This is a genomic window from Hymenobacter ruber (assembly GCF_054783255.1).
Map to the genome: position 1 here is coordinate 346,029 of NZ_BAAGQX010000003.1, position 114,052 is coordinate 460,080.

102 protein-coding genes and 1 pseudogene (2 of these 103 only partly in view) are annotated in these 114,052 nt (G+C 61.7%); 46 read left to right on the forward strand and 57 right to left on the reverse strand.

The window, feature by feature from the left end:
- The 4 genes from ACYVM5_RS08465 to ACYVM5_RS08480 form a co-directional block, all read left to right on the forward strand.
- Positions 1–756: the 3' end of an ExeM/NucH family extracellular endonuclease gene (locus ACYVM5_RS08465; RefSeq protein ID WP_460617694.1), read on the forward strand. Its footprint begins 1,335 nt before the window's first position; the window shows 756 of its 2,091 coding nt (coding positions 1,336–2,091); its start codon lies beyond the left edge, outside the window; its stop codon occupies positions 754–756.
- A 94-nt stretch (positions 757–850) separates the two neighbouring features.
- Positions 851–1,459, forward strand: a complete 609-nt coding sequence (locus tag ACYVM5_RS08470; RefSeq protein ID WP_460617695.1) for a pentapeptide repeat-containing protein — start codon at positions 851–853, stop codon at positions 1,457–1,459.
- 248 nt (positions 1,460–1,707) lie between these two features.
- Positions 1,708–2,745: a LacI family DNA-binding transcriptional regulator gene (locus tag ACYVM5_RS08475; protein WP_460617696.1), complete on the forward strand. Its 1,038-nt coding sequence runs from the start codon at positions 1,708–1,710 to the stop codon at positions 2,743–2,745.
- Between the two features lie 177 nt (positions 2,746–2,922).
- Positions 2,923–4,584, forward strand: a complete 1,662-nt coding sequence (locus tag ACYVM5_RS08480) for an MFS transporter (protein WP_460617697.1) — start codon at positions 2,923–2,925, stop codon at positions 4,582–4,584.
- Positions 4,585–4,594: 10 nt separating this feature from the next.
- Here ACYVM5_RS08480 and ACYVM5_RS08485 read toward each other — a convergent pair whose 3' ends face one another.
- From ACYVM5_RS08485 to ACYVM5_RS08525, 9 genes are all read right to left on the reverse strand, one after another.
- Positions 4,595–5,026 (reverse strand): hypothetical protein, encoded by a 432-nt coding sequence (locus tag ACYVM5_RS08485; protein ID WP_460617698.1) that lies wholly within the window; start codon positions 5,024–5,026, stop codon positions 4,595–4,597.
- Between the two features lie 94 nt (positions 5,027–5,120).
- Entirely contained in the window at positions 5,121–5,465 is a 345-nt protein-coding gene (locus ACYVM5_RS08490) for a DUF433 domain-containing protein (RefSeq protein ID WP_460617699.1), read from the reverse strand.
- Between the two features lie 47 nt (positions 5,466–5,512).
- Positions 5,513–6,151 carry an HAD family hydrolase gene (locus ACYVM5_RS08495; protein WP_460617700.1) on the reverse strand — a complete coding sequence of 213 codons (639 nt, stop codon included), beginning with the start codon at positions 6,149–6,151 and terminating at the stop codon, positions 5,513–5,515.
- Between the two features lie 69 nt (positions 6,152–6,220).
- Positions 6,221–6,988: a creatininase family protein gene (locus ACYVM5_RS08500; RefSeq protein WP_460617701.1), complete on the reverse strand. Its 768-nt coding sequence runs from the start codon at positions 6,986–6,988 to the stop codon at positions 6,221–6,223.
- A gap of 54 nt (positions 6,989–7,042) precedes the next feature.
- Positions 7,043–7,864, reverse strand: coding sequence for a GNAT family N-acetyltransferase (locus tag ACYVM5_RS08505; protein ID WP_460617702.1), 822 nt, complete (start codon positions 7,862–7,864; stop codon positions 7,043–7,045).
- A 31-nt stretch (positions 7,865–7,895) separates the two neighbouring features.
- Entirely contained in the window at positions 7,896–8,450 is a 555-nt protein-coding gene (locus ACYVM5_RS08510) for a GNAT family N-acetyltransferase (RefSeq protein WP_460617703.1), read from the reverse strand.
- A 108-nt stretch (positions 8,451–8,558) separates the two neighbouring features.
- Positions 8,559–9,824, reverse strand: coding sequence for a TPM domain-containing protein (locus ACYVM5_RS08515; RefSeq protein WP_460617704.1), 1,266 nt, complete (start codon positions 9,822–9,824; stop codon positions 8,559–8,561).
- Positions 9,825–9,897: 73 nt separating this feature from the next.
- Positions 9,898–10,521, reverse strand: coding sequence for a NanQ anomerase/TabA/YiaL family protein (locus tag ACYVM5_RS08520; RefSeq protein ID WP_460617705.1), 624 nt, complete (start codon positions 10,519–10,521; stop codon positions 9,898–9,900).
- Positions 10,522–10,590: 69 nt separating this feature from the next.
- Positions 10,591–11,142: a GNAT family N-acetyltransferase gene (locus ACYVM5_RS08525; RefSeq protein ID WP_460617706.1), complete on the reverse strand. Its 552-nt coding sequence runs from the start codon at positions 11,140–11,142 to the stop codon at positions 10,591–10,593.
- Between the two features lie 166 nt (positions 11,143–11,308).
- On the opposite strand from ACYVM5_RS08525, the gene ACYVM5_RS08530 reads away from it, so the two are divergent.
- Together ACYVM5_RS08530 and ACYVM5_RS08535 are read left to right on the forward strand one after the other, a co-directional pair.
- Positions 11,309–13,369 (forward strand): ExeM/NucH family extracellular endonuclease, encoded by a 2,061-nt coding sequence (locus tag ACYVM5_RS08530; protein ID WP_460617707.1) that lies wholly within the window; start codon positions 11,309–11,311, stop codon positions 13,367–13,369.
- Between the two features lie 47 nt (positions 13,370–13,416).
- Positions 13,417–13,842 (forward strand): hypothetical protein, encoded by a 426-nt coding sequence (locus ACYVM5_RS08535; RefSeq protein WP_460617708.1) that lies wholly within the window; start codon positions 13,417–13,419, stop codon positions 13,840–13,842.
- 40 nt (positions 13,843–13,882) lie between these two features.
- On the opposite strand, the gene ACYVM5_RS08540 is transcribed toward ACYVM5_RS08535, so the two are convergent.
- On the reverse strand, positions 13,883–15,280 hold the full coding sequence (locus tag ACYVM5_RS08540) for an FAD-binding oxidoreductase (protein WP_460617709.1): 1,398 nt from the start codon (positions 15,278–15,280) through the stop codon (positions 13,883–13,885).
- A gap of 221 nt (positions 15,281–15,501) precedes the next feature.
- Between ACYVM5_RS08540 and ACYVM5_RS08545 the strand changes: the two genes are divergently transcribed.
- The 3 genes from ACYVM5_RS08545 (at position 15,502) to ACYVM5_RS08555 (ending at position 16,751) form a co-directional block, all read left to right on the forward strand.
- The gene (locus ACYVM5_RS08545; protein WP_460617710.1) at positions 15,502–15,726 is read left to right on the forward strand and encodes a DUF433 domain-containing protein; all 225 of its coding nucleotides are present in this window, start codon (positions 15,502–15,504) and stop codon (positions 15,724–15,726) included.
- A 71-nt stretch (positions 15,727–15,797) separates the two neighbouring features.
- Positions 15,798–16,067 carry a DUF5615 family PIN-like protein gene (locus ACYVM5_RS08550; RefSeq protein WP_460617711.1) on the forward strand — a complete coding sequence of 90 codons (270 nt, stop codon included), beginning with the start codon at positions 15,798–15,800 and terminating at the stop codon, positions 16,065–16,067.
- 333 nt (positions 16,068–16,400) lie between these two features.
- Complete coding sequence (locus ACYVM5_RS08555) at positions 16,401–16,751, forward strand: hypothetical protein (RefSeq protein WP_460617712.1); 351 nt, start codon at positions 16,401–16,403, stop codon at positions 16,749–16,751.
- Positions 16,752–16,810: 59 nt separating this feature from the next.
- Here ACYVM5_RS08555 and ACYVM5_RS08560 read toward each other — a convergent pair whose 3' ends face one another.
- The 6 genes from ACYVM5_RS08560 to ACYVM5_RS08585 form a co-directional block, all read right to left on the reverse strand.
- Positions 16,811–17,107, reverse strand: a complete 297-nt coding sequence (locus ACYVM5_RS08560) for a hypothetical protein (RefSeq protein ID WP_460610854.1) — start codon at positions 17,105–17,107, stop codon at positions 16,811–16,813.
- An 89-nt stretch (positions 17,108–17,196) separates the two neighbouring features.
- Positions 17,197–17,943 (reverse strand): hypothetical protein, encoded by a 747-nt coding sequence (locus ACYVM5_RS08565; RefSeq protein WP_460617713.1) that lies wholly within the window; start codon positions 17,941–17,943, stop codon positions 17,197–17,199.
- Positions 17,944–18,196: 253 nt separating this feature from the next.
- Positions 18,197–20,578 carry a ribonucleoside-diphosphate reductase large subunit gene (locus ACYVM5_RS08570; RefSeq protein WP_460617714.1) on the reverse strand — a complete coding sequence of 794 codons (2,382 nt, stop codon included), beginning with the start codon at positions 20,576–20,578 and terminating at the stop codon, positions 18,197–18,199.
- A 279-nt stretch (positions 20,579–20,857) separates the two neighbouring features.
- Positions 20,858–21,796 carry a hypothetical protein gene (locus ACYVM5_RS08575; RefSeq protein WP_460617715.1) on the reverse strand — a complete coding sequence of 313 codons (939 nt, stop codon included), beginning with the start codon at positions 21,794–21,796 and terminating at the stop codon, positions 20,858–20,860.
- A gap of 58 nt (positions 21,797–21,854) precedes the next feature.
- Positions 21,855–22,475, reverse strand: a complete 621-nt coding sequence (locus ACYVM5_RS08580; protein ID WP_460617716.1) for a YceI family protein — start codon at positions 22,473–22,475, stop codon at positions 21,855–21,857.
- A gap of 139 nt (positions 22,476–22,614) precedes the next feature.
- On the reverse strand, positions 22,615–23,574 hold the full coding sequence (locus ACYVM5_RS08585) for a ribonucleoside-diphosphate reductase small subunit (protein ID WP_460617717.1): 960 nt from the start codon (positions 23,572–23,574) through the stop codon (positions 22,615–22,617).
- Positions 23,575–23,590: 16 nt separating this feature from the next.
- Here ACYVM5_RS08585 and ACYVM5_RS08590 point away from each other — a divergent pair, with 16 nt between their 5' ends.
- From ACYVM5_RS08590 to rpmA, 3 genes are all read left to right on the forward strand, one after another.
- Positions 23,591–23,866 carry a hypothetical protein gene (locus ACYVM5_RS08590; protein ID WP_460617718.1) on the forward strand — a complete coding sequence of 92 codons (276 nt, stop codon included), beginning with the start codon at positions 23,591–23,593 and terminating at the stop codon, positions 23,864–23,866.
- Positions 23,867–24,082: 216 nt separating this feature from the next.
- Positions 24,083–24,388, forward strand: a complete 306-nt coding sequence (gene rplU, locus ACYVM5_RS08595; RefSeq protein WP_460617719.1) for a large ribosomal subunit protein bL21 — start codon at positions 24,083–24,085, stop codon at positions 24,386–24,388.
- Between the two features lie 127 nt (positions 24,389–24,515).
- Positions 24,516–24,791 (forward strand): 50S ribosomal protein L27, encoded by a 276-nt coding sequence (gene rpmA, locus ACYVM5_RS08600; RefSeq protein ID WP_198069311.1) that lies wholly within the window; start codon positions 24,516–24,518, stop codon positions 24,789–24,791.
- Positions 24,792–24,865: 74 nt separating this feature from the next.
- Here the strand turns inward: rpmA and ACYVM5_RS08605 are convergent, their stop codons facing one another.
- From ACYVM5_RS08605 to hemW, 6 genes are all read right to left on the reverse strand, one after another.
- The gene (locus ACYVM5_RS08605; protein ID WP_460617720.1) at positions 24,866–25,576 is read right to left on the reverse strand and encodes a hypothetical protein; all 711 of its coding nucleotides are present in this window, start codon (positions 25,574–25,576) and stop codon (positions 24,866–24,868) included.
- 140 nt (positions 25,577–25,716) lie between these two features.
- Positions 25,717–26,361 (reverse strand): hypothetical protein, encoded by a 645-nt coding sequence (locus ACYVM5_RS08610; protein ID WP_460617721.1) that lies wholly within the window; start codon positions 26,359–26,361, stop codon positions 25,717–25,719.
- Between the two features lie 78 nt (positions 26,362–26,439).
- Positions 26,440–27,219: a cyclase family protein gene (locus ACYVM5_RS08615; protein ID WP_460617722.1), complete on the reverse strand. Its 780-nt coding sequence runs from the start codon at positions 27,217–27,219 to the stop codon at positions 26,440–26,442.
- Positions 27,220–27,231: 12 nt separating this feature from the next.
- Positions 27,232–27,939, reverse strand: a complete 708-nt coding sequence (locus tag ACYVM5_RS08620) for an alpha/beta hydrolase (RefSeq protein ID WP_460617723.1) — start codon at positions 27,937–27,939, stop codon at positions 27,232–27,234.
- Positions 27,940–27,944: 5 nt separating this feature from the next.
- A complete protein-coding gene (locus ACYVM5_RS08625) occupies positions 27,945–28,376 on the reverse strand; it encodes a hypothetical protein (RefSeq protein ID WP_460617724.1) in 432 nt (143 codons plus the stop codon).
- The gene (hemW, locus tag ACYVM5_RS08630; RefSeq protein ID WP_460617725.1) at positions 28,373–29,521 is read right to left on the reverse strand and encodes a coproporphyrinogen-III oxidase family protein; all 1,149 of its coding nucleotides are present in this window, start codon (positions 29,519–29,521) and stop codon (positions 28,373–28,375) included. The genes ACYVM5_RS08625 and hemW overlap by 4 nt, the downstream gene beginning before the upstream one ends.
- A gap of 159 nt (positions 29,522–29,680) precedes the next feature.
- On the opposite strand from hemW, the gene ACYVM5_RS08635 reads away from it, so the two are divergent.
- A complete protein-coding gene (locus ACYVM5_RS08635) occupies positions 29,681–31,543 on the forward strand; it encodes a BamA/TamA family outer membrane protein (RefSeq protein ID WP_460617726.1) in 1,863 nt (620 codons plus the stop codon).
- Positions 31,544–31,759: 216 nt separating this feature from the next.
- Entirely contained in the window at positions 31,760–32,146 is a 387-nt protein-coding gene (locus ACYVM5_RS08640; RefSeq protein ID WP_460617727.1) for an Hsp20/alpha crystallin family protein, read from the forward strand.
- A gap of 199 nt (positions 32,147–32,345) precedes the next feature.
- On the opposite strand, the gene ACYVM5_RS08645 is transcribed toward ACYVM5_RS08640, so the two are convergent.
- Together ACYVM5_RS08645 and ACYVM5_RS08650 are read right to left on the reverse strand one after the other, a co-directional pair.
- A complete protein-coding gene (locus ACYVM5_RS08645) occupies positions 32,346–32,669 on the reverse strand; it encodes a hypothetical protein (protein WP_460617728.1) in 324 nt (107 codons plus the stop codon).
- Positions 32,670–32,673: 4 nt separating this feature from the next.
- Complete coding sequence (locus tag ACYVM5_RS08650) at positions 32,674–32,949, reverse strand: VF530 family protein (RefSeq protein WP_460610871.1); 276 nt, start codon at positions 32,947–32,949, stop codon at positions 32,674–32,676.
- Positions 32,950–33,046: 97 nt separating this feature from the next.
- On the opposite strand from ACYVM5_RS08650, the gene ACYVM5_RS08655 reads away from it, so the two are divergent.
- Positions 33,047–33,895, forward strand: coding sequence for a glycoside hydrolase family 25 protein (locus ACYVM5_RS08655; RefSeq protein ID WP_460617729.1), 849 nt, complete (start codon positions 33,047–33,049; stop codon positions 33,893–33,895).
- 81 nt (positions 33,896–33,976) lie between these two features.
- Here the strand turns inward: ACYVM5_RS08655 and ACYVM5_RS08660 are convergent, their stop codons facing one another.
- On the reverse strand, positions 33,977–34,195 hold the full coding sequence (locus tag ACYVM5_RS08660; protein ID WP_460617730.1) for a hypothetical protein: 219 nt from the start codon (positions 34,193–34,195) through the stop codon (positions 33,977–33,979).
- Between the two features lie 78 nt (positions 34,196–34,273).
- Here ACYVM5_RS08660 and ACYVM5_RS08665 point away from each other — a divergent pair, with 78 nt between their 5' ends.
- From ACYVM5_RS08665 to ACYVM5_RS08675, 3 genes are all read left to right on the forward strand, one after another.
- A complete protein-coding gene (locus ACYVM5_RS08665; protein ID WP_460617731.1) occupies positions 34,274–34,705 on the forward strand; it encodes a septal ring lytic transglycosylase RlpA family protein in 432 nt (143 codons plus the stop codon).
- 54 nt (positions 34,706–34,759) lie between these two features.
- On the forward strand, positions 34,760–34,957 hold the full coding sequence (locus ACYVM5_RS08670; protein WP_460617732.1) for a hypothetical protein: 198 nt from the start codon (positions 34,760–34,762) through the stop codon (positions 34,955–34,957).
- 319 nt (positions 34,958–35,276) lie between these two features.
- On the forward strand, positions 35,277–36,833 hold the full coding sequence (locus tag ACYVM5_RS08675; protein WP_460617733.1) for an alpha/beta hydrolase family protein: 1,557 nt from the start codon (positions 35,277–35,279) through the stop codon (positions 36,831–36,833).
- An 11-nt stretch (positions 36,834–36,844) separates the two neighbouring features.
- On the opposite strand, the gene ACYVM5_RS08680 is transcribed toward ACYVM5_RS08675, so the two are convergent.
- The 3 genes from ACYVM5_RS08680 to glgP all read right to left on the reverse strand — a co-directional run bounded on the left by ACYVM5_RS08680 (position 36,845) and on the right by glgP (position 39,737).
- Positions 36,845–37,216, reverse strand: a complete 372-nt coding sequence (locus ACYVM5_RS08680; RefSeq protein WP_460617734.1) for a hypothetical protein — start codon at positions 37,214–37,216, stop codon at positions 36,845–36,847.
- Between the two features lie 48 nt (positions 37,217–37,264).
- A complete protein-coding gene (locus ACYVM5_RS08685; RefSeq protein ID WP_460617735.1) occupies positions 37,265–37,927 on the reverse strand; it encodes an SOS response-associated peptidase in 663 nt (220 codons plus the stop codon).
- A gap of 157 nt (positions 37,928–38,084) precedes the next feature.
- Positions 38,085–39,737, reverse strand: coding sequence for an alpha-glucan family phosphorylase (gene glgP / locus ACYVM5_RS08690; protein WP_460617736.1), 1,653 nt, complete (start codon positions 39,735–39,737; stop codon positions 38,085–38,087).
- 521 nt (positions 39,738–40,258) lie between these two features.
- On the opposite strand from glgP, the gene ACYVM5_RS08695 reads away from it, so the two are divergent.
- The 5 genes from ACYVM5_RS08695 to ACYVM5_RS08715 all read left to right on the forward strand — a co-directional run bounded on the left by ACYVM5_RS08695 (position 40,259) and on the right by ACYVM5_RS08715 (position 47,995).
- Positions 40,259–41,701, forward strand: coding sequence for a hydrolase (locus tag ACYVM5_RS08695; RefSeq protein WP_460617737.1), 1,443 nt, complete (start codon positions 40,259–40,261; stop codon positions 41,699–41,701).
- Positions 41,702–41,874: 173 nt separating this feature from the next.
- A complete protein-coding gene (locus ACYVM5_RS08700) occupies positions 41,875–43,767 on the forward strand; it encodes an alpha-amylase family glycosyl hydrolase (RefSeq protein WP_460617738.1) in 1,893 nt (630 codons plus the stop codon).
- 76 nt (positions 43,768–43,843) lie between these two features.
- Entirely contained in the window at positions 43,844–44,551 is a 708-nt protein-coding gene (locus ACYVM5_RS08705; protein WP_460617739.1) for an SDR family oxidoreductase, read from the forward strand.
- A gap of 110 nt (positions 44,552–44,661) precedes the next feature.
- Positions 44,662–46,485: an alpha-amylase family protein gene (locus tag ACYVM5_RS08710; RefSeq protein ID WP_460617740.1), complete on the forward strand. Its 1,824-nt coding sequence runs from the start codon at positions 44,662–44,664 to the stop codon at positions 46,483–46,485.
- 91 nt (positions 46,486–46,576) lie between these two features.
- Entirely contained in the window at positions 46,577–47,995 is a 1,419-nt protein-coding gene (locus ACYVM5_RS08715) for an MFS transporter (RefSeq protein ID WP_460617741.1), read from the forward strand.
- 78 nt (positions 47,996–48,073) lie between these two features.
- Here the strand turns inward: ACYVM5_RS08715 and ACYVM5_RS08720 are convergent, their stop codons facing one another.
- The 5 genes from ACYVM5_RS08720 to thrA all read right to left on the reverse strand — a co-directional run bounded on the left by ACYVM5_RS08720 (position 48,074) and on the right by thrA (position 55,294).
- The gene (locus ACYVM5_RS08720; RefSeq protein ID WP_460617742.1) at positions 48,074–49,375 is read right to left on the reverse strand and encodes a protoporphyrinogen/coproporphyrinogen oxidase; all 1,302 of its coding nucleotides are present in this window, start codon (positions 49,373–49,375) and stop codon (positions 48,074–48,076) included.
- 247 nt (positions 49,376–49,622) lie between these two features.
- Positions 49,623–50,312, reverse strand: coding sequence for a c-type heme family protein (locus ACYVM5_RS08725; protein WP_460617743.1), 690 nt, complete (start codon positions 50,310–50,312; stop codon positions 49,623–49,625).
- Positions 50,313–50,383: 71 nt separating this feature from the next.
- On the reverse strand, positions 50,384–51,679 hold the full coding sequence (gene thrC / locus ACYVM5_RS08730) for a PALP domain-containing protein (RefSeq protein WP_460617744.1): 1,296 nt from the start codon (positions 51,677–51,679) through the stop codon (positions 50,384–50,386).
- A gap of 129 nt (positions 51,680–51,808) precedes the next feature.
- Positions 51,809–52,741 (reverse strand): homoserine kinase, encoded by a 933-nt coding sequence (locus tag ACYVM5_RS08735; protein WP_460617745.1) that lies wholly within the window; start codon positions 52,739–52,741, stop codon positions 51,809–51,811.
- A 105-nt stretch (positions 52,742–52,846) separates the two neighbouring features.
- Entirely contained in the window at positions 52,847–55,294 is a 2,448-nt protein-coding gene (thrA, locus tag ACYVM5_RS08740; protein WP_460617746.1) for a homoserine dehydrogenase family protein, read from the reverse strand.
- Between the two features lie 349 nt (positions 55,295–55,643).
- On the opposite strand from thrA, the gene prfA reads away from it, so the two are divergent.
- A complete protein-coding gene (gene prfA, locus ACYVM5_RS08745) occupies positions 55,644–56,717 on the forward strand; it encodes a peptide chain release factor 1 (RefSeq protein WP_460610892.1) in 1,074 nt (357 codons plus the stop codon).
- Positions 56,718–56,819: 102 nt separating this feature from the next.
- Complete coding sequence (locus ACYVM5_RS08750; RefSeq protein ID WP_460617747.1) at positions 56,820–58,361, forward strand: hypothetical protein; 1,542 nt, start codon at positions 56,820–56,822, stop codon at positions 58,359–58,361.
- A gap of 19 nt (positions 58,362–58,380) precedes the next feature.
- On the opposite strand, the gene ACYVM5_RS08755 is transcribed toward ACYVM5_RS08750, so the two are convergent.
- The gene (locus ACYVM5_RS08755) at positions 58,381–58,962 is read right to left on the reverse strand and encodes a hypothetical protein (RefSeq protein WP_460617748.1); all 582 of its coding nucleotides are present in this window, start codon (positions 58,960–58,962) and stop codon (positions 58,381–58,383) included.
- Positions 58,955–60,499, reverse strand: coding sequence for a 2,3-bisphosphoglycerate-independent phosphoglycerate mutase (gene gpmI / locus ACYVM5_RS08760; protein ID WP_460617749.1), 1,545 nt, complete (start codon positions 60,497–60,499; stop codon positions 58,955–58,957). Before gpmI ends, ACYVM5_RS08755 begins: the two co-directional genes overlap by 8 nt.
- Before the next feature lie 171 nt (positions 60,500–60,670).
- Between gpmI and ACYVM5_RS08765 the strand changes: the two genes are divergently transcribed.
- The 5 genes from ACYVM5_RS08765 (at position 60,671) to ACYVM5_RS08785 (ending at position 64,073) form a co-directional block, all read left to right on the forward strand.
- Positions 60,671–61,072: a DUF4783 domain-containing protein gene (locus tag ACYVM5_RS08765; RefSeq protein WP_460617750.1), complete on the forward strand. Its 402-nt coding sequence runs from the start codon at positions 60,671–60,673 to the stop codon at positions 61,070–61,072.
- Between the two features lie 85 nt (positions 61,073–61,157).
- Positions 61,158–62,030, forward strand: coding sequence for a nicotinate-nucleotide diphosphorylase (gene nadC / locus ACYVM5_RS08770; RefSeq protein ID WP_460617751.1), 873 nt, complete (start codon positions 61,158–61,160; stop codon positions 62,028–62,030).
- A gap of 83 nt (positions 62,031–62,113) precedes the next feature.
- A complete protein-coding gene (locus ACYVM5_RS08775; RefSeq protein ID WP_457065794.1) occupies positions 62,114–62,746 on the forward strand; it encodes a hypothetical protein in 633 nt (210 codons plus the stop codon).
- Positions 62,747–62,773: 27 nt separating this feature from the next.
- Positions 62,774–63,139: a hypothetical protein gene (locus tag ACYVM5_RS08780; RefSeq protein ID WP_460617752.1), complete on the forward strand. Its 366-nt coding sequence runs from the start codon at positions 62,774–62,776 to the stop codon at positions 63,137–63,139.
- Between the two features lie 184 nt (positions 63,140–63,323).
- Positions 63,324–64,073 carry a ZIP family metal transporter gene (locus tag ACYVM5_RS08785; protein WP_460617753.1) on the forward strand — a complete coding sequence of 250 codons (750 nt, stop codon included), beginning with the start codon at positions 63,324–63,326 and terminating at the stop codon, positions 64,071–64,073.
- Positions 64,074–64,165: 92 nt separating this feature from the next.
- Here ACYVM5_RS08785 and ACYVM5_RS08790 read toward each other — a convergent pair whose 3' ends face one another.
- A complete protein-coding gene (locus ACYVM5_RS08790; RefSeq protein ID WP_460617754.1) occupies positions 64,166–64,495 on the reverse strand; it encodes a hypothetical protein in 330 nt (109 codons plus the stop codon).
- 18 nt (positions 64,496–64,513) lie between these two features.
- Positions 64,514–65,449 carry a J domain-containing protein gene (locus ACYVM5_RS08795; RefSeq protein WP_460617755.1) on the reverse strand — a complete coding sequence of 312 codons (936 nt, stop codon included), beginning with the start codon at positions 65,447–65,449 and terminating at the stop codon, positions 64,514–64,516.
- Positions 65,450–65,837: 388 nt separating this feature from the next.
- Between ACYVM5_RS08795 and ACYVM5_RS08800 the strand changes: the two genes are divergently transcribed.
- Positions 65,838–66,341 (forward strand): DUF6799 domain-containing protein, encoded by a 504-nt coding sequence (locus tag ACYVM5_RS08800; RefSeq protein WP_460617756.1) that lies wholly within the window; start codon positions 65,838–65,840, stop codon positions 66,339–66,341.
- A 114-nt stretch (positions 66,342–66,455) separates the two neighbouring features.
- Positions 66,456–67,811, forward strand: coding sequence for a lysophospholipid acyltransferase family protein (locus ACYVM5_RS08805; RefSeq protein WP_460617757.1), 1,356 nt, complete (start codon positions 66,456–66,458; stop codon positions 67,809–67,811).
- A 107-nt stretch (positions 67,812–67,918) separates the two neighbouring features.
- Here ACYVM5_RS08805 and chrA read toward each other — a convergent pair whose 3' ends face one another.
- Both chrA and ACYVM5_RS08815 read right to left on the reverse strand, forming a co-directional pair.
- Positions 67,919–69,226, reverse strand: a complete 1,308-nt coding sequence (gene chrA / locus ACYVM5_RS08810; RefSeq protein ID WP_460617758.1) for a chromate transporter — start codon at positions 69,224–69,226, stop codon at positions 67,919–67,921.
- Between the two features lie 136 nt (positions 69,227–69,362).
- A complete protein-coding gene (locus tag ACYVM5_RS08815) occupies positions 69,363–70,337 on the reverse strand; it encodes an isopenicillin N synthase family dioxygenase (RefSeq protein WP_460617759.1) in 975 nt (324 codons plus the stop codon).
- Between the two features lie 152 nt (positions 70,338–70,489).
- On the opposite strand from ACYVM5_RS08815, the gene ACYVM5_RS08820 reads away from it, so the two are divergent.
- The 3 genes from ACYVM5_RS08820 to ACYVM5_RS08830 all read left to right on the forward strand — a co-directional run bounded on the left by ACYVM5_RS08820 (position 70,490) and on the right by ACYVM5_RS08830 (position 73,808).
- Complete coding sequence (locus ACYVM5_RS08820) at positions 70,490–71,338, forward strand: hypothetical protein (protein WP_460617760.1); 849 nt, start codon at positions 70,490–70,492, stop codon at positions 71,336–71,338.
- A gap of 115 nt (positions 71,339–71,453) precedes the next feature.
- Positions 71,454–72,734: a 5-methylcytosine-specific restriction endonuclease subunit McrB gene (locus ACYVM5_RS08825; RefSeq protein ID WP_460617761.1), complete on the forward strand. Its 1,281-nt coding sequence runs from the start codon at positions 71,454–71,456 to the stop codon at positions 72,732–72,734.
- Between the two features lie 33 nt (positions 72,735–72,767).
- Positions 72,768–73,808 (forward strand): McrC family protein, encoded by a 1,041-nt coding sequence (locus ACYVM5_RS08830; protein ID WP_460617762.1) that lies wholly within the window; start codon positions 72,768–72,770, stop codon positions 73,806–73,808.
- A gap of 106 nt (positions 73,809–73,914) precedes the next feature.
- Here ACYVM5_RS08830 and ACYVM5_RS08835 read toward each other — a convergent pair whose 3' ends face one another.
- Positions 73,915–74,148, reverse strand: a complete 234-nt coding sequence (locus ACYVM5_RS08835; protein WP_198069359.1) for a hypothetical protein — start codon at positions 74,146–74,148, stop codon at positions 73,915–73,917.
- Between the two features lie 136 nt (positions 74,149–74,284).
- Here ACYVM5_RS08835 and ACYVM5_RS08840 point away from each other — a divergent pair, with 136 nt between their 5' ends.
- The 3 genes and pseudogenes from ACYVM5_RS08840 to ACYVM5_RS08850 all read left to right on the forward strand — a co-directional run.
- On the forward strand, positions 74,285–74,893 hold the full coding sequence (locus ACYVM5_RS08840; RefSeq protein ID WP_460617763.1) for an RNA polymerase sigma factor: 609 nt from the start codon (positions 74,285–74,287) through the stop codon (positions 74,891–74,893).
- Between the two features lie 78 nt (positions 74,894–74,971).
- Positions 74,972–76,138: a trypsin-like peptidase domain-containing protein gene (locus ACYVM5_RS08845; protein ID WP_460617764.1), complete on the forward strand. Its 1,167-nt coding sequence runs from the start codon at positions 74,972–74,974 to the stop codon at positions 76,136–76,138.
- Between the two features lie 447 nt (positions 76,139–76,585).
- Positions 76,586–76,747 (forward strand): annotated as a pseudogene (locus ACYVM5_RS08850) (YkvA family protein); the annotation flags it as partial.
- Between the two features lie 499 nt (positions 76,748–77,246).
- Here ACYVM5_RS08850 and ACYVM5_RS08855 read toward each other — a convergent pair.
- From ACYVM5_RS08855 to ACYVM5_RS08875, 5 genes are all read right to left on the reverse strand, one after another.
- Positions 77,247–77,513 carry an acyl carrier protein gene (locus ACYVM5_RS08855; RefSeq protein WP_342296813.1) on the reverse strand — a complete coding sequence of 89 codons (267 nt, stop codon included), beginning with the start codon at positions 77,511–77,513 and terminating at the stop codon, positions 77,247–77,249.
- 138 nt (positions 77,514–77,651) lie between these two features.
- Positions 77,652–81,089: an efflux RND transporter permease subunit gene (locus tag ACYVM5_RS08860; RefSeq protein WP_460617765.1), complete on the reverse strand. Its 3,438-nt coding sequence runs from the start codon at positions 81,087–81,089 to the stop codon at positions 77,652–77,654.
- Positions 81,090–81,126: 37 nt separating this feature from the next.
- Positions 81,127–82,266: an efflux RND transporter periplasmic adaptor subunit gene (locus ACYVM5_RS08865; RefSeq protein WP_460617766.1), complete on the reverse strand. Its 1,140-nt coding sequence runs from the start codon at positions 82,264–82,266 to the stop codon at positions 81,127–81,129.
- Between the two features lie 112 nt (positions 82,267–82,378).
- Positions 82,379–84,043, reverse strand: coding sequence for a TolC family protein (locus tag ACYVM5_RS08870; protein WP_460617767.1), 1,665 nt, complete (start codon positions 84,041–84,043; stop codon positions 82,379–82,381).
- A gap of 41 nt (positions 84,044–84,084) precedes the next feature.
- Complete coding sequence (locus ACYVM5_RS08875; RefSeq protein WP_460617768.1) at positions 84,085–84,699, reverse strand: TetR/AcrR family transcriptional regulator; 615 nt, start codon at positions 84,697–84,699, stop codon at positions 84,085–84,087.
- A gap of 328 nt (positions 84,700–85,027) precedes the next feature.
- Between ACYVM5_RS08875 and ispF the strand changes: the two genes are divergently transcribed.
- The 6 genes from ispF (at position 85,028) to ACYVM5_RS08905 (ending at position 99,629) form a co-directional block, all read left to right on the forward strand.
- Complete coding sequence (gene ispF / locus ACYVM5_RS08880; RefSeq protein ID WP_342296820.1) at positions 85,028–85,510, forward strand: 2-C-methyl-D-erythritol 2,4-cyclodiphosphate synthase; 483 nt, start codon at positions 85,028–85,030, stop codon at positions 85,508–85,510.
- Positions 85,511–85,646: 136 nt separating this feature from the next.
- Positions 85,647–87,314: a M28 family peptidase gene (locus ACYVM5_RS08885; protein WP_460617769.1), complete on the forward strand. Its 1,668-nt coding sequence runs from the start codon at positions 85,647–85,649 to the stop codon at positions 87,312–87,314.
- Between the two features lie 176 nt (positions 87,315–87,490).
- The gene (locus ACYVM5_RS08890; RefSeq protein WP_460617770.1) at positions 87,491–89,167 is read left to right on the forward strand and encodes a M28 family peptidase; all 1,677 of its coding nucleotides are present in this window, start codon (positions 87,491–87,493) and stop codon (positions 89,165–89,167) included.
- 6 nt (positions 89,168–89,173) lie between these two features.
- Positions 89,174–90,565, forward strand: a complete 1,392-nt coding sequence (locus tag ACYVM5_RS08895; protein WP_460617771.1) for a lactate utilization protein B — start codon at positions 89,174–89,176, stop codon at positions 90,563–90,565.
- Positions 90,566–90,631: 66 nt separating this feature from the next.
- On the forward strand, positions 90,632–91,687 hold the full coding sequence (locus ACYVM5_RS08900) for a hypothetical protein (protein WP_460617772.1): 1,056 nt from the start codon (positions 90,632–90,634) through the stop codon (positions 91,685–91,687).
- Between the two features lie 316 nt (positions 91,688–92,003).
- On the forward strand, positions 92,004–99,629 hold the full coding sequence (locus ACYVM5_RS08905; RefSeq protein WP_460617773.1) for a T9SS type A sorting domain-containing protein: 7,626 nt from the start codon (positions 92,004–92,006) through the stop codon (positions 99,627–99,629).
- Positions 99,630–99,711: 82 nt separating this feature from the next.
- Here ACYVM5_RS08905 and sdaAA read toward each other — a convergent pair whose 3' ends face one another.
- The 4 genes from sdaAA to ACYVM5_RS08925 form a co-directional block, all read right to left on the reverse strand.
- The gene (gene sdaAA / locus ACYVM5_RS08910; RefSeq protein ID WP_460617774.1) at positions 99,712–100,617 is read right to left on the reverse strand and encodes an L-serine ammonia-lyase, iron-sulfur-dependent, subunit alpha; all 906 of its coding nucleotides are present in this window, start codon (positions 100,615–100,617) and stop codon (positions 99,712–99,714) included.
- A 131-nt stretch (positions 100,618–100,748) separates the two neighbouring features.
- Positions 100,749–101,981: a hypothetical protein gene (locus ACYVM5_RS08915; RefSeq protein ID WP_460617775.1), complete on the reverse strand. Its 1,233-nt coding sequence runs from the start codon at positions 101,979–101,981 to the stop codon at positions 100,749–100,751.
- A 119-nt stretch (positions 101,982–102,100) separates the two neighbouring features.
- Positions 102,101–102,562, reverse strand: coding sequence for a peptide-methionine (R)-S-oxide reductase (msrB, locus tag ACYVM5_RS08920; protein WP_460617776.1), 462 nt, complete (start codon positions 102,560–102,562; stop codon positions 102,101–102,103).
- A gap of 102 nt (positions 102,563–102,664) precedes the next feature.
- The gene (locus ACYVM5_RS08925) at positions 102,665–103,204 is read right to left on the reverse strand and encodes an RBBP9/YdeN family alpha/beta hydrolase (protein ID WP_460617777.1); all 540 of its coding nucleotides are present in this window, start codon (positions 103,202–103,204) and stop codon (positions 102,665–102,667) included.
- Positions 103,205–103,241: 37 nt separating this feature from the next.
- On the opposite strand from ACYVM5_RS08925, the gene ACYVM5_RS08930 reads away from it, so the two are divergent.
- The gene (locus tag ACYVM5_RS08930) at positions 103,242–104,768 is read left to right on the forward strand and encodes a bifunctional ADP-dependent NAD(P)H-hydrate dehydratase/NAD(P)H-hydrate epimerase (protein WP_460617778.1); all 1,527 of its coding nucleotides are present in this window, start codon (positions 103,242–103,244) and stop codon (positions 104,766–104,768) included.
- 21 nt (positions 104,769–104,789) lie between these two features.
- Here ACYVM5_RS08930 and ACYVM5_RS08935 read toward each other — a convergent pair whose 3' ends face one another.
- The 4 genes from ACYVM5_RS08935 to pafA form a co-directional block, all read right to left on the reverse strand.
- Entirely contained in the window at positions 104,790–105,671 is an 882-nt protein-coding gene (locus tag ACYVM5_RS08935) for a UbiA prenyltransferase family protein (RefSeq protein ID WP_460617779.1), read from the reverse strand.
- Positions 105,672–105,699: 28 nt separating this feature from the next.
- Entirely contained in the window at positions 105,700–106,383 is a 684-nt protein-coding gene (locus ACYVM5_RS08940) for a DUF6766 family protein (protein ID WP_460617780.1), read from the reverse strand.
- A 49-nt stretch (positions 106,384–106,432) separates the two neighbouring features.
- Positions 106,433–106,984, reverse strand: coding sequence for an inorganic diphosphatase (locus tag ACYVM5_RS08945; protein ID WP_460617781.1), 552 nt, complete (start codon positions 106,982–106,984; stop codon positions 106,433–106,435).
- Between the two features lie 81 nt (positions 106,985–107,065).
- Positions 107,066–108,772 carry an alkaline phosphatase family protein gene (gene pafA, locus ACYVM5_RS08950; RefSeq protein WP_460617782.1) on the reverse strand — a complete coding sequence of 569 codons (1,707 nt, stop codon included), beginning with the start codon at positions 108,770–108,772 and terminating at the stop codon, positions 107,066–107,068.
- A 3-nt stretch (positions 108,773–108,775) separates the two neighbouring features.
- Between pafA and ACYVM5_RS08955 the strand changes: the two genes are divergently transcribed.
- A complete protein-coding gene (locus tag ACYVM5_RS08955) occupies positions 108,776–109,534 on the forward strand; it encodes an HAD family hydrolase (protein ID WP_460617783.1) in 759 nt (252 codons plus the stop codon).
- Positions 109,535–109,571: 37 nt separating this feature from the next.
- Here ACYVM5_RS08955 and ACYVM5_RS08960 read toward each other — a convergent pair whose 3' ends face one another.
- The 4 genes from ACYVM5_RS08960 to atpA form a co-directional block, all read right to left on the reverse strand.
- Positions 109,572–111,281, reverse strand: a complete 1,710-nt coding sequence (locus ACYVM5_RS08960; protein WP_460617784.1) for a T9SS type A sorting domain-containing protein — start codon at positions 111,279–111,281, stop codon at positions 109,572–109,574.
- A gap of 152 nt (positions 111,282–111,433) precedes the next feature.
- Positions 111,434–111,787 carry a T9SS type A sorting domain-containing protein gene (locus ACYVM5_RS08965; protein WP_460617785.1) on the reverse strand — a complete coding sequence of 118 codons (354 nt, stop codon included), beginning with the start codon at positions 111,785–111,787 and terminating at the stop codon, positions 111,434–111,436.
- Between the two features lie 243 nt (positions 111,788–112,030).
- Positions 112,031–112,915: a F0F1 ATP synthase subunit gamma gene (gene atpG / locus ACYVM5_RS08970; RefSeq protein WP_460617786.1), complete on the reverse strand. Its 885-nt coding sequence runs from the start codon at positions 112,913–112,915 to the stop codon at positions 112,031–112,033.
- 92 nt (positions 112,916–113,007) lie between these two features.
- A protein-coding gene (gene atpA, locus ACYVM5_RS08975) for a F0F1 ATP synthase subunit alpha (RefSeq protein WP_460617787.1) crosses the window boundary here: on the reverse strand, positions 113,008–114,052 show its 3' portion. It continues 536 nt past the right edge of the window; the window shows 1,045 of its 1,581 coding nt (coding positions 537–1,581); its start codon lies beyond the right edge, outside the window; its stop codon occupies positions 113,008–113,010.

A 114,052-nucleotide genomic window follows, 5' to 3' on the forward strand; every position in this document is an offset into this window, starting at 1 on the left:
ACGTTTGCCCTCGTCGTCAACCACCTCAAGTCGAAGGCCAGCGGCACCGGCGCCAACGCCGACCAGGGCGACGGCCAGGGCCCCTCCAACCTGCGCCGCAAGGGCCAGGCCACGGGCCTGGTGCAGTTCATCAACAATACCGTGAAGCCCGCCGGCACGCGCTACGTGGTGAGCGTGGGCGACTACAACGCCAACTACGAGGAAGACCCAATGGACATTCTGCGGGCCGCCGGCTTCGTGCTGCCCAGCCCCGCCAGCAGCGCCTCCTACCTGTTCAGCGGCTTGAGCGGTAGCCTCGACCATGCCGTGCTCAGCGGCAACCTGGTGGGCCACGCGGCCGTGGAAAAGTGGCACATCAACGCCAGTGAGCCCGAATTCCTGGAGTATGACATCGCCGGCGCGGCCACCGACATTACCAGCCCTTTCCGTTCCTCGGACCACGACCCGGTGCTCATTGGGCTGAACTTCCGCACCACCGTCACGGCCACCGGAAAGGCCACCACGGGCGGAAAAATCGACGTTTTTCCGAACCCAACACCCGGCGCGTTCAACCTCCGCCTCAGCGGTTTTCCGGCCCAGCCCATGACGCTGGAAGTGGTGTCGGCCCTGGGCCAGCGCCTGCTCACGCTGCGTGGCACGGCCGAGGAGTTGCAGGCTGAAATCGGGCTGCGCACGGCGCGGCTGGCGGCCGGCACCTACGTGCTGCGTTTGAGCGGGGCCGGTTTCAGCCAGGTGCAGCGCGTGGTGAAGCTGTAGCTTTGCCTAGGCAAAATGACTCGCTCGAATCTGTGAAGAAGAACGTCATGCTGCGTGCAGCATGACGTTCTTCTTGTTTATAAAAACCGCCCCAATGGCCATTAAGCCCCGCCGCAAGCCCACTGTCCTCCGCAAACCCACTCATTTTCCCGAAGACAACGTGGCTGAGCGCTGGGATGCCCGCCACCTGCGGGGCCACACCGAGTTCGATGAGTTTCGCTTCGTGAACTGCGATTTCAGCGGGGCCGATTTGAGCCGGCTGCGCTTCACCGACTGCCTGTTTGAGCACTGCAACCTGAGCTCGGCCAAGCTGGCGGGCACGGCCCTGCAAAATGTGGCTTTCGCCGATTGCAAGCTGCTGGGCCTGCAGTTCACGGCTTGCCGCGACATGCTGTTCGGCGTGCATTTCGACCAGTGTCAGCTGCGCTACGCCTCGTTTGCGGGCCGCGTGATGCCGGGCACGCGCTTCGTAGGCTGCCCGCTGGAAGAAGCCGATTTTGCCGATGCCGACCTCTCGGCAGCCGTGTTCCAAGACTGCGCACTAGCGGGGGCCGTGTTCCAAAACACGCGGCTGGCGGAGGCCGACTTTCGCAGCGCCAGCGGCTTCGTTATCGACCCCGAAAGCAACGTCATCACCGGCGCGCACTTCACGCTGCACGGCCTGCTGGGCGTGGTAGCCAAGTACAATCTGGTGGTCGAATAGCCTGTCCTTTGGCAACGGCTGAACTTCCGGTTTCGATTTCGGCTAGTAGATTGCGATAGAATTCCCATCTATGCCCGAAAGCCGCCGTGTGATGAACAGACGGCCCCTTACTTTCGGTTAATTGTCAGCATCCCGCGCTGTGGTACGGCTGGGCCATCGGGCCCACGTTATCGGCCGGGTCAGAACCTGTTGCCGTTGGCCCTACTGGCCGGCGCGCGGGTATTTTCTCATTTCGCTACAACGACCAGATGGCCAATCGCCGCGCTTCCATTACCGACCTGGCTAAAACGCTGGGCCTCTCGCCCTCCACCATTTCCCGCGCCCTCTCCGACCACGACGACGTGAGCGAGGCCACCAAGGCCCGCGTGCGTAAGCTGGCCGAGGAGTTGCACTACCAGCCCAACCAGCTGGCCGCCGCCCTGCGCCGGGGCCGCAGCAACACGCTGGGCGTGCTGGTGCCGCACATCACCGGCCATTTTTTCCCGCTGGTGGTGAACGGCATCGCCACCGAAGCCGCCAAGCTGGGCTTCAACGTGATGATTTGCCAGTCGAACGAAGACGCTCGGCAGGAGCAGAAAAACATTGACCTGCTGATGAACTCGCAGGTTGAGGGCATCTTGGTGTCATTGGCCAACACCACGCAGAGCTTCGAGCATTTTGAGGCCGTGCGCCAGCAGAACATTCCGCTGGTGTTTTTCGACCGCATGGTGGAGGATTTCCAGGGCAGCAACGTGAGCGCCGTGGTGATTGACGACTACCAGGGCGCGTACCAGGTGGTGACGCACCTCATCGAGCAGGGCTGTACGCGCATTGCGCACTTCACCGGCCCGCTGCACCTGAGCATCCACAAAAACCGCCACCAGGGCTACCGCGACGCCCTTACGGCCCACGGCCTGCCCATCGACGAGGACCTGATTGCCTGCTTCGACATGAACCAAAAGAGCGGCGCCCAGGCCATGCGCCAGCTCCTGAAGCTGCCCCAGCGCCCGGACGCCGTGTTTTCGAGCAACGACCTGGCGGCCGTGGGCGCCCTGCAAGTGGTGAAAGCCCAGCGCCTGCGCGTGCCCGAGGACGTGGCCATCGTGGGCTTTAGCAACGAGATGTTCACCTCCCTCACCGAGCCCATGCTCAGCAGCGTGGACCAGCGCTGCGAGCAAATGGGTAAAACGGCGGTGCAGCTGCTGCAAAAAATGCTGAAAAGCGGCCCCAACCGCACCGGCCCACCCAAACCCATCGTACTGAAACCCAAGCTACTGGTACGCGAGTCTTCGCAAAAGCGGCGGTAGTGGCTCTCGCCTGTCATCCTGAGCGGAGCGAAGGACCTTATCACGTCAAACTTATTTGAGCGTGATAAGGTCCTTCGCTCCGCTCAGGATGACAGATAGCCGTCATTACTTCAAAAGCCGTAGGAAGCCATTTGTGCCGTTTCGCTGTTATTAATGGCGAAATCCTCCTGCTGCCCAATGCCTGAAGCCACCTCCACTGTCCCTGCTCCTCCCGCCAAAGTCACACTCTGGACCCCGTTCATGTACGCCCTTTTCCGGGCTATCTGGATTGCGGGGCTGGTGTCAAATGTGGGAACCTGGATGCAGAACGTGGCCGGCGTGTGGCTCGTGACCACCCTCACCACCTCGGCCCTGCTGGTGGCGCTGATGCAGACGGCCACTTCGCTACCGGCCTTTTTACTGAGCATGCCGGCCGGCGTGATGGCTGATTTGGTGGACCGCCGACGGCTGCTCTTGCTCACGCAGGGCTTCATGGCGGTGGTGGCTACCGCGCTGGGCGTACTTACGCTGAATAACGGCATTTCGGCCTATGGCGTACTGGGTTTCACGTTTTTGCTAGGCATGGGCGCGGCCCTGAACGCCCCCATCTGGCAGTCAATAGCCACGGAGCTGGTGCCACGCCCGGCGCTGGGGTCGGCCATCACGCTGAACGGCGTGAGCAACAACATTGCGCGGGCCATCGGGCCGGCCATTGGCGGGGCCATCATTGCGTATTACTCGGCGGGCTGGGTGTTTTTGTTGAATGGCGTGTCGTTTCTGGGCACCTGGGCGGTGGTGTATTTCTGGAAGCGCCAGCCCACCGTGACCAGCGGCCCGGCCGAAAACTTCATCGGCGCGCTGCGTGCCGGGATGCGCTACGTGCAGTATTCGCCGGCCATTTATGGGGTGTTGGTGCGCACGTTCGCATTTTCGTTTGGGGCGGCGGCCATGTGGGGGCTGGTGTCGGTAGTGGTGGCGCGGCGGCTGCACCTCAGTTCCGGGCACTACGGCGTGATGCTCTCCTGGCTGGGCGCGGGAGCCGTGACCGGGGCCATCATCATGGGCCGGGCCGGCTCGCGGCTCAACTTTAATCAGCGCGTGCTGCTGGGCGTGCTGGCCTTCGTGGGCACCAATACGGCGCTGGCGCTGGTCAATCAGATTTACATTTTGTACGCGGTGATGTTCGTGTCGGGCATTGCCTGGCTGCTGGTGATGACCAGTTTCAGCACCACCGTGCAGCTGAGCGTGCCGCGCTGGGTGCAGGCCCGGGTAATCAGCGTGTACATGCTGGTATTTCAGGCCGGCTTGTCGGTGGGCAGCCTCGTGTGGGGCGAGCTGGCCGACCACCTCACGCTGGAGATTTCGCTGCTGGCCGCCGCCGGCTGGATGCTGGCCAGCACCCTGCTGGCCCTGCCCTTCCCCATGCGCTCGGCCGAGGGCCTGAACCTGGACCCCGCCGACGACCGGCCGCACACCGTGGGCAGCGGCACCATCGACCCCGACGACGGCCCCGTGCTCGTCACCATTGAGTACCGTGTTGAGCCGGAAAACTGGGCCGCTTTCCACACGGCCGCTGAGCAGCTCAAGCGCCTGCGCCTGCGCGACGGGGCCTTGCGGGCCGGGGTGTTTGCCGATGTGAACGACCCCACGCGCATTTCCGAGTTTTTTTACCTGGCCACCTGGGGCGAGCACCAGCGCCAGCACCACCGCTTCACCCGCGAAGACCAGGTGGTAGAGGCTGCCGTGCGCCGCTTCCACTCCGGCCCCGAGGCACCCCGCGTAACGCACCTGCTGGCCTTCCCCAACACCTCTAACGTGGAAGAAGCCACGCCCATCGCCACCCTGGAAAGCCAGCGCTGAGCGGCAGGATTTACTTCCGCGGCCGGCGGCGATGCTCATCAAGCCAGGCATTGGCCGCGCCTTCGTCGATGAAGCGGGCGTACTGAAACGGGTCGGTGGCGTTGGGGGAGTGAAGGGGCAGGCCGGCTTCCTCTTCCAGCTCGCGCAGGTGGTTGGGCAGCACTAGGAAGGCCACGCACAGCCGGCCGCCCAGTTCGCGCTGCACCTTGGGCAGAAAGCTGGTCACGACCCATTCGGGGCCGTTGCGGCGGCGGTCGACGCGGCGGCGGGCGTCCACAAGCCAGTGCGGGCAGTTGTGCTCCAGCGCGGCTAGGCGCATGGTTTCGTAGCCCTCGCGCAGCTGCTCATCGGTAATGGAACACAGCCAACGGCCAATCAGCAGGCAGGAATCCGGCCGGTAGGCGACTTGTAAGAAAGCAGTAGAAGCTAATTCCTGGTACATAACCGGCGGCAGAAGAGGCGGCCAAAGCTACACAAAATAGCTCGGCAATAGCACGGACATCGGCGTGCCCAAACCACCTGGGCCCGCCGTTCAGCTACGCCGGGTTGCTGACCGGATTCCGCTCCCAAAGCTGTTTCAGAAACTCCTGCTCGGCCAGCCACTGGCCCTGCCGCCCCAGCAGCCACTGCTCCGATTTTTCGTCCTGCTCCGTTTCGGCAACGTGGCCCAAAGGCTTGAGACGGCCGGCCGCAAAAGCCAGGCAGGCCCGGAAATCCTCGGGCTCCAGCGCGGGATGCTTGGCCTGGATTTCATCAGTAGTCAAGCCGGAAGCCAGCCAATCAAGCACTTGCCACACGGGATAGCGCAGCCCCCGCACGGTGGGCTGCCCTTCACAAATAGCCGGATGAATGGTGATGCGGGGAATGGCCGGAAAATTCATGCATCCAAATTACAGCGACGCACCCAAGTGCGCAACTCACGGCGCTGCTACAGCAATTTCTCCAAATCGCCGGGGCGGTTGATGCGCAGCGGCGCTTCGGCTTCGCTGAGCTGGCCGAAACCGTAGGTGGCGAAGATGAACGGCACACCGGCGGCCTCGCTGGCGGCCAGGTCGCCGGGCGTATCGCCCACGTACACGGGCGCTTGCAGGTCATATTCGGCCATGATTTCGCGGATGTTCTCCGACTTCGGCAGCAGCTTGGTACCGAAGCACTGGTGGCCTTCAAAGTAGCGCTCCAGTCCGCTGTGCTTGAAGAACCCTTCCACGTAGCCCCGCTGGCAGTTGCTCACGATGAACAGCCGGTAGCCCTGGTTCAGCAGGTAGCGCAGAGTGATTTCGAGGCCAGGGTAGAGCGCGCCGCCGTGCTCCACGGCGGCGGCCAGCTCTTGCCGGGCGCAGAGGGCGCGGTATTCTTCCAGCTTTTCAGCCGGGAGGTTGGGGAACAGGCGCTCGTAGACCACGGTGTAGGGCTGGCCGGTCACGGCTTGCACCTGGGCCAGGGTCACGTCGTTGTCGATGTAGTCGACGCTGATTTTGGCGGCCTGAAAGGCTTTGGTGATGGCCGCCGAGGCATCCCATAAGGTGCCGTCGAGGTCAAAGATTACGCTGTCGAATTGGTTGGGCATTGGGCAAGGAAAACGGGCCGGGCGAGTGGTTTTGCCCGGTTCCTAACCGGCAGGAGTGCGCCGGGGTTCTTATTCATACAAATCCTGTGGGTCGGCGGCGGCCAGCTCTACCAGGAATTGGGCAATGTTGGTGGTCACGACTTCGAGGAAAGCCGCGCCTTTTTCGGCCGTAGCGGCGGCCGGGTTGCCCACACCGGTATCGGCCGAAACCTGGCTCCATTCGCGCTGCGCCCAGGCCCAGCCCTGGCGTAGCGCCGCGATGCGGAATTGCTTGGCCGCGCCGTCGCCGGCTTCGCTCAGGGGGCTCACCAAATCGGGCGTAAGGTGCAGCATCACGCTGGTTTCCAGCTCGTCGGCGTGGTCGCCGGGGGCCGAGAAATACTGGTTGCGGTCGGCGGCCTTGAACCAGTTGAGGGTGCTGAGGAAAACCGTGGGGAAGTCGGCTTGCAATTCCCGCAGAATCTGGCGGAAGTCGTTGCCGCCGTGGCCGTTCAGAATCACTAGTTTCGGAATACCCTGCCGGGCCAGCGTGTGCACAATGTCTCCCAGAATAGCCAGTTGCGTGCTGGGGTTCAGGTTCATATCCAGGGTGATGTCGAGCTGGCCGGTATTCACCCCAAACGGGATGCACGGCAGCACCACCACCTTGGCACCCTGGTCCCAGGCCTTGCGGGCGGCCTCGGCAGCCACGTAGTCCGACTGGATATTGTCGGTGGCGTAGGGCAGGTGGTAGTTGTGCGCCTCGGTGGCACCCCAGGGCAGTATCACTACTTCGTAGTTGGCTTCCTTAACGGTTTTCCAGGTGGTTTCGGCGAGGATGTAGGGACGTGGGGCCATGGTCGAACAGTAAAAGAGTGATAAGAAAAGAGCTGCGCTCGCGGCTTGTTGCCGCTACCGGCCTTCGCGCAGCAGCTGCCACTTGGCCCGCGTGTAGGCAATACGGAAGCCGTGGCGCTCGGCGTTGCGCTGCGACTGGCTGCCGGGCAGCGCCCCCATCATGGCCAGGGTGCAGCCGTGGGCCGCCGCGTGGTGCAGCCGGGCCGCCAGCAGCGCCGCCTGGGCACCCCGTCGGCGCCCGATGGGCACCGTGCTGGCCCCGGCCAGCAGGGCCACGCCACCGTGGATGTACAAGCTGGCCGTGGCAATGGCCGCGCCCTGAGCTTCGGCCACAAAGCACGTCATGCCCGCGCTCTGGGCACTGACGGCACCCAGCTCGCGCAGAAAAGCCGTCAGCTCAGGTGCTTCTTCCAGCCAGCCGGCAGCGGCGGTACTGGCCCAGGCATCGGCTTCTTCCGGACTGACAATGCGGGTGCGGATGTCTGAATGCGGGGGCTCAGGCGCACTGGCAATGGTCAGGTCCTGGTATAGCACACTGGTGAATTCGATGGGTTGGTAGCCGCGTGCGCCCAGTAGCGGCAGCAGCGCGGGGCTGGCCAAGGGGCTTATCTCGTGCAGCACCGGAGCCTGCCGCGCCGCAAAAAAGGCCTCGATGCGGTCCAGGTCGGCGGCCGTGGTTTCCTCAAACAAGCCCAGGCCGAACGTTTGCGTGAGCGGCGAGCCCGGGCCGTCAAACAGCACGTAGGCACCGGCTATGGCCTGCCATTCTGCCCCGCTTTCTGGAAACATACGGGCACGGGCTTCCACAAACGCCGCGTTGCTGCGGGCTTCGGTCAGCTCCAGGCGCTGCGCCAGGTTGTGGTCGGAGAAAGTCATAACGAAATTTGAGGCAGCCGAGCAGGTGCCATTAAGCCGGTGCCCCGGGCCGCTCCAGCAGCACAATGGGCTGGTCATGATACGTGGCGCGGGCGTATTCGTGATAGCCAAATTTGGCTGCCAGGCGCAACGAGGGCTCGTTTTCGGGGTGAATGATGCACACGGTCCGCACCGGCCCGAAATAGCTTTCGCCCCAGGCCAATGCGGCTTCCACGGCCTCGGAGGCGTAGCCCCGGCCGTGAATAGCGGGGTCCATCACCCAGCCGATTTCCGGGGCGTCGCCCAGCGGCGGCTCGATGGCGCGCTTCAGGTGCAGAAACCCCACGGCCCCCACAAACCGGCCACTCGCCTTTTCTTCCACCGCCCAAAAGCCGTAACCCGTTATCAGCCAGTGGCCGGCACTGCGCAGCACCAGCTTCCATACTTCTTCGGCGGGCATGGGTTCGGGGGTGAAATAGCGGTGGTAGGCGAGCTGCCGGCTCATGGCAAACCAGGCATCAAAGTCATCGGCGCGGAAGCCACGCAGGCGCAGGCGGCTGGTTTCCAGCACGGGCACCACCGAGGGAGGCGTATGGGAAATGGACATGGCGGCAACTTACGGCCGGTCGGCCAAACTCCGGGCTCTCACAAACCCAAAAGCTCCCGCACCAATCGGCACGGGAGCTTTTTAGGCATTATGCGGTAGCAGGTTAGGCTACCACGAGCCGCTGTTGTCGCTGCCGCTATCGAAACCGCCGCCGCCGGTGTCGTTGGACGAGGTGTCGTCGTAGGACGAGTTATTGTCATCGCCCGAAAAGTAGTCCGAATTGTTGTCGGCCGCCGTGTTGTCGTCGGAGAAATAATCGGGGGCCGAGTTGTCGGCCGTGCCACCGTCGCGGTTGGAGAAGTAGTCGCTGGCCGCACTCGTGCCCGCCGCTCCGGCTGCGCCCGCGCCGGTATTGAAGTTGCTGTTATTGTTGTCGTAGTTCGACAGGTTCTGGCCCGACGTGTCGTGGCCCGAGGCCATGCGGTTGCCGAGGTAAGCACCGGCCGCGGCCGCCGCGCCGGTAGCCAGCATCCCACCGATGCCGGGGCCGCTACTCTGGTTTGGGGCCTGGCCGTAGCCGGGGCCGTAGTTGCCGGGGGCCTGGCCGTAGCCTCCGCTGGGGCCATTGGGCCGATTGGGCAGGAAGTTGGGAGTGCCGTTCGGGTTGCTGGCTACCCCGTTATTAGCCGCACTCCGGCCTTTGAACATGCGAACCACAAACCACAGAATGCCGCCAATTATCAGCGCGCCGATGAGCAGCATACCCATGCCCGGGCCTGACGAAACAGGTTCGGCCGTCGGCATCGTATTCACTGGTTCAGAAGAGGTAGCAGGGTATTGGTTGTCCTGCGACAGGTTGGTGGAGGAATTGTCGGTGGCCATGCTGCTGCCCGTTGCGCCCGAGGCGGTGGCGTCAGCCGTCTGGTCTTTCTTGGGAGCCGAGCCGGGATTTGCCGTGGCCATCAGCGTATTCAAACCCGTGCGCAGGCCGGCAAAATAGTTGCCTTGCTTGAAGCCGGGCGTCATTTCGCTGATAACGCGGCTGGTGACTTCCGGCGTGATGACGCTGGCCAGGCCGTTGCCGGGCTGGATGGTGACTTTGTGCTCCTTCGCGCCCAGCAGCACCACGATGCCGTTGTTTTTATCGCGCTGGCCCACGCCCCAGGCGGTGCCGAGGGCGCGGCCGTAGTCGGCCACGTCGCGGCCGCCCAGCGTGGGCACGGTCACTACTACTACCTGGGTGCCGGTATTATCGGCGTAGCGGCGCAGGCCGGCGTCCAGCTTCTTGGCATCGGCCGGCTGCATGAGTTGGGCCTCGTCGTTCACGAACTTGAACGGCGTGGGCCGGGGCGGGATGGCGTCGGTCTGGGCCAGCGCGGGTTGCGCCAGCCCAGCCGAGACAAATAGAAAGACGAAAAACAGGAGACGGGACATAGCTCAGCGGGTTGAAGTGAAGAAGGAAACTGCGTTTGCGCACCTTCTACGGCTTCGGCCGCCAATTAGCTGCCTACGAGGCCACCCGGACTTTCAGCACCAGCTTTTTGTCCTTCTCCACGCCGTCAACTTTGATGTTGGGCCGGTGCACATCCTGTGGGAAAAAGATGTAGATGGTGCCCGGCTTGGCTTCGTAAAGCTTGCCCTCGGCACTGTAGTTGGCCACGTCGCGGGCCTCATCATAGGGCTTGATGACGGTGGCTTTATCCAGGGGCACCACGCCGATTTTCTCGGCACCCTGCACCACGTACTGCATATCGATAAACTTGCGGTGCGACTCCCAGTTGGTCTTGTCGTATTCCTTGGTGGGGTTTTCGGTCACGGCAGCCGTCACGTTTTCGCCGTCCACCGGGTACTTGCCGGGCGTAAGCTGGTCGAGGTTGGTGTCGCGGAAATAGGCGAATGCCTTGTCCCACACCGCCTTATTGGCGTGGTACTGCTTGGCAAACTCGACCTTATCAATCGACTCCTGCACGTTGAGCTTCAGGCCGTTGGCCCACTCGCGCTTTTTAAACCACTTTTCGGCTTTTTTCTTGGTCCAGGTTTCGGCGGCGGGCGCCGTTTGGGCGCGGGCACCGAAGCCCAGGGCAGCTACGCCCAGCATCAGCAGGGCAGTTTTCAGGAGGGGATTTTTCATTATTGGCAAAGGGAGAAAGCGAAGATTGGGGGCAGAAAGATAACCGCCCCCTGGCAGCTTCCGTGCCAGCTACGCCGCTTTAGCCGCCGGCTCCACGGCGCGCTCGAAGCGCGGGCGGCCATCGGCGCTGCTGTCAGCAGCCACGAAGCCGTTGCGCAGCAGCACCTGCTGGGCGGCGGCATTGTCAACCGGCGGGTGGGCGATGAGCCGGCGCACCTGTCCGGTGTCGGCGGCTTGCTGCACCAGCCCGGCCACCAGCTCGGTGCCGAGGCCCTGGCCCTGCCAGTCGGCCGCAATAGAATAGGTGATTTCGGCGGTGCCATCGGCAGAAGGCCGGCCCAGGAAGCCGCCCGCGCCTACCAGCGTGCGGGGCGCGGTGTCGTCGGCTTTGCGCAGGGCGTACCAGGCGTACCAGCCGGCGGCGTCGCGCCCGCCGGCGGTGAGTTCTTCCAGAAACCGCTCCTGCGTGGGGCGGTCGTGCCGGGCGGGCGGCCAGTCGGTGGGCAGGGCCGCGCCGAGGAGCACGGGGAAATACTGGGGCTTGTGAAGCTCGGCCGTGAGCAGCGCGCGGCTGGCGGCGAGAATCTGAAGGTGCGGGGTTTGGGTGATGAGCGGAATCATAGGCTGCAGTATACGGCGCGAATGGCTGGTGGGCGGAGTTTTGGGCACGGCCGGGCAGTTTCGCTGCCAAAACGGTACTTTATCTAGCACAAATTGGAGCATTGGCGAAGTTCAGCCCTGCCGAATATCTTTACTTCCCCCGCCGCCGCTCTTTTCAACTCGCGCTATGACTTCCAAGCTACTCCTCTACACGGCTATCCTGCTGGCAACCCACACGGCCAGTGCCACTTCCATTGGCTCGATTCAGGGCACGGGCGCGGCGGCGAAAGCCGGCAACTACACCGTCGAAGGGATAGTGACGGGCATCTACGCCGACCTCAAGCCCGCTGGTTTCTACATCCAGGACGACAAGGCCACGGCCGATGGCAACCCGGCCACTTCCGATGCCATTTTCGTGATTCAGGCCGACCCCAACGTGAAGGTGGGCGACAAGGTGCGCGTGACCGGCGCGGTGCGCGAGGACGATGCCGCCCCCTCCTTTGGCCAGGCCGTGATAACGGAGCCGGGCTTTGTGGTCATTTCTTCGGGCAATGCGCTGCCGGATTTTGTGCGCCTCGTCAACAGCGAGTTTGCGGCCGACAAGGCCGAGCGCTACGAAGGCATGCGGGTACAGTTCACCGCGCCCCTCACCGTGACGGACAACTACAACCTGAAGCAGCGCGGCGAGCTCACGGTGTCCACCGAAGGCCTGACCTACCAGGCCACGCAGTTCATCGACCCCAACGACAACCCCGCCACCGGCACCAACAGCAGCGGCACCAGCAACCTGGCCGCCGTGCTGGCCTACCAGGCCGCCAACGACCGCCGCAGCCTGGTGCTCGACGATGGCAGCTCGGCCACCAATCCCACGCCCACGCCCTACCTCGATGCCCGCTTCCGCACCGTGCGGGTGGGCAGCACCCTGAGCAACATCGGCGGCATTCTGGCCTATGGCTACGGGCGCTGGCGCCTGCAGCCGCTGGCCGGGGCCGATGCGCCCGTCATCAACGTGACGCGGCCGCTTACGCCGCCCGCCTTTGGCCCGCTCGACCTGAAGCTGGCCAGCTTCAACGTGTTCAACTACTTCAACGGCGACGGGGCGGGCGGCGGCTTCCCCACCCCGCGCGGTGCCAAAACGGCGGCCGACTTCCAGCGCCAACGCACCAAAATCATCCTGGCCCTGGCCCAGATGAACGCCGACATCATCGGCCTCACCGAGATTGAGAACGACGGCAACGGCTCCACGGCAGCCATTCAGGATTTGGTGGATGGGCTGAACAAGGCCGTGGGCGCGGGCACCTACATCTTCGTGAACGACGGCAACGCCGAGCGCCAGACCAACAACACCGACCTCATTCACTGCGCCATTCTCTACAAGCCGGGCGTGGTGGCGCCGCTGGGGCCGCCCATGGTAGCCACCGTGCAGGGCGTGTTTGAGCGGCCGCCGCTGGCGCAGGTGTTCGTCACGCGGCGCAAGGAGCGGCCCGATACGCTGGGCTTCATCGTGAACCACTTCAAGAGCAAGAGCAGCGGCAGCGGGCCCGATGCCGACCAGAACGACGGCCAGGGCGGCTCCAACGCCCGCCGCAAGGCGCAGGCCCGCGCCCTGGTCGAGTTCATCAACAAAACCGTGCGGCCGGCCGGGGCGTCGCGCATCGTGAGCGCCGGCGACTACAATGCCAACTACGAGGAAGACCCCATCGACATCATGCGGGCGGCCGGGCTGGTGCCGGCCACACCACCCACCAGCGCGTCATACGTGTTTAAGGGCCTCACCGGCTCGCTCGACCATGCCGTGGTGACGCCCAACCTGGTGGGCTTCGTGGACGTGCAGAAGTGGCACATCAACTCGGCCGAGCCGCCCGTGCTCGAGTACGACCAGGCCGGCGAGGCCACCGACATCACCACGCCCTTCCGCTGCTCCGACCACGACCCGGTGCTGATTGGGGTGAATTTCGCGGGCATTCGCAATGCATCGTCCAGCCGGACCAACCGGCTGTTTGTGTACCCCGGGCCGGCAGCCGGGCCGCAGGCGTTCAGCCTGGCCGATGTGCCGGCCAGCGCCGGCGCGCTCACCCTCGACTTTGCCCTGCCCCAGGGCGGCCTGCGGCTGCTCTCGCTGCACGGCACGCCGGCCATGCTGGGCAGCCAGCTCAACAGCTACACGGCCCACCTCGCGCCGGGCATCTACGTGGTGACGCTGCGCGGCCAGAACTACCAGAAAACCCAGCGCGTGATGAAGGAATAGCGGCCCGCGCTGCCGCTGGGGGGCGCATCGGCCTTACCTTTGTCGCAATGCCCAGCCCCTTGCCCAGCCTGTATTTTGAAAACGCTGCGGGCGAAGTGCTGACGGACCCCGCCGGCTTCCTGCGCACCAACTGGAGCAGCCACCGCCGCACCCCGGAAGCCACCCGGGCCGTTTTCGAGAACATGCTGCGGGCGCTGCAGCAGCGCGGCTGGAGCCGCATCCTGGTTAATCAGCTGGTTATGGTTCCCTTCACGCCCGAGGAGCAGCAGTGGATTGCCCACGACTGGCTGCCCCGGGCCGTGCAGGCCGGCTACCGTCACGGGGCCGTGGTGGTGTCGCCCAACGTGCTGGTGCGCCTGTCCACGGCCTTCGTCACCACCAGCGTTCAGGGCCTGCCTTTGGTCTACCGCTCTTTCAACGCCGATACCGACGCCCGGCGCTGGCTGGAGCTACAGCCCGCCACGCCGCAGTAGGTCCGGTCCAACGCGGGAGAAATCAAGAATCAGCCGTACCTCACCGCCCATCCGATTGGTAGCCGGTGGGCGGGATGTTCTGGTTCACCCGGAACAGGTTGTGCGGGTCGTAGGTGGTTTTGATGGCCACCAGCCGCTCGTAGTGCGGGCCGTAGGTGGCCTTTACGCGGTCGGTGCCCTCTTCCATCATAAAGTTGACATAGGCCCCCCCGGCCGAGTACGGGTGCATGGCCTCCCAATATTCTTTGGCCCAGCGTGTGATAACCGCCGCCCGGATGGGTTCGGTTTCGGCCCCCAGGATGACCATCGACCAGGTGGCGTTGCGATAGGCCCAGGCGGTGGCATCGGGTGCCACGCGGGCCGCTGCCCCGTTGATGGGGTAGAGGTGCATAGTGGAGAGCGGGCTGGGCAGCATCTGGGCGAAGTGCAGGTGAATGTCGATGGCCTCGTCCGATAGCTCGTTGATGAAGTCGGCCTTCCAGTAATAATGAATATGCGGGGGCGTCAGCCCGTCGAACATGCTTTGCAGGGCCGGCACCGGCAGGGTGCCCAGCAGGTCGAGGGCCGGCGGCCAGGCCCGGCGGATGGGCGCAAAAACCTGCTCGGCCATGTCGGCCGGCCCGCTGTAGTTCCACACAATGCCGCACATCTTTTTGCCGTGAAGGTGCTCGGGGAAGGGCGGGCCGGCGGGCACCGTGAGGAAGGCAAAAAAACCGCCCAGCTCCTCGGGCGCGTCTTTGATGAAGGTGCGGTACCACTGCATCACGGGCTTGGCGTCGCTCAGCTCCCAGAGCATGGGGCCGGCGTACACGGTGCTGATGGGGTGCGAGCGGAACAGGAATGAGGTGACGATGCCGAAGTTGCCACCCCCGCCGCGCAGCGCCCAGAACAGGTCGGGGTGCTCGGTTTCGGAAGCTTTCACCATGCTGCCGTCGGCCAGCACCACGTCGGCCTCCAGCAGATTGTCGATGGAAAGGCCGCAGCGGCGCGTGAAGTGCCCCAGGCCCCCGCCCAGCGTGATGCCGCCCACGCCGGTGGTCGAGATAATGCCGCTCGGCACCATCACCCCGAAGGCGTGTGTCACGTGGTCGAGGTCGCCGAGGTGGCAGCCGCCTTCCACGCGCACGGTCTTGTCCACGGGGTCGACGTGGATGCCGTTGAGCTGCGAGAGGTCAATCACCAAGCCGTTGTCGCAGAGGCCGAGGCCGGCCCCGCTGTGGCCGCCGCCCCGCACCGCCACCAGCATATTGTGCTCGCGGGCGTAGTTCACGGCGGCTATCACGTCGGCATCGTCGGCGCAGTAGGCAATGGCGGCGGGCCGTTTGTCAATCATGGCGTTGTGCACCCGGCGGCTGGCGTCGTAGTCGGGGTGGTGGGGTTCGATGAGCCTGCCGCGCAGGTCCACCGTGAAGGGGGAGGCAATTTCGTCGACGAGCATGACCGTGAGATGCTAAGGGGCGCGGGTGCGCCGGGTGAAAGAATCGGGCCGGGGTGGCCGCCGGCCCACGGCAAGCCGTAGCAGCGGCGGCCTTTTGTTAATATATAAAAATATATATTATTTTATCTAAAACCGATGTTTGATGTCGTTGCCCACTGCCCAAAAGCAAACCAGCCGCCCCCGGCGCGAAGCGGCAACAGAAACCCTAGTATCTTCACCACATGGAATCCTTGCAGCATCGCATCACTACCAACCCGCGCCAGTGCGGCGGCCGGCCCTGCATTCGCGGCATGCGCATCCGCGTGGCCGACGTGCTTCAGCTCTTCGCCGCCGGCCTCACCGCCGAACAGATTCTGGCCGAGATGCCCGACCTCGAAGCCGCCGACCTGCAAGCCGCCCTGCAATACGCCGCCCGCCAGATTGACCATCCACGCCTGGCCGCATGACCTTCTGGATTGACGCGCACCTCTCGCCGCTCATCGCCGCCTAGATAAAGTGGAAATTCCCCGTGGAGGCCGTGCCACTGCGCGCGCTGGGCCTGCGCGATGCCGAGGACGAGGAAATATTCCGGGCCGCCAAAGCCGCCGGGGCCGTCGTGCTTACCAAAGACGCCGACTTTCGTCACCTGCTCGACCGTTTCGGCCCGCCGCCGCAGGTTATCTGGCTCACCTGCGGCAACACGTCCAACGAGCGCCTGCAAGAAGTGCTGCTCGCCACCCTGCCCGCCGCGATAGAGCTATTGGAAGCTGGCGAACCTTTCGTGGAGATTGGCAACGTGCTGCCTTAGCGTACCCCGCCCCCGGCACCGCCGCGGCTGAACGATGCTTCGTGTTTCTACCTAACGGCGCGCGCTACCCCAACCCCACCCCAGCCGCCCCCGGCGCGAAGGCGGCGAAGGGAGCTGGAGTTTCTTGCAATTCCGCATGGGTTTCCCCAAAAACAAACCAGCCGCTACCGAGGCGGCAGCAGCTGGAGAAGCTTAGGACTCAACCAACCTCACCGTCTTAAAATCAAAAACAACCCTGTTGGCGTTTATACACCAAAGAACCGGGGTGGCAGCCTTTGCGTTGTCAGGGAAATCCTTATCAGTATCTTCGTTGCCTCTATTTTCAATTGTTCTATGGCTACTCTCGCAACCAACAAGCATGGCCACCTCACAAAAGCGCAGGTAGAAGTGCTACTTGTGCTTGATGATACGGGCCAGTACGTAGCTTATTGCCCCGCTTTGGAGCTTTCCTCATATGGCGATACCGAAGCTGAGGCTGAAGCTGCATTTGAAGAAACTCTTCAGTTCTTCATTCAGGACACTGCTGAACGTGGCACTCTTGACCGTTTGCTGTTAGCTTTAGGGTGGCGGCTGGTCAAAAAACCCACCCCTATATATGAGCCTCCGCGACTTTCTGCTGAGGTCCTAAACCGCCATTCTCACAGCCGCCGTATCCTCACTGAGCAAGTACTGCTTCCTGCCTAACTCAAATTTTGTGTTGTTCAACAAAAACGGCCGCCCCTACAGAGGCGGCCGTTTTTGTTTCAGTCTTTGGTTCGCTTGCGTTGCGCCTTAGCTGCTTTAGGATTTTGCTGCGCAGTAAGCATCTTTTCAAATTCTGCTTTCGTCACCACATCCGAAGCTTCCAGTGTTGCCAAGTTGGTTTGCATGTGAAGTACCGGAATGTCTTTGTCCTTATCGCGCAAAGTCAGTGTCCGCAGCAATGCCTTTCCGGAACCTTTGGGGAAATCCCAGTGCTGGTGGCTACCTACTGTTCGTACGTATTCTAACCCTAGCAATTTGAGTAGCGCTACGTACTGAGCGAACGGAATAGACTTCACAGGATTTGGATTAGAGAGGTGACATCATGCGCCTCTGATTTTGGTGTCAGCTATACTCTGAGCCTCTGCTTGTTTAGCGGTTTCAGTGGCTAGCTATTTTCAATAAATACTCTCAATACCTCCAACTGCATTCTTATGATGTCGAGGTCTTTGATGGTCATTTCATCTGGCACAATCAACTCTGCCATGCGCTTTTGCGGCAAGGGAATCTGAATTTTTCTTCTGTCATTGTTCGCAACCTCTACAGGAGTGTACTCAGCATCAGATATATGCCTGTTAGACAGTTTATTATTTTGCGGCAATGACTCATTCGGTGCATCAAAAACTTCAACAGCCATCGTCTCAGATTCTTGCTGAGTTGATTGAATGCTTCTAAGCTTTCCTTCTCCATCAAAGAGTCCTACGCTTTTGGCTCCATCCACAAAATAGTTTGCTACAGTAGAAGCAATAGCGTCATCTACTTCAAATTCCTTGATGAGCATCTTGCTTAATACTGCCGATTGAGGCAATATCATACCACCAAACTTTTCAGCAATTCCCTTGAATACGGGAGGCGATAAAAAGGCTTCAGCTTTCAGAGCAAGCTTCTGCGGGTCGGTGTAAGCCAACTGGATATCTCTAAAAAGGGAGCTTGTAATGAGCGTGCCTTTCGAAACAGAAACAAGGTTGAATTTAGATGCCGCGCCTACAATGGCGCTAAATGCCCCTGTTACCTTCTTGCCCATTTTTTGTGCACAAACCTCTATGTCACTGCGCCCTCCCAGTGAATACACTGCTTCGGCGAGTTCAAAAGATGCATGAAATGATGCCCGCGGGTAACCTATTATCTTCGCCATAGCAAATTAGGACTTTATACAAAAGTAATCATATTGCGTAAAGAAGTTATACAAAGGCTAGATTTATTTTTAAGCTTTGCTAAATTTATTTTAAGAACATTGATTATACACAATTGAGCGCAATATGGTTTTCAATTGTATGATTTTAGTCATAACATTACTATCAAACCCTTTTTAGACTCCCTCATAAAGCATTAAAAATAAAAAGGTCGCCTGTCTAGGCGACCTTTTTGTGCAATAGTCTGTATATCAATTACGACCCGCAGGCCTCGCAGGCGTCCGGGTTATCTAGGGAGCAGGCCATGTCGGACTGGTTTTGCTCCACTAGGGCCAGGGGCTCCAGGGTTTCGGCGGCTTGCTTTTCCACCGTGAACTTGATGGCGTCGGCGGCGGCTTTGGTGCGCAGGTAGTACATGCCGGTTTTCAGGCCGCGCTTCCAGGCGTGGAAGTGCATGCTGGTGAGCTTGCCGAAGTTCACGTTTTGCACGTGCAGGTTCAGGCTCTGGCTCTGGCAGATGTAGGCCCCGCGGTCGGCGGCCTGGTCGATGATGCGGCGCTGCGAAATCTCCCACACCGTCTTGTACAGGTCCTTGATGTGCTGCGGAATGCGGGCAATGCCCTGCACCGAGCCGTTGGCCGCGATGATTTCCTGCTTCATCGCGTCGTTCCACAGGCCCAGGGCCACCAGGTCCTTCAGCAGGTGCTTGTTCACCACCATAAACTCGCCGCTGAGCACGCGGCGCACGTAAATGTTGCTCGTGTAGGGCTCAAACGACTCGTTGTTGCCCAGAATCTGGGCGGTGCTGGCCGTGGGCATGGGCGCCACCAGCAGCGAGTTGCGAGCCCCGTGCTTCACCACCTCGGCGCGCAGGCTGTCCCAGTCCCAACGGCCCGAGTCGGGCGTCACGCCCCAGAGGTCGAACTGGAACTTGCCCTGGCTCAGGGGCGAGCCGGGGAAGGTTTCATAATGCCCGTCCTTGATGGCGAGGTCCTTCGAGGCCGTCATGGCCGCGAAGTAGATGGTTTCGAAAATGTCCTTGTTCAGGCCCGAGGCTTCGTCGCTCTCGAAGGGCATGCGCAGGGCAATGAACGTATCGGCCAGGCCCTGCACGCCCAGCCCGATGGGGCGGTGGCGGAAGTTCGACTTCTGCGTTTCGGGCACCGGGTAGTAGTTCACGTCAATCACCTTGTTCAGGTTCAGGGTGGCCTGGTAGGTCACCTCGTACAGCTTCTGGTGGTCGAAGGTGGTGTTGCCCTGGGCGTCGGTCACGAGGTAGCGGGGCAGCGCCAGCGAGGCCAGGTTGCACACGGCAATCTCGTCGGCGTCGGTGTACTCAATAATCTCGGTGCACAGGTTCGAGCTCTTAATCGTGCCCAGGTTCTGCTGGTTCGATTTGCCGTTGGCCGCGTCCTTAAACAGCATGTAGGGCGTGCCCGTCTCGGTCTGGCTTTCCAGGATGGCAAACCACAGCTCCTGCGCCTTAATGGTGCGGCGGCCGCGGCCCTCCTTCTCGTACTTGGCGTAGAGGCGCTCAAACTCCGGGCCCCAGGTCGTGTCCAAGCCGGGGCACTCGTGGGGGCACATCAGCGTCCAGTCGCCGTTTTCCTCCACGCGCTTCATGAACAAGTCGGGCGTCCAGAGGGCGTAAAACAGGTCGCGGGCGCGCATTTCCTCCTTGCCATGGTTCTTCTTCAGGTCCAGGAATTCGAAAATGTCGGCGTGCCAGGGCTCCAGGTAAATGGCGAAGGCGCCCTTGCGCTTCCCACCGCCCTGGTCCACGTAGCGGGCCGTGTCGTTGAACACCTTCAGCATGGGCACCAGCCCGTTCGAGTTGCCATTGGTCCCCTTAATGTAAGAGCCCGTGGCCCGCACGTTGCTCACCGAAAGCCCAATGCCGCCGGCCGATTGCGAAATCAGCGCGCAGTTCTTCAAGGTGTCATAAATGCCATCAATGGAGTCGTCCTTCATCGTCAGCAGGAAGCAGCTCGACATCTGCGGCTTCGGCGTGCCCGCGTTGAACAGCGTGGGCGTAGCGTGCGTAAACCACCGCTCGCTCAGCAGGTTGTAGGTTTTGATAACCGAGTCAATGTCATCCTTGTGGATGCCCACCGACACGCGCATCAGCATGTGCTGGGGCCGCTCTACCACCTTGCCTTCCAGGCGCAGCAGGTAACTCCGCTCCAGCGTCTTGAAGCCGAAGAAGTCGTAGTTGTAGTCCCGGTCATAAATAATGGCCGAATCCAGGGTGTGGGCATTCTTATGAATCACCTCCCACACATCGGTGGCGATGAGCGAAGCATTGTCGCCATTCTTCGGGTCCTCATAAGTATACAGCCGCTTCATGGTCGAAGAGAAGGACTTCGACGTCACTTTGTGCAGGTTGCTCACCGCAATGCGGGCCGCCAGAATGGCGTAGTCCGGGTGCTTGGTGGTGAGCGAAGCGGCCGTCTCGGCGGCGAGGTTATCCAGCTCAATGGTCGTCACGCCATCATAAATGCCGTCAATCACCTTCTTGGCCACCTCAATGGGCGACACGAAATCCATGTGCAAGCCGTAGCACAGTTTCTCAATACGCGCCGTGACTTTGTCAAACTTCACGGATTCGCGGCGACCGTCGCGTTTAATTACTAGCATACCAGTGGTGTTTGGTTGGGGGATTTTGCTTATATACTGAAGGAGTCGGCGCGGCACAGTGCCGGTGCCAAGTCGTTGAGGCAGTTGTGGAAAGAGTAGACCGAAGGGCCAGGTAATAGCAGCCGCGTCGATATTAGATTCCGGAAATTACCTCTTCCGTTTTCGAAGGACAAGGAAAAGTTCCGGAAGTTTTCCACATAGTACCCGAACGGGGATGCTAGGCCATTTTTTGGAAAACAGGCCGGCTTTGTATTCACCGTATTCAGCTATTCATTCACCTTACAGCGGCATTCGGTGGCCCGCATTAGGTATCCATTTTCGATACGACTCGCCATCATAGGTTTGGTTGCAGGTGCAGTCGGCCTTGACCGGCAGGTTTGGGAAAAGCTGGTGGTAAAAGACGGCTTGGCTGTCGATTGATGAAACGAGCACCTTCCATCGCGCATCCCAGTAACCCACCAACAGCGGATTAGCCTCCCTTACTCCTGGTTTAATGTAGGCCATGCCGCCGCGACTCCAGAGGCTGATGTTGACCAGCGGGTCGTGCAAGGGCGGGCGCCAGCCGTCATTATCGTCTTCGTAATTGTGGTACTTGAACAGCTTGCCCGCCAGCCGCTCGGCTATGTAGGTGCGGGGCACCACCCGGACTAAGGCCGCTGGCTGGCGGCGCTGCGCGGGCGGCAGTTGGGCCACGGCGGCTTCCACATCCCGATACTGTTGTTCGGCCCAGCCTTGCGCCACCAGCAACGGCACCATTCCCAGGCCGAAAACCACGCGCCCGCCTGGCAGCTCGCTCCGCCACGCCTGCCGCAGCGCCTGCCCCGCAAACAACACCGGCACCCAAGCCAATACGGGCAACAGGAAAAAGAAAAACAACACCCCCACTACCAATTCCCCCGGGCCCATGAACACGACGCAATAGGCACAAACGGGCACCAAAGCACCTTGCAGAAACAGCGCCACGTAGCGCACCGCCTTGGGCCAGCCAACCAGCCACGGCCACGCCAGAAACGCCCCCACGCTACCAATAAGCACCGCAGCCGCCCACAGCACCGGCTGGCAAAACACCTGCGCCACGTACTGGTTCGCGCCGTATGCCGCCCCCGCCAGTCCAATGTTGACGTAGGGCATGCGCGGCCGCAGCCACTGCAAAAAGCGTCGAAATCTCGTCATAATTGTCGCAACGGCAAGCAACTCCTGTTTCGTGTTGCTACCCACGGAAAAAGCCCACCGCTGCAAGCGCAGGGTGGGCTTTTCATTCAGATGCAACGCTGTGCTACTTGGCGATACTTGCCGTGCCCGACGGCCCCGGCTGGCAGGTCAGTATCACGCTGATGTCAATTGACTTGGCAATGTTGTTCCGCACCAGGGCCGGGATTTTAATCTTGTAATCGGCCGGGGCCACGCTGAACTTGGACGTCACCACCAGGTCGTTGCCGCGCAGCTGCAAGGTGCCCGGCACCCGCACCTTGCGCTTCACGTTGTGAATGGTGAGCTGGCCCTGCACGTACACCGGCTGCGGGCCGCTGCGGAGCTGGTCCTCGGTGGGTTTGGTTACCAACGTGCCCGTGAAGCGTGCCCGCGGGTACTTCTCGCTTTCGGCGTAGTTCTCGTTGAAGTGCTCCTGCATCAGCGAGTTCTTGAACTGGAAATCCTTCATCAGCATCGAAAACGCCAACTGCCCGGTGTTCAAATCGAAGATGGCCGCCACCCGCGAATTCAGCGCCTCGATATCCTCCAGCGGCGCGGTGGAGAAGAAAGTAGTCTGGCCGTTGGCCGTGGTGTAGCGCTGGAACATGGCCGCACCGGGCGCCGGCGCCGGAGCAGCTGGGGCGGAAGTTTGGGCGTAGGCATTGGGCATCACCATACCCAGCAGGAGGAGTAAAGCGTATTTCATGCGATGAAAGGATGGAATAATTATAAGTGAGGGACTGAAGCACAAAAGGCCCAGCGCGGCGCGCTGGGCCTTCTCGTCAGCAACTCGCCAAATATAATTATTGGGTTGCCTGTCAGTAACTTTTTTTAGCTGCCGCCGCTTAAAAATCCTCGTCGAGCGAGAACACGTTGTCGTTGCGCTCGCTCATCACGCCGGCCTTCTGGTACTCGGCCACGCGCTTCTCGAAGAAGTTGGTTTTGCCCTGCACCGAAATCATCTCCATAAAATCGAAGGGGTTGGTGGCGTTGTAAATCTTGCCGCAGCCGAGCGACACCAGCAGGCGGTCGGCCACAAACTCGATGTACTGCGCCATCGTCTTGGCGTTCATGCCAATGAGGCTCACCGGCAGCGCATCGGTCACAAACTCCTGCTCGATACGCACCGCGTCGGCGATGATGGCCTGCACCCGCGCCTCGGGCAGTTTGTTCACCAGGTAGCTATAGAGCAGGCAGGCAAAATCGCAGTGCAGCCCTTCATCCCTCGAAATCAGTTCGTTCGAGAACGTCAGGCCAGGCATCAGGCCGCGCTTCTTCAGCCAGAAAATGGAGCAGAACGAGCCCGAGAAGAAAATGCCTTCCACCGCCGCGAAGGCAATGAGGCGCTCGGCGAAGTTCTCCGAGTTAATCCACTTCAGGGCCCACTCGCCTTTCTTCTGCACGGCAGGCACGGTTTCGAGGGCGTTGAACAGGTAGTCCTTTTCCCTGGGGTCTTTGATGTAGGTATCAATCAGCAGCGAATAGGTCTCGCTATGAATGTTTTCCATCATAATCTGGAAGCCGTAGAAGCAGCGCGCCTCGGGCATCTGCACCTCCTGCATGAAGTTCACGGCCAGATTCTCATTCACGATGCCATCCGAAGCGGCGAAGAAGGCCAGCACGTGCTTGATGAAATGCCGCTCGTTGTCGTTCAGGTTGTTCCAGTCCTTCTGGTCCTGGCTCAAGTCGATTTCCTCAGCCGTCCAGAACGAGGCCTGCGACTTCTTGTAATACTGCCACACCTCATCGTTCTGGATGGGAAATAGCACGAAGCGGTTGGGGTTTTCGGCGAGGAGCGGTTCCATAGTATCTCGGGGCTTGATGGCGGTTTTCGGCGTGGAAGACGGCAGGCTAACCCCCACATTCGGGCAGATGTTTGGCCCGGACGCCGGAAATGCGGCCGGCCTTCCAACACCAAATATAGCCCCACCCGGCAGGCCGATTGCCCGTCCGATTAGCTTTTTTATTCACTCTTTTTTAGCTAAGCCCACCTTTTTTTCAGGACAGTTGCGAGGATTTTCACCGGGTTTTTTAGTCGAACTGGAAAGTGAAATCCCCTTCAAAATCAGCCCTTTTGGCTCCACTTATCCACATTAGCCCTGTGGATAAACCCACTTGTCCCCAAACAGACCAATTTATGGGCCGATTTGCCTCATTTTTTAATCCGGCCTTAATCTGCGCTTCATCAGCGGCAAGGCGCTTTTGGGGCGGCTGGTGCCGGCCAGCCAATGATGATTAAGAACTTAGGGTTTGGATTTCCCAAATCAAAGTCGTACTTTTGCCTTCCCATTTCAGAAAAACCCGCGAAAGCTGATGTACGCAATTGTTAACATAGCTGGCCAGCAGACCAAGGTTGAGGCCAACAAATTCGTTTACGCTCACAAACTGGCCGGCAACGTTGGCGACGTAGTAACGCTGGGCAACGCCCTGCTGACCGACGACAACGGCACCATCACCGTGGGTGCGCCCGAGTTGAAAGTAGCCGTAACCGGCACCATCCTCGCCCACGTAAAAGGCGACAAAGTTCTGGTCTTCAAGAAGAAGCGCCGTAAAGGCTACCAGAAAATGAACGGCCACCGTCAGTCGTTCACCAAAGTAATGATTAACAGCATCGGCTAGTTTTATCTGAGCTGCAAGCCTTCAGCCACAAGCTGCGCGTTTTCGGTTTTTAGATTAACTATTCTGCTATCCCATTAACCCACAAGAGCTTGCAGCTTATTGCTAAAAGCTTGAAGCTAACAATACCATGGCTCACAAGAAAGGTGTCGGCTCGTCCAACAACGGCCGCGAATCGCATTCCAAACGTCTCGGCGTAAAAATCTTCGGTGGCCAGGCCCTCGTTGCCGGCAACATCATCGTGCGTCAGCGCGGTACTGCCCACCACCCCGGTGCCAATGTTGGCATGGGCAAAGACCACACGCTGTTTGCGTTGGTTGATGGCGAGGTTCAGTTCCGCAAGGGCCGCAAAGACCGTTCGATTGTGACGGTTATTCCCCGCGAAGTAGTTTCGGTTCCGGCTTAATTGCCCACCGTTTATAAGTCAAAAGGGCTGCTCCTACCGGGCAGCCCTTTTGGCGTTGGGCCTTCCTGGTGAGCTTAGCGCCGGCTGGCTCCGGCCGCATGGCGCTGGTTGGCGAGGTAGACCCGCAGGTTGACTTGCGCGGCCACGTCCCAGGGCGGGCGGATGCCTGCCTCGGCCGAGTACGCTGAGGGGGCTTCAATGCCAAGGCCGGCATTGAGGTCGTAGAGCAGGCGGCGGCCGGGGCCACGGTGCTGCGTGCCGCACAGCGCAAACAACGCGGGCGTGACGCGGCCCACGCTCAGCCCCCGGCCCCGCCGCCCGCGCCGGCTGCTGAGTTGCGCGAGTTCGGCGCTGGCTTCCAGGGCCACATAGTTGCCCCAGGGCTCAGAGCTGGACTGGGATGCGCCAGGCTGATTGAAATAATAGCGAGCACCCAAACCCACGCTGGTGCCGGGCGTGGGCAGTAGCGGCGAGCCGCGCCGGCCACGCGGGGCCCGACCGGCCGAGATATCGGCTTCGGCCTGCGCGTAGACACTGAGCCGGGGGTGCAGGCGGTATTCGAGACCGAATGAGACAGGCAGCAGAAGCTGCCAGTTGCGGGCGTCGGGCAGGTAGAACAGATGGGTGAGACGCAGGCCGCTTTTCAGCAGCAGACGGGGGCTGGGCGCTGAAGCTGGCGAAGCGAAGGGGGAAGCAGTTTGGGCCAGTGCAGGGGCTGCCGCCAGAGCAGGCAACGACCCGATAATCAACGCAAAAATGCGCAACCGATGAGCTAGCAATGGCATTGGAACGCGAGAAGCAAAGCAGATGAGAACTCAAACTTGGCTCAAGAAAGCAATTTGCTCACTCTCAGCCCGCAAGCAATATCGGGCTTATACATCAGTCATCGCAACCAGGGCTGGCTGAGTGCCGGCCCACGCCCCGCCTACCGCCCGAAATACACGCCGAGGTTGAGTTGGGTGGTGATGTTGAGGTTGCTGTTGTTGGGTGTGTAGCCAAGGTAGGAATCGCTGCGGTGCGGCCCGAGGCCGAGGCCCGCGTTGAAATCAAACAGAAAATTGCGACCCCACCGGCGCTGCATTCCCCACACGGCGTTGAGGCTGGGGGCTACGTCGTTGCGGAGGCCGTAGCGCTGGCGCACTTCCGTATGAGCTTCCAGGGCCAGGTAGTTGCCCACGAAAGCGCCGTGGGGCCGGTTGTGGCGCTCCCGGCCGGCCTGGTTATAATAGTAGCGCGTGCCTATGCCCAGCCCGCCGGCCGGAATTGCAAAGTCGCCATCGCCGCCATACGTGTTGTTTTTAAAGAGCCGAAAGTCGGCATCGGCCTGGCCGTAGAGCGTGAATTTGGAACTGAGGGCATACTCGGCCCCCACCGAGATGGGCAGGCGCGTCGACAGCCCATAGTAGCCCGTGTAGCGGAGGGCACGGCCGGCATTCAGGCCCACTTTCAGGAGCAGTTTGTCCGTGGTAGTTTCGGCGGGAGTGCTAGTGGCGGGAGCCGATTGGCCCCGGCTATAGGTGGTGCCGGCCAGTACCAGCAGGCCGGGCAACAGGAAGCGAATGAGAAGCATAGCGAATCTAAACTGATGTGGAAATTCATCAACTTAGATTCGAAGTGGGTTCATTCAGTTGCATCAGGGCCCAGTGAATCAGACCTGCGCGGGCAAACTCAGCTGATAAAGCACGGGCTTGCTGGGGCTAGCATCTAGTTCCAAGCTGGTGATTTGGATGTTGAGCAGGTAGAGGCCGTCCGCGATTTCGTCGGGCACGAAAATGAGCTCGGTGATGGTGGCTTCGCGGCGCGGGCGGGCGGGGTATTGCCAGAAGGCATGGTGGGCCAGGAGTTGGCCGGCATCCTCTTCGCGGTCGACGCTGGGCAGGTCGAGCAGCAGGTGCTGAATCTGGTATTCAACCAGCCACTCGGCCAGGGCGGGCTCGATGTAGGTGGGGTTGGTGCCGGAGTAGTGGCGGTGGCGTTTGGCGGCCTCGTTGGGCAGCGTGCGCAGGATAAGGGCTTCGGGCAGGGCACGGTCGGGCTGCTGCTCCAGCGCGGCTTGCACGTCGGCCAGCATTACCACGAGGTCGCCGTTGGGCTGGGGACGCGGGGCCACGCTCACCAGTCGGGCCACGAACAGGAAGCGGCGCAGGCACTGGTTGAGGGTGATGGCCGGGTCGGGCGAGATATGGCCGTAGCATTCGGTGTGGGTGCCGTTGCCGTGGGGCGTGACGTGGACACGCTGGTAATTGGTGCTGCCGCCCAGGGCCACGCTGCCCACAAAGCTGCCCACTCTGATGGTATCGAATTGGACGGGCTCGGCCCAAAAACAGTTCACCTGGTCGGGGCCGGGAGCCAGGGGCAGGGAAATATCGAGGGGCGCGGCGGGGTCATAGGTATAGGTGCGGCCGGCAAAGGGATAGGTGGGAAGCACTTCGTGAACAGGTTAAGGGTGAGCGGGTGCTGACGGCGTAGCTGGCACAACGGAAAAAACGGGAGTGTTTTCAGCAGCAAGTTGGTTCAGAATCCGGCTGATTTCGGCAGCTTGGCTAATGATAATGAGGTGGCCGCCGGGCAAAACGTACTGACTGTGCGCAATTCCGGCGGGCAGTAGCCGGTCTTCGGTGCCGTGGATGCGGATGGCCGTTGGCGAGGTGCGGCCCGGCCATCGCAGCAGCCGTGCAATGGCCCAACGTGTGAAACCCGGGTCGGTGTCGTGCAGAATCTGACGCAGCAACTGATAGTCGCGTCCGTTTTTCACCCCGAAAAACCATCCGGCCACCCGCGGCAACCGGGGCAATAGCTGCGGCGGCACCAACCGATACAAGCCCGTGATTCGGGCCAACTTGCCAATCCAGGGCAATTCGGACGGGCTCGCGAAACTGGATATGAGCACTACCCGCGCCAAGGGTCGCAACTGCGCCACCTCCAATGCCAGCAAGCCGCCGAAGGAAACACCCACCAGCCAGCAGGGCTGCTCCGGTGGAATTATTGCCGCAAGCCGAGGCGCGTAGTGTGGCAAGGTTTCGGCGGCATTTTGCGGTGGCAGCCAGCGCAGCGTATGTACTTCACCCCGCAGGCGCAGGAACTGAAAGACCCGCTCATCGGCTCCGAGCCCGGGAATGAGGTAAAAAACGGGCGGCAGGGGTTCCACGCCAGCTACGTATCGAGGCGCACGAACACGCCTTCGAGGTAGAAGATGTTGTGCGGCTGCGGGTCGTCGGGGTCGTCTTCATCCAACTCGCCGTCTTCAGTGGCGGGGTAGGTGACGGAGAGTTTCAGGGCCACGCTGGGCAGGGGCACGGGCGGCGCTTCATCGGAATTGTATTCGAGCAGCGCGGGCCACTCCTGGGCCGCCAAGGCGTCGGCCACTTCCTCCTGCAGGGCCTCGGCGCGGTTGTGCGCCAGGTTCAGGAGCGTATCAAGCGCCTTAAACGGCAGCGCGAGGTGAAAGAAATGCGTGTCGCTATCAAAAAATGTAGTGGCCCACACGGTCACATCGTCGGTATTGTCGAAGACAATGGCCACGACATGAATCTGCTCCACGAAGAAGTCGGCGTCGTCGGCAATGCTGTCGCTCAGTAGTTTCATTCGGCTACGTCGGGGGTTTGGAACAGCTCCAGCGTGATGTGGTCGGCCAGGAGCTTGCCCGCGTCGGTCAAGGTAAGAACTTCGTTTTGGATAGTGGCCCAGCCATTGGCTTGCAGCTCGGCAAGGTAGGCGGCGCGGGTGGCCGGCAGGTCGAGGCCGTGGTGGATGCGCAGGTGGGCCAGGTCGCAGCCCCGGGCGGTGCGCAGGGTGGTGAGCAGGTACTCGTTGGCGCGGTCGGTGGCGGTGAGCTCGTCCACGGTCACGGGCACTTCGCCACGCTCCAGCACGGCGGCCACATACTGCGGGTTGTTGGCGAGGGTGAACTGGCGGTCCCGGCCGTCGTAGCTGTGGGCGCTGGGGCCGAGGCCGAGGTAGGGCACGCCGCGCCAGTAGTTGCCGTTGTGGCGGCTCTCGCGGCCGGGCTGGCAGAAATTGCTGATTTCGTACTGCACGTAGCCGTGGGCGCGCATGGCGGCCAGCAGCATTTCGAATTGCGTGGCCACGAACTCATCGGGCGCAGCTCTGAAGGTGCCTTTTTGCAGGCGGTGGCCGAAGGCCGTGCCCGGCTCGATGGTGAGCGCATAGGCCGAAACGTGCGGCACATTCAGCGCGAAGGCATTGGCCAAATCGGCTTCCCAGATGTGGTGGCCGGGCGCAGGCACGCCGTAAATCAGGTCAATGGAGATGTTTTCGAAGCCCGCATCCTGAGCGCGGCGCACGGCGGTGGTGGACTCTTCAGCGGTGTGGGCGCGGTTCATCATCCGCAGGTGTGGCTCGTAGAAGCTTTGCAGGCCGATGCTGAGGCGGTTGACTCCGGCGGACTTTAGCTCGTGCAGCTTGGCGGCACTGAGGTCGTCGGGATTGGCTTCAAGGGTAATTTCGGCCTGCGGCGCAACGGCGAAGTGGCGGTGGATGGCGGCGAAAATCTGGGCTAATTCCCCGGCCGTGAGCAGCGACGGAGTGCCGCCGCCGAAATAGATGGTTTCCAACGCCGCCCCCGCCCCGAGGTAATCACGCCGCAGCTCAATTTCCCGCACGATGGCTTCGACCAAACGGCTTTTCAGCCCCAGCGAGGTGCTAAAGTGGAAGTCGCAGTAGTGGCAGGCCTGCTTGCAGAAAGGAATGTGGAGATAAAGGCCGGCCATGGTTTCAGTTAACAGTGAGCAGTTAACAATAAATCTATTTCGCATGCTAATTGCCCACGCAGAGCGCAAAGGTACCGCCTGACCGTATGACAAGGCCCGGCTTATGCGCGCTGTTACCTTCGGGAAATTAAACGCTGCCTTCTGCGTTATCCACCCCGAATGACTAGGTTTCTACTGCGCTTTTGGGGAATACTGTTGCTCGGCTGGCTGGCTATGCCACAGCTGGCCGAGGCCCAAACGCCCGGCCTCGACCCCAATGTGCCCAACCAGCCCGGCCTGGCCACCCCTACCCCGCCGCCCAGCCCCACGCCGGCTTCGGCGGCGGCCACGCGCCGGGTGCTGGCCCACCCGCGCCTGCTGGTGCTCGAAACCGAAGCTGCCGACCGGCCCGTGCTGCGTCGCTACAAGGTTCGGGCCAGCGTGCCCGATTCGCTCAGTGCGCTACGCGAGGTGCGCGAGCTGGTGCTGGGCCTACAAGGCGACTCCTACCTCACGGCCTCGGCCGATGAGCTGCACTGGAGCCGCGACACCGTGCGGGTACGTCTCTACGTGGGCGAGCAGTTCCGTTGGGCCTACCTGCGCAACGGCAACCTCGGCGACGGCCTGCTGACCCGCGCCGGCTACCGCGAAAAGTTCTTCCGCCACACGCCCTTCGTGCCCGAAGACTGGGTGAAACTGCAGGAGCGCATCCTCACCGAGGCCGAAAACCAGGGCTTCCCGTTTGCGTCGGTTGGCCTCGATTCGGTGCACCTGAGCGGGCACGACATTGCGGGCCGCGTGGTGCTGAAGCGGGGCCGCGTGGTGGTGTTCGACTCGCTGCAGATTGTGGGCAACAGCAAGACCAAGAAGCGTTTTCTGACCAAATACCTCCAGATTTTTCCGGGCCAGCCCTTCAGCCAGCAGCGCGTGGCCGCCGCCGCCCAGCTGCTGCGCCAGCTGCCCTACGTGAAGCTGCGGGCCGAACCCGAAGTGCGCTTCGCCCTGGGCCGGGCGCGGGTGTACCTGCTGCTCGACGACCGGCCCAGCAACCAGTTCGATGCCATCGTGGGCATTTTGCCGAACTCGAACGCCAGCCAGACCGGCGTGCAGTTCACCGGCGACGTCACCATCAACCTGCGCAATATCAAAGGCGGTGGCAAGCAGCTGGGCCTGCAATGGCGCAAAACCGACGCCATTTCGCAGCTGCTCGATGCCCAGTATGTGCATCCTAACTTCTTCGGCACGCCGCTGGAAGTGGCCGGCACCTTCAACCTCTACAAGCAAACCAATGCCTTTCTCACGCTCCGCCCACGCCTGCAGGTGACGTACCCCACGGCCCGGGCCGGCCGCGTCAGCTTTTTCACCGAGCAGCGCAACTCGTTTTTGCTTGATACGCTGCTGCGGCAAAAAACCGTACTACCCGATACCATTGATTCTCAATACAATTCCTACGGCATCGGCTACGCCTGGAACAGCCTCGACGACTTGTTCTTCCCGCACCGCGGCTACCTCGTGAATGCCCAGGGCGCGGTAGGTACCAAGAAAATCATCAAAAACGGCGAGCTGAAACCCGAGCTCTACGACGGCATTCCGCTCAATTCCACGCAGTATTCCTTCGGGCTGCGCGCCGAACGCTACTTGCCGGTGAAGCGGGCGGGCGTGCTGCTGCTGCGCCTGCGCGGCGAGGGCCTGCTCAATCCGCGCCTGTTTGTCAACGACTTATTTCGGCTGGGCGGGTTGAATTCCCTGCGCGGCTTCAACGAAAACCAGTTCTACACCAGCTCCTACGCCGTGGCTACGGCCGAGTTCCGCCAGTTCATCGGGCCCGATTCCTACGCATTTCTGTTTACCGACCAGGCCTACCTACGTCATGATATTGAAAACGACCGGTTCAGCGACCAGCCCACCGGCGTGGGCGCGGGACTAAGCTTCCGCACAGCGGCGGGGCTGTTCCAGTTCGTGTACTCGGTGGGGAGGGCCAATAACCAGCCGTTTGAGCTGAAATCCTCCAAGATTCACTTTGGTCTGACCAGTCGGTTTTAGTAGGGTTGAAAATGAGTCAGCAAGGGGCAATTGCGCCATTTCGTCCGGTATTTTCGGCTGAAACCCCGGCTTTCGGCCACCCTGGCCGGAATCAGGAAATCTTCATAAAAACTGCCGTCAATATGACTGATTTTCAGCGCAGATAAGCCATGATTCAGATTGGTACATCATTTGTAATTACCCGTCCGAAGCCACCCCAATTTGTGGCTCCCTCCCATGAAACTTATCAGCTCGAAATTCATCCATAGCATTGCCCCTCAGCTCGACCTGCTCAACACCATCGGTGGGGGCGTGGCCCAGCCGCAGCTCCGCATCGACCGCCACCCGAAGGGCGTGATTGTGCGCGTGGCCATGCCCACCGTGGCTGCCAATAGCTTCCGTGTGGTGCTGAACCAACAGAAACTGACCGTATTCAGCGACTACCGCCACGAACCCGACGACCAGCTGGCCGCCCCGCTCTTCGTCCAAACCCTCGAACTGCCCACCAACCTGGACGTGGCCCGCATCGACGCCATCCACGAAGGCCAGGAGCTGCGCGTGCGCATTCCCTTCCTGAACCCCAACGACCAGCAGCGCGAAATCGACATCAAGCGCAACGAGTAGAGCCAATCAATGGCAAGCGCCGGCGGCACTTTGTTTAGCCGCCGGCTCCGCTGCCGCTCCTCGCCACCGCTTTTATAACGCCGGGACCGACCGGCACCGCAGTCCTTTTTATATCGCCGGGACCGACCGGCCACTTTCCGAGTCTTCTGGGTTTCACTCTTGAGCCACCGCCCGCAGCGGTGGTTTTGTTTTTTCGGGCCTAGCCGAACAGTGGGATAATGAGCACGAAGCTCATCACCACGGCCACGTAAAACCAGCCCATCATCTGGCCCCGGTAGCGGTGCGGCAGGCGGTTGCTGAGCACCAGCATGGCCGCGATAACCAGCAGGAGGTGCGCCACGAAAAACACCATGGTTTTCACCCAATTGGCCACAATGGTGTTTTCGGGCTGGTTCTGGTTGCTTTCGCCCAGGCCCGAGGTGAGGTACTGCAAGCCGTAGAACGCTACGGTTTCGAAGACGATGAACAGCCCCAGGCCCGCCAGCAGCGCCGGCCCGGACGATTTTTCAGAGACGTCGGCCATGGCGTTACGGGCGGGGGCGGCCCTGCACTTCCGCGCTGCGAGCCTTGATGTATAGCTCCTCCACCTTGGTGCGGGCCCAGGGCGTGCGGCGCAAAAACGTGAGGCTGGATTTGATGCTTGGGTTCTCGGCGAAGCAGTTCATGCGCAGGCGCGCATCGAGCTCGGGCCAGCCGTAGGCGGCCACGAGGTACTCCAGAATCTGCACCAGCTTCACGCCGTGCAGCTCGCTGATGAGGTGGCCGGTTTCGTCGCGGGCATCGGCGGCGCGCAGGAAAGACATAGGCGAAATTGAGGGGCTGAAAGCGCAAAGTTCGCGAAAAGCCGGGGCCCGGCGCACGATGGCGCGCGGCGCGGCGTTATTTTTGGAGCCCCTGCCTATGCCTCCATTGTCCAGCACCGCTCCCGTTGCCCAGCCCGCCCGGCCCGCCGCGCCCCGGCGGCCGTGGCGGCGCGGCCTGCTGGCAGCGGCCCTGCTGGCCCTACTGCTGGGCGGCACCTACTACCTGCGCCACCAGGTGCAGCTGAACCGCTACGCCCGCCGGGCCTGGGCCACGTTCACCAAAAACGGCCTCACCGGCCGCGAAAAAACCCCGCTGCTGGCCGGCTACTCGGTGCACGGCATCGACGTATCGTCGTACCAGGGCCGCATCGACTGGCCCGAGGTGGCCCGCAACCGGGTCCGGTTTGCCTTCATCAAGGCCAGCGAGGGCGCTACGCTGCGCGACCCGCGATTTGCCCGCAACTGGCGCGAGGCCCGTAAAGCCGGTGTGCTCTGCGGGGCTTACCACTACTTTCTGCCCAACCGCAACGGCAAGGTGCAGGCCGATTTATTTGCTCAAACCGTCCCCCTCGCCCCCGGCGACCTACCGCCTGTGCTCGACGTGGAAGCCGCCAATTTCCACGACGTGGCTGTGCTGCGCCGCGAAGTGGCCCGCTGGCTGCGCCTCATCGAGGCGCACTACGGCGTGCGGCCCATCCTCTATTCCAACCACAGCTTCTACAAGCGCCACCTCGCCGGGCACTTCGACGACTACCCGCTCTGGCTGGCCCACTACGAAGTGGAGCGCCCCACCCTGCCCCGCAGCAAGTGGATAATCTGGCAGCACTCCGACGAAGCCTACGTGCCCGGCATTCGCGGTGTGGTCGATTTCAACGTCTTTCAGGGCAATTTCGAGTCTTTGCAAGCGTTGCGTATTCCGGCGGCCCCGCCCAAACCGGCTCGCTAAAGACAAAAAAAACCGTCCGGCCCGGCGGCTTCCGCAGAAGCAGCCAAGCCGGACGGCCGTAGTTCGCCTGAGGCCGAGGACCTACATTTTTTCCTTGGTTTCCATTTTGGCGTCCTTCTTCACGGCCTTGCCTTCCTTCTTAACCATCTTGTCGTCGTGCATTTTGCCGGCGTGCTTCACCATCTTGCCTTCGGTCTTTTCTTCTTTTTTCATCATCTTGCCATCACCTTGCTGCGCGTGAGCAGCCATGAACGTGAACGACAGGGCGAGGGCCGAAGCCACTTTCAGGAAATTTTTCATCGGTTGTGTTGGGGAAAAATGGGGGTGTGAGAGAATTACGACCGAAAGGTTATCACCGAAAATAAAGGTTGGATGAAGTTGAATAAACAAGCCAAAATTCTGCACCTCGGGCTATTATCGCTGCTGTTTTCACTTGCCCTGGGGCTGGCTTCCTGCGGCAGTAGCCACCATGCGAGCAACGGCACGAAGGGAGCCCGGGGCAGTGTGCAATCGGGCCTGGGCTCCTACTACGCCGATAAGTTCAACGGCCGGCCTACCGCCAGCGGCAGCACCTACCGCCCGGGCCAAATGACGGCCGCTCACAATACGCTGCCCTTCGGCACCCTCATCCGCGTCACCAACACCCGCAACGGCCGCTCCGTGGACGTGACCGTGACCGACCGCGGCCCGCACACCAAAGGCTACATCGTGGATGTGTCGCGCCGCGCCGCCGTGCAGCTCGGCATCATCGAGGCCGGGGTAGTGCCGGTGCAGGTCACCGTCATCCGCGAGGCCGCCGATAATCATTAACCTACCGGCCTCGTCTTCGCGTTCTATCTTCGCCTCACCCCAACTACCCTTGCTATGAACATCCGCAAAAAAGTAACCTGGACGCTCCCGCCCGGCACCAACCGCTACGCCGCCCTCGACCTGTGGGTGTCCGCCGCCGAGGACGAAGAATGGTCCGACGATGAAATCCAATACGTCATCAACGAAGTAGTGGAAGCTGAAACCGACGCTGCCGGCCTCGAAGTGCTGGCCTGGTATAGCAAAACCATGTAGTAATCACGCTGCTCCCGGTCGTGCCGGGTGCGCTTCTGCCGCCCTCTCCTTGCTGCCGCCCGCAGCTAGTTGGGAGGGCGGCTTTTTTGTGTCCGGCACTGTGCTGCTTACCATTTCAAAAGACGATTGTGGCTAAGCTCTGAGATGGTTTATAAAATGAGGTAGTTTCTATAAATAAAACTTTACACAGATTTTTTATTTACAAATCATTTTCAATTTATTTTATTAAGCAAGATTTAATTGTACTTTTGAATTAATCAGGTCTGCGCAACTACGTATTGCTTTTGCCTGCCAACAGTACCACAAACCAATCTTTGCTATGAATATCAATCGTTTACTACTTAAAACCATCTATTTATCGGTTATAGGCGCTTTGAGTTTGGCAACCATTCAGGCAGCGCCCATCGGCACGGGCCAGATGCTGGGCCAATGGGCTGGTACCCTGCCTGTGCCGGGCGGTAGCCGCCAGGTATTTATCAGCGTGAGTGCCTTGGCCGATGGCACGCCCACGGCCCTGCTTCGCATGGATGCGGGCCGGCTACACAACAGCCCCATGCGCGTGGTGAATACCGCCGACAGCGTGGTTTTTTACGCCGATAAGGCGGGCTGCCGATTTGCCGGCCAGCCCGTGGCCGATGGGCAGCGGCTACGCGGGCAATGGCAGCAGCCCGGCTTCCGAGCCATGCTGGTACTGGAACGCGTGGCCACCGACAAAGCCGCCGACAAAACCGCCGAAATCAGCGAAGCCCCGGCATCTTACAGGACCGAAGAAGTACACGTGAGTAGCCCCAGCAGCCCGAGCCCCGAAATTGGCCTGGGCGGTACGCTGCGCCTACCCGCTGGCAACGGACCGTTTCCCGCCGTGGTGCTGCTGCCCGATGTGAATACTCCGGAGCCAAGCACCGGTGATTACAGCCTGCTGAATGCGCTGGGCGACTACCTCACCCGGCAGGGCGTGGCCGTGCTGCGCCTCGATGACCGGGGCACCGGCCGCTCGGTGGGGGTATCTGCGGCTACGACAGGCCCCCAGCTGGTGGCCGATGCGCAATCGGCCATGGCCTACCTGCGGGCCAAGCCGGGCATCGACCCATTGCGCGTGGGCCTGCTGGGACACGGCGAAGGGGCCAACGTGGCACTGCTGGCCGGGGCACAGGCCCCCGCACCGGCTTTTCTGGTGGCCCTGGGTGCCGCCGGCGTGAACGGACAGGAACTGCTGGCCCGGCAAACCTCGCTGGTAAACCAGCCCGGCGAGCCCGATACCGCCCAGATTAAATGGGATTCCCAGGCAGCACAAGCCATGACTCAGGCCCGGCGCGAAGCCAAAAAACAGCTGGCCGCTGGCGCCAATCCCGCCCAGACCCAGCTACACATTGCCCAGGAACAGCTGCGCCTGACCACCGAAGCCCGCAAGCGCAACGACGCGCTATACAAGCGGCAATATGCGCTGCTCGAAATCATACGCCAGACGCCAGATAATGCCCAGGCGCAGGCCATTGTGGCCAATATGCTGAAGCAGATTTATCCGGCCCTGACCTCAGCGGCAGCGCAAACCCGCGCCCGGCAACTCACCAGCCCGTGGTACCGCTCCTTCCTCACGTTCAATCCGCAGGCGGAATTGGGCAAAGTGGCCTGCCCCACCCTGCTTCTGCACGGCACTGCCGATACGCAGGTGCAGCTAGCCGCCAACCTGCCGGTTTTGGAAAAAGGCCTCAAAGCCAATAAGCGGGTGAACGTGCAGAAGCTCGACGGCCTGAACCACGAGTTCCAGGCCCCCCTCAGTGAGCAAGCCCTAGCCGCCGGCACCACCGTGCGCCCCACGGCGGCTACCGATGCCCTCGAAACCGTGGGCGAATGGGTGATGCAGCAGGTGAAATAGCCGCCCGAGCGCTACGCCGCCGTTGGGGAGCGAAAGGCCTCGCGCAGCCAGCACCCGGCCAAAGCCGCCAGCCCACCAACCAGGCCAGCCACAATACCAGCCACCAGCACCAGCGCCACCGATGAGCCGCCCAGCGGCAGCAGCTGCGCCACCCGGTGCGCCAGCAAACCGTCATTCTGGTAGGCCAGCCAGGCGGCGGGCAGTATCCAGCTCAGCCCGCCTCCGCCGGAACCGGCCCAAAAGGCCACCCGGCCCGTGGGCGCAATGGCCAGCCCCACCACAAACGCCACCACAGCCAGGCTCCACCACGGCAGGTCCAGCTGCACGGCCGAGGCCAGCACGAGAATGAGAATCGGTAAAAGCCAGGGATTGCGCCAGTTCATGCGGGCAAAGTAACACAGAAGCCAGACGTTCTGCTAATTCTCAACCGCTTAAGCCGCTGCCAGCACCTCCGGGTCGTTATTAGCCGGTGAGTTCACCCGTTTGCTGATGACGTACTCCTGCATGGCAGCCGCGTCGTAAGGCTGCAATAGTTGCTGGTGCGCCGTCAGGCTCAGGCCATCATCGAGCCAGGCCTTTTCAGCGGCGCGGGTAGGCAGAATGACGGGCATCCGGTTGTGGATTTTGGCCATCAGCGCGTTGGGTTCGGTGGTGATGATGGTGAAGGTGGGGTGCAGCTCGCCGGTGCTGCGGTCCAGCCACTCGTCCCAGAGGCCGGCGAAGGCGAAGGGCTGCTCATCGCGCAGCAGGATGCGGTGCGGCACTTTGCCCGCCGGCGTAGCCTGCCACTCAAAGAAACTGTCGGCCAGCACCAGGCAGCGCTTTCGCCCCAGCAACTGCCGGAAACTGGGCTTTTCGGCCAGCGTCTCGGCCCGGGCGTTGATGGGCTTGGGACCGGCGGCGGGGTCTTTGCTCCAGCCGGGCACGAGGCCCCAGCTCAGGAGCTGAATCTGGCCGGGCGCGGCATTGGTGATGATGGGCAGCCGCTGCGAGGGCGCGGCGTTGTAAGTAGTCGGCGCGGGCTCGGTGAATTTGGCGTCGAAGCGCTTTTCAGCGGCAGGCGCGGGGGCGATGAATGTGTAACGACCACACATGGCGGAAAGGAAGGAATGTGAAAATTGCCTGTCATCCTGAACGCAGTGAAGGACCTTACCACGCTCGGACGAGTCGTTTATACGACAATCGTTCAAACGCGATAAGGTCCTTCACTGCGTTCAGGATGACAGGGAAATAATTCCCCTTTCCTTCTGCTTACGCCTTATACAGCAACTCGTAGTATTCCTTAGCCATGCGCCCCGATTCAAACTCGGGCTCTACGTCCTTCATGGCGGTTTTCACTACTTTCAGGAAGTTTTTGGGCTGGTCGTAGTAGAGCGGCAGCACGGTGTTTTCCAGCACGTCGAGCAGGGCGGTGGCTTCAGCATCGTCCTTCACATTGTCGGGCAGGGTCACGTCCACAATCGGAATGAGGAAGCCGTTTTCGTCGTTGCGGCAGAACTCGGGAATCCAGCCGTCGGCGATGCTCAGGTTCACGCTGGCGTTCATGGCGGCGGTCATGCCGCTGGTGCCGCTGGCCTCGCGCGGGAAGCGGGGCGTGTTCAGCCAGATGTCGGAACCCTTCTTGAGGGCGGCCGACAGGCCCAGCTCGTAGCCCGTGAGCACGGCGCAGTTCTTCAGGTGAGCCGTGCGCTTGATGATGTCATTGAACAAAGCCACCGCACCGAAATCCTTCGGGTAGGGCTTGCCGGCCCAAATCATCTGAATCGGGTGCTTGGCATTGCTGGCCAGCTCCACGAAGCGCTCGAAGTGGCGCAAAATCAAATCGGCGCGCTTGTAGCCGGCAAAACGGCGGGCCCACACGATGGTGATTACGTTGGGGTCGAAAATGTTGCCGGTCTGGTCGGCCACGATTTTGAACAGGTCCTTTTTCAGCTCCTGCTTGCGGGCCAGCAGGGCGGCATCGTCCTTGCCTTTGAGGGCGGCGGCCAGCTGCGGGTCGCGCCAGTAGGTGCCGTTCTGACTGTTAGTGATAGGGATAATGGGGCAAATGCCCTCGTAGTGGCCCCACATTTCGTTGGCCACGGTGCCATGCACCTTGCTCACGGCGTTGGCCTTGCGCGAGAAGCGCAGCGCGGTGAGCGTGTAGTTGAGCGCATCGCCGGTGCCGATTTGCGCCGTGCGGCGCACTTCTTCCTCCGTCATGGTCCCGAAGAAGGTCATGTCGGTGAGCAGCTTCATGGGGCGCTCCTCGTTGCCGGCCAGCTCGGGGGTGTGCGTGGTGAAGACGAGGCGCTTCTGCACCTCGGCCAGGTCGCGGCCGTGCTTTTCGTAGAGGTAGAACGCCAGCGGCAGGCCGTGGCCTTCGTTGAGGTGGTACGCGTCGGTTTTGCGGCCGAGCACATCGAGCAGCTTGCCGCCACCCACACCCAGCAGGATGCTTTGGGCCACGCGGGCCGCCGAGTCCGGGTCGTAGAGGTGGTGCGAGATGGTGCGCGAGAGGAAGTCGTTTTCGGCAATGTCGGTGGTCAGGAAGAACATCGGCACGGTGCCAAACACCTCCGGGGCCAGGTACAGGGCCTTCACCTGCACATCGGCCCCGTGGATGGTGATGGGGAAGATGATGCCCGTGTCCTGCAGAAACGAGTAGTGCTTGTGGCGGAACTCGGCGCGCATGCTCTGCTCAGCGTCGCGGTCCTGGTCGTAGTAGCCAAACGTCCACAGAATACTGATACCGATGAGGTTCTGCTTCAGCTCGAAGCCCGAGCGCATATGCGAGCCGGCCAGGAAGCCGAGGCCGCCGGAGTAAGTTTTCAGGGCCTGGTCGACGGCAAACTCCATCGAGAAGTACGCGGCGGCGGTCTTGAATTTCGCGGCCGGCGTGTAGGGTTTAAAGGTAAAAGCCATTATTGAGGGCTAGGGCGAGGGCCGGAGCGTACGCCGGAATAGAGGTTTCGGGTTGGGAAAAAGAAGGCACGCTGAGAGCATGGCTTCTCTACGAGGGCGCAAGGTCCGAAGCATTCCTGAAAAATCGCAACCACTTGATATTGAGGCACGACTTACGCAAACGTTAGCATTTGGCCCAACGGCAACAGTGTCAAGGCAATATCAGCCAGTGTTTTACTGCCAAAATTTCTTCGTGGCCCGCGCAAAAGGTGCGGCGCTCAATATCTCGGCCTCCTTGCCGGCCTAGCGCTACTTAATTGGCTTCGCTGAACAAGCAGTAATTATGAAGGAATAATTAATTTTTTATTTATAACAATAAATTTTCTGATTTTAATAAAATTTAGCCTATGAAAAAGTATTTAATTGATGATAATTCAAAAAAAGCCACAATCTTTTAATATATCCTATTGCAATAACCCTGATGGATTACTCTAGCTTTGGCGCTTCACTCCCAAATCTTTAACCCATTTCACACCATGCGCATGACACTTTCTGTTCGCTACCTGGTGGCACCCTTGCTGGGTGCTCTCCTGTTCGCCAGTTGTTCGAAATCGGAGCTAACGCCGGAGGCACCGGCGGCGGCTACGGTGTTGCAAAACGTCTCGGCACCGGGCTTCCCCGAAGGGTTTGAAACGGGCACCAAAACGGCTTACACCACGGGCAGTGTCACGCTGGGCTCGGGCTCCTGGACGCTGAACGATGCCCTCATCGGCAACACCACGGCCGACGCCAAAACCGGCAGCTGGTCGACCCGGGTGCGCAACAGCGGCTCGCTGAGCATGAATTTCGACCTGGCCGGCGGGGCCGGCGTGGTCACGGTGGCACACGCCAAGTATGGCACCGACGCCAGCAGCACCTGGGAGCTATGGGCCAGCGCCAACAGCGGCAGCAGCTACGCCAAAGTGGGCAGCACCATTACCACGAGCAGCACGAGCCTGAGCACGGCTTCCTTCACGGTGAATATTGCCGGCAATGTGCGCCTGCAAGTGCGCAAAACCGACGGCAGCACCAACCGCCTGAACTTCGACAACATCACGGTGGAAACCTACGGCACCGGTGGCGGCGGTGGAGGTGGTGGTACCGGCGGCAAGAAATTCCTCTTCGATGCCACGCACGCCGAACTGGCCGGCAACGCCGACTGGGCCCTGGACGTGGACGGCGGCGTGACGCCGCGCTACCCCACGCCGGCCGCCTCGGGCATCACGGCCAGCACCTCGGAGACGTACTGGACGGCCGCCCTCTCCTCGTGGGGCGTGGCGCTGGTGAAGCTGGGCAACTCGGTGGAAAACCTGCCCTCGGGCACGGCCATCACCTACGGCAATGCCTCGAACCCCCAGGATTTGGCGAATTACAACGTGTTTGTGGTGGATGAGCCGAACACACTGTTCACGGCCAGCGAGAAAACGGCCATTATCAACTTCGTGAAAAACGGTGGCGGCCTGTTCATGATTTCCGACCATGACGTGTCGGACCGCAACAACGACGGTTACGACTCGCCCGCTATCTGGAATGATTTGATGACCAACAACTCAGTGCAGGCCAACCCCTTCGGCTACAGCATCAACCTCACCAACATTTCGGAAACCACCAGCAACGTACTGGCCAGCAGCACCAACACCATCCTGAACGGCTCGCAGGGTGCCGTGACGCAGCTGAAGTTCTCCAACGGCGCCACGATGACCAAAACCTCGGGCTCGGCCGCTACGCCGCTGATTTGGCAGGGCAGCGCCTCGCAGGGCAATACCAACATCATGTGCCTGAGCAGCACCTACGGCACGGGCCGCGTGGTATGCATCACCGACTCGTCGCCGGCCGACGACGGCACCGGCAGCCCCGGCAACACCGTGTACCCCGGCTGGACCGAAATCGCCAGCCACGCCAAGCTGCACATGAACGCCTCACTCTGGCTGGCCAAGCAGCAGTAAGCCATCTGGCTGACGCGAATACTGAAAGCCCGCTCCCGGATTCGGGGGCGGGCTTTTTTGTGGGCTTTGAGGTGGCGAAAAATATATTCCGAAAGTGGAAACGGTTGCGCATGAAGCGCCTTCCGGGAAAGCCGTACTTTTGGCCTCGACGTTATTCTTACGCCCTTTTTGCCATGAAATTCCCACAATTTTTACTGGTTGCCACCGGGCTGCTGATGCCGCTGCTGTCGCCGGCCGCAACCGGTGCTGCTGGTCCTGCCGCTGCTCCCAGCCCCACTGCCAAAGCCGCCCCCGGCGTGCGCATCGACCCCACTTACTGGTGGGTGGGCATGAAAAACCCCAAGCTGCAACTGCTGGTGAATGCGCCCGGCATCGCGGGCAGCACTGCTACCCTGACCACTTATCCCGGCGTGACGCTGGACAGCCAGCAGAAGCTGGAAAGTCCCAACTATCTCATCGTCAACCTCACCATCAGCCCCGACGCCAAGCCGGGCCAGCTGAAACTGAGCTTTAAAGGCACCAAAAGCCTGACGTACACCTACGAGCTGCGCGCCCGCAACACCGACCCGCAGCGCACGCAGGGCCTCACGCAGGCCGATTTTATCTACATGCTGATGCCGGACCGCTTCGCGAATGGCGACCCGAAGAATGACGTGGTGAAAGGCACCCGCGTCAACCATATTGCCCGCGACTCGATGTACGCCCGCCACGGCGGCGACCTGAAGGGCATTCAGAACCACTTCGACTACTTTAAGAAGCTGGGTGCCACGGCCATTTGGCCCACGCCCATCATCGAAAACGACATGCCCAAGGCCAGCTACCACGGCTACGCGGTGACGGACTGCTACAAGATTGACCCGCGCTACGGCACCAACACCGAGTACCAGCAGTTCGTGAAAGCCGCCCACGCCGACGGCCTGAAAGTGGTGCAGGACATCGTGCTCAACCACTGGGGCAGCTACCACCACCTGTTCCTCGACAAGCCGGCGGCCGACTGGTTCCACGCCTTCCCCAAGTTCACGCGCAGCAACTACAACGCCTTCGCGCTGAACGACCCCTACGGCTCGAAGCGCGACTACACGCTGTTCAACGACGGCTGGTTTGATACCACGATGCCCGACGTGAACCAGGGAAACCCGCTGGTGGCAACTTATGTGATTCAGAACTTCCTGTGGTGGGTGGAGTCGACGGGGATTGACGGCTACCGCATTGATACTTACCCATATTCTGAGCCAAACTTCCTCATGGCCTGGGGTAAGGCCATTGGCGAAGAATACCCCAAGCTGGCCCAGTTTGGCGAAGCCTGGGAAGGCACGGAGGCCGAGCAGGCTTTCTTCGCCCAGAATATTTTCCCGCCGGTGAACGGCTTCAAATCGAACCTGCCCGGCGTGCTGGATTTTCAAATCTGCTTCGCGATTTCGGACGCTTTGAAGACGGAGAATGGGGATTTGAGCAAGCTCTACCACGCCCTGCAGGGCGACTGGCTGTACGTGGATGCCACGCGCAACGTGCCCTTCCTCGACAACCACGACATGAGCCGCTTCTACTCGGTGATTGGCGAGGACTTTGGCAAGTTCAAAACTGGCATTGCCTGGCTGCTGACTTTGCGCGGCACGCCTCAGTTGTACTACGGTACCGAGGTGCTGATGAAGAACTTCTCGAACCCCGACGGCAAGGTGCGCGAGGACTTCCCCGGCGGATGGGCCGGCGACAAAAACAACTACTTCACCACGCGCCCCAGCGGCCAGGCGGGCGAGGCCTTTGACTACGTGAGCAAGCTGGCCAACTACCGCAAGGCCCACCCGGTGCTGAGCAGCGGCAAGCTGATGCAGTTTATCCCGCAGGACGGCGTCTACACCTATTTCCGCTACAACGACGCGGGCGAATGCGTGATGATTATCGCCAACAACACCAAGAACGAAAAGAAGGTGGACGGCACCCGCTTCGCCGAGCGCACCGACGGCTTTTCGTCGGGCGTGGAAGTGGTGAGCGGTGCCACCATCAGCGACCTGAAAACGCTGACCGTGCCTGCCCACACGGCCTGGGTGGTGGAACTGCGGAAATAATCCGACGGTTCGTTTAAACTGCTTCGCTTGCTGCCCCGGCAGATTTCCTTTCACTGTTGCCTAACCCTGCGCGCCCATGACTGACCTCACCGACCAAGTTGCCATCGTCACCGGCGCGAGCCGTGGCATTGGCAGAGCCATTGCGTTGCTGCTGGCCCTGCAAGGCGCCAAAGTGGTAGCAGTGGCCCGCAGCGAAGACGAGCTGCTGGACCTCGGCCAGAAAACCCAGGGTCTGTGCATCGTGGCCGACGTATCGGACGAGCAGGATTCGCAGGACATCATCAACGAAACGCTGCGCCGCTACGGCCGCCTCGACATTCTGGTGTGCAACGCCGGCGTGGGCTCGTTCAATGAGCTGGAGCAGTTTGACGCGGCCGAGTGGGACCGGATTTTTGACACCAACGTGAAGGGCACTTTCCTACTGTGCAAGGCTGCTGTGCCGCATTTCAAGGCCCAGAAAAAAGGCCACATCGTGGGCATTACCTCCGATGTGGCCAAGCGCACCTTCGCCCACGGCACGGCCTACGGGGCCAGCAAATTTGCCCAGGACGCCGTGCTGGCCAGCCTGCGCAAGGAAGTGCGTCCGCACGGCATCAAGGTGAGCACCATTTACCCAGGGCTGGTCGATACTTATTTCAACGACACCACCCCCGGCAGCGCCGAGAACGAGAAAACTCACCTCCGCCCCGCCGATGTGGCCCAGGCCGTGCGCTACGTGCTGGAAGCCCCCACGCATGTGGTGGTGGACGAGCTCATGCTACACCCCTGCACCCAGGAATGGTAATCTTAACGGTTAGTGGTCAGTGGTTAGTATTACGCTTGTCAGTGCCTTCAATTCACTAACCGTTAACCACTAATCGTTAATCACTGAGCGAAGCGTTATCTTGCCGCATCATGAAAAAACTGTTGCTGGCCGGTGGCCTCCTCTCTTTGGCTGCTTTCTCGTTGCCCAACCCGCCCGTGGACAAAAAACACCCCAAAGCCACTGACCCGAATACCACCGCCGAAGTTCCGAAGGACAATAAGCTCGTCATCTACCAGCTGATGACGCGCCTGTTCGGCAACAAAGTGGCCCTGAACAAGCCCTACGGCACCATCACAGAGAACGGCTGCGGCAAATTCAACGACATTACCGACAAGGCCCTCGAAGAAATTAAGGGCATGGGCGTGAGCCACGTGTGGTACACCGGCGTAATTGAGCACGCCACCATGACTGACTACACCAGCGCCGGCATTCCGGCCGACGATGCCGACGTGGTGAAGGGCCGCGCCGGCTCGCCCTACGCCATCAAGGACTACTACGACGTGGCCCCCGACCTGGCCGTGACGGTGAAAAACCGCATGTCGGAGTACGAAGCCCTCATCAAGCGCACCCACGACCACGGCCTACGCGTCCTCATGGACTTCATCCCGAACCACGTGGCGCGCTCCTACAAATCAGACGCCAAGCCCCAGGGCGTGGTGGATTTGGGCGCTAATGACGACAAAACCAAGGCTTTCGCGCCCAACAACAACTTTTACTACCTGCCCGGCAAAGCATTCGTGGTGCCGGCCAACTACAACCCGCTCGGCCCGCTGAAAGGCCCGCGCGAGGACGGCAAATACGCCGAAAACCCCGCCAAGGCCACCGGCAACGACGTTTTCTCGGAAGCGCCGAGCGTGAACGACTGGTTCGAGACCGTGAAGCTGAACTACGGCGTGGACTACGTGAACGGCCGCAAAACCTACTTCGAGCCCGTGCCCGATACCTGGAAGAAGATGCGCGACATCCTCGTATTCTGGGCCGGCAAGAACGTGGACGGCTTCCGTTGCGACATGGTGGAAATGGTGCCCGTCGAGTTCTGGGCCTGGGTGATTCCGGAGCTGAAAAAGGTGAAGCCCGGCCTCGTGTTCATCGGCGAAGCCTATAACCCCAAGGAATACCGGACCTACCTGGAGAAGGGCCATTTCGATTTCCTGTATGACAAAGTGGGCCTCTACGACGACCTGCGCAAGCTGATGCGCCAGGAAGGCACCACCGAAGACATCACCAAAGTGTGGAAAGAGGAAAGCAACGGCTTCTCCTCGCACATGCTGCGCTTCCTCGAAAACCATGACGAGCAGCGCATTGCTTCGCCGGACTTTGCCACCGACCCGCGCCGCGCTATTCCGGCTATGGCCGTGACGGCCACCCTAGCCAGCGGACCCGTGATGCTCTATTTCGGGCAGGAAGTAGGCGAGCCCGGCCGCGGGGCGGAAGGCTTCAGCAGCGAAGACGGCCGCACCAGCATCTTCGACTACTGGGGCGTGCCCGAACACCAGAAATGGCTGAACCAGGGCAAATTCGACGGCGGCAAGCTCAGCCCCGAGCAAAAAAGCCTGCGCGACTACTACCGCCGCCTCCTCACCCTTACCAGCACCAGCGAGGCCATTCGCAAAGGCCGTTTCTACGAGCTGCAGGACGCCAACAACCTGGGCAAGGAGTACAACCAGCGCCACCTCTACACCTACCTGCGCTACACCGACAAGCAGCAGTTGCTCATCGTGGTCAATTTCAGCGCCGACAAAACCTACAAGCCCACCCTCAACATCCCTGCTGAGGCCATGACGGCCATGGGCCTGAGCACCAAAAAATTCTACACATACACCGACCTCCTCGCAGAGGGCGAGCCCCGCGGCTCCCTCAACCTGACGCTAGCCCCGCTCTCGGCGCAAATTTTCGAGATAAAATCCCGGTAGCCCTGCCCGGCTTTACCGGTAAGTTGTTAAATTCAACATCTGTCCTGCGTTCATTTGCGGCGCAGGCATTCCACTCTTCTCCTTTACATACATGGCTGCTCCCACCGCCGTCGCTACGTCATCCAGCACCCGCGAAAAACCCCGGCTTAGCTTCTGGCAAATCTGGAACATGAGCTTCGGCTTCCTCGGCATTCAGTTCGGCTTTGCGCTGCAAAACAGCAACATGAGCCGAATTTTTGAAACCATGGGGGCCAAGACCGACGAAATTGCCTTCCTGTGGCTGGCCGCGCCCATCACGGGCCTGCTGGTGCAGCCCGTCATTGGCTACCTCTCCGACCGCACCTGGAGCCCGCGCTGGGGCCGCCGCCGGCCGTTCTTCTTCGTGGGGGCGCTGCTGGCCTCGCTGGCGCTGATGGTGATGCCCAACGTGACAGCCCTGTGGATGGCCGCCGGCATGCTCTGGATTCTGGATTCGAGCATCAACATTTCGATGGAGCCCTTCCGGGCGCTGGTCGGCGATTTGCTGCCCTCGCAGCAGCGCACCACCGGTTTCGGGGCCCAAACTTTCTTCATTGGCGTGGGCGCCATCGTGGGCTCGTCGCTGCCCTGGATGTTCGCCAACTGGTTCGGCATTTCCAACACGCCGGAGCCTGGCCACATCTCGCTTTCGCTGAAATACGCCTTCTACGTGGGCGGCTTGGTGTTCTTCCTGGCCGTGCTCTGGACCATCCTGCGCACCAAGGAATACCCGCCCGAAAACCTGGCCGAATTCGAGGCTGAGAAGGCCCGCACCGCCGGTTTCGCCAACGGCCTAAAAGAGTCGTTCGAGGGCATTTTCCACATGCCGAAGACCATGCGTCAGCTGGCCGTGGTGCAGTTCTTCTCGTGGTTTGCGCTGTTCTCGATGTGGATTTATACCACGCAGGCCGTTACCAGCCACATTTTCCACACCACCGACACCACTTCGGCCCTCTATAACAAGGGCGGCGACTGGGTGGGCGTATGCTTCTCGGTGTATAACGGCCTGTCGGCAGTAGTAGCGCTGCTGCTACCAGTGGTGGCCCGCGCCACCAGCCGCCGCTTCACCCACATGCTGGCCCTGGTGATGGGCGGCGTGGGGCTGATTTCGATTTACTTCATTCAGGACTACCACTACATTCTGCTCTCGATGGTGGGCGTGGGCATTGCCTGGGCCAGCATCCTGAGCGTGCCCTACGCCATGCTGGCCGGCGCGTTGCCGTCCAACAAAATGGGCTATTATATGGGCGTGTTCAACTTCTTCATCGTGATTCCCCAAGGCGTAGCCGGCCTGGTGCTGGGGCCGCTGACGAAGCACGTGTTCCACGACCAGCCCATCTTCACGCTGGTGCTCGGCGGCGCGTCCATGATAATCGCGGGCCTGCTGACCCTGCGCGTACACGACGCCGACGACATCCGCCTGCCCGCCGAGCCGGAGCCCGCTGAATCCCTCGGCTACGACGCCCTGGCCCCGGCCAATCCGCAAGTGTAGGGTTTCACTTTAAATGCTTAGAGGCCCGTTTCTGTCATAGAAACGGGCCTCTTTGTTTATATCACGAATCTGGCTAAATCAGCTTTTAGTAATCATCTCGGCCACCTCGCGGCCGGTGGCCAGCGCGGCATTCAGAGAGGGATAGGCGGCCCAGTCGCCACAGCGGTAGAGGTTTTCGGCCAGTTTCAGGGGCTGCTCTACGGGCTGGCCGGGCAGGTACACGGGCAGCGCCGTGGGGATGCGGTAGCTGCGCAGGTGCTCCCACTGCCGGGCGGCCGGCCCGAACCAGGCGGCTAGTTCCTCGCGTAGGCGGGCCGTGAGTTCGGCTTCGTTCAGGCTGCGCTCGTTGTGGGTACTCACGGAAACCAGTGCCCGGCCGGCCGGGGCGTAGGCGCCGCTCACGTCGGCGGGAAAAGCCACGTTGTGGGCCAGGCAGGTGGGGGCCGCGTTCAGGCGCAGCAGCTTGTCGTTGCGACCCGGCGAGTGGCCGCCGGGCGTGGCGAAATAGGTGCAGGTGGTAATGCGGGCCGCTGTGGGAATGCCGGCCGGCTGGGCCGTGAGGCTGTCGTCGGGGTTGCCGCTGCGTCCGGCCAGCAGACGCAGGCTGCTCAGGCCGTCGGTAGCCAGCACCACGGCGGCACCCTGTATTACCTGGCCGGTGGTGAGGCGCACGTGTGTGCCATCGACCACTCCCGCCACCGGGGAGTTGAGGCGCACGGTGCCGGCGGGCAGGCGGGCGGCCAGCTGCTCGGGCAATTGCTGCATGCCCAGGGCGGGCACGGCCGCTTCTCCGGTCACAAACTGCTGGAACACAAACTCGAAAAAGTTGCTGGCCGTGGTCAGCTCCCTATCGAGAAAAACGCCACCGAAAAACGGCTTGAAGAATGAGTTTATCATCTGCTCGCTCCAGCCGTAGCGCTGCAGAAAGCTGAGGGTATCGGTGGCCGGACGGGCCAGCAACTCCTCGGGGGTGTACTTGAGCACGTGCCGCACCAAGCTGAAAATGCGCAGCTTATCGGGCAAGGTGCCGATGGGCGAGTTGAGGGCCGAAAACGCCGCCAGCGGGGCTTGCAGCGGGTTTTGCAGCGTAGTTTCCTGCCCATCGGCCAGCCGGATAACGGCCCCGGAACGGAAGGCTTTCAGGTTTAGGGCGCCGTAGTCGAAGATGCGCCGGGCCTCAGGGTAGTTGGTTTGCAGCACCTGAAAGCCGCGGTCGAGCCGGAAGCCGTCGGGCGTGACATCGGTGCGCACGCGGCCGCCCACGGCGTCGGCCGCTTCGAGCACCAGCACGGCGCGGCCGGCGCGGTGCAGCCAGGTGGCGCAGGCCAGTCCGGCCATGCCCGCGCCAATGATGATGATGGGTTTATCAGATGAAGTCATAAGGGAACAGCAGACTGGGAATTTGCGCGGCGTTTTCCCATTTCACGGCGCGGGGCGCGAAAGGTTGGGCTTACCGCGACTGTTTGGCGTGTATTGTTTTCATCGACTGTCATCCTGAGCACCGCGAAGGACCTTATTACGTCAAACAGTTTGCAGCAATTCTAACGGCGCAATGTGACAAGTTCCTTCGCTGCGCTCAGGATGACAGGAATGCCCAACTGGTAGCAGTGGCCTGATACCCTCGCCCTCAAAACAGCTTCGGCATCTTGTGCTCCTTCCATTTCTTGCGCGTTTTCATGGTCCAGAATTCGGCTACGCCGGGGCGTTGCAGGCTGAGCTGCCACGCGCCCATGGACTGGCCCAGCCGGTAGCCGGTGGCTTGGTCCTGCGGGAATTTCTGCTTAATGAGGGCGTAATCAGCCGCCGAAATGTCCTTGCCGATTTCGCCATGGCAGCGTAGGCACAGCTGGTTATTCAGCACGATGGGCCGCTGGTAGAAAAACACCTCCTGCGACAGCCGCTTGATGGTGCGCACCGTGTCGGGCCGCATTTCCTCGGCCAGCAGCGGGGCCTGGCTGGCGGGGTTGCGCGGCCTTTCGCTCACGCGGTGGGCCGTGGCCTTGAGCACGCCGGCCAAGGAATCGACCGCCCCGTAAGTTTCGGGCTTGCAGAACGCCAGAGCGCGGGCCACGCCCCCGGCGGCCAGCTCGCGGGCCAGGGTGCGGCGCAGCAGCGAGTCGGCGGTGGCGGTGAGGGAGTCGCCGGCCCAGCGGGTGGCGTGCAGCAGGTCGCGGGGCATGATGCGCTTCACCTCCCAGTTTTCGGCTTCGATGCCGATGCGCTTGCTGTCCTTAAGGTGCTCCACCTGGTCGGGGCGGCAGGCCGCGAAGGCCAGGGCCAGCACGGGCAGCGCAGTTTTGTACAGCAGGTTGTTCACGGATGCGGGTATTGAACTGATTTTACGCAAAGGTCCGAACCGCCGCCCCAATGGCCCAAGCCGCCGCCCGGTTACATCAGGTAGGCTTTCAATTCCTCGTAGTTAACCGCCAGCGGCACGCTTCGTTTGGCGCGACCCTGCAAAGCCTGCACCACGGCCGGCAGTTCGATGGCCCGGCCGAGAATGGGCTCCACCACATCGGGGAATTTCACGGGGTGGGCCGTAGCCAGAATCAGGCCCGCCGCGCCCGCGTGCTGGGCCTGGTAGCGGCGCAGCGCCGTGTAGGCCACCGCGCCGTGCGGGTCGAGCAGGTAGTCGTCGCGCTCCCACACCTGCCGGATGGCGGCCACGGTTTCGGCATCGGTCACGGTATCGGCGCTGAGGGCGGCGCGCAGCTTGGTCAGGTCGTTGTCAAACAGCTCCAGAATGCGGACGAAGTTGCTGGGGTTGCCCACGTCCATGGCGTTGGAAAAAGTGGGCACGGCCGGCCGGGGCGTGAACGTGCCCGTGCGCAGGTACACCGGTACTGGCTCGTTGGCATTGCAGGCCGCGATGAAATGCCCTAACGGCAACCCCGAAGCCTGGGCCAGCAGCCCCGCGCACAGGTTACCAAAATTGCCGCTCGGCACCGACACCACCGGCGCGGGGGCCCCAACCGGCCACTGCTGCATGGCAAAGCAGTAGTACAGCTGCTGCGGCAGCCACCGCGCCACGTTGATGCTATTGGCCGATGTCAGAAAGCGCTTCCGGGCCAGCTCTGGGTCCAGAAACGCCTGTTTCACCAGCGCCTGGCAGTCGTCGAAGGTGCCGGCTACTTCCAGCGCCGTGATGTTCTGGCCTAGCGTGGTGAGCTGCTGCTCCTGCACCGGGCTCACCTTGCCCGAAGGGTAAAGAATCACCACTTCCACGCCCGGCACGCCCAGAAAACCGCTAGCCACGGCTCCGCCTGTATCGCCCGAAGTAGCCACCAGCACGGTCACGGGCGGCGTGTCGCCACGCTGGGCGAAATAGCCCAGGCAGCGGCTCATAAACCGCGCTCCCACGTCTTTAAATGCCAATGTTGGTCCATGAAACAGCTCCAGCGCCGACACCTCCGCCGCCACTGGCACCAGCGGAAACTCAAAATCTACCGCCTCGGCGCAAATGCGCTGCAAGTCGGCCTCGGCAATGGTGCTGCCCACGTAGGGCCGCATCACGTTGAAGGCTACCGTAGCCCGGCTCAGGCTGCGCAACTCGCGCAGGAAACCGGCCGAGAATTTCGGAATGCTTTCGGGGAAATACAGACCGCCATCCGGCGCCTGCCCGGTGATGGTGGCGGTGCGAAAATCAACCGGCGGCGACTGGTGGCGGAGGCTGTAGTATTTCATTTTTGTTGCTTGCTGATTCTATATAGCCGCCTGTCATCCTGAGCGGAGCGAAGGACCTTATCACGTCAGAGCAATTTGCGCGAATGTGATAAGGTCCTTCGCTGCGCTCAGGATGACAGGCGGGTTCATTTATTCTTCCGCCACTACCCGCGCCCCCGTCGTGCCCACTGGCCCCACGTACACGTTGCATTCAATCCGCAGCTCGGTGAACACGCTGCCCATCGCCGCGCCCACGGCCTGCGCCGTTGCCTCCGTCCGGTTCAGCATGAAAATGGACGGCCCCGAACCCGAAATTCCGCCACCAATGGCTCCCGCTGCCAGCGCCCGCGTCCGCGCCTCGGCCAAGCCGGGAATGAGCGGCAGCCGCGCCGGCTCCACGATGTAGTCGTCGAGCGAGCGGCCGATGAGGTCGTAATCGGCCAGCAGAAAGCCCGACACCAGGCCCGCTACGTTGGCCCACTGCCGCACGGCCAGGCCCAGCGGCACCGTGGCCGGCAATACCTTGCGCGAGTCGCTGGTTTTCAGCTCAATCTGCGGATGCACCACGGCCACCCACAGCGGCGGCGCGGGTAGGGCAATGATATCAATGGCCGGCTCCAGCGCCCGCACCACCGTGAAGCCGCCAAAAATGGCCGGCGCGATGTTGTCGGCGTGGCGCGCACCGGAGGCTACGGCCTCCCCTTCCATCGCAAAATCCACGAGCTGCATTTTGGTGAAGCGGTTGCCCAACAGCGCATTGGCCGCCACCACGGCCCCGGCGGCACTGGCCGCGCTGCTACCCACCCCGCTGCCCGGTTTGATGCCTTTGGTGATTTCCAGCTCGAAGCCCACGGCTTCCGGCACCTGCTTCAACAACGCCAGCAGGGCCACGCCGGCCACGTTGTGCAGCGGGTCGGTGGGCAGGTTGTACGGGTCGTGGTGCTGAATGCGGACGCCCGGCGTAGTGCTGCGCGTGAGGCGGATAATGTCGTAAGGCTCAGCCAGCGACAAGCCGAAAACATCGAAGCCGCAGCCCAGATTGGAAAGCGTAGCGGGGGAGTGAACGAGAACGGAATCAGGCATAATAGCACGGACTTTTAGTCCGCGAATGAAAGTGTAGCGCGGACTTTGCAGTCCGCGATTGAATACGAGGTCAATAGCGCAAAGACGCGGACTACAAAGTCCGCGCTACAGCCGCGCGGCGCGAATAATATCCGCGAACACGCCCGAAGCCGTAACCTCCGCACCCGCCCCGGCCCCCTTTACCACCAGCGGCTGGTCCACGTAGCGGTCGGTGTAGAAGAGCACCACGTTGTCCTTGCCGCGCAGGTCGTAGAGGTCGTGCCCCGGTGCTACCTGCTGCAGGCCCACGGCGGCGTGGCCATCAGCATAGCGGGCCACGAATTTCAGGCGCTTGCCAGCCGCTGTAGCCGCGTCATAGAGGGCGCGGAAATGTGCTTCGTGCGCCGCCATCTGGGTGTAGAAGGCTTCCACGTCGCCTTCGAGGCAGGCGGGCGGCAGGAAGGTTTCGATTTCGATATCTGCCATTTCCATCACCTGCCCGGCTTCGCGGGCGAGGATGAGGATTTTGCGAGCCACGTCCGAGCCGCTCAGGTCGAGGCGCGGGTCGGGCTCGGTGTAGCCTTCGGCCTGGGCCTGGCGCACCACGTCGGCAAAGGGCCGGGAGCCGTCGTAGTTGTTAAACACGAAGTTGAGCGTGCCCGAGAGCACGGCTTCCATGCGCCGCACCACGTCGCCGCTGCGCGTGAGGTCATTCAGTGTGCCAATGATGGGCAGGGCCGCGCCCACGTTGGTTTCAAACAAGTAGCTGGCATTGAATTCTTTCGACAGGCTTTTGAGCTTGGCATAATGCGCGTAATCTGACGACGCGGCCACCTTATTACACGCCACGATGGCCACGCTTTTCGCCAGCAAGTCGGCGTAGATGCCGGCGGCGGCCGGGTTGGCTGTCACGTCCACGAAGATGGAATTGCGCAGGTTGCGGGCAATGATGAGCTGGGTGAATTCCTCCAGCGTCTGGGCCGGGGCTTGCGCCAGCTCCTCGGGCCAGGCGGTGAGGTCGAGGCCTTCTTCGTTTATCAGACAGTGGCGGCTATTGGCAATGGCCACCACGCGCACTTGCAAGCCCAGCTTTTCGAGCAGGTGCGGCTGCTGCCGCGCCAGCTGCTCCAGCAATTTGTTGCCCACGTTGCCGGGACCAAGGATGAACAGGTTCACCTGCTTCTTGGTGGCCTCAAAAAAGGCCTCGTGCAGCACGTTGATGGCCTTGCGCACATCGGTGGCCCGAATCACGGTCGAGATATTCTTTTCCGAAGCGCCCTGCGCGATGGCCCGGATGTTCACCCCGTTCTGCCCCAGCGCGCCAAACAGCTTGCCGCTGATGCCGGGGTGGTTTTTCATGTTATCACCAACCAGCGCCACAATGGCGAGGTCGGTTTCAGGCCATAGCGGCTCGATGCGGCCGGCCGCGATTTCCGTCGCAAACTCCTCATCCACCACGGCTTGGGCAGCAGCTGTGTCTTGGCTGTTGACGCCCACGCAAATCGAATGCTCCGACGAGCTTTGGGTGATGAGCACCACGTTGATGCGCTCGCGGGCCAGCGCGGCAAACAGCCGCTGCGAAAAGCCCGGCACGCCCACCATGCCGCTGCCCTCCAAGTTCAGCAGCGTCAGGTTGCCGATGCTGGAAATGCCTTGCACGACAGCGGCGGGCCGGGGCGGGCTTACCTCGACCAGCGTACCGTAGTCGTCGGGGGCGAAGGTGTTTTTAATCCAGAGCGGAATTCCGCGCTGCATCACCGGCTGAATAGTGGGCGGATAGAGCACCTTCGCGCCGAAGTGCGACAGCTCCATAGCTTCCTGGTACGAGATGCGGGCAATAGGCCGGGCGCTACGCACGAGGCGCGGGTCGGCGGTCATCATGCCACTCACGTCGGTCCATATTTCCAGCACCTCGGCATCGAGGGCGGCGGCCAGCAGGGCGGCCGTGTAGTCGGAGCCGCCGCGGCCCAGCGTGGTGGTGGTACCGTGGGCATCGGCGGCGATGAAGCCGGGCACTATCCACGAGTCGCCGGGGTACCGGGCCTGAAAATCCTGCACCAGCCGGCCGGTGGTGGCAATGTCCACTTCCGCATTACCAAAGCGCGAGTTGGTGCGGATGAGCTGGCGGGCATCGGCCCACACGGTATCGGGCCAGAAGCTGTGGAAATGCAGCTCTACCAGTTGCGACGACAGCAGTTCACCGTGGCTCACTAGCCGGTCCAGGGTGCGGCTCGACAGTTCCTGCAGCGACGCGATGCCGTCGCACAGCCGGTGCAACTCCAGAAAGCCGTCCGTAATCAGGGCCGTGGCGGTATCCAGGGGCGCGGGCGGCAGCTGCAATTCTTCGGCCGCGGTAAGGTGGCGCTGCTCCAACTGCTGCAGAATCTCCTGGTAGGCCAAGTCGCCCGCTTCCGCCGTGCGGCCGGCCTTAATCAGCGCATCGGTGGTGCCGCCCAGGGCCGACACGACCATTACCACTGGGCCCTTTTCGAGAGCCTTCATGGCGATGACGCAGCTTTTATCAATATTCGCAGCAGAGGCCACCGACGTGCCTCCGAATTTCAACACTTGCATTGCAGTTTCTGGTTGGTGAAGTAGCGGTGCCGCTTGGGTGGGAAGTGCGAAACCAGAAGAGTTTGAGAGCTTGAACGAGGATGCTTTAGGACGTAAAAAGAGCTGTTTGGCGGGGCGAGCATCAGGTTAGAATAGCCTTGCTATCACATAACTCAACAGCAGCCGCGCCCAAACAGACGGGCGCAATGTAGGGCGCGCTGGGGCCATTTCCCGCATCCGTTCGGCGGTTTGTTGGGCGCGCTGGCTTGCTGGTGGTATTCGCCTGGCTAAGTCCGCGAACCAACGTACTGAATAGCGGTGTTTAGAATCCGTATCTTTGCAGACTATCTGATTATTTCCCGAACACCCGATGCTCGATAAACTAGAAGCCATCAACCAGCGCTACGAAAACGTCAACGAAGAGCTGATGCAGCCCGACGTGATGTCGGACCTGAAGCGCTACAAGTCCCTGAACAAGGAGTACAAAGAGCTGGGCAAGATTGTGGCGCAGTACCGCAACTACCAGCAGGTGCTCAGCAACATCGAAAACGCCCGCGAAGTCATTGCCACCGAAAAGGACCAGGACTTCCGCGAGATGGCCAAGGCCGAGCTCGACGAGCTGATGCCCGAACAGGAGCGCCTCGAAGAAGTGATTAAAGACCTGCTGCTCCCCAAGGACCCCAACGACTCGAAAGACGTCATCATGGAAATCCGGGCCGGTGCGGGCGGCGACGAAGCGGCCATTTTTGCCGGCGATTTGCAGCGCATGTATATGCGCTTTGCCGAAAAGCAGGGCTGGAAAATGGAGCTCATGGACGCCATGGAAGGCACCGCCGGCGGCTACAAGGAAATCATCGTGGCCGTGCGCGGCGAGGACGTGTACGGCAAACTGAAGTTTGAAAGCGGCGTGCACCGCGTGCAGCGCGTGCCGGCCACCGAAACCCAGGGCCGCATCCACACCAGCGTGGCGTCCATCGTGGTAATCCCCGAAGTGGAAGAATTCGACGTGGAGCTGAATATGAGCGACATCCGTAAGGACTACTTCTGCTCCAGCGGCCCCGGCGGCCAGTCGGTAAACACGACCTACTCGGCCGTGCGCCTCACCCACTTGCCCACCGGCCTCGTGGCCCAATGCCAGGACCAGAAGTCGCAGCTCAAAAACTTCGACAAAGCCTTGGCCGTGCTGCGCTCCCGCGTGTACGACATGGAGCTGGCCAAGAAGAACGAGGCCGACGGCCTGGTGCGCAAAACCATGATTGGCGGCGGCGACCGCAGCGATAAAATCCGCACCTACAACTACCCGCAGGGCCGCGTGACGGACCACCGCATTGGCTACACGGTGTACAACCTGGCCAGCGTGATGGAAGGCAACGTAGACGACTTCGTGGAGCAGCTCCGCCTGGCCGAAAGCGCTGAGCGCCTGCAGGAAGGCGTAACGAAATAAGGCCGGCGCGGGGCTGGCACCTGCCGGCCCCGCCGCTTCGGTTGCAATACCATTCCGGCTTTATCGTTTGCTCCCGGTAATTCCATGCCTTCGCCACTGCTTATGCGCCACCTCTTCCCGCTGTTTCTGGTTCTGAGTTGCCTGCTCACCGTCCTGCCCGGCTGCGAGCCAAAGGAAGACTTAGTGCAAACCTCCGGCAGCCTGGAGTTCGCTACTGATTCGGTGAAGTTTGACACGGTGTTTACCACTATCCAGACGGTGACGAAGCGGCTGTGGGTGTACAACCGCAACAGCGGCGCGGTGAAAACCGACGTGAGCCTAGCCGGCAAGCTGGGTACTACCTACTCCCTGATTATCAATGGGGATGCTGGACCATCTATCAGCGGCGTCACCATTCGGGGCAAGGACAGCCTGCTGGTGCTAGTGCGCGCCGTGCTGGGCGATAATGGAAAAGACGTTAAGCCTTTCGTGCTGGCAGACCAGGTAAATTTTCGCACCAATGGGAACGAGCAGAACGTGAAAGTGGTGGCCTATGGCCAAAATGCGTATTTCCACCGGGCCACTGTCATTACCGGCGATGTCACGTGGCGTACCGACAAGCCTCATGTTATCATCAACAGTCCATTAGGCAATGGCGAAGTTGGGGTTCTCGTAACAGGCACCGGCATACTGCGCATTCCCAAAGGAGCCCGCATCTACTTGCATGCCGGAGCATTCATTCAAGTAGATGGCACGCTTCGGGTGAACGACGACTTCCTACCCGGCACTGCCACGACCGATACTGTGAAAGCCAATAACCTCAACGTCGTCCGCTTCCAGGGCGACCGGCTGGAGCCATTTTACGCCGACATTCCCAGCCAGTGGGGCGGCATCATTTTCACCAGCACCAGCCGCAACAACAGCATTCGCTACGCTGAAATCAAGAACGCCACGTTTGGCGCACTGCTCTACAACCGCGACGCGTTGCCTACTCATCCCACGCTGGCGCTGAACAATACCGTTTTCCGCAATATTTCGGGGTCAAATGCCTCCTTCGCTAATGCAAACCCCGGCACCGGCGGCGGCGTCATCAGCTACTCCGGCGATGTCACGGCCACCAACTGCCTCTTCACCAACTGCGGCGAATATGCGATGGTAGGCATCGGCGGTACCTACGACCTGAACTTCTGCACCATTGCCAACTACACGCCAGCCTTCCGGCGCGAAACATCCTCTCTCACGTTCACCAACGTAGACGATGCCCTGAAGAACCCGCCAAAAATGCCCACCAGCGTCACCATCCGCAATTCCATTGTGTGGGGTTCTTTTGAGGATGAGCTGTATCTGCAAAACAACGCCGACTATTTGTCCAATATCAAGGTGCAAAATTCGCTGCTTCGCACCAAGGAATACCAGGCCGCCACGAATGCCACCGATAAGCCTGGCCTGGCCGCCAGTCAGTTGGCTAATATCGTTAACGTAGACCCGCTGTTTGTCCGCACGGCGCTCACCAGCAGCCGGCCCGATTACACCTTGCAGGCCACTTCGCCAGCTACCTTCCCACGTCGGCCAAGGGCAGCAGGCTCAACCACGCCGCTCCAGGACCTCATTAATCTGACTCGCAATCAGAGTACGCCCAGTTTGGGGGCATACGAACACAAATAGACAGCAACGTAATGTTGCGTTACTCTACCCGCCCGGCGGCTGAGTAACGCAACGTGTCAAACAGTACCAGCTTCTGGGTGCCCACCACTTCATAAGTGCGCACTTGGCCATTTTCCAGCTGCATCCGCAACTGTTTCTGCGCCGAAAACAACGGGTTATTCTGGATGATAGTAGCTGCGATTTCCTGTGGCACTGCGCCCTGCTGCACCACCGTCAGGCTGGCTACGGGCGCATTGGACTGGCCCGGCAGGCGCGTGTAGGTGCGGCGCAGCAGCCCACCGGGCAGCGCCACCGAATCCACGGCGTAGGCCCCGCGCAGGGCAGCTTTGTTGATGTCGGCCTGAAAGAAAATCTGCAGCTCGTCGTTCCACTTCACGGTAGGCACGCGCACGGTTTCGGGCGCATCGCCGCGCAGGCTCACATGCTTGGTCACGACGGCGTGGCGCTGCTCCAGTTGCGCCACCTGCTGCGTGAGCAGGCCTTTCACATCGAAGTACAGCGGGCGGCGGGCGGCAGGCGCGGCGGGGCCGGCTTCACCGCAGCCAGCTAGCAATACTACGCCCAATGCCCACCCGCCTATTATCAGGCCGCGCTTACGCATTCGGGGCGGTGCTGGGCCGCAGGATGCTCAGGCCCGTCATTTCGACTGGCTTGGGCACGCCCATCAGCTCCAGGATGGTGGGGGCCAGGTCGCCCAGCTTGCCATCGGCCAGGGTGCCGCGGTAGTCGTTATCGACCAGAATGCAGGGCACCAGGTTGGTGGTGTGAGCGGTGTTGGGCGAGCCGTCGGCATTGCGCATAAACTCGGCATTCCCGTGGTCGGCGATGATGATGCTGGCGTAACCGGCTTCCAGCGCGGCTTCTACCACGGCGCGGGCGCAGGCATCGGTCGTTTCCACGGCCTTCACCACGGCCTCGAACACGCCGGTGTGGCCCACCATGTCGGGGTTGGCGAAGTTCAGCACCACGAAATCGGCCGACTTAGCCAGCAGCTCCGGCACCAGCGCGTCACGCAGCTCGGCGGCGCTCATTTCGGGTTGCAGGTCGTAGGTCGCCACTTTGGGCGAAGCCCGCAGGATGCGCGTTTCGCCCGCAAACTCATTTTCCCGCCCGCCCGAGAAGAAGAACGTGACGTGCGGATACTTCTCGGTTTCGGCAATGCGAATCTGGGTTTTGCCGTGCGCCGCCAGCACCTCGCCCAGCGTATTATTCAGGTTGTCTTTCTCAAAAATGGGCGTCACGCCCACGAAGGTGTCGTCGTAGTTGGTCAGCGTGAGATAATGCAGGTTGAGGCGCTGCATCTGGAAGGCGTTCATGTCCTGCTGCGTCAGCACTTCCGTGATTTCGCGGCCGCGGTCGGTGCGGAAGTTGAAGCACAGCACCACATCACCCTCCTGAATGGTGGCCAACGGCTGGCCGTCGGCCCCGGTCTTCACAATGGGCTTCAGGAACTCGTCCGTCACCCCTTCTTTATACTGCTCCTGAATGGTCTGAATCAGGTTTTGCGAGGGCGTGCCGATGCCATTCACCAGCAGGTCGTAGGCAATTTTCACCCGCTCCCAGCGACGGTCACGGTCCATGGCGTAGTAACGGCCCACCACCGAGGCGATTTTGGCCCCGCTGCGCACCATCGATTCTTCCAGCTCGTTCACGAAGCGTACGCCGCTCTTGGGGTCAGTGTCGCGGCCGTCGGTGAAGGCGTGTACATACACGCGCCGCACGCCCGCCTCGTGGGCAATGGTGCAGAGTGCCTTCACGTGGTCGATGTGCGAGTGCACGCCGCCGTCGGAAAGCAGGCCAATGAGGTGCAACGGCTTATCATTGGCAATGGCGTAGTCGAAGGCTTTCACCAGCGCGGGCATCTGGCCCAGCTTGCGCTCCCGGATGGACTTGCCAATGCGCACCAGCTCCTGGTCGACCACGCGGCCGGCCCCGATGTTCATGTGGCCCACTTCGGAGTTGCCCATCTGGCCTTCGGGCAGGCCCACGGCCTCGCCCGACGCCTGCAAGGTGCTGTGCGGAAACCGCTGCAACAGCTCGTGAAAGAACGGCGTACTAGCCGCATCTACTGCCGAAACTGCCGTGTTCGGGGCAATGCCCCACCCATCCAGAATTACCAATAATACCTGCTTACTCATGGCGCAAAGATACGGCGGGGCCGCGCCTCTGGTTGAAATTTTCTACCTTCGTGCCTGCTTTAAGTTGGGGCGATTTCTAGCTTTGAGCGGGCCTGCTCAAAGTCGTTGATTACTTCCTGGCACCATTTTCGCTTGACTGTTTCTGTGTATGACGCACTTATTACCCGTATAATGAAACGCTATTTAATTAGGACTCTATTCATCGGATGGTTGTTCCTGCTCGGTTCTGTCGCGGCTCACGCGCAGGCCGATAACCTCGGAGCCGTTCGGTCGGCGTTGCGCAACGGCTCTTCCCGCGAGTTGTCGCAATATTTTGCTGCTACCGTTGAAATTGGTTTCGATGCCGATAAGCAGGGCTACAACGCTACTCAGGCCGAAATCGTCATCAAAGATTTTTTCGGCAAGAATGCTCCCAGCAGCTTTGAGTTTATTCATCAGGGCCAGAGCGGCGAAGGCATTCAATACGCCATTGGCCGCTACACGGGCCGTAGCGGCACCTACCGGGTGTATGTGAAGCTCAAGCCCTCGCGAGGCGCGCCGGTGATTGACACGCTGGATTTCACGAAAGAATAGTCTTAGCCCCGGCCCTCACAGGTCGGGGCTTTTTCGTGAGAATCTTCTGCTTTACTGGCCGCCGCAAGGGCCGTACCTTTGCGCCGTGCAAACTCCCTCCGCTGCCTATTCCTATCTCACGCCCGAAGCGCTGACCACCTTCATCCGCACGGCTTTGGCCGAGGACGTGGGCGACGGCGACCATTCGGCGCTGGCTTCCATTCCGGCCGATGCCCGCAACCGCGCGCACCTGCTGGTGAAGGGCGAAGGCCTGCTGGCCGGCATGGCCCTGGCTCCGCTCATCTTCAAGGAAGTGGATGCCTCGTTGGTTTTCACGCCCATGCTCGCCGATGGCGACCCCGTGAAGCACGGCGACATAGCCTTCACCGTGGAAGGCCCGGCCCGCAGCATCCTCACCGCTGAGCGCTTGGTGCTCAACTGCATGCAGCGCATGAGCGGCATCGCCACCTATACGGCGCACCTGAACAACCTCATTGCCGGCACCAACGCCAAACTGCTCGACACCCGCAAAACCACGCCCAATTTCCGCATCTGCGAGAAGTGGGCTGTGCTCATTGGTGGCGGTGTGAACCACCGCTACGGGCTGTTCGACATGATTATTCTCAAGGATAACCACGTTGACTACTCCGGCGGCATTGCGCAGGCCATTGCCGCCACGCACGCCTACCTCGCCAAGACGGGGCGGCAGCTGCCCATCGAAATCGAAACCCGCTCGCTCGATGAAGTGCAGCAGGCGCTGGACGCGGGCGGCATCGACCGCATCATGCTCGACAACATGAGCCCCGACCAGCTGCGCGAGGCCGTGGAGCTCATCGCCGGGCGTTTCCCGACGGAGGCCAGCGGCGGCATCACCGAGAAAACCATTGCCGAAGTGGCCCGCACGGGAGTCGACTACATTTCGGTGGGAGCCCTCACGCACTCGGTTAAAAGCCTAGATTTGAGTTTAAAAGCCTATTAATCCAGTGGTTAACGGTTAGTGATTAGTGGTTAGTATTTACTGCTGCTCATTGACCACTAACCGCTAACTACTTATCACTAAAAATGAACCAACCTAACCAACGCGGCGGCGGTGGCGGCTTCCGCCAGGCCCAGCAGGCTCCGTCGCTGGCCATTCGCACCAAGAAAACCCAGCTTACCACCGATACCTACACCAAGATGGTGATGGGCGAAGTATGGAAAAAAGACTGGGTATATGCGCTCATTCCCTTCGCGCTGGGGCTGCTGCCGGCTATTTTCGTTCACTCCTGGTGGTGGATTGTGCTGGCCGTGGTGCTTACTATCCTGTTCGTGCTGTTCCGCTCGGCGCAGGTGACGGGCGTGACCCAGATGGAGCAGAGCAAGCCGCTGTTTGAGCGCATGGCGTTTGAGATGGACAACAAGCAGCTTTTGCTGCGCGTGGGCCCGGAGAAGGAAGGCAAAGCCATGCAGCTGACCTGGGACATGATTGGCCGGGTGCGCCGCGATGTGGATGCCTACGTACTATACCTGAAGCCCGGCACGCCGCCGGCCGGTATGGCCGCGTGGCGCCTGTGGCTGGCGCGCACGTTCGATGTGCCGGTGTTTTTACATTTGCCTTTCAAAATTTTCAACGCCGACAACGACCGCCGCTTGTTTGAGTCGATGTTGCGCCGCAAAAACCTGCTGCCCGCCGAAGCCGGCGCGGCCACCGTCTAAATTTCAACCCCTGCTAATTTTACTTCGATGAAATTGACCTCCACCCTGTTGCTGGCTGTTTCCGCCGCTACGCTGGCCCTGACTTCTTGCAGCAGCGAGCCCTCCGACTGGCGCCCCGATGAGAAAGTATCGACCGACATGGTAGCCCCCGGCACCCGCGACGACGAAAACTTCGACCACTCGGTGCCCAACGGCTCCATCGAAAACGTGAACACGCCCCTGATGAAGGCTGCCGCCGGCGAAGCTCCGGAAACCGAAGCCAAGCATCCGGCCGCCGAGTCGGCCATCTCGGCCAACGCCGAGGAAGGCATGCGCAAGCGTGGCCAACTGCACGACGCCGGCAAATCGGGCCAGGCAGACACGGCCGAAAACGGCCACCAAATCCAGCGCTAAGGCGCGCGGTTTTTTAGGTTTCTCTCGATTGGGTGGCAGCTTTGCCCGCCGGCTGGCGGTAGCAGAGCTGCCGCTTTGCGTCATTTTAGAATGAAGAATGAGGAATGAAGAATGGGGAATTGACGCCGGTAGCGTCGGTCTTCCACTCTCCATTCCTCATTCTTCATTCCTCATTCTTTACTGTATGGGGTTTGCAATTTTCCTGCTGCTGCTCACGGTGCTGGGCGCGGGCACGGCGGCGGCCTGGGTGCCGGTGGCGCACAGCGGGCGGTGGCTGAAGCCATTGCTGGCTTTCAGCGGGGCATATTTATTTACGCTCACGGTCACGCACATTCTGCCCGAAGCCCTGCAAATGCTACCCGAACACCCGGCTCGCGTCGGCTATTGGGTGCTGGCGGGCTTCTTTGGGCAATTGCTGCTGGAGGTGCTGTCGCAGGGCGTGGAGCATGGGCACGTGCACCACGAGGCCGCGCACAGTCCGCATGAAGGCGTGAGCCGGGTACCATTTCTGCTGCTGGCCGCGCTGGTGGTGCACTCGTTTCTGGAGGGCAGCATTCTGGTACACAGCCCGGAGGTGGGCCAGGTAAGTCAGAATTTCTATGCCATTGTGGTGGGCGTGGCGCTGCACCACATGCCGGCGGCCTTTGCGCTGGCTACGCTGTTGCGGCTGCGGCTGGGCAGTTTCCGGCGGGTATGGCCGGGGTTGCTGATTTTCGCGCTGGCCTCGCCACTGGGCATTATTATCAGCAACTACGTGGTGCTGAGCCAACTGCTAAGCAGTGGCTGGTACGCAGCGCTGCTGGGGCTGGTGGCCGGTAATTTCCTGCACGTTTCGACCACCATTCTGTTTGAAACCAGCCCCGAGCATCGGCTCAACTGGCCCAAGCTGGCGGCCACGCTGGCGGGCCTGCTGCTGGCGCTGGCAGTGGCGTGAGGAAGGGAAGAGTTGCGTTTTGAGGGTTGAATGTTGAGTTGCAGACGGTGCGTACGGAAAATTTTCGCCATGCACCGTCTGCAACTCATCTTTCAACCCTCAAAATTCAATACTTCTCCACCGCCCAGCAGGAAATTCTCCAGTTGACGCGCCCGCGCCGTTTCGCGAGCCAGCGTGGCTTGCAGGCGCACCAGCCGCTGGCGCATGGCCAGGATGATATCCAACGCCTCCGGGGCCAAGCCCAGCTCGTGGTGCAGGCGGGCGAGGCGCGGCAGGTCATCGGGCTCGTCTACAATGACGGTTTCGGGTGCGGGCGCGGCGCGGAGCAGGCCCGCCTGCAGAAACTCGTGCAGGTCGGCCGGAGCCAACCCGTAGCGCACCGAGCATTCCTGAAAAGTTAGGGTGATGAAGGTCGTTTCCATGCTGAGCAAGACTGTGGTTTAGGCTTCCGGGCGCAGGGCGGCCAGCTGCTGAATCAGTTCTTTTTCCTGGTCGGTGAGGTGCCGCGGCAAGGTCAGGTTCAGGCGCAGGTAGAGGTCACCGAACTGGCCTTCCTTTTTATACACCGGGAAGCCTTTGCCCCGCAGGCGCAGGCGAGTGCCGTTGGCCGTTTCGGGCTTGAGCTTGATTTTGACGGAGCCGCTGAGGGTTTCCACCGTTTGCTCGCCGCCCAGCAAGGCTTTGTATATGCTCACGGGCACGTCTTGGGTGAGGTCGTCGCCGGTGCGGGCGTAGCGGGCATCGGGCCGGATGCGAAAGGTGATGAGCAGCGCGCCATTGGGGCCGCCGTGCCGGCCGGGGCCGCCCTGGTCGCGCAGGCGGATGGTCTGGCCGTCGGCCACGCCCGGCGCGATGGTCAGGCGCAGGTTTTTGCCATTGACGGTGATGGTGCGCGGGCCGCCGTGGTAGGCCTCCTCCAGGCTCATTTCCAGTTCGGCCTGATAGTCGGGGCCGGCGCCGGGGCGGGTGCCACCCGCCCGCCGGCCCCCGCTGCCCATGTTGCCGAAAAGTGAGCCGAAGAAATCCGAGAAGTCTTCGCCCTCGCCAAACGGGTTACCTCCGCCCCCGCCGCCCTGGGTGTACTGGCTCCAATCGAAGCCACCGCCGGGCTGGCCACCGCGGCCCGCGCCGCCACCCGGCTGCTGTTGGTAGCGCTGCCAGTCGGCCCCAAACTGGTCGTATTTCTTCCGCTTGTCGGGGTCGCTGAGGACTTCATTGGCCTCGTTGATTTCCTTGAATTTCTGCTCCGCGCCCTTGTCGTTGGGGTTCACGTCGGGGTGGTGCTGGCGCGCCAGTTTGCGGTAGGCCTTCTTGATTTGCTCGGAAGTGGCGTTTTTATCCACTCCCAGCGCCTTGTAATAGTCTTTGTAATCCACGGGATGAGGAAAAGTCGATGAGTTATACGTTGGTTACGGGCGGCCGTGCCGGAGTGCCCTGCGGCTGGCCGCTCCGCAAATTCAGCATTACCGACCAATTTCTGCCGCTAACAATTTTGCAGGACCCATTACGCTTCTGCCGGCCCGTTCTCGTATAGTAGTTCAGGCCGATGCAGAAACGAGGCACTTGGTTTTCGGCATCAAAATTGGATACGCTAAATGAACGCAACCGGCAACAGAATGTTGGCTTTTCACCGGCATCGATTACGGAATCAGTTTTGCACTTGACCTAAACATAATGCAACTGTTATGTTCCGGAAAAGGCTTATATTTGCGCATTGAAAGCAATTATCGTTGCGTTTTTCCCTATTCTATTTTTAACTTTCCCATGAATATCAAGAATTCCCTCTTCTATGTTTTTGCGTTGGCTTTGCTGAATATTGCCGGGGTGCAGGCGCAGACGGCACGCCCGGGCCGCGTGCAGCCGAAGCCGCGCGCAGTAGCAGCGGCCACTGAGGGAATAAAGGACGGCATCTCGATGCAGAAGGGCCGCGTGGTGCTCACCGAGCTCGGCATCAGCAACCCGCTCACAGCTGATAAAAAGCTGATTAACGGCACCGTCATCACCCCGGCCGGCGTGGTGACGGCCACCGACGGCACCACCACCCAAATCACCGAGGGCGACTACGTTTCGCTCACCGGCCGCGTGACCAGCCGCAAGGCCATTGCCGACGCCGACAGCATTGCTAAGGTGATGGCCTTCGACGCCAAATACCCCGGCAAGCGCAAGAAAATGGAAGAAGCCGCCGCCAAAAAAGCCAAAGACAAGGCCAAGCGCGACGAAGAAAAAGCCAAGGCGAAAGCCAAAGCCGAAAAGAAAAAGAAGAAATAATCCGCACCTGACTACCACGGCCGCTAGCGCCGCCAAGCCCCCGGGTTTGGCGGCGCTTGACGTTTGGGGGCGGCGCGGGCCTATCTTTCGGGGCTACACGCCGTATTCCCGCCCATGCTTTTTTATACTGTAATGAAACCGCTGGTGCAGGTTGCGCTGCGGGTCTTTTTCCGCCGCATCGAGGTACGGCACCCCGAGCGCCTGCACCTGCCCGGCCCGCTCCTGCTGGCCGGCAACCACCCCAACACCCTCATGGACCCGCTGCTGGCGGCCGTGAACCGCCGCCAGCCCATCGCCTTTCTGGCCAAAAGCACGTTTTTCGTCAACCCCATCCTGCGGGCCATCATGGAGTCGGGCAATTCTATTCCCATCTACCGGGCGCAGGATGTAGGCAACGGCGGCCCGGTCACGCATGAGCAGCGCGCGGCGCAGAACGAGGCTACGTTTGGCCGTTGCTACGACTACCTGGGCCGGGGCGGCACCATCATGATTTTCCCGGAGGGCACCAGCGTGAGCGAACGCCGCCTGCGGCCCCTCAAAACCGGCGCGGCCCGCATTGCGCTGGGGGCCGAGGCCCGGCACCATTTTAAGCTGGGCCTGAAAGTGATACCAGTAGCCACCAATTATTTCGACCCCAGCAAGTTTCGGTCGGATGTGCTGCTGAACGTGGCCCCGCCCATTATCGTGGCCGATTATGCTGCCGCCTACGCCCAAGACCCCGATGAAGCCGCCGACCAGCTCACCGAGGCTATTCGGGTGGCGCTGGAACGCCGCTTGGTCATCACCCGCGACGCGGCCGAGGACGCCTTTGTACAGCAGATTGAGCGCATATTCGGCAGCCACCTCAACCCCGACGACGACCCCGACACGCTCTACGACAACTTCCAGCTGAGCCGCACCCTGCTGCAAGCCCTGCCCTGGGCCGAACAGCACTTCCCCGAGCGCCTCACTGCCGCCCGTACCCAGTTCGAAACCTACCTGGCCGACCTGCGCCGCCACGGCCTCACCGACGAGGCGCTCGACAGCCAGCGGCGCGGCTCCGTGGTGGGCCTGCTCAACCTGGTTTTCGGCGCGCCGGTATGGCTTTATGGAGTCATCAATAACTACTTACCCTATATTTTACCATCGGCTGTGGCCAAGCGGGCGACTAAGGACGTAGAGTTTGTGGCGCCCATCATGCTGGTAATGGGCATGATAACCTTCCCCCTAGCCTATACTCTACAAGCAGCTGCCGTGCAACACTGGCTCACGCACGACTGGCGACTGACGGCCCTTTACGTGCTCAGCCTGCCCTTTACCGGCTTCTACGCCCTGAGTTATTGGAGCACTCTTTCGGCGCGGCTGCGGCGGCTGCGGGCAGCGCGGCTGTTCCGCCGTGCGCCGGCCGTGGGAGCCGAGCTGTTGCGCCAGCGGGCCGAACTAGTGACCGAGCTGGAAGAAGCCCGCACGGCCTACCTCACGGCGCGATAGTTTAGGCCACTGGCCCGCCACCGGCACACCATACTGGATGTCCGGACACGCTAGCTATTGCTAAGAGCTGTCCTTTCAGGATGTTTCCTTTCCTCTCTTCAAGCCCGCTACAGCACCGCCCCTGCCAGCAGCGCCACGGCGATGATAACCACGCTCGGCACCTTTTCCCAGAGCAGCAGCAGGAAGGTGAGGCCCACCAGCAGCGGGTTCAGCGGCAGCGAGTCGATAGGGCCGAGATGAAACGGCAGTTCCAGCAGGCGGTAGGGCAGCGGGTGGTAGAGCAGAAATGTGGCCGCGCACACCAGCCCCGCGCTCACGGCGTTGATGCCCTCCAGCGAAGCCTGCACCACGCGGTACTGCCGTAGCCGGTCCCAGAAGCGAATCACGAAGAATATCAGAAACGTGCCCGGCAGAAATATGCCCGCCGTGCCCACCGCCGCGCCCAGCACCTGCATGCCGGTTCCGCCCGCCGGCCGCATGGCCAGCGCCCCAATGTAGGCCGCGAAGGAAAAATTGGGCCCCGGCATGGCCTGCACCAGCCCCAGCCCCGACAGAAACTCCGGCCCCGTGAGGTACTTCTTGAACTCCACAAACTCGGCGTAGAGCAACGGGGCCAGCACCTGCCCGCCCCCAAACACCAGCGAGCCGTTGCGGTAGAAATTCTCGAACAGCCGCACCGGCAGCCAGCGCGTGTAGTGGCCCAGTACCGCCGCCCCCACCAAGATGCCAAACCAGAGGAAAAAGTTGGCCCACTCCACACGCAGGGGCTTTTTTTCCTGCACAATGGCGTGCTTGCGGTAGCGCACCGTGGTCACGGCCCCGCCGGCCAGCAGCAGCAGCGGCAGCATCCAGGGCAGCTGAAAGAAATAGGCCAGCATGGCTGCAGCCACCATCAGCCCCACGGCCGTTTTGGTATGGATAACCTTCTCCGCAATCTTGTAGGCTGAAAACGCCACGAAACCCACCGCCACCGGCTGCACAAACTGCACCAGCGCCGCGACGCGGGCCGGGTCGAGGTGGCTCAGGGTGAGGCCGGCCAGCGTCATCAGCGTCACGGCCGGGAGCATCCAGACCAGCAGCGTGAGGTAAGCCAGGTTCGGCCCGCCCAGCCGAAACCCAATCACGGTAATAGTCTGGGTCGAAGTTGGCCCCGGCAGCAGCGCGCACAGCGCCTGCAATTCCAGCAGCTCGGCCGTGCTGATGTAGCGGCGCTTGTCTACCAGCAGCCGGAACATCATGGCCACGTGCGCCTGCGGTCCGCCAAAGGCCGTGCAGGCCAGCACGGCCACATCCTTCAAAAAAATAATGCCCCGCACCCGCCGCGTGCGCTTGCCCGAGCGCCGCGGAGGCGGCGTGAGGGAAACGGGGGCGGCTGGGTGCGGGGCAGGATTCGGAACGGAGGCCGGAACGGTCATACCAGAACAAAAAAGAACGTCATGCTGAGCCTGTCGAAGCATCTCTACCGCTTCGTTGCTCCAATTGGATTACTTGCGCGGTAGAGATGCTTCGGCTACGCTCAGCATGACGTGCTGATGGCGGTTTTACCCAACCTTACTTCTTCTTCAAACCCAGCTCAATCAGGCGCTCGTTCAGGAACTCGCCGGCCGTGATGTCGGCCTCCTTTTTAGGGTTGTCGGGCGTCACGCAGTGCTCCAGGGCGGCCAGGCTCATTTCGGAGCGCGGGTGCATGAAGAACGGGATGCTGTAGCGCGAGGTGTTCATTTTTTCGCGGGCCGGGTTCACCACGCGGTGGATGGTGCTTTTCAGCACGCCGTTGGTGAGGCGCTGCAGCATGTCGCCCACGTTCACCACAATCTGGTCGGGCAGGGCCGTGATGGGAATCCACTTGCCGTCGCGGCGCTTCACTTGCAGGCCGTCGGCGCTGGCGCCCATCAGCAGGGTAATCAGATTGATGTCGCCGTGTTCGGCGGCGCGTACGGCATCAGCCGGCACCGCGTCCGGGTCTTCGATGGGGAAATAGTGGATGGGGCGCAGGATGCTGTTGCCGTTTTTCACCTTGTCATCGAAGTAGTTTTCGGGCAGGTGCAGGTACAGTGCGATGGCGCGTAGTACGTCCTTGCCGGCCGCCTCCAGAGTACGGTAGGTGGTCAGGGCCGTGTCTTTAAACGTGCTGAGTTCCTCGGGCCAGATGTTGTCGGGGTACTCGCTCTTAATGGGGTCCTCGTCCTGCACTTCCTGGCCGACGTGGTAAAACTCCTTCAGGTCACCGGTGTTGCGGCCCTTGGCGTGCTCCTTGCCCTTGCTGATGTAGCCGCGCTGACCGGCCAGCTCGGGCTTTTCGTAGCGCTGCTTGGCTTCGTCGGGCAGTCCGAAGAAGGCCTGCACGTCGGCGTACAGCTGCTTGGTTTGCTCGTCGTTGAGGCCGTGGTTTTTCAGGGCTACAAAGCCAATGTTTTGGTAAGCCTCGCCGAGCTGCTGCACGAAACGGGCTTTGCGCTCGGGGTCGCCGGAACGGAAGTCGGCGAGGTCGAGCGAGGGAATATGGTCAAGAAGTTGGTCTTGCATAATAAAATTGAGTTTACTTTGAGGCCGCGTAGGCTCCTTGGTGGGCAACGGCGCAAGTTAAGCAAAACCCGGCACCGGTCCTTCTCCGTAAGCGACTTCGTTTATGGTTACTATCAAATAAACCACTACCCCTTTTTTTAAAGTTCGATTCTATGAAACGCCCCCTCTGGCTGCTGTGCAGCACCACCGTTACGCTGGCATTGCTGGCTAGCTGCGAAACGAGCAAGCCCGCCACCGACGTAAGCGCCAATGCCGGCGGCAACAACCCCAGCGCCACCCGTGCCGGCGGCAGCGGCGAAAGCATGGAATCGAACGGCATTCGCCTGACGCCCTTCGGCGATTCGCCCAAGTTCCCCGAAGCCCAGATGCAGCTGCGCGCCCCCATTGCCGGCTCTACCGTGCCCAGCGGCGAAGTGGCTTTCGATTACCAAATCAGCAACTTCCTGCTCACCAAAATGAGCGGCGGCCCCCATATGGCCGAAATGGCCAACTCGATGAAAGGCCAGCACATCCACAACATTGTGGATAATGAGCCCTACACGGCCCACTACGACACCAAATTCAGCAAGCCGATTCCTGACGGCCAGCACGTGGTGCTTTCGTTCCTGTCGCGCTCCTACCACGAGAGCCTGAAGCACCGCGGTGCCTACGACCTGCGCATCATCAACGTGGGCAACACTCCCGCGCCGGCCACGCCCATCATCGACACCAAGGCCCCGAACCTGTTCTACAGCCGCCCCAAAGACACGTACTCGGGCGCTGATGCCAAGCGCATCATGCTCGACTTCTACCTGGTGAACACCACGCTGGAGCCCGGTGGAAACCGCGTCCGCGCCACCATCAACGGCACCGAGTTCATGCTCGACCGCTGGATGCCCTACATGATGGAAGGCCTGCCCGCCGGCGAAAACACCGTGAAACTGGAGCTGGTAGATGCCAGCGGCAACATGATTCCCGGCCCGTACAACTCGGTAACGCGCAAGTTTACGGTAGCGCCCTAGTCCCGGAGGCATTATTTCTTCGTTACGATTTCAGCTCCAAAAGTCTCCCGGCCCGGCCGGGAGACTTTTTTGGTTAAAGCCGTTTGCTGTTCCGGCTCTACCTTGCTTGTCCGCTATGTCTGTTGCCTCTGCCGAATCCGTCCCGCTGCTCACCCGCGAGCAGATACTGCGCGCCCTGCGCCAGATAGCGCGCGAAGGCCGCCCGCTGCCGCCCAGCACCGTGTACGAACTGGTGTACCGGGGCCGGCGCTACCCGCCCCGTGCCGTGGCCGAGCTGGCCTACCGCCTAGCCACCGGCAACCCCGCCGCCCGTTGGCCCCGCCCCGCCGGCGCCCCCACCAACGCCCTGCTCGAAAGCCTGGACTTCACCATCAGCACGAAGCGGCCGGTACTTACCTCCGGCTCCGGCGCCGATGGCGAGGAAGTGGCCCACCAACAAGCTGAGGATTTATACACCGGCCTGGCCAAAAACGCCGACGCTCTGCCTGCCCACGCGGCCGAGCCCGGCACGCCCTACACCGCGCCAACCTACACCCGCGCCGAGGCGCTGGCCGAGCTGTTCATCACGGAAAGTGCGTTGGATGCCGCGTTGGCCGGCCTAGCCCGCCGCCGCAACCTGCTGCTGCAAGGCCCACCCGGCACGGGCAAAACCTTTCTGGCGCGGCGCCTGGCCTGGCTCCTGCTGGGCGCGCAGGATGAAAGCCGCATCGAGCTGGTGCAGTTCCACCCCAGCTACGGCTACGAGGACTTTATGCTGGGCTTCCGGCCCGATGCCAAAGGCAGTTTTCACCTAGTGCCCGGTGTGCTGCCGCTGCTGTGCCAGCGCGCTGCTGCCGACCCTGGCCGGCCGTATTTTTTGCTAATTGACGAGGTGAACCGGGGCAATGTGCCGCGCATTTTCGGCGAGCTGCTGCTCTTGCTCGAAGCCGACAAGCGCGGCCCCGCCCACGCCCTGCGCCTCCCCTACGCCCCACCCGACGCTCCCAAATTCTTCGTCCCGGACAACCTCTACGTCATCGGCACGCTCAATTTGGCCGACCGCTCGCTCAGCCCGCTGGACTATGCGCTGCGCCGCCGCTTCGCCTTTGTGGCGCTGGGGCCGCAGTTTGGCGCGCCCCTCCGGCAGCAGCTGGCGGCCCGCCAAGTACCTGACCAAGTTATCGAACAACTCTGCACCCGCATGGTCGCCCTCAATCAAACCATTGCCGACGACCCCGAATTGGGACCAGACTTTGAAATTGGCCACAGTTACTTCTGCCAGCCACCGGCCCGGCCGGAGCAGGCTTCGGAATGGCTGCGCCTGATTTTCGAGCAGGAAATCGGGCCGCTGCTGGCTGATTATTGGCGCGAACAGCCGGCTACGGCTGCCGCGCAGCTCCGCAAGCTGCTGGCGTAACAGGCAGTCCATGCGACCAGTCCAACCAATTTTGTGATACCGCTCCCCACCCTCTACTACTTCCTCTGCTACGCCTGGAACCGGCTGCCAGAGCCTGCCGTACTGTTAGCTAGCGAAGCCACGCCTTTTGAGCGGCCGCTGGGGCTGCTGGCCCAGGTGCTGCTACACGCCACCTGCCGCCTGCTGAAAACCGGTCTGCCGCGCACTTTTGAAACTCAGCAAGCCGAACTCACCAGCCTGCGCGGCCGCGTAGAGCTGGCTCCCACGCTGGGCCGTGGCCTGCTGGGACAGGGCCGCGCCATCTGCACCTTCGATGAGCTGAGTGTTGCCTCGCCTTTGCACCGCCTTATTGCCCAGACGCTGGGTGTGCTGGGACGCGCGGGGGCCTTGCCCTCCACGCTACGTCGCGAGTTGCACCAGGTCAGCCAGCGGTTTCCGGCGGGGCTGAATGACGCCACGCTGCCGCCACCCACGGCCGCCACGTTTCGGGAGTTGCGGCGGCAGCGACTGGATAGCCAAGCAGCGTTTCTGGTTCACATCTGCGAGCTGGTGTGGCTCACGGCCCTGCCCGAGCCTACCGCCACCGGCCGCAAACGCTTCACCGATTTCCGGCGCGATGAAGTATTGATGGCGCGCATCTTCGAGCAGTTCACGCGCAATTTTTTCCGCCGCGAGCAGCGCCGCTACCGCGTATTTGCCGAAACCATTGCCTGGCAGGCCGAGGCCTCACAATCCGCCGACCTCGCCCTGCTGCCTACCATGCTCACCGACACCACACTGGAAGCGCCCGACCGCAAAATCATTCTCGACACCAAATATTACGCTGCCGCTCTGCGCCCGCGCTACGACCGGCAGCGCCTCATTGCCCCGCACCTCTACCAACTCTACGCCTACCTTCAGAACCAGCGCCCCGCCCCTGGCCAGGCCCTGGAAGGTATTTTGCTTTATCCCGCCGCCACGCAGGACGTAGACCTTCGCTACACGCTGGGCGGGCACCCGGTACGCGTCGTCACCCTCAACCTGCACCAACCCTGGCCCGGCATCGCCGCCGATTTGCTGCGGCTGGCAGAATAATGCCCAATGGGCACAAAAAAGCAGCCCGGACTTTCCACTTGGGAAAATCCGGGCTGCCAGCGTCGAATGACGAAGATTTGCGCTGGCCGCAGGGGCCAGCAGCAAACTACTTCTTCTCTTCGGTCGTAGTCGTGGTGGTAGCAGCAGGAGCAGCAGCAGCCGTAGTGTCAGCAGCAGGAGCAGCCATAGCGGTGGTGTCGGTGGTGCTGGTAGTGGTGGTCTCCGTGCCGGTAGCAGGGGTCTCAACGGTAGTGGTTTCTTCGGTCTTCTTTTCGCCGCACGAAGTCAGACCAGCGGTGAGGGCCAGGCCCAGGGCAGCAGCTTTAAACAGATTTTTCATCTTTGGGGGTAATTTTGAAAACGGGTTAACTTAAAAACGCCCTTTATTCCCGCTTTCTGGAAAGGTAACCCGCCCCGGAAAAAAATATTTTAAGTGGGTTACTTGTAGCCTTCGCCTGTATTAACTCCCAAAGTGAATGAGCAGGGGCAATCCAACTTCCTCTTCTTTGACTCCTACCGACGACGCGCTGATTGCCGCCATTCGCGGCGGCGATGAGCGGGCCCTGGCCCACCTCTACCGGCTGCACTGGCCCATGGTGTCACACTTCGTGCTGCAAAACAGCGGCACCGAGGACGACGCCCAGGACGTGTACCAGGAAGGCGTGATGGTGTTTTATGAAAAAGTACGCGACGGCTCCCTCGAGCTCAACTGCCAGATTAAAACCTACCTCTACGCCGTGTGCCGCCGCCTGTGGCTCAAGCGCCTGACCAGCAAAAGCCGCTTCGGCGTGCGCTTGCTCGACGACGAGGAGCACGGCCCGTACCTGAATACGGGAGCCGAAGAAGACCTATTGGCCGCCGAGGAACAGGACCGCCGTTTCGCCACCATGAGCGAGGCCCTGAACCACCTCGGGGAACCGTGCCGCTCACTTTTGGAAGGCTTTTACCTGCTCGATAAGTCGATGCAGGACCTCACGGCAGAATTCGGCTACACCAACGCCGACAACGCTAAAAACCAGAAATACAAGTGCCTTGTGCGCCTGAAAAAATTATTCTTCGCCCACTATAAAGAAGAGCCTATCTAATATCGTTAGCCGTCGGTAATAATCGGCGGAACCTCCCATTCGCTTACCGCCGCCGGCCCCGGCCCGCAGCATTTACCCATGATGACTGAAGCAGACTATTACGCCTTATTTGAAGCCTACTCGAACGGCGAGCTGGCCGGGCCCGCCCGCGCCAACCTCGAAGCACGCCTGGCGGCCGACCCGGCCCTGGCCCTGCGCTACGCCGACTTCAGCGAGATGACCAGCACGCTGCGCGCCTACGGGCAGCGCCAGCAGGCCCGCCAGCAGCTGCGCGGCATCCACGCCGCCATGCTGGCCGCCGATGCCCCCGAAGAAATGGCCCAGCCCGCCACCGGCCTCACCCACACGGTGAACCCGATGCTGCGCATTTCGCGCACCGAGCGCAAGCTGCGCGAGTTTTGGAGCGGCCACCGCGCCACCGTGGGCGTAGCCGCCTCGGTAGCCGTGATGGCCGTGTTTGCCACCCTGCTGGGCCTGGATTTGTGGAAGACTTCGCATCTGCCCGTTCCGGCCAGCTACCAAGCCCTTCGCCGTGAAGTGGAGCGCATTAAGAAAAGCCAGAAAGACCTGAAACTGACGCTGAACACCCAGCGGGGCAAGGAGTCTCTGCCAGCCCCATCAGGCAAGTTCAGCGGTACGGGCTTCGCCCTTACTTCGGAAGGCTATATCGTAACCAGCTACCACGTTATTCAAGGTGCTGATTCGCTACTGATTGAAGGCCGCAACCGACAGCGCTACCACGCCGAGCCGGTCTATTCAGACATCAAGCACGACCTGGCCATTCTGCGGATTACGGATAAGAAATTCACGGGCTTCGGCCGCCTGCCTTACGCTATCAAATCCGGCCAGGCCGATTTGGGTGAGCGGGTGTACACGCTGGGCTACCCGCGCGAGGATGTGGTGTACGGCGAAGGCTCGCTGAGCGCCCGCTCGGGTTTTGAAGGCGATACCGCTTTTTACCAGGTGAGCATTCCGGTGAACCCGGGCAACTCGGGCGGCCCGCTGCTTGATGAGCGCGGCAACCTGATTGGCGTGGTAAGCGGCCGGCAGAACGATGCGCAGAGCGCCGCGTTCGCCACCAAGTCCTCGTATCTGGTGCACCTGGTTGATTCGCTGGCAGCCGCTAAATCGGCGGCGGCTTACCCTTACCATTTGCCCCGTTTTGGCCAGTTGGCCGGTACCGGGCGGCCCCAGCAGCTTAAGAAACTGCAGGACTATGTATTTGTAGTTAAGGTGTTTGAATAGGCTGACATCCGATTTCAACGCTGTGCAAAGGCCTGTTTCATTATCGAAGCAGGCCTTTGTTGTGTAATGACTTTTCAGGCGTGGCGATTATTGTGCATAGCACATCAAAACAAGCCGATTATTCTGGCGTTTGGCGGGGGTAATACAGGCCTTTTTCATAACCTTAGGTTCCGTAATGTAGTATTCAGGCTTAGATGAGCGGCGCTTGTCTTTCCATCCATTTGTCTTTTTTAACCTCCGCATTCCGTGGCTCAAAACCAACAAACCCCGCCGAGCAGCAACGACGTTGCTGGTTCCGCTATTTTCAAGAAGTTTCTGAACACCGCTGAGGGCTACATCAAGCAGCCCACGCGCATGAAAACGCTGCTAACCGACGCCTACAAGAAGGCCAGCGAGAAAAACGACGTGGGCACGCTGGCCCACGAAGTCTGGGAGACCCTGCAGACCATGTTCCGGCTCATCAAGGCGTCGATGTCGGGTGAGTACACGGGCGTGCCTGGCACCACGGTGGCAGCAGCCGTGGCTGTGCTTATTTACTTCCTGAGCCCGATTGACTTGATTCCGGACTTTATTCCGGTGCTGGGACTGCTCGATGACGTGGCCCTCGTGGCTTGGTTCTCGACCACGCTGAAAGGCGAAATGGACAAGTTTCACGAGTGGGAACTGACCCGCCCCAGCGAGGCCAAAACCAGCGCCGAAGTTATTCCATCAACCGCCAGCGGCCTGACGCCGAAAACGGCTACTCCAGCCGCCCAGCCCTCGCACTCCAACGACCCCGCCGCCCCTACCGCACAGGTAGCCGAAGAATCGGCTAAGCACGCCGGCACTACCACCCACTCGTCTGCTTTGTCTAACACCGACTCCGGCCTGGGCTCGCCCGAAAGCAGCAACCCGCGCCCGGTGCACGAAGCTGGCCCCGATGCCCAGCCCACGGGCACAACCAACGGCCCCACCGTTCGGACCTGGGAGGGTAGCCGCAATGCTTCCGACCCCGGCACGCTAGACACTGGCGGTAACGTCCGCTAGACCAGACCATCGAACCCGATAAGCAAAAAGCCCCGGCAACATGAGTTGTCGGGGCTTTTTGCTGGGCTAGCCGTAAAAATAATTACGCGGCGGCGGCGTGGTCGCGCACGAAGCGCACGAAGTCGCCCACGGTATAGAGCGGCACTTCGTCGGGGATGGTGATGCTGAAGTTGCGCTCCAGTTCCAGAATGATGTCGACCACGTCGAGGGTCTCGAAGCGCAGGTCGCGGGCGAGGCTGGCGGTTTTGCGCACGCGGCTGGCCCGGATGGCCTTGCGCTTGCTGATAATGCGGAACACCTGCTGCTCGATAGTAGGCGTGTGCGTGGAGCTAATGGTGGATACGTACATAAATAGAGTTGCGGAAAAAGATGGTGAGGCAGGGGTAGGCACTAGGTTTCGGTAGCGCCCCGCGGCAGCGGGGAAAGTGCCCACCGGCGGCCGCTGCTGCAACAACAGCCGGCCAGCGGGCACCCAACGCCTGAAACGTTAGGCTAGTACAGGCGGCGTGGCCGCCTGTACTTCTTCAGAGTCCACCTCCTCGGAAATGGTTGCAACGTTGTCGGGATTTTTTCCGGAAATTTTTCCCTTCAGCGATTCGCTCAGCAAATACATTACCGGCACGACCAGCAGGGTGATTCCCGTGGCGAACACCAGACCGAAAATGATGGTCCAGGCCAGTGGGCCCCAGAACGTTACCGATTCGCCACCGATGAAGAAGTGGGCGTTGCCAGAGTTGAACAGCTCGTAAAAGTCGATGTTCAGGCCGATGGCCAGCGGGATAAGACCCAGCGTGGCGGCCGTAGCCGTGAGGATTACCGGATTCAGGCGGGTGCGGCCGGCCAGCACGATGGCCTCGCGCAGCGGCATGCCCTGCGCCCGCAGCATGTCCATGAATTCGACCAGCAGAATCCCGTTTTTCACCACGATACCGGCCAGGGCGATGATGCCCACGCCCGTCATCACGATGCTGACGCTCTGGCCCGTGATGGCCAGGCCCCAGAACACACCGGCGATGGAAAACAGCACCTCGGAGAGGATGATAACCGGCTTGCTGAACGAGTTGAATTGCGTGACGAGAATCAGGAAGATGAGGCCGAGGGCACCGATGCCGGCCAGCGGCAGGAAGTCGCTGGTTTCTTTCTGGTTTTCCTGGGCGCCGCCCATGTTGATGGTGTAGCCGGGCGGCAACGGGAAGGCTTTGAGGGCCGTCTGGATGTTGCGCACCACGTCGGGGCCGGTGTAGCCGCCCAGCACGTTGGAGCTGATGGTGATGATGCGCTTGGTGTCCTTGCGCTTGATGCCGCCGTAGGTGCTGCCATAGGTGACATCGGCCACCGACGAAATGGGCACCTGGCGCACGGCACCCGTGGCGTCGCGGAAGGTGAGCGGGGCATTCACCACGGCGTCTACGTCGTCGCGGTAGGGCTTGGCGTAGCGCACCTGGATGGGGTACTCGTCGTCCGGGGTCTTGAATTTGCTGGCCTCGGTGCCGTAGATGGCCGTGCGGACTTCCATCCCAATCTGGCCGGTGCTGATGCCTTCGCGGTTGGCGCGGGTACGGTTGATGTTGACGGCGATTTCGGGGTTGCGGTCTTCGAGGTTAGAGCGCAGCTGCTCAACGCCGCCGATTTTCATCGAATCGACGTAGCGAATTACCTTTTTCGACAAAGCAGCCAGCTTGGGGTAGTCGTCGCCAGCAACTTCAATGGCAATTTCCTTGCCCGTGGGCGGGCCGCTGGCCTCCTGGTCGACGGAGACTTCGGCGCCGGGAATGCCTTTCACCACTTCGCGGATTTTATCCATGTAGGTGTGGGTGGCCGGGCCGGTGCGCTCGCTGAGCTCCTTGAAAGCCACGCCGACCTTGCCCATGTGCGACTGCGATACACCAGCCGCGGTGGCTTCGCCGGGGTCGCCGGCACCGATGGCCACGTTGGTGATGACCGATTCCACGTCGGGGTTATGCTCGCCGATAACGCCGTAGATGCGTTTCTCCAGCACTTTGGTGATGGAGTCAGTGACGGCTACGCGGGTGCCGACGGGCATTTTCAGGTAGGTGTAGATGAACTTAGGGTCGCCTTTGGGGAAGAAGGCCACGGCGGGCTTGCGGATGCCCACGGCCACGAACGAACCGAAAAACAGCACCACCACACCAATCATCACAATCACGGGGTGGGTGATGGACCAGCGCACGAGGCCGGCATAGCCGTTCTGGAAGCGCGGCAGGGCGCGCGTCTGGAACCAGGCAATCATCTTCACAAACACGAACTTATCGAGGAAGCAGAGCAGGATAACCGTGATGGACAGGTTGCCCACGAAGGTGGAGTGCGACACATAGCCGAGGATGGCAATGACGAGCAGTACGCCCATCGCAATCAGGAAATTGCGGGTCAACTTGGGCTTGCTGTGCAGGTCCTCTTCGAAATGCTCTTCACGCTCCATGAAGCTCACGGCAAACACCGGGTTCATGATGAAGGCCACAATAAGCGAAGCCATCAGCGTGATAATCAGCGTAACGGGCAGGTAGTACATGAACGAGCCCACGATGCCGGGCCAGAACAACAGCGGCACAAACGGTGCTACCGTGGTCAGCGTACCGGCCAGAACCGGCACGAATACTTCGCCGGCGGCGAATTTGGCGGCCTTAGGAGTGTCGAGGTTGGGGTGCTCGTGAAGCAGACGGTGGGTGTTTTCGATAACCACAATGGCGTCATCGACCACGATGCCCAGCGCCAGCAGGAAGGCGAAGAGCACAATCATGTTCAGTGTGAAGCCAAATACGGGGATAACCAGGAAAGCCAGGAACATCGAAATCGGCACCGACAGGCCCACAAACAAGGCGTTGGTGGTGCCCATGAAGAACATCAGAATCAGCGTCACCAGCAGGAAGCCGATGATGATGGTGTTGATGAGGTCGTGCAGCGTCACGCGGGTGTCGTTGGAGGTATCGCCGGTTACGGTGATGGTGAGTTCTTTCGGCAGGCTGGCTTTGGAGTCGGCAATCAGGGCCTTGATTTTGTCGGAAGCGTCAATCAGGTTTTCGCCCTGGCGCTTTACCACGTTCAGGGTGATGGCAGGCTTGCCGTCGAGGCGGGCGTAGCTTTCGCGGTCCTTGAAACCGTCCGTCACGGTGGCGATGTCGCCGAGGCGCACGGGTGCGCCATTCAGGTTTTTGATTTGGATATCGGCAATGTCGGCGGCCCGCACGTACTGGCCGGCCACGCGCACGGCGCGCTTCTGCCCGCCCACATCGATGGAGCCACCCGACACGGTCACGTTTTCGCCGCCGATGGCGCGGGAAATATCGGTGAAGCCCAGGCGCGAGGCGCGCAGCTTGTTCAGGTCCACGTCCACGTTCACCTGCTGGTCGAGGGCGCCCACGATGTCGACGCGGGTGATTTCGGGCAGGGCCTCAATCTTGTCCTGGAAGTCGTCGGCGAACTTTTTGAGCTGGGCGGCGGGCAGGTTGCCGGCCAGGTTCACGAACATGATGGGCTGCTCGGAAATGTTGATTTCCTTCACCAGCGGGGCGCTCGGCAGGTCGTTGGGCAGCTCGGTACTGGCCTTGTCCACGGCATCCTTGATGAGCTGCTTGGCGGCCTGCACGTCCACGCCAGAGGTAAACTCGACGTCCACGATGCAATAGTCCTGGTTCGAGGTGGAGTTGATGTGTTTCACCCCGTTCACGCTCTTAATCTCCTTTTCGAGCTGGCGCGTCACCAGGTTTTCAATGTCCGTAGGCGAGGTGCCGGGGTACACCGTGGCCACGATGATGCGCGGAATCACGATGTCCGGGAATTTCTCCTTGCCCAGCTTGATGTAGGCAAATATGCCCGCCACGCACAGCAGCACCGTGATGATGTAAATGCTAGTCTTGTTATTAATGGACCAACTGGTTGGGCCAAATTCTTTTTCGATGTCCTGCATGGTTTCTTCTCTAAAAGCTTGAGAAATAATTGCGTGACTACGCGCCCTGCACGGCCACTTTCTGGCCTTCGTTCAGGTTCTGGTAGCCGGCCGAAATGATTTTATCCTCAGCCGTCAGGCCGCTGGTTACTTCGACTTTACCGTTGTAGGTGTTGCCGGTTTTGATGACGCGCTTCTTGGCCACGGCCTTGCCGCCCTCCTGGGCTACCACGTACACGTAGCTGTTTTCCTCGTCGTGCTGCACGATATCAACCGGGATAACCGTGGCGTTGGTCGCGTTGTAGTTCTGGATGCGTACCGTGGCCACCATGTTGGGGCGCAGGGTAGCGGCTTTGGCGCTTTTCAGGCGCAGCTCCACGGTAAACGTGCGGCTGGTAGCGTTGATGCTGCGGCTCACCACGCGCACGGTGGCGGGCAGCTCCTCGTCGCCCAGGTCCGGGATGGTCACCACGGCCGCGTCGCCGGCTTTGATGCTGTTGCCGTAGGCTTCCGACACATCGGCCAGGATTTTGCCGCCCGTGCCGCTGGTCAGGCGCACCACCGGCGCACCGGGCGCCGTGATTTCGCCCAGCTTGGGCAGCACCTCATCCACGGTGCCCGAGAACGGGGCCACCACGCTATACAAAGCGCGCTGCTGATTGAGCGTGGCCAGGTTGCGTTGCAGGGCCTGGTAGTTGTTTTTGGCTTGCAGGTACTGGATTTCGGTGCCAATCTGCTGGTCCCAGAGGCTCTTTTGCTTCTCGTAGACCGTCTTGGCGAGGTCCATACGGGTGCGCAGTTCGGCCGCGTTGGCGTCGAGGATGCTGGCATCGATGGTAGCCAGCACCTGGCCCTTGCTCACGCGGTCGCCGCGCTCCACGCGGATGCTGGTGAGCGAGCCAGCGGCGCGGGCACCCACGGTGGCGTTCTGGTCGAAATCGACGCGGCCCTGCACTTCGAGGTAGCTCTTGAAGCTCTCGGGCTTGGCGTTCATCACCGAAACCGGCGTGGGGGCCACCGTGGCGGGGCCGCCGGTTTTGGCTTCCAGCTCGGCGATTTTAGCCTGCGTGGCGGCCTGCTCGCCTTTCAGCTTGGCGAGCTCGGCCTTGGGGTCTTTGTTGGAAGAGCCGCCGCAGGAGGCGAGCAGCAGGGTACCGGCGAGAAACAGCGCAGCGGGTTGGGTTGAGGAGAAACGCATGGATAAGCGGGGTGTTTTTAAGATATCGGAGGGCGGGTAGCGCGGACTTTGTAGTCCGCGAGTCGTGCCGTTGAATTTGGTTGCCATCGCGGACTACAAAGTCCTCGCTACATTATTTTTTAACCTGATTGTAGAGCTCGCCAGTCGCTTTGTCGCGGTCGACTTTCGCCACCAGCACGTCGTAGATGGCACCGTAGTAGTTGGTCTGGGCCGAGCGCAGGTCGGTTTCGGCCGTAATCACCTCCAGGTTGGAGCCCACGCCGGCGTTGAATTTGATGCGCGTAACGCGGGCCACGTCGGTAGCCAGGTCAAGGTTGGCTTTCTGGTTGTCCAGCACATCCAGCGCGTTGATGAGCGTAGTACGACTCTGGGCATCTTGTAAATCAATGCTTTGCTTCAGGGTATCGAAGCCGCGCTCGATGGTTTGCTGCTGCAGGCGGCTCTGCTGCACCAGGTACTTGCGGCGGAAGCCGTCGAACACCGGCACCTGTAGGCTCAGGCCCACGTTGCCAAAGCCAAACCAGTTCTGGTTGGCAAAGCCGGCCGAGTTGCGCGAGCTTGGCCCGCGGAAGGCAAACAAGTCGCCCGCCGTACCCGCCGAGCCGGTGAAACCGTAAGCGCCCGTGAGCACGAGGCGCGGGTAGGCACTGGCCTGACGGTTGCGCAGGTCGAGGCCGGCCAGAGCCTGCTGGGTTTCCAGGGTCGAGAATTCGATGCGGTTGTTGTAGTTCAGCGCGCCCCGGGCCGCGATGGACTGGCCACCCGACAAGGCGTTCTGCTGGTCGAGGCGGTTTTGGGCGGCGGTGTTGTCGCTGCCGGGTGCGGTGGGTGCGGTGGGCACGGCGCTCAGTCCGTCCACGCCGCCGCCCGTGCTCAGGCTGGCCACACCGAGGCGCTGGCGCAAGGCACCGGCATCCACCACGGCCGCGCCGAGCGAGTCGGTCAGCTGCACGTTCTGGCCCTGGGGCAGGCCCATTTGAAACTTCAGCAAGCTCACGCTCAATTCAGTGAGGCGCTGGGCTTTTTGTTGCTCCACCACCAGGTTGTTGCGCTGCACGCGCAGGCGGTCCACATCCAGCTTCTCTGCGAAACCGGCTTTGAAAACCTTATTGGTTTGGTAAAGCACCGTGTCGAGGCGCTGCACGTTGCGGGCCAGCAGGGCGAGGCGCGAGCGGGCCACCAGCGTGCTGTAATAGGCCTTGCTCACCTGCTCCACCACGTCGATTTCGGCCTGCTGGGTTTGCTTTTTGGCCAGTTCGGTGTACACCTTAGCTGCCTTCAAACCAATCAGATACGAGCCATCAAACAGCAACTGCGACACCGAGGCGCTGGCGTTGCCGGCGTACTGCAGGCCGAAGGCGAACGGCTGCGGCGGCAGGGCCAGCTGTTGCGTACCCAACACCTGCTGCTGGCCGCCCTGCGCGGCGGCCAAGTCGCTCTGCGTGAGCACCGTTTGCGAGAGCGGGAAGCTCACCAGGCTCTTCTGCAGCTTAAAGTTGTCCGACACCGTGGCGGCCACGTTCACCTGCGGCAGGCCGGCGCTCTTGATTTCGCCCACTTTGGCGGCGGCCGTGGCCTCGCCCAAGCGGGTAGCCAGCAGCGTCGACTTGTTCTGCACGGCGTAGGTAATGGCCTGTTGCAGGCTCAGCGGCATGGTGCCCGTGGTGGGCGGAGCCGCGGGCATGGCCTTGGGCGAGTCTTGGGCAAGCAGCGCCTGCGGCACGGCCGCGCTCAGGGCGGCTACCAGCAGGAATCTGGTTCGAAACAGCGTGTTCATAAACAGCTAAAAAAGAAACGGGTAAGCGGGGGAAAAGCGAGTTATTCGGCCTCGGTGATGTGCCGGTACTGGTTGATGAGCTTGTGGCCCTTGAGGGTGGCCACGCCCAGCAGGAAATGCTCATCGAACACCCGGTTCACGCGCACCGGGCCAAACTGCGCGGTGGGGTACAGCTCGGAATCGAAAGCCAGTTCAATCTGGGCCAGGTTGAGACGGGCCAGCACCTCCACGTCGAGGTCGGCGCGGAACAGGCCCTCGGCCATGCCCCGGCGCAGGTTCTGGGTGATTTGCGCCAGGATGAAGGTGTTCTTGTGCGATTTGAACAGGTCCCAGGCCGTGGGGTGATACTTCTTCATGTCGTTGAAGATGCTGGGGTGCACGTCGGCAAACTGCTCATCGGCCCATTTCGACAGCAGCAGCATTTCTTCCACAGCGTTGACGGCTTTGCCGGCCACCAATGCGCAGTCGCACTGCACGCCATCCAGGTGCCGGGTGATGCCGGCCAGCACAATCTGGTCTTTGTTCTCAAACCACTTGTACAGGGTTTTTTTCGACATGCCCATGTCGGCGGCGATGTCATCCATGCTCACGCTTTTGATGCCGTTGCGCAGGAAAAGCTGCTGAGCGTGGTTCAGGATTCGGTCTTTGATTTCCATAAGTAACGCCGCAAAGATACAATGGAAACTTTTAACGTGCTCAAAGTTTCCAACGCATTTTTACGGTCTGCAACCAGTGCAAGGCCTTTTTGCGCGTAGCCAGACGCGCACGGCCCCCGTTTACTTTACCCCAATGCGAAAAAAAGTATTCAGCTTGTCGCATGACTAACTAATTTTATTGGTAATGCAAAGCTAATAAATTTAGTTTAATAGTATTCCGAAATCAGATTATTTATTTGTGAACCTGGCCCCGCGCCTTTGCACGGCGGAAGTGCCGGCCGCGGGTACTTTTGCGCGGGGCCGTGGTGGCCCGCTTCCATTTGCGCTTATGAAAATCCGGACCGGCTTCGGCTACGACGTTCACCAATTGAAAGAAGGGCTGCCCTTCTGGCTCGGCGGCATTGAGGTGCCGCACACCCACGGCGCCCTCGGCCACTCCGATGCCGACGTGCTCATCCACGTCATCTGCGACGCGCTTTTGGGCGCGGCCAACCTGCGCGACATCGGCTTTCACTTCCCCGACACCGACCCGCAGTACAAGGGCATCGACTCGAAAAAACTGCTCTCCGGCGTGATGCGCCTGCTGCGCGAGCGCGGCTACGAGGTGAGCAACATCGATTCGACCATCTGCCTGGAGCGCCCCAAGGTGAACCCGCACATCCCGGAAATGCAGCGCGTGCTGGCCGCCGTGATGGGCATTGCCGAAGAGGACATCTCCATCAAAGCAACCACCACCGAAAAACTGGGTTTTGTGGGCCGGCAGGAAGGCGTGGCCGCCTACGCCAGCGTGCTAATTCAGAAAGGGCTGTAGAGACGCAATATTTTGCGTCTCGTCGTTGAACGGTGACGTTCTAACGACGCCCACGCGGCACGCACGACGAGACGCAAAATATTGCGTCTCTACATCGTTCAGACTAACTCAAAAATTCTCCCACCATATCAATTCAATGAAGCAAACTCCTCTCCTGCTGGCCTTTCTCGCGCTGGCCAGCGCTGCCCCGGCCCACGCGCAGGGCAAGGTTAAAGTAAAGTCCAAGCCGGCGGCCGGTGCGCCCGCCATCAAAATCAAAACCACCGACAGCAAAACCGCCGGCAAAGACTGGAGCGTGAAATACGCCGACCAGGTAACCGCCGAGCGCCTGCGCACCCACCTGGCCGTGCTGGCATCGGACGAGTACGAAGGCCGCGAAACCGGCCAGAAAGGCCAGCACATGGCCGCCGACTACATCGAAAAGCAATTCAAAAACGCCGGCCTGACTGGCCCGGTAACCACCGGCACCGACCCCTACCAGCAGCATTTCGACGTGGAACAGGTGACCTGGGCCGACGGTAATACCCTGAAAGTGGGGGGCACCAGCTACGAATGGCTGACGGATTTCTATGGCCTCGGCGACTCGCCTTTTGGCCAGGAAACCAGCGTGAAGCCCGTTTTTGTGGGCTACGGCATCGAGCAGCCCGGCTACTCCGACTACGCGAATGTGGACGTGAAGGGCAAGGACATTCTGGTGCTGATGGGCGAGCCGACCGGCGACGGCGGCAAGGCCCTGCTCAGCGCCGACGGCTCGCCCACCAAGTGGGGCACCGACTACCGCGGCAAGGCCCAGCTGGCGGCCCAAAAGGGCGCCCGCACGGTGTTTTTCGTGAGCTTCAACCCCACCAGCAACTTCGCCAAGCAAACGGGGCGCATGGCCCCGTTCATTTCGCGGCCCTCAATGGTGATGGTGGGCAACGACAAGCCGAGCCGCGTGCCGTCGTTTTTCATCTCGCCGGCCGTGGGCCTGGCCGTGCTGGGCACGACGGATGCGGCCATGCAGACGTATCTGGGCAAAATTAACTCGACCAAACAGCCGGTGACGGCCACGTTCAACGTGGTGCCGATGCAGATTAAAGCCGAGCGCAAGCGCGAAAAGCTGGACACGCAGAACGTACTGGGCTTCATCGAGGGCACCGATAAGAAGGAGGATGTCATCGTGATTTCGGCCCACCACGACCACCTCGGCAAACACGAGGGGCAGGTGTTTAACGGGGCTGATGACGACGGCTCGGGCACCACGGCCATTATCACGATGGCGGAAGCCTTTGCCAAGGCCAAGAAGGAAGGCCACGGCCCCCGCCGCAGCCTGCTCTTCCTGAGCGTGACAGGCGAGGAAAAGGGTTTGTTTGGCTCCGAGTATTATTCCAAGCACCCCATTTTCCCGCTGGCCAGCACCGAGGCCGACCTGAACGTGGACATGATTGGCCGCACCGACGTGGAGCACGAGGGCAAGCCCGACTACGTGTACGTCATTGGCTCAGACAAGCTGGCCTCGGAGCTGCGCGTGATTCTGGAAGCCGAAAACAAGCAGTACGGCCCCATCGACCTCGATTACCGCTTCGATGACCCCGCCGACCCGAACCGCTTCTACTACCGTTCCGACCACTATAACTTCGCGGTGAACAAGGTACCGGTGGCGTTTTTCTTCAATGGCGTGCATGCCGACTACCACCAGCAGAGCGACGAAATCGAGAAAATCCAGTTCGATAAAATGGAGAAGCGGGCGCGGCTGGTGTTCCACACCGCCTGGGAGCTGGCCAACCGCGACGGCCGCATTGTCGTTGACTCGAACAAGCCGTAATTTTAGTCCTCGTTCAATCCGTCTGTCATCCTGAGCAAAGCGAAGGACCTTATCACGTTTGAATACATAGCAGTTTGTTTACTGCCAGCCTTTCAAGCGTGATAAGGTCCTTCGCTGCGCTCAGGATGACAGACGTTTTCGTTTCTTCCTACTCCCAAGCTCCTCCCTCCTGCCCCATGTTGAAAACATACGCGCTGGCAACCTTGCTGCTGGCCGGCGCTCTACCCGCCGCCGCGCAGACCGCGCCCACCAAAATCAAGGTTAAGACCAAGGGCGCCTCCCCTACCCCGTCCGCGCCCGACCTTTCGCAGACCTACGCCGCCCTCATCCAGCCTGCCGACCTGCGCACGCACCTCACGGTGGTAGCGTCGGACGCGATGCAGGGGCGCGAGGCGGGCCAGCCGGGCCAAAAACTGGCGGCCGATTATCTGCAGAAGCAGTTCGCGGAAATAGGTTTGCAAGGGCCGGTGGCAGGCAACGACAACCCATATTTGCAACACTTTCAGCTGACGCACAGCCTCTACGCGCCGGGCGGCTTCATCAAAGTGGGCGCGCAGCGCTATGAGTATTTGAGCGACTGGTTCAGCTACGGGCCAATGCCCTCGCCCTTTCTCACCGAAACCGTTTCACAGCCGGTTTTTGCAGGTTTTGGGGTAGAGCAGGGCGCGTATTCGGATTATGCGGGCTTGGATGTGAAGGGCAAGGACGTGGTAGTCATCATGGGTGAGCCGCAGGACGAGCGCGGCCGCAAGCTGCTCAAGCCGCTGGGGCGCAAGGATGATTACTGGGATTCGGGGCTACGCAAGGCGGCGCTGGCCAAGGCCCACGGTGCGCGCAGCATTTTCCTGATGACGTTTGCTCCGGCAACGGTTTTTCAGAAACAAACTTCTGAGCTGGGCGAGTCCCTGCGTGAGCCGGCGTTTTCGCTGCCCGACCCTGGCCCGGAAATCATCGACACGGTGGCCGAGAATATTCCGCCCGGTATCGGCGTGTATTTTACTTCGCAGGATTTGGGACTGGCCCTGGCCGGCACCACCATGAACGGACTGATTGACTACGTGCGGGCATTGGGCCGCGCCGGGCGGCCGGTGCCGGCAGGCTTTCAGCCTCCGGTGGCGACTATTTATTTGCCGCAAACCCAGCAGCCGCTCACCACCGAAAACGTGTTAGGCTTTTTGGAAGGCTCCGATAAAAAGGACGAGGTGCTGGTGGTTTCGGCCCACTACGACCATCTGGGCGTGAAGCACGACACGATTTATAACGGGGCCGACGACGACGGCTCGGGTACGGTGGCGGTGCTGGCGCTGGCCAGGGCGTTTGCCCAGGCCAAAAAGAACGGGCATGGCCCGCGCCGCAGCATCCTGTTTGTGCTGATGACGGCCGAGGAAGAAGGCTTGTTCGGTTCCGAATACTACACGGCCCATCCCGTCATCCCGCTGGCCAGCACCATTGCCGACCTCAACATCGACATGGTGGGCCGCACCGACCGCAAGCACAGCCCCAAGCGGCATTTTGTGTGCATTGTAGGGTCGGATAAGCTGTCGTCGGAGCTGCACGCCATCAATGAGGCGGCCAACCGCGACTACACGCACCTGGAGCTGGACTACCATTTCAACATTCCCGGCGAGCCGGAGCACATCTACTACCGCTCGGACCACTACAACTTTGCGCGCCGCAAAATCCCGGTCATCTTCTACACCACCGGCGAGCACGCCGACTACCACAAGGCCACGGACGACGTGGAAAAAATAGAATTCGATAAATTGGCGGAACGCGCGCAGCTGGTGTTCCACACCGCCTGGGCGCTGGCCAACCGCGAGCAGCGCATCGTGGTTGACTCCAACAAGCCCTGATTTGCCATGACCACCGCCACCAAAGCCAGCCAGTTCCAGCTCGACGCCGAAAAGAAAGCCTTCGACCGCGAACACCGCCGCAAAATCCGCTTCAACATCGGCAAGTACGACGCGGCCGTGAGCGCCGGCATGAAGCTCTACGACCAGCACGAGCTGGCCCGCGACCGCGGCGCTTATCTGAAAGCCACCGTGCTGGAAAAGCTGGACGAATACCTGCTGCAGTTCGAAGCGGCCTTCACAGCGCGGGGCGGCCGCGTGATTTGGGCGCGCGACGCGGCCGAGGCGCTGGCCGAAATCGGGAAGCTGACCAAGGCCCGCCAGACGAAAACCGTGGTGAAGGCCAAGAGCATGACCACCGAGGAAATCCACCTCAATAAGTACCTCGCCACGCAGGGCATCGAGTCGGTAGAGACGGACCTGGGCGAATACATCGTGCAGCTGAACGGCGAGCGACCCTACCACATTGTGACGCCGGCCATGCACCTGAGCAAGGCCGACATCGCCAATATTTTCGTCAAACATCTGGGCATCGAACCCACCGACGACGCGCAGGAATTGGTGCTTACGGCCCGCCGCCTGCTGCGCAACAAGTACACCAGCGCCGAAGTGGGCGTGACCGGCGGCAACTTCCTCATTGCCAAAGAAGGCGCGGTAGCCGTGACCGAGAACGAGGGCAACGCCCGCCTCTCGGCCACTTTCCCGAAGCTGCACATTGCGGTGGTGGGTATCGAGAAAGTCATTCCGCAGCTCACGGATTTGGATTTGTTCTGGCCGCTGCTGAGCACCAGCGGTACGGGGCAGCAGGTCACCGTGTACAACACGGTGTATTTCGGCCCGCGCCAGCCCGGCGAGGTGGACGGCCCGGAAGAAATGGTCGTGATTCTGCTCGACAACGGCCGCACCAACCTGCTGGCCCAGCCCGACAAGCGCGCCGCCCTGCGCTGCATCCGCTGCGGGGCCTGCCTGAACGTGTGCCCGGTGTACAAAAACATCGGCGGCCACACCTACGAAACCACCTATTCCGGCCCCATCGGCTCGGTCATCAGCCCGCACCTGAGCGGCCTGCCCGAGCACAAGCACCTGAGCTACGCCAGCAGCCTGTGCGGAGCCTGCACCAGCGTGTGCCCGGTCCGCATTCCGCTGCACAACCTGCTGCTGCTCAACCGTCAACAGAGCGTACAGGAAGGCCACGCCCCCACCGAAGAGCGCGCCGCCATCGGCCTCTGGAAGTGGAGTATGCAGCACCGCTGGGCATTGGATTTGCTGCCCGTAAAGCTGAAAGACTGGAGCCTGGGCCGCCTGCTGGGCCAGGTGGGCTGGAGCAAGCGCCGCGAGAGCCTGCACATCGCCGGCCCCTCGTTTCGGGAACTGTGGAAGGCCCGGGCGGCGCAGCATTAGGCGAGCCAAAGCCTTGGCCGTTCGGCTTTTCGGCACGATTGTCCGTATCAGGGCTTTTTGCTGACTATGCACCCGTATCTGCTGCTGGCCTTGCGCATCATTACCGGACTAGGCGGCGTTACGCTGGTAGTCACCACTTTGTCGTCCGCCATCCGGTCGTTTGTGCTGCCCCGCAACGAGGTGGTGCGCCTGAATGTGTGGGTATTTATGGGCATCCGGGTCTTTTTTGACTTAGCGGCGAAACTTTCGCCTTCCTACGAGCGGCGCGATAAAATCATGGCCCACTACGCGCCGGTGGCGCTGGTGGCGCTGCCCATATTCTGGGAAGCCTTGGTGAGCCTGGGCTATACCGGCATGTACTGGGCCGTGGGCGAAGGCAGCTTAATGCACTGTTACCAGCTGAGCGGCAGCTCATTGCTTACGCTGGGCACGATTGATGATTTCAGCTTTATCGGGGGCGTGCTCACCTATTCGGAGGCCGCGCTGGGGCTGCTGCTGCTCACGCTCCTGCTGTCGTATTTGCCCACCATCTACCAGTCATTTTCGCGGCGCGAGGCCACAGTGGCGCTGCTGGAGCTGCGGGCCGGCACACCGCCCACGGCCGCCTGCCTGCTCAGGTGGCTCAACCACGATGGCTCGGTGCAGAACGACGACCAGCAGTGGGCCGAATGGGAGCATTGGTTTGTTGAGATTGAGGAAAGCCACACCTCGCTGCCCATTCTCTCGTTTTTCCGCTCGCCGCAGCCTGGGCGCTCCTGGGTCACGGCCGGTGGGCTGATTCTGGACACGGCCGCGCTCCTCTTTGCTGCTGTGGATGGCCCCCAGCCGCGCCAGGCCCAGATTACCTTCAAGGCCGGCTGCCTGGCCCTGAACCGGGTGTACCGTTTTTTCGACGCCAAAGCCGGGGCCGAACCCACCAGCCTGCTGCCCGACGAGGAAGAGGCACCCGGCCGGGCCGACTTTGACCGCACCTGCCAGGAGCTGGCCGAGCACGGCCTCAGGGTTTGCGAAGACCGGGCCGATGCCTGGCGGCGCTACTGCGAGCTGCGCAGCCGCTACACCACGGCCCTGAATTTCCTGGCCCGGCTCACCATGGCCCCGGGGGTAAAAACCCCTGGCTAAAAATGCGTTCTGGCAGCTAGTGGCGAGGTGTGCCGGTGGTACTGGTTGGGCGTAGCGAACTAAAATCGGAAAAGTCGTTCACCGATTTTTCACCTTTGCTAAAAGCCTTACAGCATATGCTGTAGGGCTTTTTTGGTATTTAACGAAGCTCGTCCGTCGAATACCGCAAGCCGCTTATTGAAGCATCCCAAAATTGTTCTTAATTTACGCACTTGTTCGAAAATGGAATATAACAAGTTTCATTTTCTACTATTACTCCCCCTTCATTTTTTACCATCTCCAACCTCTTTTTCCCCTCATCTATTTCCCAACTTTTATGCACAAACCTTTTCTCGCTAACCGGCTGAGCCGGTGGCTGGCTATGGTCCTGGTGGCATTGCTGAGTACTTCAGCAGCCTGGGCCCAAAGTACAGCCAATTACGCGTTTACCACCAGTTCTACCGGTTCGCTGGTGGATATGTCGAGCGGTACGACGGATGCATTGGCCACCGGTACCTACCGCGATGACGTGGCCTCGGCCGTATTTCCCATCGGCTTCAACTTTGTGTTCATGGGCACGTCCTACACACAGTTCAGCGTGAACTCGAACGGACAGCTGCGCCTGGGCGCCACGGCTATTTCGGGCGGTGCTGCTTCTCCAACGTCCGGAGCCGCTATTCTAGCCGCTTTTGGGGGTGACAATGCGATTCAGATAGCAGGGAAAGTCCATTACAAGGTAGTGGCTGGCACCAACCGGACGCTGGTAGTGGAATGGAACTCGTTGCGCATTCCATACAGCTCGACGGTGGCCACGGGCAGTGTAGTGCAGGCCATTCTGGAAGAAAACACCGGCAAAGTGGAATACCGCTACGGTGCCGTGTACAACAACAGTACTGCCGTTTCGCGCCCTATATTCATCTCGGCGGGCACGAATGCCGGTCAGATTGGGGTGGTGAAGACCTTTAACACCACTCCGACCTACGACGCAACGGTGACATCGGCCACGACGACGACCCTGGTTGACAACGCTGCCGTTGCGGTGCTGAACTCGACCGCCGATGGTGCCCGCACCACGTTTGCCTTCACGCCGACGCTTGCGGGCACACCTGCTACGCCGGGCCTGGCCAGCGGTGCCGTTGGGCAAACAACCGTTTCTCTGACTATCACCGACAACTCCACGAACGAAAGCTTTTTCGCAGTTTCCAGCTCGACGGACAACGTCAATTTCACCGTTGTGGGAGCCGCTCAGTCCAACTCCATCACCGGTACGGGCAGCACGGTCACCTTCACCCAAACGGGCCTGGCACTCAACACCACCTACTACTTCCGCGTGACGGCCAACAACGAAGCCGGCGGAACCTCGACCACCAGCCCCACGGTTACGGTGACGACCCTGGCAGCCGTGCCGCTGTGCGGCACCAAGTCCATTGGTCCCGGCGCGGGCGCCGATTATCCGACCCTGACGGCAGCGTTTTCGGCTTTGGCCCTCAACGGCATTTGCGGGCCGCTGGCGCTGGAGCTGCAAGCCAGCTACGTGAGCACTGCCGAGACCTTCCCACTGGCCTATACTTTCACCGGGAGCACGGCCACCAACACGGTTACCATTCGGCCTGCGGCCGGAGCCAATGGCCTCAGCATTAGCAGCTCCGCCAGCCAGACGCTGAACATCAACGGGGGCCGCTACCTGATTCTGGACGGCCGCCCCGGCGGCTCGGGCAGCACCGTGAGCGGCGCCGTGAATACGGCCAACGACCTGGTTATTGCCAACACCAGCACTTCGGGACAAACCATTCAGTTCACGAACGACGCCAGCTTCAACACGGTGCAGCACTGCCAGGTGAAGGGTGTGGGAACCAGCACATTCTCGTACCCGAACATTAACTTCTCGTCGACCACTACCACCAACGGCAACAGCGACAACGTTATCCGCTTCAACAACATCGGTGACGGCGCTACGCTGCCTTACGGCCTGATGTACTCGGGCAGCTCGCTCAACGCCCGCAACACGATTACCGACAACAACCTGTTCAACTACTACGGAGCCAGCGCCAGCACCGCAGCAGCGTTGTACCTGAGCAGCGCCGGCAACAACTGGGTGCTAACCAACAACAGCATTTACCAGACCACTGCCCGCACACCTACCGCGGCCACGCACTACGGCTTATACGTGGCTGCCGGCAATGGCCATACCATCACGGGCAACTTCATCGGCGGCACGGCTCCGCTGGCGGGCGGTACGCCCAGCACGGTAACGGGCACGGCCGCAGCCTACCGTTTTGTGGGCATTTACTTAAGCACCTCGGGCACGGCCACTAGCGTGCAGGGTAATACCATTGCCAACATCAGCTGGCTGAGCAGCAGCGGCGCTGCGACGTCCAACGGGGTGTTTTCGGGCATCTACGTGAGCACCGGCGATGCCAATATTGGCACCGTTACGGGCAACACCGTGGGCATTGCTGCCGGCCCCATCGCGGTTAGCATCAGCACCGCCGCGGGCTACTCGTTTGGCATTTCCACCGCGTCTTCGGGCACGGTGGCCATTGCCAAAAACGTCATCAGCAACATCACGACCAGCGGCTCTACTGCCACCATAGCGTCCAACGTAGCCGGCATCAACCTGGGTGGCGGCACCTTGAATACGGTCAATCAGAACAAGATTTATGCCCTGATAGCCGCTTCGGGCGGTGCCAGCCTGAGCAATGGCATTCTGATTACGGCCGGCACGACCAACAACGTCAACAACAACCTGATTGGCGGCATCACGGCCCCGACGTCGACCAGCCTCGCGGCGGTATCGGGCATTCAACTGTCGGGCGGCACCACCAACAACCTGGCCTTTAACACCATTCGCCTCGACGGGACGAGCAGCGGTGCCACCTTCGGCACCCAGGGCATCTACCTGAACTCGACGACGGCGGGCCTGAACCTGTACGATAACATTGTGGTGAACCTGAGCACGCCCGTGGGCACGGGCGGCGCAGCAGCAGCCATCCGTCGCATCAGCGGTACGGCGGGCACGGTGCCGGCCAACCTGTTCGGCAACAACAACCTCTACTACGCCGGTACGCCTTCGGCCACTAACCTGATTTACACGGAAGGCACCACCACCCAGACCAACGCCAAGCAGACCCTGGCCGACTACAAAGCCTTCCTGCTGAACCGCGAAACCAACTCGGTTACGGAAACCAGCACGCCTTTCGCCAGCACTACCGGCACCGACGCGACGTTCCTGCACCTGACTGCTGGCGCGACCACTCAGGCCGAAAGCGCCGGCCAGCCCTTCGGCGGTGTAACGACGGACTTCGACGGCGACGTGCGCAACGCGAATACGCCCGACATCGGCGCGGACGAAGGCAGCTTCCAACTGCTTGACCAGACCGGCCCGATTATTTCCATCAACTCGTTTACCGGCACCGTGGGCAACACCACCAGCCGCGCCCTCACGGTCACCATCACCGACATTAGCGGCGTGGCCACCGGTACTGGCGCCCCGCGTCTGTACTTCCGCAAGAACAACACCGGTGCTTACGTGCTGGCAACAGGTCCTACCGTGGCGGGCTCGGCTTACACGTTCACCTTCGACTACTCCCTGATAGGCGGGGTAGTAACCGGTGACATCATCAGCTACTACATTGCGGCGCAGGATGCCCTGGGCAACCTGAGCACCAACCCGACCGGTGGCACGGGCACCACCCCTCCCGGTACCACGGCTCCTGGCGTGACGTACACTTATACCATCGGGGCTACGCTTAATGGCACGTATTACGTGAGCGCCACTGCGGCTACTTCGCCGGTGCCCGCCCGTACCTACGCCACCCTGACGGCCGCGGTGAATGCCTACAACACGGCCGACCTGACCGGCCCGGTGACGTTCCTGCTGCTCGACCCTACGTACTCGACCGCAGAAACTTTCCCCATTGCCATTCTGAACAACGGCCAGGCTTCGGCTACCAACACGCTCACCATCAAGCCGAGCAATGCCACGGGTACCACGAGCTTTGCCATCACGGGTTCCAACGCTACGGCCATCCTGCAGCTGCTGGCCAGCGACTACGTGACCATCGACGGTTCTTTGGGCAACACCATTTCGGCCACTGACCTGCGCCCCAGCCGCGACCTGGCCATTACGAACACGAACACGAGCACGACCAGCATCGTGGTTCAGCAGTTTGCGCAGTTCACCAACGACGGGGCTACCTACAACACCATCAAGAACCTGGTGGCTGTGGGTGCTACCACCGCCGCTACTGCCGCCACGCAGTACGGCATTCAGCTGCAGGCCCCAAGCAACGCGCTTTCGGCCAACCAGTACACCAACAACACGGTGCAGAACTGCGCCGTGCGGGGCACGCAAATCGGTATTGGCTCGATTGGAGCCAGCGCTACGCTGAAAAACCAGAACACGATTATCACCCAGAACGACCTGAACACCGTTGGCACCGGGGCCTTGACCCGCGCCGGCATCTTGTCGCTGTTCGATAACAACATTCAGGTCACCCAGAACGCGATTGACGGCATTGCCTTTGCCAGCACGGGCGACGTGGTAGGCATCAGCTTGGGCTTCGGCCTGTCGCTGAGCAACTCTACCTTCACCGGCTCGGAAGTAACCAACGCCACGGTGAGCCGCAACAGCATTGGCTCGGTGCGGCAGACCAACACGTACTCGGCCTCCGGCATTGCCATAGCATCGGCGGCGTCGGGCACCACGGTTGTTGCCAACAACATGGTATCGGGTGTGTCTTCCAACGGCACCTCCCCCGACTTCGGCTCCGGTATCCTCATTGGCGGCGGCACGGGTTCGACCACCCGCGTCCTGTATAACTCGGTGAGCATGACGGGCACGCAGACCGGCGGCGACCAGCCTTCGTTTGCGCTGGCCATCGGCAGCAGCTCGACTCTAGAACTCCGCAACAACGCGCTGCTTAACACGCAGTCGACGGGCAGCAACAGCGCAGTGCTGGGCTTTGCCTACGCTGGCACGGCCGGTGCCTACGCCGGGCTGACGTCTACCAACAATGCTTTTGTGGCCAGTACCGGCAGCACGTTCGCCGTGGGCCAGACGGGCAGCCTGAGTACTTCGGGCACGCTTCGCACCACCCTGGCGGCCCTGAATACCGAAACCGGTCAGGACCGCCCCACCACGGCCACCAACCCGGTTGGCACCTCGTTCAGCCTCAGCGCCTCGCCGTTCCAGTCGGCTACCAACCTGCACGTTTCGCTGGCTACCGGCGCGGCGCTCAACGGCGCTGCTACGCCCATCACTGGCATCACCACCGACTTCGATGGCGATACCCGCAGCACCACGCGCCCCGACATTGGAGCCGATGAGTTCGTGACCAACCTGGACGTGAGCGTAGCCGCTCTGACGGCCCCGGTGGCCAACAGCACCTGCTTTGGTGCCACCGAAGCCGTGACGGCCAGCATCACCAATTCCTCGACGGCGGTACTGGACTTCGCCGCGACCCCCGTAACGGTGACCGTTACCATCACGTCGACAGTAGCCGGCAGCACGCCCCAGGTATTCACCACAGTGGTGAACACCGGCACGCTGGCCGCTGGCGCCAGCCAGACCGTGACCCTGCCCGGCACCATCGACCTGACGGTGCTCGGCACCTACACGGCTACGGTTACGACCTCGCTCGTGGGCGATGACAACACTGCCAACAACACCCTAAGCCCCGCAGTGACCATCACCTCGGGCAGCCGCTCGGCTGCTTTCACCTACCCCACTGCTGCCATCTGCGCCGGTGCTACCGGCACCGTGGCCGCTACGCTGGGCACGGGCGCTACCGCGGGTACGTTCACCTCGACCACGGGCCTGACCATCAATGCCACCACGGGTGCCATTACGCCGGCTACCAGCACGGCTGGCACCTACACCGTGACCAACACGCTGCCCGCAACGGCAACCTGCCCGGCTACGGTGGTAACCCAGTCGGTGACCATCACACCGCTTCCCTCGGCGGCATTTAGCTACGGCGGCGGCACATTCTGCGTGAGCGGTACCAACCCCACGGCTACCGTTACGGGCACCGCCGGCGGCACGTTCACCTCGACTACCGGCCTGACGATTAACGCTACTACCGGCGCTATCACCCTGAGCAGCACCACGCCCGGCACCTACACTGTGACGTACAGCGTAACCGGTGCCTGCTCCAACAGCAGCACGCAAGTGGTAACGATTACGACTGCTCCTTCGGCAACCTTCAGCTACGGCACGGGCACGCCTTCGTTCTGCGTGAGCGGTGCCACCAACCCGGCCCCGAGCTTCGGCACGGGCGCCAGCGGCGGTACGTTCACCTCGACTACCGGCCTGACGATTAACGCCACTACGGGTGCTATTACCCTGGCCTCCTCGACGCCCGGCACCTACACCGTGACCAACACCATCGCCGCCAGCGGCGGTTGCGCCGCGGCTACGGCCACGGCCCAGGTAACCATCACGGCGGCTCCGGTTGCTACGTTCAGCTACGGCACGACTTCGACCTACTGCGTGAGCGGTACCACGGCTCCGGCTGTCGTGCTGGGCACGGGCGCTACGGCCGGCACGTTCTCTTCGACTACGGGCCTGAGCCTGAATGCTACGACCGGCGCCATTACCCTGTCGTCTTCGACGCCCGGCACCTACACCGTGACCAACACCATCGCGGCGGCCAACGGCTGCTCGGCAGCCACGGCTACTGCTCAGGTAACGATTACGGCAGCTCCGGTAGCTACGTTCAGCTACGCCACCACCAGCTACTGCGTGAGCGGCGCTACTAACCCCGCCGTTGCCCTGGGCACCGGTGCCACGGCTGGTACGTTCACCTCGACTACCGGCCTGACACTGAATGCTACCACGGGAGCCATCACGCTCTCGTCTTCGACGCCGGGCACTTATACCGTGACCAACACCATCGCCGCCAGCGGCGGTTGCGCTGCTGCAACCGCTACTACCACGGTGACTATCACGGCCGCCCCGGTTGCTACGTTCAGCTACGGCACGACTTCGACCTACTGCGTGAGCGGTACCACGGCTCCGGCTGTCGTGCTGGGCACGGGCGCTACGGCCGGCACGTTCTCTTCGACTACGGGCCTGAGCCTGAATGCTACGACCGGCGCCATTACCCTGTCGTCTTCGACGCCCGGTACCTACACCGTGACCAACACGGTGGCCGCGGCCAGCGGTTGCGCCGCCACCACGGCAACCACTACGGTGACCATCACGGCTGCTCCGACGGCTACGTTCAGCTACGCCACCACGACGGGCTGCGCGGGTTCGACCACCGCCGTTACGCCTACGCTGGGCACCGGCGCATCGGCCGGTACCTACTCTTCTACGACTGGCCTGGTGATTAACGCCACTACGGGCGCCATCAACCTGGCTACCTCGACGGCTGGTACCTACACTGTGACCAACACGGTAGCCGCTGCCGGCGGTTGCGCTGCGGCCACGGCCACGGCCACCTTCACGGTGAACCCGCGTCCGGCCACGCCCACCATCAGCGTGGTGTACAACGGCACGACGACGACGCTGACTTCCAGCGCCACGACCGGCAACCAGTGGTATCTCAGCGGTAACATCATCACCGGCGCTACCGGCCAGACCTACGTGGTGAACGGCTTGCCGGCCCAGTTCGGCTCCTACACGGTGGTGGTGACCAACGCCAACGGCTGCACTTCGCTGCCTTCGACCCCGCTGGTTATCACGGCGGCCCGCAACAGCATTGCCGGTGCCAGCCTGCAGGTGTACCCCAACCCCACGCCCATGGGCCAGATGACCCTGGAGTTGACCGGTTACCGTCTCGCCACCCAGCTCACCGTGCTTGACGCATTGGGCCGGGTTGTCATCAGCGAGCTGCTGCCGGCTAACGCTGGTACCGCCACCCGCACCCTCGACCTGAAGGGTGTGACCACCGGCGTGTACCTGCTGCGTCTACGCAACGCCGACGGCGTGGAGACCCGCCGCCTGGTGCGCGAGTAGTCGCTGCTAGGCACCCATTGAAAAGCCCCGCTGGCATTGCCGGCGGGGCTTTTTTTGTGCATTATTAGAAAGCTTTACCACCTTATTCGTCAGCTTCGTCGGGCAGAATGTTCACGTCCTGCACCAGCACCATTTTCTCGATTTCCTTGCCGCGCTTGGTGGCGGCCAGGCCGCCGAGGGCGGTTTCCTTGTAGCGGGTTTCCATGGCCTGGCCCACTTCGCCGAGGGCCGCCACGCACTGGTCGACGGGAATAACCGGGTCGATGCCGGCGATGGCAATCTGGGCCGAGGAGAAGGCAATGGCCGCCGCCGAGGCGTTGCGCACCACGCAGGGCACTTCCACGAGGCCGGCCACGGGGTCGCACACCAGCCCGAGCATGCACTGAATGGTGACGGCCACAGCGGCAAATACCTGCTCCACGGGCCCGCCTAGGCAGTACACGATGGCTCCGCTGCCCATGGCGGCGGCCGAGCCGGTTTCGGCCTGGCAGCCACCCACGGCCCCGGCCAGCGAGGCATTCTGCTCAATAATGAGGGCAATACCGGCGGCCACGAGCAGCCCTTCTAGAATTTTCCGGTCGTCGAGCTTGTGTAAATCCTGCAAAGTCACGAGCACGCCGGGCAGGATGCCCGAGGCCCCGGCGGTGGGCGCGGCCACCACCCGGCCCATGCAGGAATTCACTTCCTTCGCCCCCAAAGCACGCGTAATAAGCTGCTTGAACTCGGGCGAGAGGACGGTAACGGGCGAGGCGGCAATTTTCTTGGCCCCGTTGTTTATCATGCCCGAGCGCGAGGTCATGTCGCCGGTCAGGCCCTCCTTCACGGCGTCGCGCATCACGTCGTAGGCGCGTTGCAGGCCGGCCCAGATTTCGTCTTCGGTGCGGCCCTTCTGCTCGATTTCGTAGGCAAGGACGGGTTGATACAGCGGCTCGCCGGTTTCGGCGCAGTGCGCCCCCCAGGAGGCGAAATCATTAAACAACAAAGACATGGCGCGGGTGGGATGGTGGGCTGAAAAGCAGTAAACGCAAAGCCCCGGCCGAAGGTGTCTTCAACCGGGGCTCAAAGCTACGGGATTGGGACAGGGCGCGACAGTTTGCCGCCCCTGGGCCGGGCGCAAAATCAGAGCTGCTGCCAACGGGCCTGCCACTGCCGGCTGCCGGCGCGCAGGTGCACCAGGTACAGCCCGGCCGGCAGGTTGGCGGGCAGCGCCAGGGTACCGCGCGCGGCCTGTGCGGGCGTGCTCGATAGCACGGCTACCTGACGGCCCAGCTGGTCGAACACGGCCCCGCTGGGCGCGGCCGTGCCGGGTTCTAAGAGGATTTGGGCACCGGTACCGGCTTCGCTGGGGTTCGGCACCACGGCCAGGGGCTGTAGAACTACCCGGCGCGTGCTCGTCACCTGCTGGTAGTTGAACAGCACCCGCGACACATTCACGAAGGCACTGCCCGTCCAGTCCTGGCTCGTGAGCGAGGCAATGTCGCCGGCGGCATTGTAGGCATACAGATTCTGTGAATCGACCACCCAGGCGTTGTTGACCCAGTTGTCGGTCGTCACCACCGAAGGCCGGTCCTGCGCATCGTACTGATAAGTGTCGCGGGTGGAGTTGGCGTAGACGCCCGTGGTGGGCGGCGCTATCTCATTTATAACCTGGAACACCTTATTGGTGGCGGTGTAGGTAGAGGTGCTGCGGGTCGAAGGCACCCAGGTGGCGCCGTTGTTGATGGTGTTTTGGGTTTCCTCCACCGTCACCAGGTTCTGGGCGTTGTAGGTGTACAGGTCGCGCGAGGTGGCCAGGTACGTGCGCGCCGCGTAAAACTGGTGGAGCACCTGGGTGAGCTGGCCGGCTCCGTTGTAAGTATGCGTGCTGCGACTTGTCGAATCGAAGGGTACGCTGGCGGCGCTGCCCGGCGTCCGGCTCAATACCCATTCCCAGAGCACCTGAGTGGGGGTGGTATAGGTATTTGCCAGCACGGCAAACGGCCCGAACGCGGGCTGCTGAAATTGGTAAATAGTGTCGGTAAGCACCAGTCCGGCCGAATTATACTGCAGGTGGCTGGCCGAAGAAAGAGTCCAGGTGGTTCCGGTTCTTTGGTCGGTTTCAATCAGCCCGGGCAGCAGGGCACGGTAACGCGAGTACCGGGAGCGCGAAAAGTCGACCCAGTCTCCGTTGGTGTAGTTCTGAAAGATGGCTTCCTGTAATGGCAAGGCGGTAATTTGCCGCAGGAGCGGGGCGGGCACCCCGCCGGTGGCCTGGCTTACCAGGTGCTCATTCGGGGAAGTAAGGGTTTGGGCCGAAGCTGCCGCCCCCGCCAAAAACAAACCTGCTGCGATGGAAAAAGTAAGTTTCAACATGGCGCTAGGGATTTTGGGACAAAACAAAAAATGCCTGGCCAATCAGCGTCAGCTGACCAGCCAGGCATAAAGTTACTAAATATATTAAATAGTATATATAATATACTATTCAGCAATTATCAGCCGTTCGCAGGTTGCTCCTGCTGCACCAGCTTGATGCTGGCCGAGTTGATGCACAGCCGCAGGCCGCTCGGTGCGGGGCCGTCGGGAAACACGTGGCCCTGGTGGGCGTCGCACACGTTGCACAGCACTTCCACGCGGGTCATGCCGTAGCTGGTGTCCTTCTTGTAGCGGATGGCGCTTTCATCCACGGGCTGCGTGAACGACGGCCAGCCGGTGCCCGACTCGAACTTCGTGCGCGAGTCGTAGAGTGGCGTGCCGCAGCACACGCAGGCGTAAAGGCCGGCCTCGTGGGCTTCGCAGTACTCGCCGGTGAAGGCGCGCTCGGTGCCGTGCTCGCGGGTGACGTGGAACTGCTCGGGCGTGAGCAGGGCGCGCCACTCGGCGGGCGTTTTCTCCACGCGGCGAGGCGAAGGAATGGGGTGGTTGGCGAGGCGGATAACGTCGTTCCAGTTTTGCATGACGGAGGAATTATTTGAAGGAAAGCGGCAGGAATAAGGTAAACGCGGCCGGGGCTGGGAGGTTTTCGGCCGCGCTGGGTAGACGCTGCTCCCGCCCTGTCCTTACAGCAGCGACTCCAGCAGCGCCAGCCCGGCCGGCCACGCGCCATAGCCGCTGGCCGTGTTGATGTGGCCGGCCGCGCCGATGTCGACCAGCCCGCTGCCCCAGGCCTCGGCAAATTGGCGGGCGCGGGCCGGCGTCACCCACTCATCGTTCTGGCTGAATACGACGATGCTCGGAAACGGCAGCCGGGCCAGCGGCATGGGCGCGAAGCCGGTGGTGGGGAAAGCAGCGTAATGCGCCGTTTCAACGTCGCTGGGCGCCACCAGCAGCGCGCCTTTAATGCGGTGGCCGTATTGCCCGGCCCAGTGCGCGATGGTGGCGCAGCCCAGACTGTGGGCCACCAGCACCACTTGGCTTAGGTCTTCACCATCGAGGGCGTCTTCGAGGCGCTCGACCCATTCGGCGCGGTCGGGCACGTCCCACTCGCGCTGCTCGATGCGGGTAAAATCCGGCTGCGTGCGCTCAAAATACGTTTGCCAATGGTCGGGCCCCGAGCTGCCGAGGCCGGGCATGATGAAGACGCGGGTGGTTTCTTGCATCCTCAAAAGTAGCCGCTCTTTTACTCTCCCAACTGCGATGAAAATCCTGACCGCCGCCCAAATCCGCCAGCTCGACCAAGCCACTATCCGGGAGCAGCACCTGCTTTCGGTGGAGCTGATGGAGCGGGCTGCCACTGCTTTTATCCAGTGGTTTAGCAGCTGCTTCACCCCAGCCGAAGCGGGCGAATCCCTGATTATTTGCGGCCCCGGCAACAACGGAGGCGACGGCCTGGCCATCGCCCGGCTGCTGCTCCAGCGCGGCTACGCCGTGCGCGTGGCCCTGCTGCCCGCCGATAACCATTCGCCCGACTGGCAGCACAACCGCAAGCACCTACCCGCCGCCGTGCCCGTGGCCAACTTATCTCCGCAGCACCTGCCCGTCATTGCCAAAGGCGCTTTGGTTATTGATGCCCTGTTTGGCACCGGGCTTTCACGCCCGTTGGAGGGGTTGGCCGCTGCCGTCGTTCAACACCTGAATAACAGGCAGGCGCGCATGATAGCAGTTGACATCCCCAGCGGCCTCTTCGCCGATGCGCCCCAGCCGGCCGGCAGCTCCGTGGTGCGGGCGCAGCACACCGTTAGCTTCGGCCTGCCCAAGCTGGCTTTCCTGCTGCCGCAGAATGCCGAATTTGTGGGCGAATGGCACGTGGAGAACATCGGTTTGAGTGCTCACTTCATTGCCGAAGCGGCTACGCCCTGGCACTACACCGATGCCGCCGCAGTGGCCGGCCAGCTGCCACCACGCCCCAAATTCAGCCACAAGGGCACTTTTGGGCACGCGCTGCTGCTGGCCGGCAGCCGGGGCAAGATGGGCGCGGCCGTGCTTTCGGCGGGGGCCTGCTTGCATGGGGGCGTGGGGCTGCTCACGGCCCACATTCCCGGCTGCGGCTACGACATTTTCCAAATCAGCCAGCCCGAAGCCATGTGCCTGACCGATAAGCAGGCCGATTTCATCAGCGAACTGCCGGACCTGAAACCCTACCAGGCCGTGGGCATCGGCCCCGGTATGGGACAGGAAGCCGCCAGTCTCGCCGTGCTGCGGAAACTACTGAAAGCAGCCGGTAAGCCGCTCGACAAAACCGGCCAGCCCCTGCCCCTCGTCATCGATGCCGACGCGCTGAACCTGCTGGGCAGCCACCGTGCGCTGCTGAAGCTGCTGCCCGAAAACACCATTCTCACCCCCCACCCCAAAGAGTTCGAGCGCCTCACTGAGCTTGCTCGCGACGACTACCACCGCCTGGAATTATTGCGCGATTTCGCCACCCAACACCGCTGCCTGGTGGTGCTGAAAGGGGCCTACACCTGCCTGGCCACCCCCACCGGCGAGCTGCACTTCAACAGCAGCGGCAACGCCGGCATGGCCACCGGCGGCAGCGGCGACGTGCTCACGGGCCTGCTGCTGGCCCTGCGCGCCCACGCCCAGCTGTCGGCCTTCGAGGCGGTGCGGCTGGGAGTGTACGCCCACGGCCGGGCCGGCGACCTAGCGGCGGTGCAAACCGGCCAGGCCGGGCTGGTGGCCGGCGACATTGTGCGGCACATCGGGCCGGCGCTGGCGGAGGTGTAAGAGCGAAGCGGTGCTTCTCCCTTACGCCACGAAGTACAGCACGGCTGGCACCAGCAGCACCCCATCGGCCAGGAAGGCGAAGAAGTAGTCGTTGCGGCGCTCGTCGGCTAGCGCGATAACTGTGGCGGCCGAGAGGCCCGTGAGCAGCAGCCCCAGCGGGGCCACGCCCCGCTCGAAACCCAGGAGCATGGCGGCGGCCAGAAAGACCAGCGCTACTGCTTTGGCCCCGGTCAGGCCCAGCACCACCGGGAAGGTGCGCGTGCCGGCCGCCCGGTCGCGGCTCAGGTCGCGGATATCGAACACGATGGTGAGGGCCAGCACCAGGCAAAAGCGCTGGGCCAGCAGGGCCACCGCCTCGGCCAGCGGGCGGTGCAGGGCCAGCGCGGGCAGGCCCACCGTGATGGCCGACCACACGCCCGCAATCAGAAAACCCTTCAACAGCGGCACTTCGCGCAGGGCGCGGCGCTGCCCTTGCCAGCGCACCAGCGGCCACGAATACACCAGCGCCAGCACCGTGAGGGGCAGCAGGGCCGGCAGGTAGCGCCACCAGCCATCGGCCAGAAACAAATAGCCGGCCACCAATGCCGCCACACCCGCCAGCCCGGCCAGCCCGCGCCGGTGCCGCTGCTGCCAGGCCTTGCGGCCCGAGCCGGCTGCCGGCTGCCGGTGCTTGAAGGGCAACACCGCATCGAGGTTGTAAACGAGCAGCGTGGCGGCGAATACCAGCAGTACCACGCGGTAGCTCACGCCGCCGTCGGCAGCGGGCCAGCGGCGGAAGCTGGCGGCCGTTTGGGCGCCGGCGGCGCCGGCCAGCCACACGCTGCTGAACAGCAGCGCATCGAAGGCCCGGCGCGGGAAACTGCGGCCGGCGGCTGGTACAACGGGGAGCGATGACGAAACCACGCACGAAGGTAAAGCCGCGAACGCCTGCTTATTTGCCGGTTTCGCTGTGGGCTGCGTCTACGGGCTTGCTCTCGGGCGAGCCGTGCTGGCGTAGGAAGATGCTGAGGCCCACAATGCTCAGGATGCTGAGGAACTCGCTCTGCCAGTTCTGCAGCGACTCGAACCAGAACCGCGAGGTGGCCATGTACCCCCAAATATCAACAGCAGGCTTGCCATTGTGCACTTGCTCAATGCTGTAGACCTCGGCCCCGCCCCGGGCGTGCAGGAAAAACGCCCCCAGAAACAGCACGAAAAACGCCAGGCTCAGGGAGCTTTTGTACAGCTTGAGCACCAGGCCGCCCTGCCGCACGGGCCAGGGCGCGTCCTTTTTAGACGGGTCGGGCTCGGCATCCACTTCTTCTTCCTCATACAGCTTTTTCGACTCGGAGGAGCCGCGCTGGCGCAGCCACACCGTGAGCAGCACGTAGAGGGCCATCTGCAAAAACTCGCTTTCCCAGTTCTCAAACGTGGCTTCGAGAAAGTGGCCGGAGTGGAAGTACTGCCCGGCCGAGAGCTCGGCCAGGTGCATCTCCTTTAGCTCGTCGTTGTAGTCGTGCCAGCCCGTGACGAACTGCCCGGCCAGCGTGCCCAGCGTGAACAGCAGGATGATGATGGTGAGACTGTTCTCGTACAGAAAACGCCAAAAAGGCGAAGCAGGACGCTGTATTGCCATGCTTCGCCTTTACGGGCATTCCAGAAAAACGTAGCTCGACCGTAGCTTATTAAGCCTTGCGGTCGCCGAAGGTTTCTTCGTAGAGCTTGATGCTGTCGTTGATGATGCGGTAGGCGTCTTCTTTGCCCATGAAGCGTTCTACGGTGACGTGCTTGTTGTGCTCCAGGGCCTTGTAGTCCTCGAAGAAGCGCTGCATTTCGAGCAGCGTGTGCGGGGGCAGGTCGGAGATGTCGTTGTAGTGGTTCACGGAGATGTCGTGAGCGGCCACGGCGATGATTTTATCGTCCTCCTCGTCCTGGTCCACCATCTGCATCACGCCGATGACCTTGGCCTCCACGAGGCACATGGGCACGATGTCGACCGAGCAGAGCACCAGAATGTCCAGCGGGTCTTTGTCGTCGCAGTAGGTTTGGGGGATGAAGCCGTAGGCGGCGGGGTAGTGCACGGCCGAGAACAGCACGCGGTCGAGTTTCAGCAGGCCGCTCTCTTTGTCAAGCTCGTACTTGCCTTTGCTGCCTTTGGGGATTTCGATGATGGACTGGACGACGGTAGGGGTTTCGTCGCCGCGCGACACGTCGTGCCAGGGGTTGAAGTGGGTCATATTCAGGGAAAGCAGCCGCCTATCTTAACGGCCAGGGACAAAATTACAAGCGGATGGGGGAGTTTGTTAAGAAAAGTCGCGCTACCGGCCCAGCACTTCGCGCAGCGGCACCCCCGAGCAGCCGCTGGGCTCCTGGATGTGCAGAAACTGCGCAATGGTGGGCGCGATGTCCACGGTGTGCACCGATGCCGACGACTCGCCGTGCTTCACGCCCCAGCCCCAGAACAGCAGCGGCACGTGCGTGTCGTAGGCCCCGGCCGAGCCGTGGGTGGTGCCCTTCACCACGGGGAAGGCGTAGGCTTCGAGCCAGCCGGGGGCCAGCACGGTGAGCACATCGCCCGAGCGGGGGGCGTAGAAACCGTTTTCCTGGTACATGCCCAGGCCCTCGCTCCAGTGGGCACGCTGCAGGTCGAGGGCGGTGAGGGCCTGCGTGACGCCGGGCAGCGTGAGCAGGGCCGCGGCCACGGCCTGCTGGGCCTTGCCGAGGTCAATGTTCTTCTTCTGGAGCAAGGGGCGGTTGAGGTAGACCTGCTGGTTTTCGTAGCTGAGCACCCACTGGCCGGGGCCGTACTGGCGGGTGAGGGCGCGCTGCACCGAATCGCGCATCACTGACGGGCCCACGCCGCCGGCGGGCAGGCGGTGGGCCTGCGAGAAGCCCACGGCGTGCGCGGCGGCATGGTCGGCGGTGAGGAAGACGAGGGCCTGGCCCTTGCCCACCTGCTTGTCCAGCGCCTCAAACAAACGAGCCAGCTCGCGGTCGAGGCGGAGGTAGGTGTCTTCAGCTTCGATGGAGTTCGGGCCGAACTGGTGCCCCACGTAGTCGGTGCAGCTGTAGCTCACGGCCAGGAAGTCGGTGATGGCGCGCTGGCCCATCTGCTCTTGGCGCAGGGTTTCGAGGGCGAAGTCCGTGGTCAGGCTGTTGCCGAAGGGCGTGCTGCGGATGAGGTCGAGGTTCTGGATAGGGGTCGGCACAGCCTTGCTCTCGCCCGAGTTCTTGAGGGCGGGCTGCACCGAGGCGGGCGCGCCGGCCGAGAGCACCGGCAGGTCGTGCGGGAAGACGGGCTTGCTTTCGCCCTTGAAGGCCCCTTCCCAGGGCACATCATCGGGGGAGCTTTCGGTGTAGTCGGCGATGGGCAGCAGCGTGTTCCAGGGCTTGGCGAGGTAGTCGGCGGCGTGATGGGCGGCGTTGAAGCTGGCCACCCATGCGGGCAGGGCGGGCAGGTAGAAGGTGCTGCTGATGAAGGCGCCGTTGGTGCCGTCGTACCAGTAAGCGGCGGTGGCCGAGTGGCCGGCGGGCAGGATGCTGCCCCGGTCCTTCATGCTCACGCCAATGGTTTTGGCCTGGAAGTTCGTAGCCAGCCGCAACTCGTCGGTGATGGTGGTGCTCAGCATGTGGCGCGGCGACATCTGGCCGGCGGCCTCGGTGCCACCCACGGCTTTCACGGTTTTGTCCTCGGTTACGTAGGTCTCGCGGCCTTCCTCGCGCACCCACCAGTTGTTGCCGATGATGCCGTGCACGGCCGGCGTGGTGCCGGTGTACACGCTGGCGTGGCCGGGGCCGGTGTAGGTGGGCACGTAGTTGTAGTGGCAGCTTTCGTAGCTGAAGCCCTCGCCCAGCAAGCGCCGGAAACCGCCGGCCGGGTACTTGCTCCAGTAGCGGTAGATGTAGTCGTAGCGCATCTGGTCGACCACGATGCCCACCACCAGCTTGGGGCGGGGCACGGGGTCTTCGGGTTTGGCCGCGAGAACGGGCAGGGCCGTCAAGGCCAGGGCGAGGAGGGTCTTCATGAAATGGCAATTGAGCAAAAGCCCGGCAAAGATACCGCCGCGCCCCGCCCGCTGTGCGTAGGCCAGATTATGAAACCAGCCCTCATCTTCGACATGGACGGCGTCCTCGTCGACAACACGCCCGTGCAGGCCCGCGCCTTCCAGCTCCTCTTCCGCGACCTCGGCCTGACCACCAACGCCCGCCAGCTCCTCAAGCGCCTCAACGGCATGCCCGCCGGGGAGATTATCCAAAGCGTCTTTCGCCATCCCATCCCCCAAAAGCAGCTCGACATCTATGCCGAGCAGCGCGAGTTCCTCTACCGTACGCTGTACTGGAGCAAGCGGCGGGCGCTGCCGGGCCTTATGGCCTTCCTGCAGGCCGCCCGAGCCGAAGGCTTCAAAATCGGCCTCGGCACCGGCTCGGGCGGCCCCACGCTCAGCTACATCCTCGACTACCTCGACCTGCGCCAATACTTCGATGTGGTCATCGGCAAAGACGACGTGCCCAACGGCAAGCCGCATCCCGATACCTATTCCCTCACCGCTGCTAAGCTGGGCGCACAGCCACAGGACTGCATCGTGTTCGAAGATGCCCTGCTGGGCGAGCAGGCCGCCTACCGCGCCGGCATGCGTTGCGTGGCCGTGGCCACCACTCTCAAAGCAGCTGCCTTTCAGGCTCCGCTCACGGTCATCAAGGATTTCACTGGCCTCACCCCGGCCCAGCTGCTGGAACGGCTGGCGCAACAGCCCGAAGCACCCAAACCGCAGAAGCGGCATGGCTGAAATAAGGTGTGTAATCCCAGGACGCGGCAGTTTTTCGCTACTCCACGACTAGGCGGGCCACCTGCCCGGCGGCGCGCATTAGGTAGAGGCCGGGGGGTAAGCCAGACACCACCAGCGTGGCGGTACCAGCCTGGGCTGGGACCGTGCGCACGGTCCGGCCCAGCGCGTCGAGCAGTTCAGCGTGGGTGGCGGCGGGCGGCAGGCTAAGCTGTACCCGGCCGGTGGCGGGGCCGTGCCCGGCAGGGTTGGGGTAGGCAGTCAGGGCAGCAGGGGCCGCCACGGCCGTGGCCAACGGGCCGCTGGCGTTGTTCAGGCGTACGCTTACGGTGCCGGCCGTGGTGGTATTGGCCGAGAGCAGGTCGAGGTCGCCGTCGTCGTCCACATCGGCCACGGCCACGGCGTTGGGGGTGCTTGGGGCAATGCTGACATCGCCCACCGACACATCGGCCCCACCGCCAAACGTGCCGCTGCCGTTGTTGAGGCGCACGCTGGCCGTACTGTTGCCCGAGTTGGCCGTGAGCAGGTCCAGGTCGCCGTCGTGGTCCACATCGCCCAGCACCACCGTGGGAGGGTAGCTGCGCACGGCCACGTTTTGGGTGCCGCTGAAGGTGCCGCTGCCGTTGTTGAGGCGCACACTCACAATGCCGTTATACAGGTAGCTCACGGCCAGCAGGTCGGCGTCGGCGTCGCCGTCCACATCACCCAGGGCGATGCCGAACGGCTGCCCGCCGGTGGGCACCTCCTGCCCGCTGCCAAAGGTGCCGTTGCCGTTGTTCAGGCGCACGCTCACGCTGCTGGCCAACAGGTTGCTGGCCAGCAGGTCAAGGTCGCCGTCGTTGTCTACATCGCTCAGCGCCAGGCCCTGGGGGCCATCGCCGACGGCTACGCCCCGGCTGCCTCCAAAACTGCCGCTGCCGTTGTTGAAGCGCACACTCACGGAATCCGCGTCGCGGTTGGTGGCCACAAAATCCAGGTCGCCGTCGCCGTCCAGGTCGCCCAGGGCCAGCCCCTGGGGGCCGTAGCCGGCGGGCACGTCCGCGCCGCTGCCGAACAGGCCGCTCCCGTTGTTGAAGCGCACGCTCACGGTGTTGCCCGTAAAGTTGGCCGAAAGCAGGTCCAGGTCGCCGTCGCCGTCTACGTCGCCCAGGGTCAGGCCCAGCGAATAACTGGCCACGGGTACGTCCTGGCTGCCGCCGTAGGTGCCGTGGCCGTTGTTCAGGCGCACGCTCACGGTGGGTTCGCCCAGGTTGCCGGTCAGCAGGTCGAGGTCGCCGTCGTTGTCTACGTCGCCCACTGCCACACTAGTAGGCCGCACTCCAACGGGCACTTCGGTGCCCGGTGCAAAACTGCCCGTGCCCGTGCCACCCACCGCCGTGGTGAACTGCTGTACCCGAGGAATGGCCAGCCCCCCAACCACGCTGGCTGCGGTGCGGGTCACGGTGCACTGCACGGTTTCGCCCGGCTGGAAATCGTAGGCCGTGGGGAAGAAGCCCAGGTTGGCCCCTATCACGGTGGCCGCCCCGCCGCCCCGCAAGCCACCCCGTTGGCTACTGAATACCTTCAGCGCCGTAGCCGAAGCAGGGGTGAGTGGCTGGCTGAAACTGGCTACTACCCCGCCATTGCGGGGTGCGGCGCTGGTGTTGGCAACAGGCGTAACATTAATAATAGTAGGTGCCTGGGCAGAGGCCAGCGATGTCAGCAGCAATAAAGCCGCTCCGCCACTGGCGGGCAGGAGGTAGTTATTCAACACAATAACGGGTAGCAAGAAGATGCAGAAGCCGGCCCGCAACCCCAGATTGCGCTGCCGAGCTACAAAGCTACGCCGGGCCCTGAACCGTGCCGCCACCTTCCACCGGGCCCGGGCTCTTGACTAGCGTTACAGTAGAGACAACAGTTCCCCTACTCCACCTTCAGGGTGCGGGCCACGCGCTGGGCACCGGCCCGCACTTGCACCCGGTAGAGGCCGGGGGCGCGGCCCAGCAGCGGCACTTCCGCTGCACCGCCGGCTCCTGTTAAGCTTACAGGCTGCTCAAATACCACGGTGCCCTGGGCATCAGTGAGCGTCACGGTGGCCGTATCGGTCCCCGGCACCGCCGGCACCTGCACCGTGGCCCGAATGTGGGCAGGATTGGGGTACACATCCACCTCGCCCAGCGGAGCCAGGTCCTGCGCACAGGCTGCCGGTCCCAACAGTTCTAGCAATGCCGGGATGGCTAGCAGGCCCATGCGGGGCGATAACACGATGCTTCTCATAGCGGAGATAGAATAGGTAAAATTATGCTGGACAACCGATTAACTCGGACTACTACCGATGTCCTTTGAATGCTTTGTTCTAATGTTATTCCCGGTTGGCTCATCGGCCCACTCATATGTCTACCATCACTTGGCTCTCCTCCCTTCTACTCCAGAATGAGCCCGGACGTTTGCCGGTCTTGCATAAAAAAAGGCCCACTTCCAACGGAAGCAGGCCTCTTAAATTGTAAGCGACGATGAGAATTACCCCGCCGCCAGCGCCTCGGCACCGCCCACGATTTCGAGAATCTCGGTCGTGATGGCCGCCTGACGCGTCCGGTTGTAAGTCAGCTTGAGTGACTTCAGAAGCTCACCGGCGTTGTCGGTGGCTTTATCCATGGCCGTCATGCGGGCGCCGTGTTCCGAGGCGTTGCTTTCCAGCACCGCCTTGTAAAGCTGAATCTTAATGGACTGCGGAATCAGCGTCTGCACGATTTCCTCCTTCGAAGGCTCGAACAGATAGTCTACGTTCGACTCCGGCGTGGCCGTAGCGGGTGCTTCTTCCTGCACCAGCGGCAGCAGCTGCTGGGTGCGGATAATCTGCGTGGCCACGTTGCGGAACTCGTTGTACACCATCACCACCTCGTCATAAATGCCGTTGCGGAAACCGTCCATTGCCACTTCAGCAGCAGCGCGCACCGTCTCGAACGACAGCTTGGCGAAGACGTGGGTGTAGTCACCCACCGTCTGGCCGCGCCGGCCGTAGTAATCGTGTGCCTTCTTGCCAATGGCCATCACCGAGATGTTGGCCGTCGGCAGGTGGCTGTAGCGGGCCGCAATGGCCGCGTTCACGCCCTTAAACACGTTGGTGTTGAAGGCTCCGGCCAGGCCGCGGTCGGAAGTGATGGCAATCACCAGCACCTTGCGCACCTCGCGGGCTACGCCGTAGTCACTCACGATGTCAGAGTCAGCGTTGCGGGTCAGGTTGGTCAGGATGGCATTCAGGCGCTGAGCGTAGGGCCGCATCCGCACGATGTTGTCCTGGGCCCGGCGCAGCTTAGCCGCCGCCACCATTTTCATGGCTTTGGTAATCTGCTGCGTGCTCGTCACCGACTGAATGCGGTTGCGGACTTCTTTTAAGCTTGCCATTTGTTGAGTTAAGAATTAGGAGTTAAGAGTGATGAGTTAGGGGCCAAGAGCCGCCACTGACAACTCTTAACTCCTAACTCTTAACCCTTAACTTACTTGGCGTAGTTCGCCGAAACGTCCTTGGCTACCTCGCGGATGGCCTTCGTGCCAGCATCCTCCAGCTTGCCAGCTTTCAGCGCTTTAAGTACGTCGGGGTAGCGCGAGTTCATCACTTGGCCAAACTCCTTCTCGAACTCACGCACGCGGTTCACGGGCACGGTATCGAGGAGGCCGTTGGTGGCGGCGTAGATGATAGCCACTTGGTCCTCCACCTTCACGGGCGAGTACTGGGGCTGCTTCAGAATCTCCAAGTTGCGACGGCCACGCTCGATGGTGAGCTTGGTCGAGGCATCGAGGTCGGAGCCGAACTTGGCGAAGGCTTCCAGCTCGCGGAACTGGGCCTGGTCGAGTTTCAGCGTACCGGCCACTTTCTTCATCGACTTAATCTGGGCGTTACCACCCACGCGCGACACCGAGATACCCACGTTGATGGCCGGGCGAACACCCGAGTTGAACAGGTTGGTCTCGAGGAAAATCTGACCGTCCGTAATCGAAATCACGTTGGTCGGGATGTAAGCCGATACGTCGCCAGCCTGCGTCTCAATCAGGGGCAGAGCTGTTAGCGAGCCGCCGCCTTTCACCAAGTGCTTGATGCTGTCGGGCAGGTCGTTCATGTCCCGCGCAATCTCGTCCGAAGAGTTGATTTTCGCGGCGCGCTCGAGCAAACGGCTGTGCAGGTAGAATACGTCGCCGGGGTAAGCCTCGCGGCCCGGAGGACGACGGAGCAGCAGCGACACCTCACGGTAAGCCACGGCCTGCTTCGACAAGTCATCATAAACCACGAGAGCGGGACGACCCGTGTCGCGGAAGAACTCACCGATTGCAGCACCCGTGAAAGGCGCGTAGAACTGCAACGGAGCCGGGTCGGAAGCCGAAGCGGCTACTACCACAGTGTAATCCATGGCACCGCCCTTGGTGAGGGCGTTTACTACCTGAGCCACAGTCGAAGCTTTCTGGCCAATGGCTACATAAATGCAGAACACCGGCTTGCCAGCTTCGAAAAACTCGCGCTGGTTGATGATGGTATCGATGGCCACG

Excerpts from the sequence above, each read along its gene's own strand:
- ACYVM5_RS08470 (WP_460617695.1), top strand. The coding sequence starts at position 851 with ATGGCCATTAAGCCCCGCCGCAAGCCCACTGTCCTCCGCAAACCCACT.
- ACYVM5_RS08475 (WP_460617696.1), top strand. The coding sequence starts at position 1,708 with ATGGCCAATCGCCGCGCTTCCATTACCGACCTGGCTAAAACGCTGGGC.
- ACYVM5_RS08480 (WP_460617697.1), top strand. The coding sequence starts at position 2,923 with ATGCCTGAAGCCACCTCCACTGTCCCTGCTCCTCCCGCCAAAGTCACA.
- ACYVM5_RS08485 (WP_460617698.1), bottom strand. The coding sequence starts at position 5,026 with ATGTACCAGGAATTAGCTTCTACTGCTTTCTTACAAGTCGCCTACCGG.
- ACYVM5_RS08490 (WP_460617699.1), bottom strand. The coding sequence starts at position 5,465 with ATGAATTTTCCGGCCATTCCCCGCATCACCATTCATCCGGCTATTTGT.
- ACYVM5_RS08495 (WP_460617700.1), bottom strand. The coding sequence starts at position 6,151 with ATGCCCAACCAATTCGACAGCGTAATCTTTGACCTCGACGGCACCTTA.
- ACYVM5_RS08500 (WP_460617701.1), bottom strand. The coding sequence starts at position 6,988 with ATGGCCCCACGTCCCTACATCCTCGCCGAAACCACCTGGAAAACCGTT.
- ACYVM5_RS08505 (WP_460617702.1), bottom strand. The coding sequence starts at position 7,864 with ATGACTTTCTCCGACCACAACCTGGCGCAGCGCCTGGAGCTGACCGAA.
- ACYVM5_RS08510 (WP_460617703.1), bottom strand. The coding sequence starts at position 8,450 with ATGTCCATTTCCCATACGCCTCCCTCGGTGGTGCCCGTGCTGGAAACC.
- ACYVM5_RS08515 (WP_460617704.1), bottom strand. The coding sequence starts at position 9,824 with ATGTCCCGTCTCCTGTTTTTCGTCTTTCTATTTGTCTCGGCTGGGCTG.
- ACYVM5_RS08520 (WP_460617705.1), bottom strand. The coding sequence starts at position 10,521 with ATGAAAAATCCCCTCCTGAAAACTGCCCTGCTGATGCTGGGCGTAGCT.
- ACYVM5_RS08525 (WP_460617706.1), bottom strand. The coding sequence starts at position 11,142 with ATGATTCCGCTCATCACCCAAACCCCGCACCTTCAGATTCTCGCCGCC.
- ACYVM5_RS08530 (WP_460617707.1), top strand. The coding sequence starts at position 11,309 with ATGACTTCCAAGCTACTCCTCTACACGGCTATCCTGCTGGCAACCCAC.
- ACYVM5_RS08535 (WP_460617708.1), top strand. The coding sequence starts at position 13,417 with ATGCCCAGCCCCTTGCCCAGCCTGTATTTTGAAAACGCTGCGGGCGAA.
- ACYVM5_RS08540 (WP_460617709.1), bottom strand. The coding sequence starts at position 15,280 with ATGCTCGTCGACGAAATTGCCTCCCCCTTCACGGTGGACCTGCGCGGC.
- ACYVM5_RS08545 (WP_460617710.1), top strand. The coding sequence starts at position 15,502 with ATGGAATCCTTGCAGCATCGCATCACTACCAACCCGCGCCAGTGCGGC.
- ACYVM5_RS08555 (WP_460617712.1), top strand. The coding sequence starts at position 16,401 with ATGGCTACTCTCGCAACCAACAAGCATGGCCACCTCACAAAAGCGCAG.
- ACYVM5_RS08565 (WP_460617713.1), bottom strand. The coding sequence starts at position 17,943 with ATGGCGAAGATAATAGGTTACCCGCGGGCATCATTTCATGCATCTTTT.
- ACYVM5_RS08570 (WP_460617714.1), bottom strand. The coding sequence starts at position 20,578 with ATGCTAGTAATTAAACGCGACGGTCGCCGCGAATCCGTGAAGTTTGAC.
- ACYVM5_RS08580 (WP_460617716.1), bottom strand. The coding sequence starts at position 22,475 with ATGAAATACGCTTTACTCCTCCTGCTGGGTATGGTGATGCCCAATGCC.
- ACYVM5_RS08585 (WP_460617717.1), bottom strand. The coding sequence starts at position 23,574 with ATGGAACCGCTCCTCGCCGAAAACCCCAACCGCTTCGTGCTATTTCCC.
- ACYVM5_RS08590 (WP_460617718.1), top strand. The coding sequence starts at position 23,591 with ATGGCGGTTTTCGGCGTGGAAGACGGCAGGCTAACCCCCACATTCGGG.
- rplU (WP_460617719.1), top strand. The coding sequence starts at position 24,083 with ATGTACGCAATTGTTAACATAGCTGGCCAGCAGACCAAGGTTGAGGCC.
- rpmA (WP_198069311.1), top strand. The coding sequence starts at position 24,516 with ATGGCTCACAAGAAAGGTGTCGGCTCGTCCAACAACGGCCGCGAATCG.
- ACYVM5_RS08605 (WP_460617720.1), bottom strand. The coding sequence starts at position 25,576 with ATGCCATTGCTAGCTCATCGGTTGCGCATTTTTGCGTTGATTATCGGG.
- ACYVM5_RS08610 (WP_460617721.1), bottom strand. The coding sequence starts at position 26,361 with ATGCTTCTCATTCGCTTCCTGTTGCCCGGCCTGCTGGTACTGGCCGGC.
- ACYVM5_RS08625 (WP_460617724.1), bottom strand. The coding sequence starts at position 28,376 with ATGAAACTACTGAGCGACAGCATTGCCGACGACGCCGACTTCTTCGTG.
- hemW (WP_460617725.1), bottom strand. The coding sequence starts at position 29,521 with ATGGCCGGCCTTTATCTCCACATTCCTTTCTGCAAGCAGGCCTGCCAC.
- ACYVM5_RS08635 (WP_460617726.1), top strand. The coding sequence starts at position 29,681 with ATGACTAGGTTTCTACTGCGCTTTTGGGGAATACTGTTGCTCGGCTGG.
- ACYVM5_RS08640 (WP_460617727.1), top strand. The coding sequence starts at position 31,760 with ATGAAACTTATCAGCTCGAAATTCATCCATAGCATTGCCCCTCAGCTC.
- ACYVM5_RS08645 (WP_460617728.1), bottom strand. The coding sequence starts at position 32,669 with ATGGCCGACGTCTCTGAAAAATCGTCCGGGCCGGCGCTGCTGGCGGGC.
- ACYVM5_RS08650 (WP_460610871.1), bottom strand. The coding sequence starts at position 32,949 with ATGTCTTTCCTGCGCGCCGCCGATGCCCGCGACGAAACCGGCCACCTC.
- ACYVM5_RS08655 (WP_460617729.1), top strand. The coding sequence starts at position 33,047 with ATGCCTCCATTGTCCAGCACCGCTCCCGTTGCCCAGCCCGCCCGGCCC.
- ACYVM5_RS08660 (WP_460617730.1), bottom strand. The coding sequence starts at position 34,195 with ATGAAAAATTTCCTGAAAGTGGCTTCGGCCCTCGCCCTGTCGTTCACG.
- ACYVM5_RS08670 (WP_460617732.1), top strand. The coding sequence starts at position 34,760 with ATGAACATCCGCAAAAAAGTAACCTGGACGCTCCCGCCCGGCACCAAC.
- ACYVM5_RS08675 (WP_460617733.1), top strand. The coding sequence starts at position 35,277 with ATGAATATCAATCGTTTACTACTTAAAACCATCTATTTATCGGTTATA.
- ACYVM5_RS08680 (WP_460617734.1), bottom strand. The coding sequence starts at position 37,216 with ATGAACTGGCGCAATCCCTGGCTTTTACCGATTCTCATTCTCGTGCTG.
- ACYVM5_RS08685 (WP_460617735.1), bottom strand. The coding sequence starts at position 37,927 with ATGTGTGGTCGTTACACATTCATCGCCCCCGCGCCTGCCGCTGAAAAG.
- glgP (WP_460617736.1), bottom strand. The coding sequence starts at position 39,737 with ATGGCTTTTACCTTTAAACCCTACACGCCGGCCGCGAAATTCAAGACC.
- ACYVM5_RS08695 (WP_460617737.1), top strand. The coding sequence starts at position 40,259 with ATGACACTTTCTGTTCGCTACCTGGTGGCACCCTTGCTGGGTGCTCTC.
- ACYVM5_RS08700 (WP_460617738.1), top strand. The coding sequence starts at position 41,875 with ATGAAATTCCCACAATTTTTACTGGTTGCCACCGGGCTGCTGATGCCG.
- ACYVM5_RS08705 (WP_460617739.1), top strand. The coding sequence starts at position 43,844 with ATGACTGACCTCACCGACCAAGTTGCCATCGTCACCGGCGCGAGCCGT.
- ACYVM5_RS08710 (WP_460617740.1), top strand. The coding sequence starts at position 44,662 with ATGAAAAAACTGTTGCTGGCCGGTGGCCTCCTCTCTTTGGCTGCTTTC.
- ACYVM5_RS08715 (WP_460617741.1), top strand. The coding sequence starts at position 46,577 with ATGGCTGCTCCCACCGCCGTCGCTACGTCATCCAGCACCCGCGAAAAA.
- ACYVM5_RS08720 (WP_460617742.1), bottom strand. The coding sequence starts at position 49,375 with ATGACTTCATCTGATAAACCCATCATCATCATTGGCGCGGGCATGGCC.
- thrC (WP_460617744.1), bottom strand. The coding sequence starts at position 51,679 with ATGAAATACTACAGCCTCCGCCACCAGTCGCCGCCGGTTGATTTTCGC.
- ACYVM5_RS08735 (WP_460617745.1), bottom strand. The coding sequence starts at position 52,741 with ATGCCTGATTCCGTTCTCGTTCACTCCCCCGCTACGCTTTCCAATCTG.
- thrA (WP_460617746.1), bottom strand. The coding sequence starts at position 55,294 with ATGCAAGTGTTGAAATTCGGAGGCACGTCGGTGGCCTCTGCTGCGAAT.
- prfA (WP_460610892.1), top strand. The coding sequence starts at position 55,644 with ATGCTCGATAAACTAGAAGCCATCAACCAGCGCTACGAAAACGTCAAC.
- ACYVM5_RS08750 (WP_460617747.1), top strand. The coding sequence starts at position 56,820 with ATGCGCCACCTCTTCCCGCTGTTTCTGGTTCTGAGTTGCCTGCTCACC.
- ACYVM5_RS08755 (WP_460617748.1), bottom strand. The coding sequence starts at position 58,962 with ATGCGTAAGCGCGGCCTGATAATAGGCGGGTGGGCATTGGGCGTAGTA.
- gpmI (WP_460617749.1), bottom strand. The coding sequence starts at position 60,499 with ATGAGTAAGCAGGTATTATTGGTAATTCTGGATGGGTGGGGCATTGCC.
- ACYVM5_RS08765 (WP_460617750.1), top strand. The coding sequence starts at position 60,671 with ATGAAACGCTATTTAATTAGGACTCTATTCATCGGATGGTTGTTCCTG.
- ACYVM5_RS08775 (WP_457065794.1), top strand. The coding sequence starts at position 62,114 with ATGAACCAACCTAACCAACGCGGCGGCGGTGGCGGCTTCCGCCAGGCC.
- ACYVM5_RS08780 (WP_460617752.1), top strand. The coding sequence starts at position 62,774 with ATGAAATTGACCTCCACCCTGTTGCTGGCTGTTTCCGCCGCTACGCTG.
- ACYVM5_RS08785 (WP_460617753.1), top strand. The coding sequence starts at position 63,324 with ATGGGGTTTGCAATTTTCCTGCTGCTGCTCACGGTGCTGGGCGCGGGC.
- ACYVM5_RS08790 (WP_460617754.1), bottom strand. The coding sequence starts at position 64,495 with ATGGAAACGACCTTCATCACCCTAACTTTTCAGGAATGCTCGGTGCGC.
- ACYVM5_RS08800 (WP_460617756.1), top strand. The coding sequence starts at position 65,838 with ATGAATATCAAGAATTCCCTCTTCTATGTTTTTGCGTTGGCTTTGCTG.
- ACYVM5_RS08805 (WP_460617757.1), top strand. The coding sequence starts at position 66,456 with ATGCTTTTTTATACTGTAATGAAACCGCTGGTGCAGGTTGCGCTGCGG.
- chrA (WP_460617758.1), bottom strand. The coding sequence starts at position 69,226 with ATGACCGTTCCGGCCTCCGTTCCGAATCCTGCCCCGCACCCAGCCGCC.
- ACYVM5_RS08815 (WP_460617759.1), bottom strand. The coding sequence starts at position 70,337 with ATGCAAGACCAACTTCTTGACCATATTCCCTCGCTCGACCTCGCCGAC.
- ACYVM5_RS08820 (WP_460617760.1), top strand. The coding sequence starts at position 70,490 with ATGAAACGCCCCCTCTGGCTGCTGTGCAGCACCACCGTTACGCTGGCA.
- ACYVM5_RS08825 (WP_460617761.1), top strand. The coding sequence starts at position 71,454 with ATGTCTGTTGCCTCTGCCGAATCCGTCCCGCTGCTCACCCGCGAGCAG.
- ACYVM5_RS08835 (WP_198069359.1), bottom strand. The coding sequence starts at position 74,148 with ATGAAAAATCTGTTTAAAGCTGCTGCCCTGGGCCTGGCCCTCACCGCT.
- ACYVM5_RS08840 (WP_460617763.1), top strand. The coding sequence starts at position 74,285 with ATGAGCAGGGGCAATCCAACTTCCTCTTCTTTGACTCCTACCGACGAC.
- ACYVM5_RS08845 (WP_460617764.1), top strand. The coding sequence starts at position 74,972 with ATGATGACTGAAGCAGACTATTACGCCTTATTTGAAGCCTACTCGAAC.
- ACYVM5_RS08855 (WP_342296813.1), bottom strand. The coding sequence starts at position 77,513 with ATGTACGTATCCACCATTAGCTCCACGCACACGCCTACTATCGAGCAG.
- ACYVM5_RS08860 (WP_460617765.1), bottom strand. The coding sequence starts at position 81,089 with ATGCAGGACATCGAAAAAGAATTTGGCCCAACCAGTTGGTCCATTAAT.
- ACYVM5_RS08865 (WP_460617766.1), bottom strand. The coding sequence starts at position 82,266 with ATGCGTTTCTCCTCAACCCAACCCGCTGCGCTGTTTCTCGCCGGTACC.
- ACYVM5_RS08870 (WP_460617767.1), bottom strand. The coding sequence starts at position 84,043 with ATGAACACGCTGTTTCGAACCAGATTCCTGCTGGTAGCCGCCCTGAGC.
- ACYVM5_RS08875 (WP_460617768.1), bottom strand. The coding sequence starts at position 84,699 with ATGGAAATCAAAGACCGAATCCTGAACCACGCTCAGCAGCTTTTCCTG.
- ispF (WP_342296820.1), top strand. The coding sequence starts at position 85,028 with ATGAAAATCCGGACCGGCTTCGGCTACGACGTTCACCAATTGAAAGAA.
- ACYVM5_RS08885 (WP_460617769.1), top strand. The coding sequence starts at position 85,647 with ATGAAGCAAACTCCTCTCCTGCTGGCCTTTCTCGCGCTGGCCAGCGCT.
- ACYVM5_RS08890 (WP_460617770.1), top strand. The coding sequence starts at position 87,491 with ATGTTGAAAACATACGCGCTGGCAACCTTGCTGCTGGCCGGCGCTCTA.
- ACYVM5_RS08895 (WP_460617771.1), top strand. The coding sequence starts at position 89,174 with ATGACCACCGCCACCAAAGCCAGCCAGTTCCAGCTCGACGCCGAAAAG.
- ACYVM5_RS08900 (WP_460617772.1), top strand. The coding sequence starts at position 90,632 with ATGCACCCGTATCTGCTGCTGGCCTTGCGCATCATTACCGGACTAGGC.
- ACYVM5_RS08905 (WP_460617773.1), top strand. The coding sequence starts at position 92,004 with ATGCACAAACCTTTTCTCGCTAACCGGCTGAGCCGGTGGCTGGCTATG.
- sdaAA (WP_460617774.1), bottom strand. The coding sequence starts at position 100,617 with ATGTCTTTGTTGTTTAATGATTTCGCCTCCTGGGGGGCGCACTGCGCC.
- ACYVM5_RS08915 (WP_460617775.1), bottom strand. The coding sequence starts at position 101,981 with ATGTTGAAACTTACTTTTTCCATCGCAGCAGGTTTGTTTTTGGCGGGG.
- msrB (WP_460617776.1), bottom strand. The coding sequence starts at position 102,562 with ATGCAAAACTGGAACGACGTTATCCGCCTCGCCAACCACCCCATTCCT.
- ACYVM5_RS08925 (WP_460617777.1), bottom strand. The coding sequence starts at position 103,204 with ATGCAAGAAACCACCCGCGTCTTCATCATGCCCGGCCTCGGCAGCTCG.
- ACYVM5_RS08930 (WP_460617778.1), top strand. The coding sequence starts at position 103,242 with ATGAAAATCCTGACCGCCGCCCAAATCCGCCAGCTCGACCAAGCCACT.
- ACYVM5_RS08940 (WP_460617780.1), bottom strand. The coding sequence starts at position 106,383 with ATGGCAATACAGCGTCCTGCTTCGCCTTTTTGGCGTTTTCTGTACGAG.
- ACYVM5_RS08945 (WP_460617781.1), bottom strand. The coding sequence starts at position 106,984 with ATGACCCACTTCAACCCCTGGCACGACGTGTCGCGCGGCGACGAAACC.
- pafA (WP_460617782.1), bottom strand. The coding sequence starts at position 108,772 with ATGAAGACCCTCCTCGCCCTGGCCTTGACGGCCCTGCCCGTTCTCGCG.
- ACYVM5_RS08955 (WP_460617783.1), top strand. The coding sequence starts at position 108,776 with ATGGCAATTGAGCAAAAGCCCGGCAAAGATACCGCCGCGCCCCGCCCG.
- ACYVM5_RS08965 (WP_460617785.1), bottom strand. The coding sequence starts at position 111,787 with ATGAGAAGCATCGTGTTATCGCCCCGCATGGGCCTGCTAGCCATCCCG.
- atpG (WP_460617786.1), bottom strand. The coding sequence starts at position 112,915 with ATGGCAAGCTTAAAAGAAGTCCGCAACCGCATTCAGTCGGTGACGAGC.